The organism is Kocuria marina (assembly GCA_014652975.1).
Lineage (GTDB): Bacteria > Actinomycetota > Actinomycetes > Actinomycetales > Micrococcaceae > Kocuria > Kocuria marina.
Map to the genome: position 1 here is coordinate 798,952 of BMZV01000001.1, position 115,343 is coordinate 914,294.

Consider the following 115,343-nt stretch of genomic DNA (forward strand, 5'->3'; position numbering starts at 1 on the left):
GCGCCGCCACGAGGGGCATCCAGATCTACCCCTCCGTGGCCTCCGCGCAGTTCAGCATCACTGGCAGCCCTCGGGCCCCCGAGCTCACTGTCACACTGGTCTTCACTCCCGCCCTGGAGAACCAGCGGATCAAGGACGAGATCCGCTACGAACTCATCCCGGGGCTGGAAGTCATCATCGGCGCCCCGTTCGCCCGGGTGACGCTGGACTACACGGATGCAGCGCCCGCCCTCACCCCGGCGCCCGAGACCACCGCCTGACGGAGTGGGGGGAGCCGCCCTTCGACCCTTTTCTCGCGGTCACCGCACATGGTGCGATTCCTGCAGCTGATAGACGGGCGTGTCCATCCCCAGCTCCCGGGCCTTGAGCTGCAGCGCGAGGTACTTCGAGTAGTGGCGGGACTGGTGCAGATTGCCACCATGAATCCACAACTGCGGCACCGCTGTGGGCTTCCACATGTTGCGCAGCTCCCCTTCCCAGGGACCGGGGTCGCGGGTCGTGTCCGAGCCGTACCCCCAGCACTTGCCCACCGCGTCGGCAACCTCCGGCGAGACGAGATCCGCGAGCCACGCGTTCATCGAGCCGTACCCGGTCGCATAGACGAGCAGGTCCGCGGGAACCAGCCGGTCGCCGTCGACGACCACCCCCTCCGGCACGATCTTGGTGACCTGACCGCGCTCCAGCTGGATCCGGCCGTCGATGATCAGCTGCGATGCACCCACGTCGATGTAGTACCCGGATCCGCGCCGCAGGTACTTCAAGAACAGGCCTGAGCCGTCCTCGCCGAAGTCCAACTCGAAGCCGGCGTCGGTGAGCGCACGGTAGAAGTCCGCGTCCCGCTCAGCCATCTGCTCGTACACAGGAATCTGCGCAGCCGGCAGCAGCCGGTACGGCCACGAGGCGAAGAGCATGTCGGCCTTCTCCGTGGTCACCCCATTCTCCAGGGCCTCCTCCGAGTAAAGCGCGCCCAGCGCCAGCTCCCGCAGGGAGTCGCTGCGGGAGATGTGCGTGGAGGAACGCTGGATCATCGTGACCTCGGCGCCCTTCTCCCACAGGGCCGCCGCGATGTCGTGGGCCGAGTTGTTCGACCCGATGACCACAGCGTGCCTGCCCTCGACGTCCTCTTCCCCACCCGTGAACTCGGAGGAGTGACCCTGCCACCCGGCGAAGTCATCGGCGCCCTCGAAACGGGGGATGTTCGGGTAGCCGGAGACACCCAGCGCGAAGACGAGCTGGGTGGGGTGCAGGACGACCTCCTCGCCACGGCGGTCCACCCGCACGGTCCACGTGCCCGTGCCCTGGTCGAACTGCGCGCCCAGGCACCGTGTGCCAGCCCAGTAGTCGAGTTCCATGATGTCCACGTAGTGCTCGAGCCAGTCCCCCATCTTGTCCTTCGACGGGAAGATCGGCCAGTCGTCGGGGAAGGGCAGGTAGGGCATGTGGTCGTACCAAACCGGGTCGTGCAGGTGCAGCGACTTGTAGCGTTTGCGCCACGAGTCACCCGCCCGCTCGTTCTTCTCGACGACAATCGTCGGCACGCCGAGACGTCGCAGCCGCGCGGCGAGCCCGATGCCACCCTGACCCCCGCCGATGATCAGCACGTACGGCTGCTCGTCGAAACCGAGCCGGGCGTCCCGCTCCGCCCGGGACTCCTTCCACGTCTTGCGTCCCCGGGTGATCTCGTGGGTGACGCCGAGCTCACGGCGGGGGCCCTTCTTCTCCTCGTGCCCCGTCAGCTCCTGCAGGGTGGTCAGCAGTGTCCAGCAACGCCCGTCCACGAGCCTCAGGTGAGCCCAACCACGCCCGGCGGCGGTCATGAAGTTGAGCCATGCCTCTGCGTTCTCGGCCGTGCCCGATGCGGGCTCGGCGAGCTGCCAATCGTGCGGATCGACCGTCGGCAGCTGGGCCTGGAGCATCGCCGCGATCTCATCGAAGTCTTCGAGCGTCTTGAGGTTCCATGTGAATGCCACGAAGTCACGCCAGTAGCAGTCCTCGGCGAAGAGTTCCCGCAGCGCGTCCTCGTCGTGCGCACGGAGTGCCCGGTCGAAGGCGGCGAGCCACTTCTCGACGGCGCTGCTGGCCGCCTGCGGATCATCACTCACTGCGGAGCTCTCGCCGGGATCGGTTGCATGATCGTGGGTCTGAGTCATGTCACTTCCTAATGTGGCTGAGCTATGATTTGTGTCACACTAGCGCGCTTCACCCGCGGACAACACCGTGCAGGACGAAAGCCCTGGGTCGCCACGATCTCCAGCGATCCGGTCTGCCGACCGTGCGTCCGGATCTGCGAGTGGATGACGACGACGCCGCCCGCACCGCGAAGCCCCATGGCACCAAGGCGTGCAGAGGCCTGCCTCCCAGAACACGGGAGCCTCGAGGTTGGCCCGGGCGGCCCTCACTGCACGTCGGCACCGTTGACCGCCCCGGTAACGTGGGGGTTTTTTGCATAACGAGCCCCTCCGGCACAACGGGACCGTCGCGCGACGAGATCACACGAAGGCCGGTGCGCCCCCGGCCTGACTCCGGCGGTCACGCCAACGACCCTCACGCCCGCCAGCCAACAGTCCCCCCATGGACCCAGCCCGCCCTGAGACCCGCCGGGCGCGCGCGGCCACCGCCACGGCCAGCACAACCGAGAAGACCGACCTGCTGCGCACCTCGATGCGCACCGTCCTGCACCCGCACGTGTCCACCAGCACATTGCGACAATACCCCCCTAGGGTATAACTTTGAGGCATGAGCGCTTCCGAGACCCCGTCCCCCGGCTACACCCAGGACAAGGCGGCCTACGCCCGGCGCCTCAAGCGCATCGAGGGTCAGGTGCGCGGTGTGCAGCGGATGATCGATGAGGACACCTACTGCATCGACGTCCTCACCCAGATCTCCGCTATCCAGTCCGCCCTGAAATCCGTGAGCCTGGGGCTCATGGAAGAACACCTGGGGCACTGCGTCAAGCACGCCGTGGAGGCCGCCCACGACTCCGGGGACACCTCGGACATGGACGCCAAACTCGCGGAGGCCAACGCCGCGATCGCGCGGCTCGTTAAGAGCTGAGCGGGCGCCGTCGGCCCACGCCGCGGCCACCAGGACTTCGGGCCGTACGGCCCGGCAGGAAAATCACGAGCATCGAGGAGAACCCCATGAACACCACCGTCAACGTTTCCGGCATGACCTGCGGACACTGCGTCGCCTCCGTAAAGGAGGAACTGGCCGAGGTTCCCGGTGTCACCTCCGTGGCCGTGGACCTCAACGCCGGCGGCGTCTCCCCCGTGACCATCGAAAGCTCGCGCGAACTGACCTCGGACGAGATCTCCGCGGCCGTGGAAGAGGCCGGGTATGCCATCGTCTGAACCGGCCATTGCCGAGCCGCGGGTGCACGGGCCGCTGCGTGATCTGGACCTGCAGATCACGGGCATGACGTGCGCGTCCTGCGTTGGGCGGATCGAACGGAAGCTACGCAAGATCGACGGCGTGGATCCCGCGGTCAACCTGGCCCTGGAGTCCGCGTCCGTCAAGGTCCCCGGGGACGTCTCCGACGAGCAGATCCTGGACACCATCCGCAACGCCGGTTACGGCGCCGAGATCACGGGTGGGGACCGCGCGCAGCGGGCCTCCGCTCCTGCCGCAGCGCCCGGACAGGCCGACGACGCCGCGCGGCCGGGTAGGCGGGCTACGACGTCGTCGTCCCGTTCGGCGGCGGAAACGAACGGCGCCCCCGCGAACGGCGCACCCCCCGAGGGGAATGACACCACCGCGCAGGACGACGAAGAAGCCCGGCGCACCGAGAACGAACACCGCGACCCCGCACTCGAGACCACCCCCGCGCAACGGCGCATGAGCGACCTCAAGAAGCGGTTCATCGTGGCCGCGCTCTTCTCCGCGCCGGTCTTCGTGATCTCCATGGTCCCCGGCGCGCAGTTCCCCCACTGGGGCTGGGTGGCCGCGCTGCTGACACTGCCCGTGGTCACGTGGGCGGCCTGGCCTTTCCACAAGGCCACCGCCGTGAACGCGCGCCACCTTTCCACGACCATGGACACCCTGGTGTCCCTGGGCGTGACCGCGGCCTACTTGTTCTCGCTGGGCCACCTGCTCGTGGAACCGGATATGACCGCCCACGCCGATCCAGGCATGGCCATGGACATGTCCAGCCATCAGCTGTACTTCGAGTCCGCGGCCATCATCACCACGTTCTTGTTGCTGGGCCGCTGGCTCGAAGCGCGCGCCAAATCCCGTTCGGGTGAGGCACTCAAGGCGTTGCTGGATCTCGGCGCGCAGCAAGCCACCGTGGTGGATGAGGACGGCACCGAACGCACGGTGCCCGTGTCCGAGCTGCGCGTGGGGGACACCTTCACGGTGCGCCCGGGCGAGAAGATCGCCACGGACGCCCTGGTCGTGGAGGGCGAGTCCGCCGTGGACGCCTCCATGCTCACCGGGGAATCCGTTCCCGTGGAGGTGGGCCCGGGGGATGAACTCACGGGTGCCACCGTGAACACCACGGGTCGTCTGCTGGCGCGGGCGACCCACGTGGGTGCGGACACCGTGCTCGCCTCCATGAGCCGAACCGTGGCGCGCGCGCAGGCCACCAAGGCCCCCGTGGCGCGTCTCGCGGACCGGATCTCTGCCGTGTTCGTGCCCGTGGTCATGGGTATCGCGGTGCTGACCTTCGCGATCTGGTGGCTCGTGTCCGGGGAACTGAACCAGGCGTTCGTCGCGGCGGTCTCCGTCCTGGTGATCGCGTGCCCGTGCGCCCTGGGTCTGGCCACCCCCACGGCCATGCTGACCGGGACCGGGCGCGGCGCTCAGCTGGGCATCCTGATCACCTCCGCGGAGGTACTGGAGGACACCCGCTCGGTGGACACCGTGGTACTGGACAAGACCGGGACCGTGACCCACGGGGACATGGCGGTGACCACCGTGACGCCGGTGAACTCGTGGTCGCGGGATCAGGTGCTGGATCTGGCCGCGGCCGTGGAGAGCTACTCCGAGCACCCGATCGCCCAGGCAATCACCGCAGCCACGCCCCACCGCTACGAGGTCTCCCGCTTCGAGTCCGCCCCGGGCGGCGGCGTCAAGGGGTACGTCCCGGACGGCATGAACGCGCGCGCCGTCGTGGTGGGCCGGGAATCCTGGCTCACCCAGAACGGGATCCGGCTGACCGCGGACGAGTCCGAGGCCCTGCGCCGCGCCCGCGAGGACGGTTTCACCACCATCCTCGTGGCCGTGGACGGGCGCGTGGCCGGGTTCATCGACCTGCAGGACACCGTGAAGGACGAGGCCCCGGCCGCGATCGCGGAACTCCAGCGGCTCGGGCTGCGCCCGGTGCTGCTCACGGGGGACAATGCCGCCGTGGCCCGTTCCGTGGCCGCCCACGTGGGGATCGCCCCGGAAGACGTGATCGCGGACGTCACCCCGGACGGCAAGGTCCAGGCCGTGGAAGAGCTACAGTCGCAGGGCCGCGTGGTGGCCATGGTGGGTGACGGCGTCAACGACGCCCCCGCCCTGACCCGCGCGGACCTGGGCATCGCCATGGGTTCCGGCACGGATGCCGCCATGCAGGCCGCGGACATCACCGTGGTGCGCAGTGACCTCACGGCCATCCCGCTGGCGATCAAGCTCTCCCGCCAGACGCTGCACATCATCAAGTCCAACCTGTTCTGGGCGTTTGCCTACAACACCGTGGCCATTCCGGTGGCGGCCCTGGGGTTGTTGAACCCCATGATCGCTGGCGCCGCCATGGCGTTCAGCTCGGTGTTCGTGGTGCTGAACTCATTGCGACTGAAGCGGTTCGCGCGCTGAGTGCGCTCGACGTGCCGAACGGCCGCACGGCGCGGGTCATGCGACCAGAGCCGCACGGCAGGGGTGCCACGACATGAGAGAGCGAGGCCCCGGGGAACCAGTGGTTCTCCGGGGCCTCGCTCTGTATGGGAGCCCTACATGCTGCGGTCAGCGAGCGCTCGAGCCCGGCTCCTCACCCTTGGTGTCCGGGCGCACGCGCTGACCGAACTGGGGTTCGTCGGTGGTTGCCGCCCCCGCGGCACCGGCGGTACCGGACGACGTCGCCGCCGAACCTTCCCCGCGCGTCTGTTCGGCCTGCCGGCGGGCCTTGTTCTCCGCGTACAGCTTGGCGGAGGATCGGTTCACGCCGGTGCCCTGACCGAGCTCTTCCGCGTTGGGCTTCTCGAGCAGCATGAGGGTCGCGCACACCACCACGGAGGCGATGAACGCGATGCCCGCCGCGATCAGGCCCAGGCCCATCCGGGCGGCGTTGTCCGTGCCGCCCGCTGCTACCACGGACACCACCACGAAGGCCACGACCGCCAGAACGGCCGAGATGATCAGAGGCCCCTTGATATCGGTTCTGCGCCGGCCATTGTGCTCAGTGCGCTGGGCCACGTGATTCCTCCTGGCGGTGGTCGGGGTGTGGGGCGGGGGTAGGGGATCCGCCCGCGAGTTCAACGTGTCAGTCTACGCGTTCAGGCCGTACGGCCTGGGTCCGTCAGGGCCTTGTCCGCTGCGCGCGCATCGTGGCGCAGGCTCAGTGCGGCGATGAGCTGGGTGACGCCGATGATGATGGCCGCGCCGCCCACCACACCAAGTTCTGCCTTGGTTCCGAGGGTCTCCACGAGCACCATACCCGTGGCCGCGAACACGGTCACCACGCCGCACAGCGTCCAGTCACGACCCAGCGGGAACTGGCCACGGAAACGCATGCCCAACACCAGTTCGGTGATCCCGCACAGACCCAGGATCACGGCGGAGAACAGGACGAAGAGCCAGTCACTGCTCGCGACCACCGCGGTGAGCACCCCGCCCAGGACGTACAGCACACCGTAGGACTGCGGGATGTTCCGGCTCGGGCCCAGGTCCACGTCCTCGCGGCGGTTCAGCCGCAGCTGCAGGAAGATCGCGGAGACGCCCGTTCCCACCAGGAAGAACGCCATGACCCACCGGCCCGCCCCGAGGGACGGTTCCTGCCAGAAGACGGTCACCGCCGCGAAGATCAGCGCCACCACGGCGCGCAGCAGGGTGGGTCCCCACAGGTCGTGGCGCACGTCGGCCCCGCGGGACCTGCCGCGGTCCTGCCCGCCGTGCGGTGCGGAAATCTGTTGGGGCACGCCGAGAACTCCTGAATCTGCCGGGGATGTCCCGCCCAGTCTAACGAGCTTCCCTGGACGGGTTCAGGGCTCGCCCAGTACCTCCCGCAGCACCTGGGCACCGCGTTCCACGTCCCGGTCCGGCGCGGTCAGGCCCAGCACCACCCCGCCCCGTTCGTCGGGTCCCCGGTCCGCTTCCGCCAGCGACGACGACGCCCCTGCCCCACCACGTTCACCACCCTCGCGGCCCTGCCCCGTCCAGTACTCGCCCAGGGCACCCACGAGGACCCCGCGGCGTCGTGCGCGCTCGATCGTGGCGTCCTCGTCCGGAACGGCGAGCACCGCGTGGGCACCGCCGGCCATGGGCAGAACACTCACGTGCGGGAGGTCGCCGAGGACGTCGGAGAGCAGCGAGCGGCGTCGTCGGAAGGAGCGGCGCATCCTGGCCGTGTGGCGCTGGAACTCCCCCGAATCCACGAACCGCGCGAGCGCTTCCTGGGCGATGAGCGAGACGGGCGAACCCAGCTCCGCACGCGTGCGTGCGAGGTCCGGGAGCAGGGAATCCGGGGCCACGAGGTGCCCCACGCCCACGGAACTGCCGAGCACCTTGGCGAAACTGCCCAGGGTCACCACGGTGTCCCGGGCGGTGTCCAATGCCCCGAGGGCGGGCAGGGGTTGGGCGCTGTGGCGCAGTTCGGAGTCGTAGTCGTCCTCGAGCACGAGCGCGCCGTGCTCACGGGCCCACGCGAGCAGTTCCATCCGGCGCGTCACGGGCATGGTCCCGCCCAGCGGGTACTGGTGTCCGGGCGTGAGCACGATGGCGTCCGGCGCGGGGGCGACGTCCCACCGCCCCGCCCCGCCCCACCACCCGCTGGGCAGATGCTCGGGCACGAGACCGTGCTCGTCCACCCCCACCGGCAGGGCGATGTGCCCGAGCGCGCGCACCACACGACGAAGCGCGGGGTACCCGGGATTCTCCACGGCCACGCGCAGCCTCCTGCCGTGTGCAAGCCCCAGCACCCGCAACGCGAGCTGCAACCCGTCCCGCACACCCGCGGTGACGAGGATGTCCTCGGGAGAACGCACGATCCCGCGATTGAGCCGCAGGTAGTCCGCGAGGTGGTCCCGCAGATCGGTGCGCAGGGTGCGCCCCGTGGCGACGCCGCTCGCCGCGTCCCGCCACGCCCCGCGCCACGCGGGGGTGTCCAGGGACGTGATGGTGCTCTTCCCAGGGCGCAGGTCGATCATCTCGGGCCGCACCGCGGACCGACGGGCCGTGCGCTGCGAAGGGGGCGCGGGCGAGGTCGTCGGGGCGGGAATGCCCGCGGCCGGTATGTCAGCACGAGGCGACGTGGGGGTGGAATGCTGTCCGGCGCGGGGCGACGCCGCGGCGTCGCCCCCGGGCACCGGGCCGGACGGGCGGGCTCGAGGAGCATCGGCGGTCGCAGCGGCAGCACGGGCAACGGGCCCTGTATCGCGCCGCATTTCCAGGTGCGGGGTGATCCGCGTGGCACCGCGATCGGCCACGAGGTAGCCCTCACCTGCGAGGACGTCCCACGCGGACGTGACCGTTCCGCGCGAGATTCCCAACCGGGCGGCCAGGGCCCGGGACGAAGGCAGGGGGTCGCCCGGGCGCAGCACCCCGCGCGCCACGAGCTCGCGGATCTGCCGCACGAGCTGATCCCCCAGACCCGTGCTCGCGGTGCGATCGACGGTCAGGGGGAGGTCGGTGTCCCTGGCGTGCCTCATTCCCGGGACTGCCGCGCGATGAAGTCGGCCATGCCGGGAACGGTGAACGCCACCTGACCGTGATCGGGAGCATAGATCATCCCCTTCTGGATCAGTTGCGCTCTGGTAGGGCCCAGACTGCTGGCCTTGGTACCGAGCCGGGCTGCGAGTTCACCCGTGCGGGAGGGGCCCGCACCGTCCACCGCCATGACGCTCATGTACTCGCGCTCCTTGGGCGTCGCCCTGCCCCAGCGGGCCGGGAAGAATCCGGAGTCCAGTTGCGCCCACCCCTTCTCGATGGCCACTCTCGAGTCCTCGAGCGTGAACGGCGTGGTCGGCGCGACTTCCCACACTGCGTTCCCGAACTCCTGGATGAAGTACGGATAACCACCCGACGCCGCGACGATGGCGTTCAGCGCCTCGGTGTCGAATTCGGCGCCCACGTCCTTGGCCGGGCGTGCCACCGCGTATCGCGCTTGCTCCGGGTCCAGCGGTCCGATGACCCGGTAGTCGAAGAGTCTTTCCGCATAACTGCGTGTGGCGCTCAGGATCGTGGGAAGGTTCGGCAGACCGGCGCAGATCACGTAGAACGGCCAGTCACGCTGGCCCGCGATGTGCTGGACCGTGACGATTGCGCTCATCATGTCCGGGTCTAGGTCCTGCATCTCGTCGATGAACAGGCCGAATGCGCTGTGCTGTGCCTTCAGTGGTTCGCTGAGATCCTCGACCAGCTCTTCCACATCGATGTCGATCCGCCCGGACTGCGCGCGTACGGGATGAAGATCGACACTGGCCGAGACACCGCTCGTCCCCACGGAGACACTGAAGGACTGGATGGTCGTGAGCGCATCAGCGAAGAACTGACCGGGGTGACGGCCGAGATGACGCCGAGCCGCCACCAGGAGTTCCCGGGCGAACCTGTCTCTCACGTCCTGCCTGCCCCGAGCCTCCGGCCGCCCCTCCAGCTGGACGGTGAGCCAGCCGTGATTGTCCGCGTGCGCACGCAGGACGTTGAGTAGAACGGTCTTTCCGACTCCCCGTAGACCCGTGAGCACCATGCCCCTGTTGGGGCGGTGGAGCTTGGCGCGCGCGATCATGAGGTCGAAGGCGGAAATCTCTGCCTCCCGGCCACTGAGCACCTTGGGACGCAGCCCGGATCCGGGGCTGTAGGGGTTGGCTGCGAGGTCCATGTACCGAAGTGTAAAGCATTATATAAATATTTTTATACTTACTTAGATTTTGATAGCGTCTCGATCGACGGCTGCCAAAGGCCGCGGGTTACGTGCCGGACGTTGCGTAAGTGGACCACTTCATTTCTTCGATTTTGGCTCTGTCAATGGACCACCCACGCTGCCAGGATGGAGGCCATGACCGAAACCTTGCAGACCTCCGCCCAGGACCCCACCCCCGTGACCGGATCGCGCCTCGTCAAGCGCGGCCTGGCCGACATGCTCAAGGGCGGTGTGATCATGGACGTGGTCACCGCTGAGCAGGCCCGGATCGCCGAGGACTCCGGAGCCGTGGCCGTGATGGCGCTCGAGCGCGTTCCCGCGGACATCCGCTCGCAGGGTGGCGTGGCGCGCATGAGCGATCCCGATCTGATCGAGCAGATCATCGACTCGGTGTCCATCCCCGTGATGGCCAAGGCGCGGATCGGGCACTTCGTGGAGGCACAGGTGCTCGAGCACCTCAAGGTGGACTACATCGACGAGTCCGAGGTGCTCTCCCCCGCCGATTACGTCAACCACATCGACAAGCACCGCTTCAACGTCCCGTTCGTGTGCGGTGCGACCAACCTGGGTGAGGCGCTGCGCCGGATCACCGAGGGCGCGGCCATGATCCGCTCCAAGGGCGAGGCCGGCACGGGGGACGTCTCCGAGGCCACCAAGCACATCCGCACCATCCGAGCGCAGATCGCGGAGTTGCAGGCGCTGTACACCGCTGCCCCGGACGCCCTGTACGTCAAGGCCAAGGAGCTGCAGGCGCCGTACGAGCTCGTGGCCGAGGTGGCCCGCGCCGGGTCCCTGCCGGTCGTGATGTTCACCGCCGGCGGCGTGGCCACCCCCGCGGACGCGGCGATGATGATGCAGCTCGGCGCGGACGGAGTGTTCGTGGGCTCGGGCATCTTCAAGTCCGGCAACCCCGCCGAGCGCGCCCGCGCCATCGTGGCCGCGACCGCCTACTACGACGATCCCGCCCGCATCGCAGAGGCCTCCCGCGGCCTGGGCGAGGCCATGGTCGGCATCAACGTGGCGGACCTGCCCGCACCCCACCGCCTCGCGGAGCGCGGCTGGTGAGCGGGTCCCCCTCGCAGCACCACCCGCACGACGACGCCGCCCTGCCGGGCCCGAGCGCCCACCCCACTGTGGGCGTGCTCGCCCTGCAGGGCGGCGTCGTGGAGCACGTGCGCGCGGTGGAGTCCCTGGGCGCCCGCGCCGTGAAGGTGCGCTCCGCCGATGACCTCGTGGACCCGGACGGCGCCCCCCGCATCGACGCGCTGATCCTGCCCGGCGGGGAGTCCTCCACGGTGGACCGGCTGTGCCGTACGTTCGGACTGTTCGACTCCTTGCAACGGGTGGTCCGCGGAGGCCTGCCCACGCTCGGAACGTGCGCCGGGCTCATCATGCTCTCCTCCGAGATCGAGGATCCGGCCCCCGGCCAGCAGTCCCTCGGGGTGCTGGACGTGAGCGTGAACCGCAACGCGTTCGGTTCACAGGTGTCCTCTGCGGAGGTGGAGCTGGCGTGGGAGGGCCCAGCGAGCGACGTCGTGGCGCCCGGTGACGTGGTGCGCGCGGCCTTCATCCGCGCCCCCGAGGTGACCCGTGCGGGCGACGGCGTGGAAGTTCTCGCGCGCCACCGGGGTGCGGTGGTGGCGGTGCGCCAGGGCAGCGTGCTGGGCATCAGCTTCCACCCGGAGCTCACGGGGGACACCACCCTGCACCGGATGCTGCTGGGGCAGGTGGCCGCCCGCCGGGGGTGAGCACGGTCGGGGTGAGCGCCCAGACGAACTCGGGTAGGGCGCAGGACGCCCCCCGACCAGCACCGGGACGGGAAACCCCGCTGCGCCACATCACGACTTCCGGCGCAACAGACTCGCACCGGCGCGCCGATCCGTGTAGACCTGGCCTCTCTGACTACTCACGACGGAGGAACTCTTGGCCGGCTTCACCACACGCACCATCCACGCGCTGCACGACGTCGCCCTGGGTGCCGTGGTGCCCCCGATCCACACCGCCTCCACGTTCCTGCAGCCCACCGAGGGCGGCGAGGGTCCCTTCGAGTACCAGCGCGGGTCGAACCCCACGCGCACCGATGCCGAGACCACCCTGGCGGCGCTCGAGGGCGCCCGGCACTCCTTCGCGTTCGCCACCGGCATGGCTGCCACCGGGGCCGTGCTCGGCACCCTGCACGCCGGTGACTCGGTGATCATGGGCCTGCCCGTCTACGGCGGCAACTACCGGTGGGCCACCATTGAGCTGCCCAAGCGCGGGATCACCACGCACTTCCACGACGACCTCAACCGGCTCTCGGACGAGGACTTCGACGAGAGCACGCGCATCGTGTTCCTCGAGACGCCGTCCAACCCCACGCTGCGCGTGACCGACATCCGACGTGTCGTCGAGCTTGCCCACCGCCACGGCGCCATGGTGGTCGTGGACAACACGTTCCTCACCCCGTACCTGCAGCGCCCGCTGGAGCTGGGCGCGGACGTCACCGTGCAGTCCGCCACCAAGTACCTCGGCGGCCACGGGGACCTGCTGGGCGGCGTGGTCAGCACCAACGACGACGAGATGGCCCAGCAGCTGCACCTGGCACAGATGGTCTCGGGCGGGGTGCTCTCCCCCATCGACTCCTACCGACTGATCCAGTCCGTGAAGACCCTCGGCATCCGCCTGGACCGCCAGCAGGAGAACGCCCACCGGATCGTAGAGTTCCTGCGCGGCCGGGACGAGGTGGCGCGAGTCCTCGTCCCCGGATCCTTCGACGAGGAGGAGGCCCGGATCCAGGAGGCCCAGGCGGACGGGCTCGGGGGGCTGTTCTCCTTCGAGCTCCTCCCGGGCAAGGACGTCCGGGCGTTCCTCGGCCGCCTGGAGATCTTCGGCTTCGCAGTGAGCCTGGGCGGCATCGAGTCTCTGATCTGCCTCCCCGCATCCATGACCCACGGGGCATACTTACCTGAGGACCGCGAGCTGGCGCACCTGAGCGAGAACCTGCTGCGCGTGGCCGTGGGCATCGAGGACGTCGAGGACCTCATCGCGGACCTCGCCCAGGCCCTCGACGCGGCCTGAGAGGGGAACCCACCGTGGACTCACGTCGAGCATCCCGCCGGGCCGTGCTCAGCGGCACCGGCCTGGCGGGGCTGGTTGCCGTGCTGGCCGCCTGCTCACCGGGCGGCGGCTCCGAGGACTCGGGTGCCTCCGAGGACCTGCTGACCAGGATCCAGCGCACCGGTGAGGTGCGCATCGGCATGGAGGGCACGTTCCGCCCGTACGGCTACCACGACGACTCCGGCGCCCTGGTGGGCTATGAAAAGGAGATCGGGGACCTGATCGCCAAGGACCTCGGGGTGCGCGCCACCTACGTTGAGACCCAGTGGGACTCGCTGATCGCGGGGGTGGACGCGGGCCGCTACGACCTTGTCATGAACAACATCGCACCCACGGCCGAGCGCAGGGAGAACTTCGACTTCTCCATCCCCTACGCGATCTCCCAGGGCCGCGCCGGGGTCGCCCAGGACTCCCCGCTGACGTCCGTTGACGAGATCTCCGGGCACACCTCCGCCCAGACCGAGACCTCCAACTTCGGCAAGAGCATGGCCGCCCTGGGGGCCCAGCTGGTGCCCACCACGGGGTTCGACGAGGCCATCATGCTCGTGACCTTCGGGCGCGTGGAGATGACCGCCAACGATTTCGTGACGTTCCAGGCGTTCTTCGAGCAGCGCCCTGACGCCAGGATCCGTCTCCTGGACGGCCAGGTGGGAGACGCCTCGGAGTCCGCGGTGCTCATGGCCCGCAACCAGCCACGGCTGCGAGCCGCCGTGGACAAGTCCCTGACCACCCACATGGACAACGGCGATCTGGCCAAGATCTTCGAGAAATACGTGTCCACCGACCTCACCCCGGAGTCATGACCGATTTCCTGAGCCTTTGGGCCGATTCCCTTCCGCAGCTGCTGCTGGCCACCGTCAAGGTGACCATCCCGCTGAGCATCATCGCCTTCGTCCTCGCCCTGGTGGTGGCGGTGCTCGCCACCACCATGCGCCTGAGCGGCATCCGCCCCCTGCAGTGGATCTCCCGCTTCTACGTGTGGCTGTTCCGCGGCACCCCGATCCTGGTGCAGCTGTTCATCATCTTCTACGGGCTGCCCGCCGCCGGCATCACGCTCTCCGCGTGGACCTCCGCGATCCTCGCGTTCACCCTGAACACGGGGGCCTACGCGGCCGAGACCCTGCGGGCCTCCGTGCAATCCATCCCCCGGGGCCAGCTCGAAGCCGCCCGGACGCTGAACTACACGGGCTGGCAGACGGTGCGCCACGTCGTCGCGCCCCAGGCCCTGCGGATCGCGCTGCCTCCCCTGGGCAACGACCTCATCGACCTGGTCAAGGGCACCTCCCTGGTCATGGTCATCACCCTGGCGGACGTGTTCCAGGTGGGCCGTCAGATCGCCGCGACCAACTTCCAGCCCCTCGCGCTCTACGCGGAGGTGGCTGTGATCTACCTGGCGATCTTCACTGTCCTCTCGCTGCTGCAGTCCCGCCTCGAACGGGTGTCCAACCGCTACATCAGGAGTTCCCATGCTTGAGCTGACAGACGTCTCCAAGAGCTTCGGGGACACCACCGTCCTGCGGGGGATCACCCTGGCGCTGCCCAACGGGGAGACCACCGTGATCCTCGGGCCGTCCGGCTCCGGGAAGTCCACCCTGTTGCGCACCATGAACCTGCTCGAGGTCCCCGAGTCCGGGCGCCTGGACATCAACGGGGACTCCGTGACCTTCGGTGCGCAGCTGACCCGCAGGCAGATCTCCGCGATCCGCCGCCGCTCCGCCATGGTCTTCCAGGGCTACAACCTCTTCCCGCACGAGACGGTGCTGGACAACGTGGCCATGCCCCCGGCACTGAACGGCAAGGCGGACCGCGCCACGGCCCGGGCTCGCGCAGTGGAGCTGCTGGAGTCCGTGGGAATGGGCCACCGGTTGGAGGAGTACCCGGACAACCTCTCCGGCGGGCAGCAGCAGCGCGTGGCGATCGCCAGGGCCCTGGCCGTGGAGCCGGACTACCTGCTCTTCGACGAGCCCACCTCCGCCCTGGACCCCGAGCTGGAGGCCGAGGTCATCAGGGTCATGGTGGACCTGGCCCGCGAGCGCCGTTCCCTGGTGGTAGTCACGCACAACATCGGCTTCGCCCGCCGGGTCGCGGACCGCATCGTCTTCCTCGCGGACGGCGGGATCGGCTTCGACGGCGCCCCGGAGGACTTCTTTGCCTCGGACAGTGAACGGATCCGGCGCTACCTCAACGTCTTCGACGCCGTGTGAGCCCGTGACGCCCGCCGTTGCGGCGGTGCCGGTGGCGGCGGGTGCCGACGACGACGCCCGGTGCGGGTGCTGCCCGTGGTGCCGCTACGGCGTGATATCTCCACGGCACCCTCCCTCCACAGCGGGCGTCGGACTCGCGGTGCCGCGGACGGGACGCGTGCCAGACGGCCGTGAGCGCGGCGGCAGGCGCCCGTGTCGCCCAGGGAGACCAGCACGTGGGTGCCGGCCCCCAGGACCACGGCGGACAGCAGCGGTCCCGCCGGCAGCCGGGACGGCCGCAGGTGCTCGATCGGGTTCATGATGCCCCGCTTTCCCCGGACCTCCCCTGTCCGCACAGGATCGGCGGCCATCCGCCTCCCTGTAGGTGCGGGGCCTCCGCCGGTGTGTGTGATGCGCACAGCTCCAGGGGGCCCGGTGAACAGGAACCCTTGGTGACCAGGTGGTCCTCGTGGGGGGAGATCTTCCTCGGCCACCGGGTCGTCGTGAACCGGGAAGTGTGAACCGCGCACCGGGCCGGATCCCACGGCACCCCCCCGAGGGGCCACCCCCGGAGAATCCTCCACCGCCGCCGAACGAGCATGAGGAACCGGAGGAAACGGACGGGCCCGAGCTGTTGCCGTACGCGGGGCCGCTGGAGCCGCCCTTCGGCGGGACTCCGCGGCAGGCCCCGCATCACCAAGGTCGGCACGTCCGCCACGACAAGGAGCAGCACCGCCCCGATCAGAGAATGAACCCCGACTTCGAGAAGGCGCGGTCGGAGGCGGCCTGCGAGGTCGCCCGGTCGTACACCGCGGTGAGGGTGTCCCGCAGCGCGGTCGTAGGAGGATCCGGCAGCCTCAGGACCCGAACGGGAGCATGGCGATCACGATGGCCGCCCTGGGTGACCAGGGGCACAGCGGGTCTCGTCATGACCCCCTGGCCACGACCTGATTTGCCATCGCGAAAACAGTCCAGGCCGCGGGCGTGCCGCTCAGAAGCTCCCGGACGCCCCGCCCCTGGTGAAGCCGCCGCCCCCGCCGAACGAGCTCGTGCCGCCGGAGCCGCCGGACGACGAGCTCGAGGCGTTGACCACGCCCCCGGAGTACAGGGACGGGGAAACCGCGTAGAGCGGCAACCAGCTCTGGAAGGTGGGGGCGTAGTGCACGTCCTGCTCGATGCCGTCCTTGTCCGTGCGGCGCACGGGATCGTCGTTGAGGCCCGGCGCCTTGGGGTTCTGCAGGCGGTACTTCAGGTAGGCCCGGCGCATGCTCGTGCTGATCCCCTCGCCCGGATGCTCCCGCTCGTACTGCTCAATCTCCCGCTTCGCCTGATCCATGATCTGCCTGGTGCTCCGGCGGCAGCGCCAGACGAGCACCAGGACCCCGAGCACGACCACGCCGACGATCGACAAAATGACCGTGGCCACCGCGCGCCCCTTCGCCGCCCGGTCCGCCGCGGCCTGCGGATCGGCCTCGTCGTAGACCTTGGTGACCGTCTTTGTGAACGCGTCCGCGTAGTCCCCGTCCTTGAACCCGGGCTCGAGCTGGTTCTCCATGATGTTCTCGGCGTCCGAGTCCGAGAGCACCTCCCGGGCGCCGTCCCCGACCTCGATGCGCAGCTCGCGCTCCCCCATGTCCGCGACGATCAGCACGCCGTTGTTGCGCCCGTCGTCCCCCACGCCCCAGTCTGTGGCGACCTTGCGCGAGTAATCCTCGATGTTCTCGCCCTGGGTGTCGTTCACGCTGAGGACCGCCGCGCGGATGTATTCGTTTTCATCATTCTTCTCGCCGATCAGCCGGTTGAGCTGCTCCTCCTGGCCGTCCGTCAGCAGGTCGGCCTGGTCCTGAACGGCGCCCACCTCGGGCCGCGGCGGGACGTCCAGGGCCTGGGCGGGGGCGACGGCGCCCGCCACGAGCACCGCGGCCAGGGCACCCCCCAGGGTGGCGCGCCTGAGCACCGCGGGCTGGGTTTCGGCGGTGGTCACGAGGGTCCTCCGGGGGTCTCGGGGTTCGGCGCTGTGCACGCGGGGTTGCTGGGGCCAGGCTACGTGCGCTCGTGCGCGGACAGAACCATCACCCCGGCCCCCGGCGGGCGTGTCGGCAGCGTGGCAGCCGACGCGGGTTCGGTCTCCGCCCCGAACCGGCGTTGCCGACCGCCCTCGGCCACTGGCCGGCTCCCGGGAGGGAAACCGGCCCGCGGAGGGGACGTGCGCGACGCGTCGTCGGGAGCCTCAGTTCTTCGCGGTGGGAACAACCATCACGGGGCACTCGGCGTCCGCGAGGGCGGCCTGGGACACCGAACCCATGAGCAGACCGCGGAACCCGCCGTACCCGCGGGTGCCCATGACGAGCAGCTCGGCGGTGCGGGAGGCGTCCACGAGTGCGTCCGCGGGGCGGCCCTCCAGCACGCGGGTCTCGATCTCTAGGCCCGGGAAGTCCTTGCGCAGTTCCTCGGCCACGGAATCGGTGAGCTCCTTGGCCGGGGCCATGAGCTGTTCCTGCACGGCGCGATCCAGCTCGGCGGAGTTCATGGGCAGGTAGCTCGTGGTGGGGACCACGCTCACGATCGCGAGCCGCAGCCCGTGATCCGCGGCGTACCGGGCGGCCTGCGGCACCGCCTTGTTCTTGGCGCCGAGCTTGTCCACGCCCACGACCACGCGACCCTCGAAGCTCTCACCCTCGGGCCGGGTCTCACGTTCGCCAGGGCGCCACTCCTCCGGGAGGATCACCACGGGCGCGGCGGAGTGGGCGGCCACCGCGGCGGAGACCGAACCCACGCGCCCGCGCACCCCGTGGTGCCCGCGCTTGCCGAGGACCACCACGGAGGCGTCCTGGGCCTCGTAGACGATCACGCCGGCGGCGTCGCCGCGCTCGATGATGCCCTGCCCGGTGACGCCGCCCGCCTTGGCCTTCTCCACGGCGCGCGTGGCCAGCCGCTCCGATTCCTGGTGCAGCGCATCCGCGAAGGCTCCATAGATGGACTGGTCCAGGCCGGTCTGGCGGCCCATGGAGAGCACGATCTTCAACGGCTCCTGCCGCTTCTGGGCCTCGAGGATCGCCCAGTCCAGGGCCCGCTCACTGTGATCGGAACCGTCGTACGCCACCACGATGTTCTGTGTCATCTGTCTGCACCTAGTTTCTTAACTGTATTTCGAGGGGGAGTGCGGATCGGGACTCAGCGCCCGCTGGGGACCACCATCACGGGCCCGGCAGCGGAGCTCAGCACGGCCTGGGACACGGATCCGAGCAACAGACCCGTGAACCCACCGATCCCGCGGGAGCCCACGACCACAAGGTCCGCGGTCCGGGTGGCCTGCACGAGCACCCGGCCGGGGCGGCCCAGGAACGCGTGCTGAGTGACCCGCAACCGGGGTTCCCGCTCAGCAATGGTGCGCGCCAGTTCTGAGAGCCGTTCGAGCGATTCCTGGAAGTAGTAGGTCTGGTTGTACTGGTCCTGGAACCACTCCGGGGTCCCGGACAAGGCGCCGTTTACGGAGACGAGGCTCAGGGTCGCGTCATGGGACAGGGCGTACTGGATCGCGTGCGCTACCGCGGGGTTCTTCTCCCCCGCGCCGTCCACGCCCACGACCACGGAGCCGGAGAAGTCCATCTCGGAGGCAGGAGTGCGGGTTCCACCCTGGGCCTGGTCGTCGGAGACGCGCACGTCCTTGCCGTCCCGGCCCTGCTCGCGGGCGAGTTCGGCGTCCGAGTCGTCCTCGTGGGTTCCGGGCGGGACCACGATCACGGGCACGGGGCTGTGGGCCGCCACGGCCGCGGAGACCGAACCCAGCCGACCCCGCAGGGCATCGCCCTTGCCGCGCTTGCCCATGACCACCAGGCACGCGTCCTTGGCGGCGTGCAGGACGGCCCGAGCGGCGTCGCCCTCGCCCAGGACCTTGCGGATCTCGACGTCCGGGGCGTGAGAGCGGGCGTACTCCTCGGCGGCCTCGAGATGGGATTCGCTCTCCGCCTTCACGGCGTCGTGGAAGCGCTGTTCCAGGCCTGGATCCCCCACGACCGCGACGGGGAACGCGCACAACAGGCGCACGGGGACTTTGCGGGCAGCCGCCTCCGTGAGGGCACGGTCGAGGGCGCGCAGCGCGATCTCGGAACCATCAATACCCACCAGGACGGGAGCGTTGGACGAGGTGTTCAGAACGTCGTTGTTCATACCTCCAGGATAGTCTCCGCACCCTGCAACGGCGCGGTCCACCACGCGATTTCAGGCCTGTGACGACGCCGCACGGAGCCTCCTGGCGCCGGGCCGGCTCCGCGGGCCGCTCACGCCATCGCGAACATCCACCGGTCCCCGCGGATGCGCAGACCCAGGGTCACGGCACGGGCGCCCATGTACCCGCCCGCGTACGCAATCCAGAGCCACGCCGCGCCCGGGGTGCCGCTCCCACCCCGTTCGAGAACGAGCCACAACAGGGGCGCGTACACGACCAGGTTGATGACCCCGGCCAGGGCGAGATAGCGAGCGTCGCCGGCGCCGATCAGAACGCCGTCGAGCACGAACACGAATGCCGCGAGGGGCTGACCCACGGCCACGACGATCAACGCGATCCCGAAGATCACCTGGACGTCCCGCGACGAGGTGAAGAGGAAGCCCAGGTGCGGCCCGAGCAGACCCACGATCACGCCCGTGACCACGCCGAAGCCCAGGCCCCACCGAATCAGTCGATGCATGAGCCTCCGGACATGTTCGCGTTCCGAGCGCCGTCGCAGGTCCCGGGCGCCGAGTTCCTTGCCCAGCAGCGCCTGGGCGGCGATGGCCAGTGCGTCCAGTGCGAAGGCCAGGAAGTTGAAGATCGTCATGGTCAGTTGGTAGGCCGCGAGGTTCTCGGCCCCCTGCGCCGTGGCCACCACCACGGTCACCAGGATCGCGGCGCGCAGGGACAGGGTGCGCAGCATGAGCCATGTCCCCACCGTGAGGTGCGTGCGCACCCCGGCCCAGGACGTCGCGAGGCTCACGCCGCGCCGTCGGAACTGCCGAGTGAGCATGATCAGGTACGTCACAGCCATGGCCCACTGCGTGATGCTCGTGCCGATCGCCGCGCCCGCGACGCCCAGCTGCGCGCCGTACACGAGCGCCACGTTCAGCCCCGCGTTCACGGCGGCGCCCACGCCCGCGATCACGAGCGGGGTGGTCGTGTCCTGCAGACCTCGCAGCACACCCACGGCGGCCAGCACGATCAGCATGGCCACGAGTCCGGGCAGGGACCACAACGCGTACGACGTCGCGTGCTCCAGCACTTCGCCCTCCGCACCCAGGGCGCGCAGCAGGGGACGAACGGCCACGGCACCCACCGCGGCGAGCAGCACCCCGAGACCCGCGGCGGTCCACAGTCCGTCCCGACCCACGCGCAGGGCATCGGCGAGTCTGCCACCACCCACGTGCCGGGCCACCGCGGGGGTGGTGCTGTAGGCCAGGAAGACCATGAGCCCCACGACCGTCTGCACCACGGTCGCGGCAATCCCTACCCCCGCGAGCTGCGCCGTGCCCAGGTGGCCGATGATCGCCGAGTCCGCGAGCAGGAACAGCGGCTCCGCGATCAGCGCTCCGAACGCCGGGACGGCGAGCGCGAGGATCTGGCGGTTCAGGCTCTTCCCGCCCGCGGTCTTGGACGGGGTCCCAGGATCCGACGGCGTTGCCGGGCCCTCGGGCGTCACGGGCTCCTCGGAAGCTGCGGGGCCCCCGCGGTGGAGACCTCCGGGACTGGGCTCCGAGGGGCGGGCGTCTCGGGGCGCGCTGGAGTTCGGGCGTGAGCGGAAGGAAGGCACCGCACCAGGGTAAGGGGATCAGTCACCCGCCGAGGCGGGCAGGGTCAGCGTCCCGGGGCGGGTTTCACCGCGATCACGGGGACGGCGGATTCCAGGATGATCTGCTGCGCGGAAGAACCCAGGAAGATCTTGCCCGCGGGGGACCGCCGTCGGACCCCCACCACCACGGCGTCGACCTCCGCGCGGTTGGTGGCGTCCACCAGATCCCCCACGGCATTGCGGCTGCGGGCGGCGGCATGCTCCACGCTCACGCGCTCGTACGGGATCGCGGACAGATCCGGCTCGTTCCCGTCCACGGGGAACACCACGAGGTCCGTGTCGCGACGCCGGGCTTCCTGGACGGCGAAGTCGCGGGCGGCGTGACCGGCCGGAGTCTCGGCGGCGGCAAGGATGATGGCCATGGGTCCTCTTCTCTGTGCGCGATCCATCTGGGGGGGCAGGTTCCGGGGCGGGGCGAGATCGCCCCCGGGCGGTGAACCGTTGCCGGCCCGGTGAATCCCGGGGTCCGCGTCGGTACCGCCTCCCACGTGGGGGTATGTGTATCCTAAGTCACACTTCTCGCGGCCCCGTGGGCGGCGGGAATCCCCCTTACCGCGAATCCCGGGAGAATCCATGAGCTCCACCCACTCCCCCGACCGCCGCACGTTCCTAACCTACGGTCTCGGGGGACTCGTGGCCCTGGGGGCCATCGGAACCGCGACGGCGGGGTCCATCGCATCGGCCTCCGGCGGCAACGACCTCCGTTCGTCGCTGACCATTATCGCCCCGGCGGCCGCGGGCGGCGGGTGGGACACCGTGGCCCGGGAGATGCAGCAGGCCCAACGGGCCAACGGCATCGTGAACAACACCCAGGTGGTGAACATCCCGGGTGCCGGCGGGACCATCGCGCTCGGGAACCTGGAGATCCTCTCCGGCAAGGCCAACAACCTCATGGTGGGTGGCACGGGTCAGTTGGCGGCCACCATCCAGTACGACTCCGCCACCACCTACGCGGACGTGAATCCCCTGGCCGTGGTGGTGGAGGAGTACGACGTGATCGTGGTCCCCGGCGATTCCCCGTACACGTCCCTGAAGGAACTCATGACGGCGTGGGCCAAGACCCCCGGCAAGGTCCCGTGGACCGGAGGCGGTTCCTTCGACCAGCTGGTCGTGACCGAGATGGCGATCAGTGCCGGGTTGGCACCCAAGGACATGATCTACGTGTCCTCGGACGGCGGCGGTGAATCCACCCAGGCCCTGCTCAACGGCACGGCGGCCGCCGCGGCCAGCGGGTACCCGGATTCCATCGACCAGATCGAGTCCGGGCGGTTGCGGGCCCTGGGCGTCGTGGCCCGCGAACCCGTGCCCGGGGTGGAGATCCCCACGACCGTGGAGCAGGGCTTCGACGTCACCCTGGCCAACTGGCGCTTGCTTGTGGCACCGAGTGGGATCACGCCGGAGGAGAAGACCGAGCTCGAGACCATTGTGCGGGAAACGATCGCCACACCGCAGTGGCGGGAGGCCATCGAACGCTTCAACTGGAACGAGAACGTGATCACGGGCGAGGAGCTCACCCGTTTCCTCGCGGACGAGAAGACCCGCATCCAGGGCCTCTACAAGGAGTTGGGACTGTGACATCACAGGTGACCGGGTCGACCCCGGCGTCCGCACCACCCCCGCAGGAGGCGCCGCCCTCCGCGCACCGGTCGCTGCTGTCCGAGCTGACCATGCCCTTGGTGCTCGCGGCTTTCGCGACGTACCTGCTGGTGAGCATGCTCAGCATGTCCGTCCCGGAGTCGGTGGACTTCCCCGGGCCCCGGTTCTTCCCGGCCGTGGTGACGGCAGTGATCTACGCCCTGGTGATCGTGGAGGTGCTCTCGATCCTGCGCCGCCGGTCCGCGGACCGTTCTCCTGGAGGCCACCCGACGACGTCGACGGGCAGCACCGCGCACACCTCCCCCGCCGATGACGACGCCGCACCCTCGGCGGACGATGCCGGCTACGAGTTCGTAGGTGCCTACGAGCCCGCCACGCCCCAATTCTCGTGGCGGTCCTTCGCCTGGGTGGTGGGCGGTTTCCTGGTGTTTGCACTACTGCTCGAGTTCCTGGGGTGGATCATCGGCGCCGCCGTACTGTTCTGGTGCGTGGCCCGCGGCTTTGGCTCCACCCGCCCGCTGTTCTCACTGGTCGTGGGGCTGACCGTGAGTTCCCTCGCGTACATCGCCTTCGACATGGCCCTGGGGTTGTCCCTGCCCTCCGGCCTCCTGGGGGGTGGGTTCTAGATGGAGACCCTCTCGCTGTTGCTGGACGGTTTCGCCGGGGCGCTCACCCTGCAGAACCTCTTCTGGGTGGTGCTCGGATGCTTCCTGGGCACCGCCGTGGGTGTCATGCCCGGCCTGGGGTCCTCCATGGCCGTGGCGCTGCTGCTGCCCGTGACGTTCGCCCTGGATCCCACCGCGGCGTTCATCATGTTCTCCGGCGTGTATTTCGGCGGGCTGTTCGGGGATTCCACCATGGGCATCCTCATGAACACCCCGGGGCAGGCCTCGGCCATCGCGTCCACGTTCGAGGGCCACAAGATGGCGCTCACCGGCAGAGCCCCACAAGCGCTCGCCACGGCGGCCATCGGGGCGTTCATCGGTGGTTTCGTGGCGTCCGTGGTGGTCGTGTTCTTCGCACCCTTCCTGGCCGAGTTCTCCACCCAGTTCGGTCCGGCGGAGTTCTTCGCCCTGGCCCTGTTCGCGTTCGTGGCCACGTCCTCCGTGGTGACGGACTCCGCGGTCAAGGGTCTGCTGTCCCTCGCCCTGGGACTGGGGATCGCCGTGGTGGGTATCGACTCCGTGACCGGCATCCCGCGGTTCACCATGAACTCCCCCTACCTCTTCGACGGGATCTCCCTGGTGACCGTCACGGTCGCGGTGCTCGCGCTGGGTGAGGTGATCTATTTCGCCACGACCGCCCGGTTCCAGAGCCAGGGAAGGATGCTGAAGGCCCAGGGGCGGCCCTGGTTGAGCCGCAAGGAACTGCGGGAGGCCACCCCGGCATGGTTGCGCGGCACGGCCATCGGCTTGCCGTTCGGCGTGGTCCCGGCCGGCGGCGCGGAGATCCCCACGTTCCTGGCATTCGGCGCGGAACGCAAGCTGGATCGGCGTCGTCGCGACCCGCAATTCGGCAAGGGCGCCATTCGAGGTCTTGCCGCACCCGAGGCCGCGGGCAACGCCACCACCGGTATGGCCATGGGTGCGCTGCTCGCGCTGGGCCTGCCCATCTCCGCGACCGCCGCCATCATGCTCGCCGCGTTCCGGCAGTACGGGCTGCAACCGGGACCGCTGCTGTTCGAGCGCGCCCCTGATCTCGTGTGGGCGCTGTTGGCCAGCTTCTTCATCGCGATGATCGTGCTGCTGATCATCAACCTGCCGTTCGCGATGGTGTGGGCCAAGCTACTGCTCATCCCGCGCCCGTACCTGTACGCGGGCATCACGGTGTTCTGCGGCCTGGGCATCTACGCGACGTCCGGCTCCACCTTCGACCTGCTCATGCTCCTGGGCGTGGGACTCGTCGGCTTCTTGATGCGTATGCATGATTACCCGCTCGCGCCGCTGATCATCGGGATGGTCCTGGGTCCGCTCGCGGAGACGAGCCTGCGGGACGCCCTGATCAGCGCGGACGGTGACGCCTCGATCCTGGTGAGCGGTCCGATCGTGCTCGTGCTCTACGGGGTCCTGGTGATCATCCTGCTCCTGACACTGCGCAGCAAAGTCACGAGCCGCACCCGCAGGGACGTCTGAGCCGACTCATCTCCGGGTAAACCCCACCCTCTCCCAAGTGCGGGTGCACTGATTTTGCTGAGCTAAAACACGCAAACCCCTCTCAGAGGGTGGTTCGCTGCTTTAGCTCAGCAAAATCACACGCCGTCGCGGTCCTCGGAGCCGGGCGGGATTGCCCGATCAGAACGGGTACTGCGGGATGTCCGGGCTGAGGGTGACCCATTGCAGCTCGGTGAACGCCTCGACGTTGGCGTCCGCCCCACCGAAGTGCACGCCCGTGCCGGAGGCCTTCATCCCACCCATGGGGGCGGTGGCCTCGTCCATCACGGTCATCTCGTTGATGTGGATCTTCCCGGCCGTGACGCGGTCCGCGACCTTCATGGCCTCCCCCACCTCGCCCAGGATCGACAGGGACAGCGCGTACTCGGAGGCGTTGGCCAGCGCCACGGCCTCGTCCACGGAGGACACCGCGATCACGGGTGCCACCGGGCCGAAGATCTCCTGGTTCCACGCCGGCATCTCAGGGGTGAGATCAGTCAGCACCGTGGGGCGATAGAACAACCCGTCGTGGGTGGCACCCGCCCGGATGGTGGCGCCGGCGATCACCGATTCCTGGACCTTGGAGTCCACGGACTTCAGCTGCTTCTCGTCGATGATCGGGCCCAGGTGGACCTGTCCCTCGGAGGGGTCGCCCACCACGAGGGCGTCCGCCTTGTCCGCGAGTCGCTGGACGTATTCCTCGTAGACGTCCCGGTGCACGATGTGCCGACCCGTGGTCATGCACACCTGACCCTGGTGGAAGAAGGTCCCCATAGCACCCACGCTCGCGGCCAGGTCCAGGTCCGCGGAGGGCAGCACGATCATCGCGTTGTTGCCACCGAGCTCCAGGTGCGTGCGCTTGAGATGCTGGGCACCGGCCGCGCCCACGTGCCGCCCCGCCTCAGTGGAACCCGTGAAGGACACGATCCGGACCTCGGGCGCGTCCACGGCGGCCGCACCGGCGTCCCCGCCGCCGGGCAGCACGTGCAGCACACCCTCGGGAAGCCCGGCCTCCTCGAAGATGCGTGCGATCAGCGCTCCGCCGGTCACGGGCGTGCGCGGGTCCGGCTTGAGCAGCACCGCATTACCGAGCGCGAGCGCGGGTGCCACGGAACGGATCGAGAGGATCAGGGGGAAGTTGAACGGGGAGATCACCGACACCACCCCGGCGGGCAGACGCCGCGCGAGCGACCAGTGCGGGTCGTCCGAAGCCAGCACCTGGCCCTTCGCGTGCGTGGGCAGCGCGGACGCCTCGAAGCATTCCTCCGCGGCCACGTTGGCCTCCATCCCGGCCTTGGGCTGGATGGCGCCGGTCTCGCGCACGACCCAGTCCACGACCTCGGCAGCGTGCTCCTCGAACAACTGCCCCGCCCGGCGCAGCACGGCCGCGCGCTCGGTGGGCTTGAGCGCTGCCCAGGACTGCTGGGCCGACGACGCCACGGACGCCGCCCGGTACACGTCCTCCGGCGTGGCCGCACCCACGTGACCCAGGACCGCTTCCGAGGCCGGGTTCAGCACCGTGATGGGCTCACCGGAACCCTCCGTCCACTCCCCGTCGAAGATCTTCCCATCCCATCGGCCGTCCTCGAGAATCGCCATGTCCCTTACCTCCTGGTGTGCCACGTGATGGATCTCCATTGTGCGGGAGCCGGCCCCATCCAGACCACGGGCCGGGTGATATCCGCGGCCCGCGAACGGCATGGGAGTGAGCGGGCGACCCGAGGGTGCGCGAGCGGCGTCGTCGTCCCCGAAGACGAGCCCCCTCGAGGAAGGCGCAGGCGGTCAGGGTTGCGGGTCGCGGGCGTCGTAGCGCATGAACTCGGGGAACATCCGCATGAGCAGCAGCACGAGCAGGAAGCAGATCACGGCACCCACCAGGGCGGCGAACCCGGGTCCGAGCCACTGGCCGCCGGCGCCCATCACGGCGTCGCCCAGGCGAGGGCCGCCCGCAACCACCACGATGAAGATGCCCTGGAGCCTGCCGCGCAGCGAGTCGGGGGTGGCCGCCTGCAGGATGGTGGTGCGGAACAGCATGGACACCGAGTCCATGACCCCCGCGGCCACGAGCACCAGGCAGGACATGACGAGGGGCCACGCGGTGTCCCGGCCCCAGCCGCCGGAGGACACCAGGATCACCGCACCGAACGCCATGATGCACACGGCCCACGCGGCCACGGCGGCGGCGCACCCACGACCGTGGTGATTGATGCGAATGAATGTTCCCGAGAAGACTCCCGCGAGGACGGATCCCGCCGCGAGCGCCGCGGTGAGCAGCCCCACCGTGAACTGGTCCCCGCCCAGCACGGACGCCCCCAGCACGGGGAACAGCGCGCGGGGCATCGCGAAGATCATGGCGGCCAGGTCCAGCAGGAACGTCATGCGCAGGTTGGGGCGGGTGGCCAGGAACCGGAACCCCTCCACGACGGAACGGAAACCGGCCTTGCTCGTGGCGCCGTCCTCCCCGGGGATGGGCGGCAGGGGTGGCAGGGGTGGCAGTTTGTACATGGCCCACAGGCTCACGGCGAAGCTCAGGGCGTCCACCGTGTAGGCCCACCGGAAACCCAGTCCGGCCACCGTGAGCGCGCCCAGCAGCGGGCCCACCATGAGGCACGAGCCCATGGTCAGTTGGAACAGGGCGTTGGCGGCGGGCAGTTGTCGCATGGGGACGAGGCGCGGGACGATCGCACCGCGCACGGGCTGGTTCAGTCCCTGCGCGAAGGAGTGCAGGGCCACGATGCCGTAGAGCACCGCGACGCTCGCAATGTCCAGCCACGCGTGCGCGGCCAACGCCACGGTCATGATGAACAGGCCGAACGTGGTCCACAGGCCCGCCGAACGCCGGTCGGTGGCGTCCCCGATGCTGCCCCCGTAGAGACCTGCGATGATCAGGGGCACGAGCGCGAAGAAGCCCACCATCCCCACGGCGAACGTGGATCCGGTCAGCTCGAACACTTCCAGGCTGATCGCGATCACGGTGAACTGGCTTCCGAGCATCGACAGCGTGGACCCGATCCACAGTCGCCGGAAGGCGGGGATGTCCCGCACGGGGGCGATGTCGAGCAGGAAACGGGCCACGGGTCGATCCTAGGGGCAGGCGGGGATGCGCACCTCACCCGTCACGATGCAAGTACGGCCCGTGCGTCCCACCCCTGAGTCCTCGTGCGTGTCCCCCGCACCACATACCCTGGGAGCACCCTTTTCCCCGGGATCACAGGAGTCCTCATGCGCACACGCGAACAGCGCCGGGCCGCGCGGTCGGCCCGCGGTTGGCCGCGGTTGCGCGTGCACGCCGTGCGCAACGGGGTGGGAGCCGTGATCCTCGGGGCGCTTCTCCTGTGGGTAACCCACGGACCCTTCCGTTTCGAGAACTTCCCGGCCGGGGACGTGGCCTGGGTCTGGCGTGTGATCGCCCTGGTCGTGGCGGTAATGCTGCCCTACGTGCTTCTGACCATGGGCGTGTATCTACTGCTCGCCGGCTTTCTGGCGACCAATAGGGCGGCGTTGGCCGCCGGGCGCGCCCGCACCGTGGTGCTCGAGCCCGAGGACCCGGAGGATCCCCCGGTCACCACGCACCGACTCTCGCAGCACACTCCCCCGGGCGTGAAGATCCGGGCCCACACGGTGCACGGTCGTCGTCACGACAGCCGCTACACCCGTGATCTCCTGGGTTTGCTGCCCGTTCAGTCGCCCGCGGCCCTCGTGCCCCTGGGGGCGGGGATCGTGGCGCTCATCGCGGCCTCGATCTATTACTCCACGGGCTACGCCGAACCCGCCGCCGTCCTGCTGCTGGGCGTGCTCTACCTCGGCTGGAAACTCTTCCGGGGTTGGCGCAGCCACCGCGTCTTCGCGGACACGCCGTGGCAGGCGCCGCGGGAAGTCGACACCGGTTCCTTCCCGCGTGTCACCCCGCTGCGGGACCAGGACACCGCACACCACCCCGTCACCCGGGTCTCCTACGTCACGGACGACGACGCCGCGGCGCCGCACGTACGGGAGCGAGCGGCGCCGTCGTCGTACGAGGTCGACGACCCGGAGGAGCCGTACGAGACCACCGACGAGCTGCCCGTGATCGAGAAGATCCGCGACCGGTATACCGAGCCCCGCCGGATGAGTGCGTCGCAGCGACGGTTGGCGGAGCGGGCGGAGCGCGAGGCGATCCGGCGGAGGCTCCCGCGCGTGGTCGAGGCCGAACGGGCGGACGCGCACGCCACCGCCCCCCGGGTGGTACGTGATGCGCAGCGCACCGACCCGCGGGACGTCTATGAGACGGATCCGCAGGGGGAGGCCGCGGAGCAGGAACAGCAGCGGCTCAACCAGAAGCGCTACGAGGACCACATGCAACGCCACCGCGACAAGCGGGAGGACCGGTTGCGCAATGCGGAGGCCCGGCAGCCCGAGGAGGCGCCCTCGCTGTGGGGGTACGCCAAGAACCGGCTCACGAGGCGCGGGGACGACTCCTAACGCTCAACGACCGCCACGGGGAGCTTCTCCGGCGTGTGGCTATCGTCGCGGGGATGACTTCTTATCTTCGGCGCTTGGCTCCTCCGCATTCAACACAGTGGCACCGGGCCGGGCCCCGGCCGCCGCGGGCGTACCCAGCTGCCAGATCCGCCGCACGGTCCAACCCAGGAGGATCACGAGCAGCACGTTACGCAGGGTCAGCACCCCGGCCATGACCGGGTTCGCGTGGATCAGCGGCGTGTAGAACAGCGGGTAGATCACGAACGTGGTCGCCGCGATGCCCAGGGTCAGTAAGGCCGGGATGCGCCACCGGACGCGGTCGTGCAGCAGACCCACCATGATCACCGGGGCCAGCCAGATCATGAACTGCGGGGAGCCCACCTTGTTGAACACGATCAGCACGATGGTCAGCAGCAAGGATCCGGCGTGGACCAGGCGCGCCCTGTCCGCACCGCGCCGCAGTGCCCGGATGAGCAGCACCGCGGCAATGAGAACGGCCATGAGCAGCAGCGGCTGCATGAGGGAAGCCATGACCTCCACACCGGGACCGTAGACCTCGGTGGAGTTGATCGCGGTGTTGTCCGCGATCCGGGAGTCGGCGAGCCCCAGGACAGCGGCCCACACCCACGGCGTGGAGAACGTGGCCTCGAGCTGCATCCCGCGGGAGCCTTGGTTGAGCAGGAAGTCCGCGATCCGCTCGATCCCGCCGAGCACCAGCACGCCCAGCACCACGAACAGCGTGACCACCACGCCCGCCGTGATGATGCGCACGCGCTGTTTGAGCGCGATGACCATGGCCAGCAGCACCGCGGCCGGCCACACCTTGATCCACGTGGCGATGCTCAGCAGCGCCGATCCCACCACCGGATGGCGCACGGCGTAGAGCAGGCCGATGAACACGATCGGCACCGCCACACCCTCCACACGCGCGAAGCTGAGGTACCCCAGGAACACGGTGAAGACGACCCACCACCACCCGGCCAGTACACCGCTGCGCGGGGCGCGGTGGAGGAGGAACCACATGGCCACGGCGTTCAACGCGGTGATCATGAGCGTCCACGCCAGAAGGTAGAGGTCGTAGCCCGCGATCCTCGGGAACATGATGGGCACCTGCGCGAGCACGGGGTAGACCCACGGGCTGACGGAACCCTGGTCGGGCGCGTTGTACCCGGCCATCGCCCATTCGCGGTACTGCTCGGTGTCGCTGAAGGCCCACCCGTGCAGGAAGAACGTGGCCATCCAGCACAGGAAGTACACGTGCACCACCGCGAAGCCCACCCACACGGCGGCGGGGCGGTTCAGCCACTCCTGCGGACGACGGCGCTGCGGCCCGGGCCGCGCGCCCGTCGCCGAGTGAGCGGCGTCGTCGGCAGAGGCAGCCTCGGGGTGCGCCGTGGCTCCGCCAGTGGGTGCCGCGGGGGCACCCGTGCGCGGCACCGAGGTGCGGTGGGCGTCCCCGGGGGCGGGAGCCGCATCGTCATCAGGCGTGCGGGCCGGCAACCGGGCCTCCCTTCACGACGGAACTGGCGGGCCCGGCGGACCCCAGCCGGTACAGCCCGCGCGCGGACCACCACAGCAGGACCACGAGCAGCAGGTTGCGCAGGGTCAGCACGCCGGCCATGACGGGGTTGTTGTGACTCAGCGCGGTGTAGAAGAGCGGGTAGACGAAGAACGTGGCGATCGCGATCAGCACCGCGAGGAACGCCGGGGTGCGCCACACCTTCCAGTTGTGCACCAGGCCCACCGCGATCACGGGGCCCAGCCACACCATGAACTGGGGCGAGCCCACCTTGTTGAACACGATGAAGGCCGTGACCATGGTCAGCGAACCCGCGAGGAACAGGGCCGTGCGGTCCAGGGCACCGGCGTGCACGCCGCGACGCAGCCCGCGGGCGATCAGCACCACGACCACCACGGCGGCCACCACGAACAGCGGCTGCATGAGCCGGGACATCACGTCCGAGCCGGGGCCGCTGACCTGCATCGAGTTGATGTCCGTGTTCATGTACATGCGGGAATCACCCACGCCCAGCACCGAGAGCCACAGCCACGGGGTGCTGAACGTGGCCTCGAGCTGCATGCCGCGGTCGCCCTGCTGGGTCATGAAGTCCGCGATCTGGCGCGGTGATCCGGACACGAACGCGGCCGCCACGGCAAACAGCGTGACCAGGATCCCGGCGAGCAACACGGCGCCGCGACGTCGTGCGGCGGTCAACAGAGCGATCACGACGGCGGCCGGCCAGACCTTGATCCACGTGGCCAGGCTGAGGATCGCGGAGGCCACGAACGGGCGGGACACCCCGTAGACCAGGCCCAGCAGCACGAGCGGGGCCGTGAGACCGTCCACGCGCGCAAAGCCCAGCCAGCCCATGAGCAGGATGAACACGAGCCACCACCAGCCAGCGGGCAGTGCGGCACGGTTACGACCCCAGTCGGTCAGCTTGCCCATGGCCACGGCGTTGAGCACCGCGATGATGAGCACCCACAGGAAGAAGTACGGGCCCGGTCCCGCGATGCCCGCGAGTCCCATGGGGATCTGCGCGAGCACGGGGTACACCCAGGGGCTGGGACCGTACGCGATGTTGCGGTCGTCGAAACCCGCTTCCGCCCACGCGCGGTAGATGTTGGTGTCGCTGAAGGCATTGCCCTGCAGCGAGACGATCAGGGCAAAGATCAGGAAGCCCACGTGCACCAGCAGGAACCCCACGAGCAGCGCGCCCGGTGTCATCAGACGATCCTGCGCGGCGCGGGGGAGCACGGCGTCCCGTGCCCGGGTGGCGGCCGTGAAATATCTCTCTGTGGGCACGGATGAGGTCCTTGTCCGAATGCGCGCGGGATTCTGTTCTGGTCCGGGGGTGTGCACTGGTCCTGTTCGGGGGCGTGCGGCGCCCGAGGGTCCCGGCGCCTCGGACATACCGGTTCCGATTCTATGGGGAACCACTCCGGGGACCGCATACGGCGCCATGATGCGCTCACCCCGCCCCCAGGGAACCCCCAGAACGCGCACTGTTCGAGTGCAAACCGTCCTGTAAAGTCAGGGGTCGGAGCCGCTGGACACCTCGGCTCGCCCACCACTGGTTGGCTGAGGGGGCTGGAATCCATGACCGCGACCGGTTCTCGCCCCTCTCCCGCGCACACCGGCTCCACCGCCAAGAATGATTCGCGCGCCCACATGGCGATCATCCAGGGCGTCATTGGTTCACTCATGATGCTCGTGGGGTCCGTGGGGACCGGGTGGATCGCCAACGGCTCCCCCATGGTCCGGCACCCCCTGGTCATCGAACTGCGCGTGAACGTGTGGGGCGTGTACGGGTGCACCGTGCTGCTCACCGTGGGCGCCATGCTGCTCATCCGGTCGTGGTTGCGCCTCGGTCAACGCTTGCGGGGATGGCCGCACGGGTCGTTGCGCACCGTGATGATCGCCGTGATCGCATGGTCCCTGCCCCTATTCCTCGCCGTTCCCATCTACTCGCGGGACGTGTACGCATACATCGGTCAGGGCCGGTTGATGCTGGCCGGCAAGGACCCGTACGTGGAGGGGATCTCCTCGCTCGACAACTGGTTCATGCTGGGCGCGGATCCGGAATGGGCGGAGGCCCGCACCCCGTACGGCCCCTACTTCCTGTGGATCGCCGCCGGGGTCGTCCGGTTGACCAACGCCCAGCCGGACGCCTCCGTGATGCTGTTCCGGGCGGTGGCGTACGTGGGAGTGGTGCTGTGCATGATCTACGTGCCCAAGCTCGCGCGCCTGCACGGGATCAACGGTGCCCGGGCTCTCTGGATCGCCGTGGCCAACCCGCTGTTCCTCATCAGCTTCGTGGCCAGCGCCCACAACGACGCACTCATGGTGGGCCTCGCCGTGGCCGGCGTATACGCCGCGGCCACGAAATATCCCCTGCTGGGCATACTTCTGGTCACGGGGTCCATCGGGATCAAACCCATCACCATCCTGCTGCTGCCGTTCATCGGTCTGCTCTGGGCGGGCAAGGGTGCCTCGTGGCCGCGGCGGTTCGTCATCTGGGCGGCCACCGCGCTCCTCAGTTTCGGGATCCTCGCGGTGAGCGGTTACGCGGATAACCTCGGTCTGGGCTGGGCCTGGGCCCTGTTGGACCCCACCCCGGGGTACACGGGGTACTCGCCGTCCGGGTTCCTGGGACAACAGGTGGAGCGCGTGGGAAACTTCTTCGGCCAACCGGGGGACGCCCTCGCATCGGTGTTCCGTCAGGTGCTGCAGTACGCGGCCATCGCCCTGGTCCTCGTGCTGATGTTCGTGGGCGGGGACCGCAGGATCGTGCGGCGGATGGCCCTCGCGTTCTCCGCCGTGGTGCTGCTGTCCCCCATCATCCAGCCCTGGTACATCCTGTGGCTCATCCCCCTGCTGGCCGCGACTGGCATCAAGGACAACTGGCAGATCCGCATCCTGTACATCGTGATCACGTTCTTCGTGGTCTTCGGTGCCCAGGACCAGCTGTCCGTGTGGCCGTTCATCGACCTCAGCGTGAGCGTGTCCCAGGTGGCGTTCGTGATCACGGTGGCCTTCACGCTCTACCTGGCGCTGATCGATCCCCGCACCCGCACCCTGCTGACCCACGGTGGGTTCCGGGGCTGGGTGGATCCCGGCCCCCCTCAGGTGGCCGCGGGTACGACGGCGCACAAGGACTAACGCAGGCCCCTGAGCCTTTCGAGCTCGCGGCGGTCCTTCTTGGTGGGCCGCCCCGCCCCACGGTCCCTGCGGGCCACCGGCACGCTGAGTTCCGCGGGCCGCGGCGGGGAGTGGTCGATGTAGCACTGGGCCGCCGCGGGGGCGCCCACACGCTTGACGATGAGCTTGGTGACCTGGAACTCCTGCTGCCACCCCGGGCGGCGCACACTCACCCGATCCCCCACCCGCACCGGCTGGGCGGCCTTCGCGGGGGCGCCGTTGAGCCGCACGTGTCCCGCGCGGCACGCGGTCGTGGCGGCCGAGCGGGTCTTGAACAACCGGACCGACCACAACCACACATCCAGACGGGCGCTACCGGGTTCGTTGGCTGGGGCGTTCATGGGGTCCACGGTACTCGGGGACGACGATGTCGCCCCCGCCTGCCCCCAGTGGGGTCAAGGGATCACCCGGGTCCTGAACCATCACCAAACCATCCCTGTGCTGGTTTCGTCGCGCACACGGGAACCCCCGGCTCTTTGTGAGCAATCTCACGCCGCGGTCGGTACGGTGGGAGTGGGGCTTCACAAGGACGTGAGCCCCGAAGCCTCTGCGAAAGACGCAGAGGCAGTTGAGAACGGGGGTTGAGCACTCATGCTCAAGAACTTCATCAACAACACCTATGTGGAATCCGCATCCGAGGAATCCTTCGACCTGGTCAACCCGGCTACCGGTGAGGTGACGGAACAGTCTCCCAACTCGAACGAGCAAGATGTGAATGCCGCGTACGAGGCAGCCGCTAAAGCATCGAAGACATGGGGGCGCATGACCCCCGGTGCGCGACAACTCGCCATGCTGCGCATCGCCGACGCCCTCGAAGCACGGGGGTCCGAACTCGTGGACGCGCAATCTCGCAACACGGGCCAACCCAAGTACCTGATCCAGTCCGAGGAAGTCGATGTCTCCGCGGACCAGATCCGCTTCTTCGCCGGCGCAGCCCGCTTGATGGAGGGCCTCGCGAGTGGCGAATACATGGAGGGTCTCAACTCCGTGATCCGCCGGGAACCGATCGGCGTGGTGGGCCAGGTGACGCCGTGGAACTATCCCCTCATGATGGCCGTCTGGAAAGTGGGGCCAGCCCTGGCCGCAGGCAACACCATCGTGTTGAAACCATCGGACACGACTCCGGAGTCGACACTGCTGTTCGCTGAAATCGCCTCGGAGTTCCTTCCTGAAGGCACCTTCAACATCGTCCTGGGCGATGCCAAGACCGGGGAAACGGTCGTGTCACACCGCACGGCGGGACTCGTCTCCATCACCGGCTCGATCCGAGCCGGTCTGGCTGTCGCCGCATCCGCAGCGAAGAACCTCACGCGCGCTCACTTGGAACTGGGCGGAAAGGCGCCCTGCGTGGTGTTCGGGGACGCGGACCTGGACTCCGCCGCCGCCACGCTCGCAGAAGCCGGTTTCTTCAACGCCGGCCAGGACTGCACCGCCTCCACCCGCATCCTCGTGGAGGGATCGGTCCGTGACGAGTTCCTGGAGAAGATCACCCAGGCCGCGAAGGACACGGCATTCGGCACCCCGGACAAGGAGGACATCCTCTACGGCCCGCTCAACAACGCCAAGCAGCTCGAACAGGTGTCCGGGTTCATCGATCGTTTGCCGGAGCACGCCACCGTGACCACGGGTGGCAAGCAGGCGGACGGGCCCGGCTTCTTCTTCGAGCCGACCATCGTGGCGGATCTCAAGCAGGAGGACGAGGCCATTCAGAATGAGATCTTCGGTCCCGTCATCACCGTCCAGACCTTCTCCACGGAGGAGCAGGCCGTGGAGATGGCGAACGGGGTGGAATACGGATTGGCGTCGTCCGTGTGGACCAAGGATCACGGCCGCGCGTTGCGGATGTCCCGCGATCTGGACTACGGCTGCGTATGGATCAACACCCACATCCCGTTGGTCGCCGAGATGCCCCACGGCGGCTTCAAGCACTCCGGCTACGGCAAGGACCTCTCCAAGTACGCCGTGGAGGAGTACACCCGCGTCAAGCACGTGATGAGCTCGTTGGACTGACGGCGGGAACGAACGAGGGAAGGAGCGCATCATGACCGACATTCGAGAACTCGTGCTCACCGCTGACCGCGAGCTGTTCACCGAGCACGACCTGAGCACCCTGGACCGCAATTTCGCCGAGGACTACGTGGAGCATTCGCCGCTCGTGGCCAACGGTAAGGAAGGCCTGCGGGAGCTGGTCACCGACGCGGGCGAGGGTCTGAGGCACGACGTCGCGCGCGTAGTCGTGGACGAAAAGGCCGGTTTGGTCGCGCTGCACGGTGCCTATCCCGGGTTGGATCCGGACACCGTGTTCGTGGGGTTCGACATCTACCGCGTGGCCGACGGCAAGATCGTGGAGCACTGGGACGGCCTGGTGGATCAGACACCACCCAACGAGTCGGGCCACACCCAGCTGGACGGCCCCACGGAGGTGGACACATCCGCCGACACCGAGGCCAACAGGGAGTTCGTCAAGCGGGCCTGGGCTACGTTCTTACAGGGCCAGGACTACGACGCCGCGGGCGATTTCACGCGTTCGGACGGGCGGTTCACGCAGCACTCGGGTGACATCGCCGACGGTGTGCAGAACATGGTCGACTTCTTGAAACACCTCAAGGAGGACGGTTCTGCACTGACCTACGACACATTGCACCGCACGGTGGCTGAGGGGAACTTCGTCCTGACGTTCTCGGAAGGATCCATCGCCGGTGACCGCCATTTCTTCTGCGAACTGTGGCGCATCGAGGACGGCGCGTGGGTCGAACTGTGGGACGCCATCGGACCGGTTCCGTCGGATGACGAACTGGCGCACCCGCACGGTGCGTTCACGTCGGTAGCGGACTGAACCTGACCGAGACGACCTGACAATGCAGTGGCCCCGTGGACGCGTGATGGCGTCCACGGGGCCACTGCCCGATCTGTTCCAGTGATCGAGGAGCACATCATCCGGGACCGTCAGTGCCCGGGCCCGCCGTGACCTCCGGCGTCCGCAGGGGCACCCGCTGAGGGAGCGGCGTCGTCGTGGGCATGGTCGTGACCCTTGTGGGAAACGTGTCCGTGCGCCTTCTCCTCCCGCGCCGGAGCCCCCGGTTTGCCCGTCACCACCGCGAGTTCCACCGGCGTCTGCGGCAGGTCGATGGTCTTGGCCACTTCACCCTTGGTCAGATCCACCGCGTGCAGTTTCTTGTTCTGCGCGTCGGTCACGTAGGCGCTCGAACCGGCCACCTTGATCGCGGGACCCGCCTCCTGCCAGTCCGTCTTCTCCTCCCACGGCTGGATCACGTCGGTCTTCCGGACCACCTTTCCGGACTCCACGTCGATCACGTTGAGCTTGCCGTCGTACGTGAGCACCAAAGCCTCACCCTCCGGCCCGCGGGCCAGCGAACGGAACCAGTAGGACGAGCCCAAGTCCACCAGCCGGTGCGACCCGTCCCGGGTGTCGAAGAGGGCCACACGCGTGGGGCGCTCCTGCTCGGCATCCTCGTCCACCTTGTAGTCGCCGAGCACGATCGGCGACCTCTCCGAACCTGCGAGGTTGCCCGAGCGCGCGTAGGCGTCCGCCACGGCCACCTTGTGGAACGTCCCGTCCCGATAGATCACGGGCCCGTTCTCGCAACCCGCCATCACGGTGTCGGTGCTCGCTCCCGGCGCAGCCGCCGCCTCACCGTGCACGGCCGGGCAGTCCGTCGTCTCGGCCTTGACGGCGCCGTCCTTGCCAAGCACGCGCACGGTGTGCCGTTCATCCTCCGTGCCCTGGGTCGTGAACAGCGTGCCGTCGGCCAGCTCGAGCGCCACCCCGTGGTGCGGGTGCTCGGTCTTCCGTTCGGTCGTGTCGTCGCCCCACCGGTTCCCTCGTCCCTCCGGGTGGGCCCCGGCGGTTCCAGCCCCGGGCCGCCCCTCCGTGAGATGTCATTACGCCCCCGGGTGCGGGTGGTGAGCATGACTGCGGGAGGCTCCATGACCTACCCCCGTGCATCGCCCAATCAATGGCCGACATTCCCCGTCCGCTTCGAAGAAGAAATACGAATGAAGTACCACACTATTTTCATGAGGGTGATCCTGCTAGACTGAATCCTTATAACTACGTATGACAATGGACTTCACGAGGCGCGAGAAGTGAATAATGGATCACCTGGCCATTCTTATCCGTTCGATACTGCTTATCCCTCTGGTTGCTGGCCTTATTTACTTTTTCGGAAGTGTCCTTAAATCCGCACTGTTCGGCGGCTCCAACCGGCCATCCGACCCGGATGATCCACGCCGGCGCCGATGACCAAACGCTCGAGACGCCGGATATTGGGGCGCGGCCCCGCAATACACGTAATGCAGTCATCAATCCAGTCACGAATACCCCGCCCATAAGGGCTGGATGCACCCTCGGCACCTCCCATGGCGATAACCCACTGCCACCCAGTTCCACCAAATCAAAGATCGCATAGAATTTTCCCGGCAGTACGACGCCCATCCTCATTTCGGTATTTCTGTTCGAGGTAATTCGCCCCCACCCCTGGACGCCGGCGCCAGCATTCGGGGCATGATGGGACCACCCGTCACCGTCGCGAGGAGCCGCAGCATGAGCCCGTCACCGCACACCGCGGGAATCATCGGTCTCGGATCCATGGGCAAGCCCATGGCCGGGCACATCATCAGCGCCGGGCACGACGTGGTGGTCCTGCATCGCAGCCTCCACAAGGCCCCGGGGGCCCGCGCGGTGGGCACGCCGCGGCACATGGCACGCCAGTGCGACGTCGTGATCGTGTTGGTGCCCGGCGCCCCGGAAATCGACGGCGTGCTGGAAGAACTCGCTGAGGGCGCCCGCGAGCGCGACGCCGACCACGACCGCCTGGTCCTGGCGATCAGCTCCACCGTCTCCCCCGTGGACATCACCCGCTGGCACCGGGACACCTCGGGTGTCGAGTTCGTGGACGCGCCCATCAGCGGCGGGGAGGCCGGGGCGATCCGCGGGGACCTGTCCGTCATGGTGGGTGGCGACGACGCCGCCGCAGGCCTGGTCTCGGACGTCCTGTCCTCGTGCGGTCGCCCCGTCCACCTGGGACCGCTGGGGGCCGGGCAGGTGGCAAAGGCGTGCAACCAGCTGATCTGCGCGGCGGAGATCGTGGCGATCTCCGAGGCCAGCGTCGTGGCCGAACGGGCCGGACTGGACCTGGCCACACTGCTGGACCTGCTCCAGGGCGGCTACGCGGGATCCACCATCCTGGCGGACAAGACTCCCAAGCTCGTGGCCCACGACTACTCGGTGTCCGCGCAGGCGGCCTTCGTGCACAAGGACGTCTCCGCGTACCTGGATGCCGCCCGCGCCACCGGAACCACGTCGGTGCTGGGCGGGCCCATCGCGGCCGCGGCGCAACAGCTCATCGATGGGGGGCTGGGCGAGCAGGACTCCGCGGTGTTCCAGAAGTGGATCGCGGACAGAACCGAGAAGTGAACGACCTGGGACCCACCCCTGAGAACACCTGTGCCCCGATAATGCACGCCACAGCGTCGTAGCGTGCATTATCGGGGCAGGAATGTAGTGAGGGGCCCTGAACCCTACTTGTAGAACCGGTTCAGGAAGCGCGCCACCACCGCGGGGCGCTCCTCCCCCTCGATCTCGATCGTCGCATCCGCCACGAGGTGCAGGCCGTTGCCCTTGACCTCCGCGACCTCCGCGATGGTCACGGTCATCCGGATGCGTGCGCCCACCTTCACCGGTGAGGTGAAACGGACCTTGTCCACGCCGTAGTTGACCTTGGTCTTCACGTCGGACACGTCAAAGAGCTCGGACCACATGGGGATCAGCAGCGACAGGGTCAAGAACCCGTGTGCGATGGGCCCACCGAACGGACCGTCCGCGGCCTTCTCCGGATCGGTGTGGATCCACTGGTGGTCATCGGTGGCGTCCGCGAACAGGTTCACCTGGTCCTGGGTGATCTCGCGCCGCTCGGAGTAGCCCAAATCCTTCCCCGCGAGCTCGGCCACCTCGTCGAACAGAACAAGGTCTTGGCGGTCATGACATGCTCCCTCTGGGGTTCTGCTCCGGCGGTGATGGGCGTCACCGCATGTTTCTTTCATGGGACCGTATTTAATTGAGATTGCCAACGGTTAAGATTATTCACGACGATCCTTCGGCGGACGGTCCCACCCCCCGCCCACCGCACGGAGCACGTCACGACACGACACCCAGGAGCAGCGACATGACCACCCCCCTTCCGCAGGACGCCCTTGACCCAGCGCCGGACCTGAGGACGAGTGATCTCGCGAGCGAGCCGGTGTTCCTCATGGCCCGGGCGAGTTCCCTGGCTTCCGCGTCCGCCAACCGGGCCCTGGGGGAACTGGACCTGAAGGTGCGCCATTACTCGGCCCTGTCCCTCGTGTGTTCGGACCTGCACCCGTCCCAGCGGGACCTGAGCAGGTACCTGGTCCTGGACCCCAGCCAGATCGTGCTGATCGTGGACTCCCTCGAGCGTCGCGGGGCCGTGGTGCGGCGCACCGATCCCCATGATCGCCGCTCCAAGTTGATCGAGCCCACGGACAAGGGCCGCGAGCTCTACCGGCGTGCGCGCGCCGCGGTGGACCGCTGCACGGACGGGACAATGGCACCCCTGAGCGAGGACGAACGGGCCACCCTGTTGGACTTGCTGCAGCGCGTGGCACTGGGCTGAGCGCACCGTCATACGGCCCCGCCCGCCCCGGGATTCCGGGTGTTCACGCCCGCGAACACGTACCGTGGAACCAGCACACTCGACTCCCCCGCGCTCCCCCTACCGATCGAGGTCACGCACCATGCGCTCCGCCGCCCCCGCCGCCCTTTCCGCCCTCTGCGCCATGCTTATGCTCACCGGCTGCGGTTCCGGCGGCGACGCGGGGGGCGACGACGCCGCGAACGGTACCGCAGCGACGTCGTCCACCGCGACCGAACAGCCCAGCGCGACACCCACGCCCACCCAGCCGCCAGAGCTGATCGGCGGGGGCACCACCCTGTTCCCCGAGCGCCGGTTCGTGGCGCTCTACGGACACCCGGGCACCCCGGGGCTGGGCGCGCTGGGTGAGCAGGGGCCGGAGGAATCCGCCGAGCGGGCAATCGAGCTGGCCAAGCAGTACGAGCCCTACAGCCAGGAGAAAGTGATCCCGGCGTTCGAGATCATCGCGACCACCGCTTCCTCCGACCCGGGACCGGACGGCGACTTCTCCAGCGAGGCTCCCGTGGAGCGCCTCATGCCGTACATCGAGGCCGCGCAGAAGCACGGGATCTACGTGGTCCTGGACCTGCAGCCCGGCCGCTCGGACTTCTTGTCCCAGGCCAAGCGGTACGAGGAACTGCTCAAGCGGCCCAACGTGGGCCTGGCCCTGGACCCTGAGTGGCGGCTGGGGCCCGGGCAGTATCCGCTGCAGCAGATCGGGTCCGTGAGCGCTCAGGAGATCAACGAGACCACGCAGTGGCTCGCCCGGCTCACGGCCGAGAACGGCCTGCCCCAGAAGACCCTGATCCTGCACCAGTTCTCCATGCCCATGATCCAGAACCGTGAGGCCATCACGACGGACCACCCCGAGCTCGCGTTCCTCCTGCACGCGGACGGACACGGCACCCCGGATCTGAAGATGTCCACGTGGGACGCTCTGCAGCACGAGCTGCCCCGGGGGATCCGCATGGCGTGGAAGAACTTCTACGACGAGGACACCCCCACGTTCACCCCCAAGCAGACCTTCGAGCTGACGCCCAAGCCGTGGTTCGTGTCCTACCAGTGAGCCGCTCGGGCTGGCGGAGTCTTTTGGTTCGGCAGACACCGCGGTTCCGGGGAGTCGCCCGGGCCGGAAGGCCCGCCGCGCCCGAGGTTTTGAAGCGGGTGCTCCCAGGAAATTGTTCCGCGCCATGTCTTCCCCCGGCCGGGACGTCGGGTCTAGATTATGAGGACCTGTTCGCTCCACGGAAGGAAGTGCCTATGGGACTCGGTGACAAGATCAGTAATGCTGCGGAGAAGGCTTCCGGTTCCGCCAAGGAAAAGCTTGGTGACGCCACGGACAACGCAGATCTGCAAGCTGAGGGTGCCGGGGAGAAAGCTTCCGGTGGCGCCAAGCAGTCCGTGGAGAACATCAAAGACGCCGGCAAGAATCTGAAGGACGGGCTGGGCTGAGATCCGCACCCGCCACCTTTCGACCGGAGGGCCCTCGTCGTGAACACGACGAGGGCCTTTCGTCTGCCCGCCCCACCGCGGTCCGGATCACCGCACCGCGAACCGCTTGCGCGCGATCAGCAGGCACACCAGGGATAGGGCCGCCACCGCCGCGTAGTAGATGCTCGGTGAGGTCAGAGAGCCGGTGGAGCTCACGAGCCACGCGAGCACGAGGGGTGCGAATCCCCCGAACACCGTGACGCCCAGGTTGTAGGCCACGGACATCCCCGTGGTGCGGATCTGCGTGGGGAACATGTCGGTGAGCAGCGCGGGCATGGGGCCGAAGTACAGGGCCATGATCACGCCCAGCACCGCTTGCACCACGGTTAGGGTGGCCACCGTCGGGGCCGCGACCAACCACAGGAACAGCGGGTACACCACCACGATGCCCACCGCGGAGGCCACGAGCATGACCCGGGCAGGTCCCACGCGGTCCGCGAGGTGCCCCACGAACGGGGAGCCCACCAGGGTCACCGCGCCGGCCACCACACCGCCCAGGTACGCGGCCCACGAGGGCAGGTCCAGGTTCTGGATCGAGTACGTGGGCATGAACAGGATCGTGTACACGGACATGGACGCCAGGCCCACCACACCTGCGGCCGTGAGCCACCGGCCGGCGGAGTGGACGATGGTCTGCGCGAGGGGACCGCGCCCGAGGGACGGGCGGGGCGGCGTCGTTGTACCCGTGCTCTCCGAGGGCGACGACGCCGCTCGCGCACGCTCGTCCTGCAACGCCCGGAAGTCCGGGGTCTCGTCCATGCGCAAGCGGATGTAGAGACCCACGGGGCCGATGAGCAGGCCGAAGAGGTAAGGGATGCGCCAGCCCCACGAGTACAGCGCGTCGTGGCTCAGCAGGGTGTACAGCGCGAACCCGAAACCGGAGGCCATCAGGATCGCAAGGCCCTGGGTCGCCACTTGCCACGACCCGTAGAAGGCGCGCTTGTCGGGGGCGTTCTCGATCAGGAACGCGGTGGCCGTGCCGAACTCGCCACCGGCGGAGAAGCCCTGGATCAGGCGGGCGAGCAGGATGAGCAGCGCTGCCGCGGGGCCGATGACCGCCGCCGTGGGGGCGAGCAGCATGATGAGCGTGCCGAGCATCATCAGGGCAATCGTGATGGTCAGGGCCGGGCGGCGACCGTGGCGGTCCGCGTAGGAGCCCAGCACCAGGGCACCGAGCGGGCGGATCAGGTACGACAGCGCGAACGTACCGAACGTCAGCAGGGTGCCCGTGACCTGTCCGATCGAATCCGACTCGAAGAACAGCGCGGAAATCACGACCGCGAGGGACGAGTAGACGATGATGTCGAACCACTCGAGCGCGTTACCGATCGAGGACGCGACCACGGCGCGGCGAGCGGTGACACGCTGCTCGTGCGTGACGGGCAGATGGGTAGGTGCGCTACTCATGTCTGCACACTAGCCCACGGTTCGCTCCTCCCGCGGCCGCCGTGACGCCGCATGACGGCGAGCCGCCGACTTATACTGGGGCACGGCATGGAACCGGCACGGGACGTGTCACACCCCAGGACAGGAGCAGTGCAATGATCTTCATCGTGGTCAAGTTCGAGGTCAAGGACGAGTACGCCGAGCGCTGGCCCGAGATCGTCGCGGACTTCACTGCCGCGACCCGCCAGGAGCCGGGCAACAAGTGGTTCGACTGGTCCCGCAGCCTGGACAACCCCAACGAGTACGTGCTCGTGGAGGCCTTCGAGGACGACGCCGCCGAGGCCCACGTGAAGTCCGAGCACTTCACTGCCATGACCGAGAAGTTCCCGCCGTACCTCGTCCGCACCCCGCGCATCATCTCCCGCCAGATCGACGGTGACGGCTGGGATGAGATGGGTGAAGTCACCGTCGAGGGCTGAGGCATTGATGACCGGGGAACCCGTGAACCCGTGAACCGGTTCCTCGTGGGCCTGGACATCGGCGGATCCCACACCCGCGGCGTACTGTTCCGCGGGGACTCCCCGGTGCGCGAAGCTCGTTCCGGCAGCGCGAACGTGCAGAACGTCAGCCGGGAGCGGGCCGCCCAGTCACTGCGGGAGATCTTCGCCCGCTTGGAACCGCCACCCGGCACCACGGTTCTCGCCGGCGCCGGCGGTGTGGACACCCCGCACGACGCCGCTGCACTGACGCAGCTCATTCGCTCCGTGGCTGAGGCCGCAGCGGGCGCTGGCCCGGCGCCGGGCATTTTTTCGGCGGCGGACGGTCACCCTGCACCGGACGCCTACCCGGCGTCGGAGACGCCCGTGATCGCGGTGCATGACACCCGCCTGATCCTCGCCGCGGGCGGACACACCGAGGGCATCGCGGTGATCGCGGGAACCGGTTCCGTGGCGTGGGGTGTGAACGCTTCCGGCCACGGGACCCGCGCCGGGGGCTGGGGCTACCTGCTCGGCGACGAGGGCAGCGGGTTCTGGCTCGGCCGGGAAGCGGTGCGCCATGTGCTGCGGGACGCGCAGCACCGGGGAGCGAGCGACGAGACCCCCGCAGAGGACGACCGGTTCGCTCGGGCCGTGTTGGGACACGCCGGGGTCGACACGCCCACCGAGCTGATCGCGGCGTTCCACGACCGCCCCGACCGCACCCACTGGGCCGGTCTGGCCCGCACGGTGATCGAGCTGGCCCCGCACGACGACGCCGCTCGCGAGTTGGTCTCGGCGGCCGCCGCGCACCTCGCGGAGCTGAGCATCACCGTGGCCAGGAACCTGGGCGAGCCCCTCCCCGTAGTGATGGGAGGCGGGCTCGCAACCACCTCGGTGGGCGTGGAGCTCAGGGAACGCCTGGGCGATCATGGACTGCGGGTCACGCTGTTGGACCGGGAACCCGTGCTGGGAGCGCCCCTGCTCGCCCGCGCCACGGGGCTGTGGGACGGGCGAGCGGGTCGGGCGGGCTGAACACCCACAGGATCAGCGGAAGGCCGCCTCCCCGGTGAGCTGCTGGCCCAGGATGAGGGCGTGCACCTCATCCGTGCCCTCGTATGTGCGCACGGATTCCAGGTTGTTGGCGTGGCGCAGCGGGGAGTAGTCGAGGGTGACGCCGTTGCCGCCCAGGATCGTGCGGGCCTCGCGGGCGATCTTGATGGCCTCGCGGCAGTTGTTGAGCTTGCCCACCGAGATCTGGTGGTGCTGCAGTGTGCCGGCGTCCTTGAGGCGGCCGATCTGCAGTGCGAGCAGGAAGCCCTTGTCGATCTCGAGGGCCATGTCCGCGAACTTCTGCTGCGTGAGCTGGTACCCGGCCAGCGGGCGATCGAATTGCATGCGCTCCTGGGAATACTTCAGGGCCACCTCGAACGAGTCGCGGGCGGCGCCCATGGCACCCCAGATGATCCCGTACCGGGCTTCGTTGAGGCACGAGAACGGGCCGCGCAGCCCCTTGGCCTCGGGCAGCAGAGCGGATGCGGGAAGTCGCACGTCCGTGAGTTCGATCTCGCACTGGATCGAGGCCCGCATGGACAGCTTGGGCTGGATGGGCGTGGCCTTGAAGCCCGGGGTGTCGGTGGGCACCACGAAACCGCGTATGCCCTCGTCCGTCTGGGCCCAGATGACGGCCACCTTGGCCACGGTCGCCAGGCCGATCCACCGCTTGGCGCCGGAGATGACCCAGTCCTCGCCGTCGCGGCGCGCGAACGTCTTCATGGAACCGGGGTCGGAACCCGCGGTGGGCTCGGTGAGCCCGAAGCACCCGATGGCCTCACCGGCGGCCATGCGCGGGAGCCACTCCTGCTTCTGCTCCTCGGAGCCCCACTTGTAGATGGCGCTCATGGCCAGGGAGCCCTGCACGGACACGAACGTGCGCAGACCGGAATCCCCGGCTTCCAGTTCGGCGCCGGCCAGGCCGTATTCCACGGCGGAACGGCCCGCGCAGCCGTATCCCTTCAGGTGCATACCCAGCAGGCCCAGCTTGGCCATCTCCGGGACGATCTCCAGGGGGAAGACCGCTTTCTCGTACCACTCGGCGATGTTGGGGCGGATGGTGGCGTCCACGAATTCCCGCACGGTGGATCGCAGAGCGATCTCTTCCTCGTTCAGCAGGGAGTCGAAACCCACCAGGTCCATGACGTTGACGGTGTTCTGTTGGCTCATGTCCTCACTGTACGGTGACGGGGTTCACGGAGCCACGCCACAATCGTTTCCGTGTCCTGCCCGAGCTGCGGCGGGGCGACCGTGGGGGATTCCAGGGGTGGGGTCCAGCGGGCCGGATGACGGAACTGCCGTCCCACGGTCCTGCCCTCCCGATCCTGGACGTCCACCGTGGGTTCCAGTCCGAGGTCCTCGGCCAGCGTGACGCCCTCGCCGATCCCGGCGACCTTGCCCGCAGGCACCCCTTCCTCGATCAGCGCTTCCTGCCACTCGCGGGCGGTCCGGGCGGACAGCGCCTCCTCCAGAAGCGGCACGAGGTCGTCGCGGTGGGCCACGCGCGCCGAGTTCGTGGCGAACCGTTCGTCGTCCGCGACGTCGGGGATGCTCAGCACGGTGGTGAATCTGCGGAACTGTCCGTCGTTGCCCACGGTCACCGCGAGGGGCGCGTCCGCGCAGTGCAACAACTGGTAGGGGACGATAGACGGGTGGGCATTGCCCATGCGCTCGGGGACCTTACCGGCACCCAGGTATGCCTGGCCCTGGTTGACGAGGGCACCCTGCAGACTCGAGAGCAGACTGACGTCGATGTGCGCGCCGCGGCCCGTGCGGCGTCGCGCTTCGAGGGCCGCGAGCGCGCCGATCGTGGCGTCCTTGGCGGTCAGGACGTCCACCAGGGCCACGCCCACCTTGGTGGGCTCGCCGTCCGCGGCGCCCGTGATGCTCATGAGCCCACCCACGGCCTGGACCAGGAAGTCGTAACCGGCCAGGTGGGCGCCCTCGGCGGTGCCGAAACCGGACACGGACACGTAGACCACGCCGGGGTTCTCGCGCGAGATCTCCTCGTAGCCCAGGCCGAGCTTGGCCATCCCGCCGGGCTTGAAGTTCTCCACGACCACGTCCGCGCGCAGGGCGAGTTCGCGCGCGAGTTCCCGCCCGTCCTCGTCCTGCAGGTCCAGGCACACGGATTCCTTGTTGCGGTTCACGGACTCGAAGTACGTGGCACCGGTCTCGGAATAGGGCGGACCCCACGCGCGAGTGTCGTCACCGGTGTCCGGGCGCTCGACCTTGATCACGCGGGCACCGAGGTCCGCGAGCGTCATGGTGCACAGCGGCCCCGCGAGCACGCGCGAGAAATCGGCCACGAGCACACCGTCCAGGGGCAGCGCTTCGGTCACGGGGTCCTCCTCGGATCGACGATGTCCTCCACTCTAGGTGCGCCGCCGCGGCCACGGCCCGACGACGTCGCTACGCCTCCGGGTCGCCGCCCGCCGCACGTCTACGGGCGACGACGCTCGGCCGGGCGCGCTACCCGTCCAGTTCACCACGCACAGGTTGTACGTCAGTTCCGTCTCCCCGGACGGCGCCGCTCGGTACAGCTCCGCGCACACGGTCGCCCCGGCAAGCACGCCGTAGGCGCCGTCGAACCGGCCGGCCCTGGGCTGGGAGTCCAGATGCGAGCCGACCATCACGTACGGGGCACCCGGACACAGCTCGAAGAGGCCGAACTCGTTACCGATCGCGTCGTAGTACACCGTGGCACCGCGCGCGATCAACCACCCGACGAACCACTGCCGATTGAGCCCGTCCGCGGTGGTCGCCGCTTGGCACTCCACTCCCCGGACTCGAGCCCGCCGTTGCGGGACATCCGCCGGAAATCCCGCGGGAGCACCTGATGCAGTGCGGACATGAACCCTCCTGAGCCATGAACCAGTTGCGGCCACGGTAGGCACGGTCACATCACGAACGGTCCGCGCGGCGGTCCCCCCACGCCTTCTCCGCACCGCTGGCCAAGAGCACCCCGCAGCACATCCACACCGCGGCGGCCGGGCCCAGGGGTGCCGCGAAGACACCCGCAACCAGGGGGAGGACCACCTGCCCCAGGCGATTACCCGTCAACCGGACCGCCAGGGCGGAGCCGCGCCAGTTGCCCGGGACGGACGTGGTGATCATGGTCATGGTGAGTGGCTGACCCAAACCCAACAGGAATCCACCCACGGCCAGGAAGAACGCCGCGGCCCAGAAGTTCCCCAGCACGAGCGGTGGGATGACCAGCGTGATGCCGGCCCCGAACAAACATGTCAGCAACAGGCCCCGCCGCGAGAACCGCTGGGACAACCACGGCAGGAGCAACCGAGAGGCAATGGACGCGAAACCCCGGACGCCGAGCAACAGACCCACGACCGCGGGAGCCACACCGGCCTCCTCCCCGATGACCGGCAGGAAGGCGGTGAGGATATCGAGCATCGCGAGCAGGGACAGTGCGGCGAGCATGTGGGACGCCACCCGTGGCACCCTGAGCACCCGTGCGATGGTGGGTTTGTCGGCTGATTCGGAACGCGCCGCAGTACCGGAGGTCGCGCGGGACGGGGCCGCGTCCGCCGCGGGTGTCCCGGCGCGCAGGAGCAACAGCGGAACGGCCGCGAGCGAGATCGCGGCACCGATCCACAGTGCCTGGTTCACGTCCGCGAGGCGCTCCGGGGAGGTCGCGGACGAGCTGTGCCCCACGAGCCAACCGCCCAGGGCGGGGCCGATCATCTGCCCCGCGGAGAACGCTGCGGTGAACCACCCGAACCCCTTGTCCAGGTCCCGGTCCGCGGCGTAACGGGCGATCGCCGTCTGACCCCCGATCGTGAAGCTCAGGTGCCCCATGCCCAGCACGGCGCTCGCGGCCACGACCGCCCACACCGTGGGTGACAGCGCCAGCAGCGCCCCACCGGCGACCAGCAGAAACACCCCGGAAAGGGTCAGCACGCGCAATTGCCGGGTGCGGTCCGAGTACCGCCCGAGCCACACCGCGGTGAGCAGTGGGACCAGGGCGTACGCGGCCGTGGTCAACCCGATCGTGATCGAGTCCGCGTGCAGCGCGAGCAGTTTGTAGGACGTGACCGGTCGCAACAGGTTCACGGTGGCCTGGGTCAACACCCCGCACGCCACGAGCAGCCACAACCACGCGCCGGCGCGTGCCCCACGAACCGAATCAGTCACCGGCAGCCTTCCTCAGGCATACGCCCAGGGGCGTCCGAGGCGACGCGCTCCGACAGCCGGAATCGTTGCACGGTGCGGTGCAGGGCGCCACCGCTGCGGCCCTCGCCGAGCTCTGAGGACACCAGGGAGAGCTCGCTGACGGTCCACGCGGGCCCCTCGTACACGGACAGCGCGTGCACTACATGCGCGAGCTCGGGCCCGGGGCGCGCCACGGTGCGTGAGCTGCGGCGTCGTTCGCGAGCCTTGCGCGTGCGCTCGGCACGGGACATGCGCGCGACCGTGAGGTGGGCGCGCTGTCTTGCGCGCTCCTCGGGGTCCAGCGAGCACGCGTGCATGAGCTCCACGAGCGCGTCCGAGGCACCACCCACGCCCATCCACAGGGTTGTGCCGGAGAAGGATCCCGCGCCTCGCAAGCACACGGTGAGCGGTGCGTGGTTCCGGGCGACGTCGCTCAGCAGCTCCCCAAGCTCCGGCACCGCAGCCTCGGGTTGCTCGCCGTAGAACGCAAGGGTGACGTGCCACTGCTCGGGGTCGCCCCAGCGCAGTGCGGTGCCGGTGAGTTCACGGACCTCACGCAATGCACCGACCAGGTGCTCACGTGCGGCCCGGGTGGGGTGAACAGCCGCGAACAGCCTCATGCGCCCACCCTAGACGGTGCGCGGCGGTAACCGGATCAGCTCCACGCTCGTGAGGGCACCCGCGTCAGCGACCGCGCGCATGTACGTGCAGTGTGGTTGGCGCCGCCGGTCGGTGGGGCTGCCGGGGTTGAGCAAGCGCATCCCGGAGGGCGCCACGGTGTCCCAGGGGATGTGGCTATGGCCGAAGACCAGGACGTCGATGTCCGGGAACGCCCGGTCCATACGCCGCTCCCGTCCGCTTGAGGCGCCGGTCTCGTGCGTCATGGCGAACCGCACCCCCTCGAGCTCGCAGTATGCGGTTTCAGGCATGCGTTCGCGTAACTCGGGGCCGTCGTTGTTGCCCCACACCGCGATCAGCTTCCGGGAGCGCTGCTCGAGGGCCTCGAACGTGGCCAGGTCCACCCAGTCACCGGCGTGGAGCACCACGTCCGCGGCGTCGACCTCGCGCCACACCTGGTCCGGGAGGGTCTTGGCCCGCTTGGGCAGGTGGGTGTCCGCGAGGAGGAGGATCGAGGTGCTCACGCCCCCATTGTGCCCGTCAGCATTCGATCACATTGACCGCGAGGCCGCCGCGCGAGGTCTCCTTGTACTTGACCTTCATGTCCGCGCCGGTCTCCCGCATGGTCTTGACCACTTGATCCAGGGAGACCTTGTGGGTCCCGTCCCCCTGCATGGACAGCCGGGCGGAGTTGATGGCCTTGACGCTCGCGATCGCATTGCGCTCGATGCACGGAATCTGCACGAGCCCGCCCACAGGGTCGCACGTAAGCCCCAGGTTGTGCTCGATCCCCATTTCCGCCGCACACTCCACCTGCCGCGGGCTCCCGCCCAGCACCGCACACAGGCCGGCGGCCGCCATGGAACACGCCGATCCCACCTCGCCCTGGCAACCCACCTCGGCGCCGGAGATCGAGGCGTTCTCCTTGATCACGATCCCGATCGCCGCGGCGGTGAGCAGGAAGTCCACGATCTTGTCATCGCACGCGTCCGCCATGAACCGCGTGTAGAAGTGCAGCACCGCCGGGATGATCCCCGCCGCACCGTTCGTGGGGGCCGTGACGATCCGCCCGCCGGACGCATTCTCCTCGTTGACCGCGAGCGCGTACAGGTTGACCCAGTCCATGCCGTAGAAGGGATCGTTGCCGGGTTCCTTGGCGAGCAGCCGCTTGCGCATCTCCGGCGCACGACGGCGCACCTTCAGTCCCCCGGGCAGGGTCTTCTCCTCGCGCGTGCACCCATTCTCCACACATTCCTGCATCACGGACCAGATGTGCAGCAGCTGCTCCCGGGTCTGTTCCGCAGGCCGCCACGACAGCTCGTTCGCGACCATGATCTGGGCGATGCTCAGACCCTCGGTCTCGCAGATGGCCAGCAATTCATCACCCGTGCTGAACGGGTAGGCCACGGGGGTGCTGTCCGCGACCACCTTGTCCGCACCGCTCGCGGACTCGTCCACCACGAAACCACCGCCCACGGAGTAGTAGATCCGTTCGCGGATGACCTCGCCGGCGGCGTCGTAGGCGGTGAAGCTCATCCCGTTGGGGTGGGTGGGCAGGGACTTCCTGCGGTGCATGATCACGTCACGGGAACGGTCGAAGGCCACGGGGTGTGTGCCCCCGAGCAGCAGTTGCCCTTTCTCCCCCGCGAGCGCGACCTTCTGGTCCGCGAGGTCCGTGTCCACGGTCTCGGGGTCCTCGCCCATGAGCCCCAGCACCACGGCCTTGTCCGATCCGTGACCCCACCCGGTGGCCCCCAAGGAGCCGAAGAGCTGGGAGTGGACCCGGGTCACGGACTCCAGCAGGGCGTCGGCGGCGAGCCCGGCCACGAAGAGCCGTGCGGCCCGCATGGGCCCCACGGTGTGGGAGGACGACGGTCCGATACCCACCGAGAACAAATCCAGAGCACTGAGTGCCACGTCGCGGTCTCCCCACTGTCGGGCTCCGGGAAGCGGCCTGGTGGGGCCGTGCGGAGCCGGGCGGCCGCGCGACGCGGATGGGTCGCGCGGAACACACCCAAGGTACGTGGGTCTCACATAGTGGGCAACTGTCGAAGGCGTGAGGAGGCCATGACGAGCGCGGCCGAGCCGCCGAATAAATAGGTGACACATGTTTTTGAGAGTCTGGCCGTTTGGCCATTGTGCAATTAATAACGATTCGATTACGGTGAAATCGCATTCGAGAACCTGGCCTGGACATGCGGAAACGGTCGTTCATGCGGTACTGGAATGCGCCCTCTGACCCGCCGCCCCCGTTTCTCGTGCACGGGAAACGGCACTTTCTCGTCACTCTGGTCGTTCACGAAATCCACGGGCTCGTTTCCTCGGATCTCGGTTGACCACCGAATGAAGGATTCCCTCCATGAGCAAGAAAAACGCATTCCTCGCCACGGTCGCCGCGGCCGCTGTCGTCCTGGGCACGGTCTCCCCGGGCATTGCGGCACCCGCCAACACCCCGGCGGAAAACGCGTCCGCGCAGAACTCCATCAACCAGGGAGCCAAGGTCCTGGACGTGTCCGGCGGCGAGTACGTGGTCATGCTGGAACTGCCGGCCGCCAGCAAGGCGCCCGCCGGTCCGGCGAGCAGGGCGGCCCGCACGGCCGTGGCCGAGGCCACCCAGAAGCAGGTGGACAAGTGGCAGTCCAAGGGCGTCAAGGTCAAGCAGCAGTTCAACACCATCGGTGGTTTCACCGCTGACCTGAGCCCCGCCCAGGTCAAGAACCTCAACGCGGACCCGGGCGTGGCGGTCGTGGAGAAGAACAAGACCGTCAAGGCCACCGCGTCCCAGTCCAACGCCACGTGGGGCCTGGACCGTTCCGACCAGAAGGACCTGCCGCTCAATGGGACCTACAACTACTCGGCCACCGGCGCGGGTGTCACGACCTACGTGATCGACACGGGCGTGCGCGCCACCCACTCCCAGTTCCGCGGCCGGGTCTCCCCCGGTGTGACCGCGATCGACGACGGTTACGGCAGCGGCGACTGCAACGGTCACGGCACCCACGTGGCCGGCACCGTGGGTGGGTCCACCTACGGCGTGGCCAAGTCCACGAACATCATGCCCGTGCGCGTGCTGGGCTGTGACGGCATCGGCTCCACCGCCGGCATCGTGGCGGGCATGGACTGGGTCTCCTCCACCGTCAACGGTCCGGCCGTGGCCAACATGAGCCTGGGCGGTGGGGTCTCCACCGCCATGGACAGCGCGATCAACCGGATGATCAGCGCCGGCGTGGTGCCCCTCGTGGCCGCGGGCAATGACGCGAACAACGCGTGCAACTACTCCCCGGCCCGCGCGAGCGCCGCCATCACGGTGGGCTCCACGGATCGCCGCGACCAGCTCTCGAGCTTCTCGAACTGGGGCTCCTGTGTGGACATCCTGGCCCCGGGCACGGACATCACCTCGGCCTGGCCGTCCAGTGACTCCGCGACCAATACGATCTCCGGGACCTCTATGGCCACCCCGCACGTGGCGGGCACGGCGGCGCTGTACCTCGAGCAGCATCCGAACGCCGGCGTGGCGGAGGTGGAGCGCGCGCTCAAGTCCAGCGCAACCCCCGGCACGATCGACTACGTGCGCGGTTCGGCGAACCTCATGCTGAACACCTCGCTTCTCACCGGGGCTCGCTGACCCTCAGCCCGAGCCGATCGGCGTGAGCCGGCTCCGAACCTGAGCCGATCGTTCCGGGCCGCTCGACCCTGAGCCACCCCCTGGTGGGCAGCTCCGCCCGAGGCCGCTCGGCCCGACTCCCCTCAGGAGTCGCGCTGAGCGGCCTCCAGCGCGTCCGCGGCGCGGATCAGTCCCAGGTGACTGAACGCTTGGGGGAAGTTGCCCGCCAGACGGTGCTGAGCGACGTCGTACTCCTCGGAGAGCAGACCCAGGTCCGAGGCGAAACCCACGGTGGTGCGCATCAACCGCTGGGCGTCCTCAATGCGCCCGGAGCGCGCGTACTGCTCCACGAGCCAGAACGTGCAGATCAGGAACGGGTACTCCCGCCCGGACAGCCCGTCCATGGACGTACCCGCGTCGGTGGTGCGGTAGCGCCACACCTGCCCCTCCTCGCCCTGCAACTCGTGCTCGATCCGCTCCACGGTGCGCAGCATCGCGGGGTGGTCGGGCGCGATGAACCCGGTCTGCGGCAGTTGCAGGAGGGAGGCGTCCACCTCCGTGTTGTCGTAGGTCTGGGTGAAGTACCCGAGGTCCCGGTTGTACCCCTTGTCCCAGATCTCGCGGTGCAGACGATCGCGCATCTCTTTCCAGTGCGCCACGTCCCCCGTGAGCCCGTGTTCGGTCACGGCCCGGATGCCCTCGTTGAACGCGGCCCACATCATCACGCGGCCGTGCGTGAAGAAATGCGTGTCCCCGCGCATCTCCCAGATCCCGTTGTCCGGCTCGTCCATGCGCAGCTCACAAAAGCCCAACAGGTTGCACTGCAGACCCCACGAGTAGTCGTTCTCCTCCACCCCGTTGTCCCGCAGGGTGGCCAGGGCCATCATGACCTCGCCCGCAACATCCGCCTGGTACTGCTCCACCGCGCCGTTACCGATCCGCACGGGCCGCGAATTCTCGTAGCCGCTGAGGTGATCCAGCTCCCGTTCAGCGAGGTCCCGGCGCCCGTCCACGCCGTACATGATCTGCAGTTGTTGCGGGTCCCCGGCCACGGCGCGCAGCAACCAGTCACGCCACAGCAGCGCACCGTGCGTGTGCCGGTGTTCCACAAGGACCTCGATGGTCAGGGCGGCGTCCCGCAACCACGTGAAGCGGTAGTCCCAGTTGCGCTCGCCCCCGAAGTCCTCGGGCAACGCCGCGGTCGCCGCCGCCACGATCCCCCCGGTGCGGGCGTGGGTGAGTCCGCGCAACACGAGCAGGGAACGGGAGACCGCGCCGTCGAACTCGCCGCGGGACTCCACGTCCGAGGCCCAGCCGCGCCAGAAGTCCTCCGTGGCCCGCTGGGCGCTGTCCGGGTCCGCGGGGACGGGCAGCTCTTCGTACGAGTGGCTCCACGTGAGCACCCAGTCCATGCCCTCGCCCTCGTGCAGCGTGAACCGGCCACGGTGTCCCCGGCGGATCCCCTCCATCACCCGGATGTCGCTGCCGGGATCGTGCTCACGGTGCAGCACCTCCACGGGATTGCCCTCCGCGTCTTCCTCGTACGGCTCCAGGTCCGGGCCCGTGAGCAGCAGGGCGTCCGGGCCGGCCACGGCCAGCAGCCCGTGGTCCGCGCGAGACGTACTGAGCGCGATGCGCGCGGAGATCTCCCGTAGCAACTTTTTGAAGTCCGGGTGCCGGCCGTGCCGCTCGCCGGCTGTCACCGTTTCCAGGTTCGACGCCGCACGGCCGGGTTCCTCGGACGTGCCCACCGGGTGGGGCTCGGTGGCGGAATCCCCCAACCGCGCCTCGTCCGGGTGCCGGGGTCGTTGGTTGCCCAGCTGCACACGGCGCACCCACGGGATGACCTTGCCGTAGTCGAAGCGGAACCGCAGATCGTGCTCCACCCCGCGGTTCCCTTGAGGCACTTCACGCGCCGCACCAGATCCGCGTGGTCGTCACTGGGCGGCAGGAAGTCGGTCACGCGCACCCGTCCGGTGGGCGTCCGCCACTCGGTCTCCAGCACGAAGGTGTCCGGGACGTAGCGGCGGGAGACCACGTGTCCGTCCACGGCGCTGAGTTTCCAGCGCCCGTTGCTCTCGTCCCCCAGCAGGGCGCAGAACACGGCGGGTGAATCAAAGCGCGGGAAGCACAACCAGTCCACGCTGCCGTCCCGGGACACCAACGGCCCGGTCTGCAGGTCCGCGAGCAGTGCGTAGTCCTCCAGAGGGGTACTCATGGGCCCATTCCATCATTACGGTCACGGGCCCCGTCCTTCGGTGACGTGCGGGGCCGGATGATGACGGCGCACCGGACACGCCCCGCCGCCGTCCCGGTACTCCTCGCCGGAACCCCGTGCGCACACGTCAAATACTGACTTATTCACGAACCTGTCCCCCGATCGAATAGCCTGGCGCTTTCCGTACGCATTCTTCTGGTATTCAGGAATTGCCCAGATGGGTTCTTGGGCTTTCATCGCGTGATTCTGGGGAGAAACGAATGCCTTCATCGGCGCACGACCCGGCGGGCAAGGCCCGCGAACCGGGTCCCGACGACACCGAAGAATTATCCGCAACCACATCACCGGGAACCGCGCGGCATGACCCCGGAGTCCAGCATGACCTCGACGCACAGCACGACGCCGCTGCTGCCCGGGGTGCGGGCCACCGGCCCCCGGCGGCGCTGCCCACGATGACCGCGCGACACTGGTGGGTTCCCGTGCTCGCGGGCGTGGGCGGCTACGTGGGAACCGTGGTGGGCATCGTGATCGCCCTGGTGTTGAGCATCCTGGGGCTCGCCCTCCAGGGGGACTCGGACGAGGGATCCACGACCGACCGCCTTAACGGCGAGATCAGCAACGCCACGGGCCTGGACACCGACACCTCCGGGCTGCGCTGGATCCTGTCCGTCCCGTTCCAGCTCGCGGCCATGGCGGCCCTGGTCCCGCTGCGGCTCATCCTCAGCTTCGGGGGCGAGGGAGCCTCCGCAGGGATCACCGTCCCCCAGTACTTCGCCCTGGCGTGCGGGATCCTCACCGCGTGGCTCATCGCACGCAAGCTCTCCACCCGCATGCGCGTGGAGACCCGCGGGGTGCAGTGGCTCATGGCCGCCGTGAGCGGACTGACGTGGGCCGCGCTGGCGCTGGTCGTCACCGCCCTCACGGTGCTGCGCCTGGACGTACCGTTCTTCGCCTCGGACATCCGCGTGCGCCTCACGGCCCTGGGCGGGGGCCTCTTCCCGGTCCTGTTCCTCGTGGGCCTGCTGAGCGTGGCGGCTGCCCTGAACGTGCGCTCCACCCAAGTCTCCCCGGGGCGCATCGTGGTCGGCGCCGAACGTTCGACCCCCGGCGTGCTGCAGGTGCTGCGGCCCATCGCCGTCCAGTTCTCGGTGTTCGGCACCGTGGCCGGACTCGGGCTGCTGATCTACGCGTTCGTCGAGGGTGGCGCCCCCGCCGGCTTCTCCGCCCTGTTCTGGTTGCCGATCGCGGTGGGCTGGCTGTTCGTCCTCTCGCTGCTGTCCGCGCTCACGGCGGGCGGGGCGGCGACGTCGCTCACCGGACTGACCGGGCGCTCCGACGCGTTCTACCTGTGGTCGGAAGGTACCGTCCCCGTGTGGGCCGTGGTGCTGTGCATCCTGCTGGCCCTCGTGTCCGCGGTGTGTGCGGCCATCACGTGGGCGCACGTGCGTCCCCTGGACGCGCGTGTGGCGCGCACCCCGCTGGCATGGACGGTGCTGCCCGTCACCTACTTTCTGCTGGGCCTGCTGGCCCTGTGGTTGCTGCGCGTGGGCGGATATGCCTCCGGGGGCATGGTCGGCTCGAGCAACGCGGTGTTCAGCCTGCGGCCGGCCGGCTGGACGTGTCTCGTGTTCTTGGTGTGGGGCGTGATTATCGAACTGCTCGCCCGCTTGGTGGTGCCCGCGTTCATGCACACCCTGCCGCGCCGGGTGACCCGCGGACTGCGCGGTTCGGAGCGCTCCCGGGGCCGGGCGGCCGTGGTGGCCTCCACGGCCGCCATGGGTGGCGCGGGACTCGCGGGTGCGGGACTCGCCGGGGTCGGCACCCGGGCGACGCCCGCTCCGGAAGCCCCCGTAGCGACATCGTCAGCGCAGCACCCGAGCGCCGAACCGACGGCGACGACGGCCCCGCAGGACGCGACTGCGGCCTACTCCGGACCGCACGCCGGGAGCGGCGACGAGACCCGGGTGCTGCCGAGCTACGACGATCCCGGGGCGACCACGCGCATGCCGGCGCAGCGCGCCCCCATGGACCCCGCGACCAAGAAGCGGATCCGGTTGATCGCAATCATCGTGGGCACCCTGATCCTGCTGGCCGTGCTCGCGACCGTGGTGTTCTCCGTGCTGAGCCGCACCGTGTTCGGCCCGGACAACCAAGCCGAGGACCTGCTGCGCTCCGTTACGGATGGCAACGCCACCCACGCCGCGGAGATCGCGAATCCCAACGTCAGCAGCGGCCAGCGCGCCCTGCTCACCGACGACGTCTACGGCGCGACGCAGAACCGGATCTCCTCGTACGAGATCAAGGACACGACCATCGACGGGGACCGCGCCACGGTCAACGCGACCGTGACCCAGGACGGCGTCACCACGCCCGTGGCGCTGCCCATGGTCAGTGACTCCCGGGACGGCCTGTTCAAGTCGTGGCGCGTGGACGAGAGCGCGGGGGTGCCTCTCTACCAGGCGCTCACCGTGGAGGTGCCCGCGGGAGTCGGTGAGCTCGACGTCAACGGGAAGAAGGTGTCCGTGGACACGCAGGGCCAGCCCCACACCGTGGAGTACACGGTGCTGCCCGGTGACTACGCCGTGGGCGTGAGCTCCTCGAGCAAGTACGTGACGTACGGCGGGAACCAGGTGGCGGAGATCCGCGCCGGTTCGCCGTCCTCTGCGCCCGTGATGTCCTTCCGGCCGTCCTTCACGCCCGCCCTGGAGGAGGACGTGACCAAGCAGCTCAACGCGACCCTGGACAGGTGCGCCCAGAGCACGGAGTTCGAGCCCGAGGGCTGCCCGTTCGGGTACTCGATCTACGGTGACGACGAGGACTACCGCAATCCCCGGTGGAGCATCCAGCGCTACCCCACCTACTCGGTGTCCTCGTACGGGAACCAGGCGACCTTCACGACCGACCGCTCCGGCGAGGTGCGGCTGGACTACCAGTACAACGAGGAGTACGACGACGAGCCCGCCGACTGGACTGACCGGGACACCACCTCGAGCGTCTCCGGTTACGGGACCGTGAGCGTGTCCGGGGACGAGCTCACGATCAACGCCAACGACTGAGCAGTGACCTCCACTGGAACCCTTCCCACGCGTTTCCACACGTCGGGGAGGGGGCGCCGTTCACGCACGGGCCAATATGCCGGGCCTCAGAGGTCCTGCGGGCCCAGCGGCAGACCCAGCAGGTACCACACGATGAACAGCAGGAACCAGCCGATGAGCATGGCGATCGAGACCGGCAGCACCAGGGAGATGAGCGTGCCCACGCCCGCTTCCTTCTGGTAGCGGCGCAGGTACCCGAGGACCAGGGCGAAGTACGGGCTCACGGGGCTGATCACATTGGTGGGGGAATCCCCGATCCGGAACAACGCCTGGGTCATCTCCGGTGAGACGTCGAGCAGCATGAGCATGGGCACCATCACCGGGGCCAGCAGGGTCCACTGCGCCGAGCCCGAGGTGATGAGCAGGTTCATCACGGCCACGATCGCCACGATCCCGGTGAACGTGAGGATGGGGTGCAGTCCCAGCGAGCCGATGAAGTCCGCGCCGTAGATCGCCAGGACGGGACCGATCCCGGACCACTGGAAGTACGCGGTGAACTGGGCCGCGGCGAAGAACAGCACCAGCACGGGGGTCACGGTGGTCAGTCCCGTGGCCATGGCCTCGGGGATCTGCCGCGCCTCGGTCATGGTCCCGGCGGCCCGTCCGTAGATCCAGCCGACGACGGCGAACATCACCGCGATCACGATGCCCACGTTGAGCAGCAGCGGGGACATCAGCACGGAACCGTCCTCCGCGCGCAGGGGTGAGCCGGGGATCAGCAGGACCGCGAGATAGATCACGAGCATGATCGCGAACGCGATGCCGGCGTTGCGCAAACCCCGTTTCTCGCGGGGCTTCAGGCGCATGTCCTCGAAGTCCCCCATGTTCTGCTGCTTGGTATCCGTGTCCTCCTCGAGCGCCGCCCCGCGTTTGGCGAGCACGGTCTCCGTGACCAGGGTGATGATCGCCGCCAGCACGAGCGACGACACGAAGGTGAAGAAGTAATTGGAGACCGGGGTGACGATCACGCTGTCGTCGATCAGCCCCGCGGCGGCGGTGGTGATGCCACCCAGGAGGGCGTCCGACGCCGTCGGCAAAAGGGACGCGTTGAAGCCCGCCGCGACCGAGCAGAACGCCACCACGAGCCCCACGACCGGGGACCGGCCGGCGGCCTTGAACGCGAGCGCACCCAGGGGGATCAGCACCACGTACATCGCGTCCGAGGCGATGGACCCCGTGATGCCCGTGAGTGCCAGGACGAAGGTCAGCCACTTGGGACCCACGCGGGACACCGAGCCGCGCAGCGCCGCGGAGAGCATTCCGGACTGTTCAGCCACTGCCACGCCCAACAGGATCACGACCACGAGCCCCAGGGGCGGGAACTCCACGAAGTTCGTGACCGCTTCCGCGACCATCTTGCGCAGCCCGTCCGGGGCCAACAGGTTGGTGACCGCCACCGTCTCGCCCGTGGCGGGGTTGACCGCGCTGAGTCCCACGGCGGAGAGGATCCAGCTGAGCAGGATCACGACCCCCGCGAGCAGGAGGAACAGCCAGAACGGGTCGGGAAGCTTGTTGCCCACCCACTCGATCCAGTTCAGGACCCGGAGCAGGCCACCGGTCCCCTTCTGTGTGCCGTGCGAGCGGGCACGGGGCGTGGACGAGGACATCTCTGGTTCCGTTCTGCCGGCGGAGTCGTGCTGCGCCCAACGTACGCAACCGCGGGGCCATGACACGTGATTACGGCGCAGCGGTGGTGACGTGGCGCACCTTTGTCACCGATACACCGGCGTCCTGTTCCGCCGGCGCACCTGCATCCTGGCGCGCACCCCGTTCATCCTCGCCCCACGAGCCGGGGCGGGTACGCGCCCGGTGTAATCTCCTAGAGGCCCGGATCCGGCCGCCCCTGGTGTGCGGCGCCCCGGCCACCACCTGGTAACCCTCGAGAAGGACCGCCCGTGAGCGAATTCCCCGCCGCCCTCAAACGCGGACTGACCGTGCGCCACGTCCGCTTCATGGCCCTCGGCTCGGCGATCGGGACGGGGCTGTTCTACGGCTCGGCCTCGGCCATCCAGACCGCGGGCCCCGCGGTGCTGTTCGCGTATATCGTGGGCGGCGCCGTGGTGTTCCTGGTGATGCGTGCGCTCGGTGAGATGGCCGTGCTCCACCCCGTCTCGGGGTCCTTCGGTCAGTACGCCGGCCGCTACCTGGGTCCCCTGGCCGGTTTCATCACAGGGTGGACGTTCGTGTTCGAGATGGCGATCGTGGCCCTCGCGGACGTCACGGCGTTCGGCATCTACATGCAGTTCTGGTTCCCGGACACACCCCAGTGGATCTGGGTGCTGGCCATCGTGCTGCTGATCACCGGGTTGAACCTTCTCAACGTCAAGGTCTTCGGTGAGCTGGAGTTCTGGCTCTCGGTCGTGAAGGTCACGGCCATCATCCTCATGATCGTGGGCGGTTTCGCGATCCTGCTCTTCGGCTTCGCCGTCCCCTCCGACACCCCGCCGGGGCTGCACAACCTGGTGGATCACGGCGGCCTCTTCCCCAACGGGTTCACCAGTCTGCTGCTGTCCTTCTCCGTGGTGATGTTCGCGTTCGGCGGGATCGAGACCATCGGCATCACCGCCGGTGAGGCCCGGATCCCCGCCAAGACCATCCCCGCCGCGATCAACACGGTGCCCGTGCGGATCCTGCTGTTCTACGTACTGACCCTGTTCGTGCTCATGAGCCTCTTCCCGTGGAACGAGGTCACCGGCGAGGTCAGCCCCTTCGTGCAGATCTTCGACTCCCTCGGCATCCCGTTCGCACCCCACATCCTCAACGCGGTGATCATCACCGCGGCGATCTCCGCGATCAACTCGGACATCTTCGGTTCCGGGCGCATGGTCTACGGGCTCGCGCAGCAGGGTCACGCGCCGCGCGCGTTCACCCACGTGGGCCGCAGCGGCGTGCCCACCCTCACCGTGGCGCTCATGGCCGTGGTGCTATTGATCGGTGTGGTGCTCAACGCGGTGATCCCGGAGAACGTGTTCCTGATCATCGCGTCCCTGGCCACGTTCGCGACCGTGTGGGTGTGGATCATGATCCTGGTCTCCCACCTGGGCATGTCCCGCGAGCGCGCCCGCGCCGGCGCCCCGCGCAGTTCCTACCCCCTGCCCGGCGGTCGCGTGAGCACGTACGCGGCCCTCGCGTTCATGGCGTTCGTGATCGTGCTGCTCGCCTTCACCCCGGACACCCGCATCGCCCTGAGCGCCGGGCTCGCGTGGCTCGTCATCATGACGGCGGTGTTCTTCGCGTTCGTGCGCGGCAAGGGCCGCGAGCGCACGGTCCTGCCCGACGACGCCGCTGCGGTCACCCCGGATGCCGTGGCCACCGGTTCCAGGTAACCCGGTTCAGCCGGCCGGGTCGATCAGTGGGCGGATCACCACGTCCGCTTCCGCGGCCGACTCCGGTCCGGCGGAGGCGGGCTCACCCCGCCACCACGCCGTGAACTCCCGGGCGGTGAACACCGGCTTGCCCCACTTCGCGGCGTTCTTGGCCTTGTTCGACTGCGAGCCGTCCTCCGCGGTGACCAGGACGTCGCAGCGGGTCTTGGTCACGTTGGCCACCGGCTGCAGCCCACGCTCCACGGCCATGTCCTCGAGGTCCTCCCGGTAGACCTCCCGCCCGTCGGGGCCGATCACCGTTCCGGTGAAACAGATCCGCGCACCCGGCACCAGGACGGCCTCGATCCCCTGAGCCGCATCGGCCGACCCGTCCAGGATGTATTCACCCGTGTGCTCCTCCACGGCGCGCACCACCGCGAGGCTCTGCGCGGAGAGCCGCCCGCGCTCCCCGGCCTCCCGCAACTTCTCGGCGAGTACCGCACCCGGGTGCCCCGCGGTGTCCGCACTGCACCGCACGGTGAACCCGGTGACGCCGTCCGGCCGGGGCATGAGATAGCCCGACCGGTCCTGCGCTTCGGGGAACGGATCGGCCAGTCCCTCCGTGACGCCCGACGAAGCCGCGATCTCACGCACCGCGCGGGCCCGTTCGAGCGCCGTCGCCGCCCCGAGACCGCGGCGCTGCTGGGCGGAGACCCGCCCCGCGGCGACGTCGTATCCCAGGGGCATGTGCGTGACGTACCCCGTGCGTTTGAGCTCGTGATCGAGGTACCCGAGCTGGCGGTCGATGTCCGCGCCCACGGGGACGCGACCCGCGAGGTGCGGGGCGAGCGCGGCCCACGCGTCCGTGAGCAGGGGCGCGAGCTGGACCTGGCCCGCGGTGATCCCGCATGCGCTGCGCGCGTCCCCCATGTCCCGCGTGGGGTTGACCAGGGTGCTCAGCTCCAGGCCGTCGTCCGTGATCAGGGCGAGCTCCACGGGCCGGGGCCGCCAGCGCTCACCCACGTCCCCCACGCTGCAGATGCCCAGGTACACGTTGCCCTTGCTCGTGTCCGCGTCCCGGGACCCCGAGCGCAGGAAGCGGCGAATGCGCTGATCGACCTTGAGATCGCGCGGCAACACGTTGCGCCGCAGCACGAGCCCCTCCAAGGACGTGCAGCGACTCAACGCCACGTACAACTGGCCGTCGGCGAACGTGCCCCCGGTCAGGTCCACCACCACATTGTCGAGCGTCTGCCCCTGGCTCTTGTGGATGGTCACCGCCCACGCGAGGCGGAACGGCAGTTGCGTGTACGTCCCGATCACGTCGTGGCGCAGCGTTCCGTGTTCGACGGCGGGCCGCGTCACCTCCCACAGGTTGGGTTCGACCTTGGCCAGGTGACCGTCGGGGAGCTCGATGTACACGATGAGCTCGCCGTCCTCCCAGAAGTGCTCGGCCACCTTGGCGATCGTGCCGTTGACCCACCGGTCGGAGGGATCGTTGGTGAGCATCATGACCTGCGCGCCGCGTTTGAACACGAGCTCCCGGTCCACGGGGATCTCGAACCCGTCCAGCTGCCCCGTGAGGATCGCGGAGTGGTGCACGGCCGGCTCGGGGATCTGCTCGAGCATCCCGCGGTTGCGGGACGTGGCCATCCGGTTGGTCGTGGTCAGGGTCAGCCAGAACTCGTCGATGGGCGGGGTGAAGTCCGGGTCGGTGCGGGCGTTGAGCTCCCGGCGGGCCTCCTCGAGCAGCGCACCCTCCCGCACGGCATTGAGGATGTCCACGAGACGGTCGTCTCCGAGCTGACGGAACACTGTGGTCAGTTCCACCGTGGCGAAGTCGTCCCGGTGGTAGGTGTCCGCGGAGAAGAAGTACGGGGTGGAGTAGCGGGTCGCGAAGTACTCGCGTTCGTGATCGGTGACCACGGGCGGCAACTGGTAGAGGTCCCCCACCAACACCAGCTGCACACCGCCGTACTTGCGCCCGGGTTTGGGACCGAAACGTTCCAGGGCGGCCACGAGGCAGTCGAAAAGATCCGCCCGGACCATGGACGCCTCGTCCACGATCAGCGTGTGCAACTCGCGCAGGGTGGCCGCGAACCGGCCGGGGTAGTACCGCCCGCGCCGCACCTCCTCCGGGGACATCCCCGGGGCCAACGAGAGCAACCGGTGGATCGTGTACCCGCCCACGTTCAACGCCGCGATACCCGTGGGTGCCACGACCACCACGTTGCGCCGGGTGTGGGCCATGAACTCCCGGATCAGGGTGGACTTACCGGTCCCGGCCTTGCCCGTGAGGAACACGCTCTCCCCGTGGTGCAGCCGCTGCAGGGCCTCCCGGAACTCGCCGGTGAGAACCAGCTCGGAGGGATTGGTCGCGTTCACCCGGGCATATCCTTTCCATGCGGCGGTGCACGTGTGACCCTACCGCGCCCACCGCGGGGTCCGGCCTCCCCCGCCCTGAATGAGGCTGACCAGCGGCCCCCACCATCAGCAACACCCACCACCGGCCACATCCACCACCCGCGAGTCCGAGGACAGTCCACCCGTGAGCACCCAGCACACATCCCATTCCCACGACCCCGGGACGGATGTGCTCGCCGTGGACTTCGCGGCACGGATCACCGCCGCCGTGGTGGCCACCGGCGGAACGGTTGCCGAAGCAGTCCGCTACGGTCGCGAGATCCTCTCCCGGGCCGGCGTCGAACACTCGGACCTGGACGCCAGCTACGGCGCGGTGGGCATCAACTGGCTGGACCCGGACGGGTGGCCCCGGTTGCGGATGGAACGCGTGGATTCCTAGGGATTCGACTACGGTGTGCTGACCCGCGCGAGCAATATCGCCGCCGGCGTCCTGGCCACCGCGGCCGCCGCGGCCATGCGGCTGCTCGATCCGGACGTGGACCCCGCGTCCGTGGTGATCTCGATCATCATCAACATGATGGCCGGGATGGCCTCCACGAGTGCCGTGCAGGACACCATCACGGGCCACTACATGCACGGACTCGGGCGGATCTACGAGGGTCTCGCCACCACGGCCGGTCTTGTGGTGGGCGTGCGGCCGGGCGCGGGGTTATTCACCACGCTGGGTGTTCCGCTGCCCGTGACCAATGACGTCAGACTGGCGAGCATCCCCCCCTGTGGCTCATGCTCATTGCCGCCGCCTTCGTGGCTGTGGGCAACGGGATCATCCTGCAGTCCCCCGCGTGCGTCGTCTTCCCCACCGCGACGCTCGCCATGCTCGTCTACGCCGTCTACGCGGCGCAGTCCACGGGCGAGGGCGCGGATGCGTGGGCCCGCGGGGCCGCGGCGTTCACCGCCGGTATCGGCACCGCGATCCTCCCCCGCTGGGTCAAGGCACCCTCGTCCGCGATGTCCATCACGTCCTTCCTGGTGCTTCTGCCCGGGGCCCTGCTGTACCAGGGCATTTGGGGTCCTCTCTGTCCGGCGGGCAGGCCCTGTACTACCTGTCGTCGACGTTCATCGCTGCCCTGAGCCTCGCAGCCGGACTCATAGTCGGTCAGTACGTGGGGGTCGTGGTCGTGAACGCGCTCAAGGTGGTGCGTAACCGCATCTTCACTCCGGTGTTCTCGTCCCTCGCGTCCAACCACCCTTTGACGCGCCGCGGCGGGGCCACCTCCAATGCCACGGACTCGACGGCCGTGGGGGACGACGGCAACCGCGACGGCACACGGTAGCAGGCATCCCGAGCGTTCGACCCCTCGCTCCGACGGCGTCGGCGACGGCGCGCGGCAAGCCGGGCCCGCCGACACGCTCCCGCACCCCGATGGTCTCCTGGCATCCCCGGGGAACGGGACCCCGCTCGGTGGACCGACCTGCTCCCTGCTGGGTGAAGCATCCCGTCGCACTTATGGTCATAACGACTTTAGCAAGTTAGAGTCATCTTGACACTAACGATCCGGCCCCGCGGGGCGTCGAAGACCGGGGAGCCGCCATGACCGATCAGCGCGTGCTGCTGGCCGTGTCCACGGTGATCTTCACGGTCCGCCCCACGGGCGAGAACAGTGCCCACGAGCTGTGGTTACCCCTGGTCCGCCGGATTCGCGATCCCTACCGCGGCATGTGGGCTTTGCCGGGCGGTCCATTGCGATCCACTGAAGATCTCGAGGACTCCGCCCTGCGCAGCCTCACCCTGACCACCGGGTTGGCCCCCACCCACCTGGAACAACTGGCCACGTTCGGCGGACTGACCCGCTCCGCCGGGGCCGAAGAACGCCAGGTCACCGTGGTCTACTGGGCCTCCCTCCCGCCGCACGAGGCCGCGATGGGCGAGAACGACCTCAACGTCACGTGGCTGCGCGTCACCGACCTGCCGGACCTCGCGTTCGACCACTCACTCATCGTGGCCCACGCCCTGGAACACCTGCGCGGTCGCATCGCCGAGCCAACCGTGGCCCGGGCGTTCCTGCCGGAGACGTTCACGATCGCGGCCCTGCGCGAGGTGCACGAAGCCATCATCAGCAAAGCCCTGGATCCCCCCAATTTCCGGCGCCACGTCCTGTCCTCCGGCCAGCTCCGAGACACCGGCGAGCGCCTCGCCGGCGCCCGGCACCGCCCTCCCACGCTGTACCGCTTCGCGGCGGCCGAACCGCCCGGACTCTTCCGCCCATCCCCGTCAGACCGTACCGAGGAGACCCCATGACCTCCGTGGCCACCCGACTCACGCTGCTACCCACCCGCCCATCCGGCACCGCGGCGACCCTTGAGGGCGGTTCGTGCAACGCCGCTCTCACCCAGGACCCGTGGGAGTTCCCCGCCCCGCTCTCGGCGGGTTACGGCCCGGGTGCTTCCCAGGACGACGCCGCTCCGGCCGGCTCCCCCGCGCAGCCCACCATTCCGCAGCGCTACCGGGATGCCTCCCCCGAGGAACTGGACGCCATGATCACGACGGCCAAGAAGACTCTGGGTGAGCGCGCCGTCGTCATGGGGCACTTCTACCAGCGGGACGAAGTGGTCAAGCACGCGGACTTCATCGGTGATTCGTTCCAGCTCGCGCAGCAGGCCAAGGCGCACCCGGAGGCGGAAGCCATCGTGTTCTGCGGTGTGCACTTCATGGCCGAGACGGCGGACATCCTCTCCCGGGGCGGCCAGTCCGTGATCCTTCCCAATCCCGCTGCGGGGTGCTCCATGGCGGACATGGCGGACGCGGATTCCGTGGAGGAGTGCTGGGCGGATCTCATGGATATGTTCGGCCCCCACGCCACGGACGCCCACGGCCGGACGATCATGGGCGAGGACGGCGAGCCGCTCGCCTCCGTGATCCCCGTGACCTACATGAACTCGTCCGCCGCGCTCAAGGCGTTCTGCGGTCGCAACGGCGGAATCGTGTGCACGTCCTCGAACGCGCGGACCGTGCTGGACTGGGCCTTCGGCCGCGGCCAGCGCGTGCTGTTCTTCCCGGACCAGCACCTGGGTCGCAACACCGCCAAGGCCATGGGTGTGCCGCTGGAGCACATGCCCCTGTGGGATCCCCGCAGGGAGCTGGGTGGCAACACCGCGCAGGTCCTCCAGGATTCCCGCGTGATCCTGTGGCACGGCTTCTGCTCCGTCCACAAGCGCTTCACGGTGGGCCAGATCGAGAAGGCCCGCGCGGAACACCCCGGCTGCACCGTGATCGTGCACCCCGAGTCCCCCATGGAGGTCGTGGACGCCGCCGATTCCTCGGGCTCCACCGACCACATCCGCAAGGCCGTGGAGGCCGCGGAGCCGGGGCAGACGTTCGCGATCGGTACCGAGATCAACATGGTCAACCGTTTGGCCGCGGAGCATCCCGAGCACACGATCTTCTGCCTGGATCCCGTGATCTGCCCGTGCTCCACGATGTACCGCATCCACCCGGGCTACCTCGCGTGGGTCCTGGAGGAACTCGTGGCCGGTCGCGTGATCAATCAGGTGTCCGTGGCCGAAGACGTCGCACGGGAGGCGTCCGTGGCTCTCGAACGCATGCTCGCCGCCGTCCCGAGGGCGTGAGTCATGACTGACGTCCTGGTCATCGGCACCGGGGTCGCCGGTCTCAGCGCGGCCTTGTCCGCGGCGGGGGCCGGCGCCCGCGTCACCGTGGTCACCAAGGCCGCACTCACCCACACCGCGACCGATCGCGCCCAAGGTGGGATGGCCGCGATGACCGGCTCCCTCCCCGGCGGAAACCCCGCGGATTCGGTACGGCTGCACGTCCAGGACACCCTGGTGGCCGGTGCGGGCTTGTGTGATCCGCTGGTGGTGCACGGGGTCATCCGGGACTCCGCCGCGGCTGTTCGCGGCCTCACAGACCACGGCGTCGCCTTCGACCACGTGGCCGGTCCCGACTCCCCGTGGGTGCAGGGCCTGGAGGCTGCGCACAGCATCTCGCGCATCCTGCATGCCGGGGGCGACGCCACGGGGCACGCGATCCAGGAGGCCCTGTCCGCCCGGTCACGCGAGATGGCCCACGGGGGACATATCCGTCTGCGCGAATACACCCTGGTCACGGACGTCATCGTGGTCGGTGACCGGGTCGTGGGCTGCACCGTCCGCCCGGTTCTCCACGGCGGAGAGCTGGGCGACGAGAAGTTCCTCCCCGCGGACCACGTGGTGCTCGCCACGGGCGGCGCGGGTCAGCTGTATCCGTGGACGACCAATCCCCAGGTGGCCACCGGGGACGGCATCGCACTGGCCCTGCGCGCTGGTGCCCAGGTGCGTGACCTGGAGTTCTTCCAATTCCACCCCACCGCAATGGCCGCTCCGGGTTCGTTCCTGATCTCCGAGGCGGTCCGCGGTGAGGGAGCGGTACTGCGCGATCAGCACGGCCACCGCTTCATGACCGATGTGGACCCCCGCGCGGAACTCGCTCCCCGGGACGTGGTGGCGCGCGCGGTCTTCGCGGCGCGCACGGCATCCGACGACGGCGCCGCATACCTGGACTGCTCCACGATCCCCGTCCCGCCCGGGCTGACCCGCGCCGAGTTCCTGGCCCGCCGGTTCCCGTCCATCCACGCCGAACTCACGAGGCGAGGCATCGACTGGTCCACCGAGTGGGTCCCCGTGAGCCCCGCCGCGCACTACCTCATGGGTGGCATCGCCACCGATGCGCTGGGCCGCACCACTGTTCCCGGACTGTGGGCCGCCGGGGAATGTGCCCGCACCGGCATGCACGGGGCCAACCGCCTGGCCTCGAATTCCCTGCTGGAAGCCACGGTCCTCGGCCGCAGGATCGGCGAACTGCTCGCCGGTCCGGGGGAACCCGCGGACGCGTCGCCCGTGGCCCTCTGCAGCGAACCGGAGCCGTGCGTGCTCGATGAGGCAACGGCCCACGTCCAGCCCCGCCTGGCAGACCGAAACGACCCGCTGCTCAGCACCAGGCCGTATGCCACGGGAAGGGAACCGTCCTCGACGGACTCGGCCGGCGCCGAACCGTTCTCCCGCGCTGGCCTGCAGCAAGCCATGTGGCAGGGCACCGGGGTGTTCCGCACCGCCGAGGGCCTCGAACGGGCGAAGGCGCGGCTGGAAGGCTGGCTCGCGGCGTCGTCGTCGGACGAGGAGGATACGGCGGCGGCCCCTGGAACCCTGGCTGAAGCGGAGGACCGGAACCTCCTGACCGTGGGGCACGCGCTCGTATGCGCCTCGTTGGCTCGCACCGAATCCCGCGGAGCCCATCAGCGCGTGGACCACCCGGCCACCGACCCCCGCCTGGCCACGAGCACCGCATGGATCGCCTCCGGATCCGCAGCACCCACCCCCGAAAGGACAGACCATGCTGACTCGCTCAGCCGTTGAAGTCGTGATGTGTGCGAGCCTGGCCGAGGATGCGCCGTGGGGTGACATCACCTCTGAGCTCGTGATCGCTGCCGCGGCGACCGCCACCACCACGATCACCTCGCGGGAAGCAGGAATTTTCGCGGGAGAAGAGATCATCCGGACCGGCTTCGCCACGGCGGACCCGGGCCTGGAGGTCACGCTCCACGTATGCGATGGTGACCCGCTGCCCCCCGGAACCGCGATCGCGACCATCACCGGCGCGGCGCGACCACTGCTGAGCGCCGAACGCAGCGTGCTGAACCTCGTGCAGCGGATGTCCGGGATCGCGACGCTCACCGCCCGGTACGTGGCCGAGGTCGAGAAGGCCGTGGCGGAGGTGGAACGCGCCAACAACCTGCCCGCCGGGACCATCACGCGCACCCGCGTGACCGACACCCGCAAGACCACCCCCGGACTACGAGCGCTGGAGAAGCACGCGGTGACGTGCGGCGGCGGCCACAATCACCGATTCGGCCTCTCGGACGCCGTGATGCTCAAGGACAACCACCTGGCCGTGCTCACCGCGGACGGTACCTCCGTGACCCACGCGCTGCGCGAACTGCGCAAGAAGCTGCCGCACACCACGCACATTGAGGTGGAGGTGGACCGGCTCGATCAGATCGAGGACGTCCTGGCCGGCGGGGTGGACACCATCATGCTGGACAACTTCGCCCACTCGGACCTGATCAGCGGCGTGGCCGTGGTGGACGGTCGCGCCATCGTGGAGGCGTCCGGTGGCATCACGCTGGAGACCATCGGCAGGGTGGCCTCCACCGGCGTGGACGTCATCTCCGTGGGCGCGCTCACCCATTCGGTGCGCGCATTGGACCTGGGTCTGGACGTGGCCGTGGACTAGCCCTTGTTCACGAGCGTCAGCAGCACCACGGAGTCCTCGTGCGCGTGCAGGGAGTGACGCTGCTGCGGGATCACAGCATGCTGGGCAGGACCGAGCTGCACGGATTCGTCGCCGGCGACGAGCTCCACCCGGCCCGTGATCACCTGGATCGTGGCCTCGCCCGGGTTCTCGTGTTCCTTGAGGTCCTGGCCCCCGGCCAGCGCGATCATGGTCTGCTGCAGCGTGTGCTCGCGGCCGCCGTTGAGGTGGTGGGCGGAACGCCCGCTGGACGCCTCGCGCGCCTCGGTGAGCATGTCCTGGGCAATGGTGGTCAGCGTGTTTTCTTCCATGGTCCATCTTTACAGTCCGGCTCATCGCCCGTCACGGGCACGACATGTCCGTCATCACGAGAGGTCACATCATGATCTACCTGGATCACGCGGCGACCACCGCCCCGCGCCGCGAAGTGCTCGAGGCCATGTGGCCGTGGTTGACCGGCGGGTTCGGTAACGCCTCCAGTCATCACGAGCGCGGCCAGCGCGCCGCCCGCGCCCTCGAGGACGCCCGCCGGCGCGTTGCCGCGATCCTCGGGGCCCGCCCGGGTGAGATCATCTTCACCTCCGGCGGCACCGAGGCGGACAACCTGGCGGTCAAGGGCATCGCCTTGGCCCGCCGGGAACGGCAGCCTTCGCGTCACCGCGTGCTGGTCAGCGCCATCGAGCACGACGCCGTTCTGGAATCCGCCCGCGCACTCGCCCAGCATGACGGTTTCGAGACGCTCGAACTGCCCGTCGATCCCTCCGGTGCGCTCTCCCCCGACACCTTCCGCGCCGCCCTCGTGTCCGACGACGACGCCGCTCGCACCCTCCCCGACCGTGCCGCCCCTCCCCGCGGCGTCGCCTCCCATGCCCCTCCCGGGAGCAGCGGCGCCTCCGATCCGACCACCGTGGCCGTGGCGTCGGTGATGCTCGCCAACAACGAGGTGGGGACCGTCCAGGACATCCGCGCCCTGGCGGAGATCGCGGCGGAGTACGGGGTTCCACTGCACACGGACGCCGTGCAAGCGGCCGGCACTCTGCCGCTGAACGTCGAAGACCTGGGAGTGGCCGCGCTGACGCTGGCGGGACACAAGATCGGCACGCCGCCAGGGATCGGCCTGCTGTGGCTCAAGCGCGGCACCCCGCTGCGCCCGCTGCTGAACGGCGGCGGTCACGAGCGCGGGCGCCGCTCGGGAACCTCCACCGTGGCCGGCGCCGTGAGCCTGGCGGTGGCGCTGGAGCTGGCCGAGCGAGAACGGGTGGCCTACGCGGCCCGCTCGACAGCCCTGCGTGACCGACTGATCTCGGGCATCCTGAACTCCGTACCGGACGCAATCCTGACCGGCCAGGATCCTCGGAACGTTGTGGGCGGCCTCGGCAATGGCGGTGCCACCCCGGCCGCTCCGGACGGCCCGGCTGCGTCCGCGGACCCGGCCGTTTCCGTCGACCCGCCAGCCTCGATCACCTCCGAGGGCCTCATCCCGCCGGCCGGCCGTGCGACAGCAACCGTCGGAGCGACGTCGGGACGGAACGGGATCACGCGACTACCGACCAACGCGTCCTTCTGCTTCCCTGGCGTCAATGGCGAAACCGTCCTGGTGGACCTCCAGAACCTGGGGGTGCTCGTGTCCTCGGGCTCGGCGTGCGCGGCCGGTTCCAGCGAGCCCTCCCACGTGCTCACGGCCCTGGGGATCCCCGCGGAGCTCGCCACCACGTCGGTGCGGTTCAGCCTGGGCCGAGAGACGACCGAGGCCCACGTGGACAGCGCCGTCCGCGCCACCGCGCAAGTGATTGCCCACCTCCGCGGCGAGCACGCACTCTGACCGGTGTTTCCCACCCGCGGCCACACCGATGTCGGCGTGACGCAGGGCCGCGCTGCGGGCCGCTCGTCGTGAGCTCACGCTCCGCGCGACGCCCCGAGGGGGCGGGACGCTACGGCGTCACCTCGTACGGCGGCTTCTCACCGCGGGCCATGGCCACGGCGTTCTCCGCGGCCTTGCGAGCCATCCCCGCCCGTGAGCTCACTTCTGCGGAGCCCACGTGCGGCAGCAAGAACGCGTTGGGCAGATCGGCCAGCCCGGCCGCGAGCTCGGGTTCGTTCTCGAACACGTCCAGCCCGGCCGCGAAGATCTCCCCATCCCGCAGCGCCGAAACCAATGCATTTTCATCAACCACGGGGCCGCGGGCGGTGTTCACGAGCACCGCGGTGGACTTCATCCGCCGCAACACGTCCGCGTCGACCAGGTGCGTGGTGTCCTCGGTGAGCGGGACGTGCAGCGAGAGGTAGTCACTCGTCTCGACCAGTTCGTCCCACGGCACCTGGCGCACCCGCCCGGCCAGATCGTCCAGTTCGTCGTCGGAGACCGCGCGGTCCTCGGGCGGGCGCTGCGTGAAGATCACCGTCATGTCGAAACCCAGTGCCCTGCGGGCCACGGCCTTGCCGATCCTGCCCATGCCCGCAATCCCCAGGGTGGCCCCGGTGACGTCCTGACCGACCAGCAGTTTGGGTCCGATCCCCGTGAACTTCCCGTCCCGCAGGTACTCGGCGGCCTCGTGGGCACGCCGCGCGGCGCCGAGCAGGAGCAACATGGCGGTGTTGGCGGTCGCGTCATTGAGGACGTCCGGGGTGTTGCCCACGGCAATCCCGTGTTCGGCGGCCGCCGCGACGTCGATGTTGTTGTACCCCACCGCGTAGTTCGCGATCCCCCGGATCCGCGCCTCGCTCAGCAGCTCTGAGTCGAACCGGTCGGAGACCTGCGAGACCACCACGTCGTACTCGCCGCCGGTCACTGCCTCGCGCAGTTCGTCCGCGCTCATCCCGTCCCGGATCTCGACGTCGCCCGCGTCCTCCAGGATGGACGGCCCCGGTTCGGGGATCTCACGGGTGACCAGGAAACGCGGTGTCTTCATGAACTCTCCTCGGGTACGACACGCACCGACTCATGCGGCACGGACCGGGCGGGCGGGCGTGGGAGGTGGGGAGCGGCGTCGGCGGCGGCCGCCCGGAGGAACACGAAACCCCGCGCGGCCACGAGAACTGCCGTGCGGGGTTCCGAGGCACCCCGTGGGGTGCGGACTTCACATCCGGATCAGATGAGGGACTTGGCGCCGCCGCGAGCCTTCTCGAAGCGCTCGGCCACGTCCGCCCAGTTGACGATGTTCCAGAACGCCTTGACGTAGTCGGCCTTCACGTTCTGGTAGTCCAGGTAGAAGGCGTGCTCCCACATGTCCAGCTGCAGCAGCGGGATGGTGGCCACGGGCACACCGTTCTGCTGGTCGTACATCTGCTCGATCACCAGGTTGCCGGCGATGGGCTCGTACGCCAGGATGGCCCAGCCGGAGCCCTGGATGGTGGTGGCCACCGCGGTGAACTGGTCGCGGAAGGCGTCGAAGGAACCGAAGAAGTTGTCGATCGCCGCGGCGAGCTCACCCTCGGGCTTGTCGCCACCCTCCGGGGAGAGGTTCTTCCAGAAGATGGAGTGGTTAATGTGGCCGCCCAGGTTGAACTGGAGGTCCTTGGAGAGCTTGGCGGCACCGGCGGCGTCGCCGTTGGCGCGGGCCTCCTCCATCTTCTCGAGCGCGGTGTTGGCACCGGTCACGTAGGTGTTGTGGTGCTTGTCGTGGTGCAGCTGCATGATCTGGGCCGAGATGTGCGGCTCGAGCGCTGCGTAGTCATAGGGAAGATCGGGGAGAGTGAACTTTTCAGCCACGGTGAATCATCCTTCCTTTGCGGGTGCGTGATGCTTCAACTGTCCGTCGCTGCGGTTCGGCGGGTCAAGGACGTTCAGCCACTAGCGTATGTTTCACGGAGCCCGTCATCTTCCGTCACAACCGGTGCGTTGCCGCCCGGGCCGTGACCTATCCTCGGGCCCATGTCCACCCCCGATACCGCCCTGGAGGTCACCGCGACCGCGACCGGTTCCGGCGGCGCCACCGCGAGCGTCCACGCGCCGGGACGCGCCGCCGCCGCCCACGCCCCGTTGGCGGCCCGAACCGGCGGGGGCGACCCCGCGGACCTCGAGATCGCGCGCGCGCAGGCTTCGCACGCGCAAGGCATCGTGAACCTGCGGGACCGTCTGGCGCGGTGGTTGCAGGGCCGGGGCATCGACCAGTGGCGCGAGGGCGAGTTCGACCCCGCCGAGGTGCGCCGCGAGATCGACCGCGGCGAGTGGTGGGTCGTGGAATCCCCGGTGCAGCCCGGCCTGATCCTGGCGAGCATCCGTGTGATCTGGGCGGATCCTGAGATCTGGGGCGAGCAGCCGGAGCCCGCCGGTTACACCCACGGGGTCGCGGTGGACCGCTCGCTCGCGGGCACCGGCACGGGTGCCCGGCTGATCCGCACCGCAGAACGGGTGATCGTCGAGTCCGGACGGAGCGTCTCCCGCCTGGACTGCGATGACGGCAACCCGGTGCTCAAGCGTTTCTACACGGGTCTGGGCTACACGCCCCGCGGTGCCGTGGATTTCACCGTCCCCCGGTTGGATTACCGGGTCACGGTCATGCGCATGGAGCGCCGCCTCAGCCCGTAATCCGGTGCCGACGGGCGCCGCGGGACACCCCCCGTTGGTCCCGGTGGCGTCCGCACAGCTCTCAGTAGTAAGCGCGTTTCAAGCGGTTCACGCGCGTTGCGCGCGTCGCCGCCCCGTGGCCTTGCGGTGCGTTCCCGCGTGCCTGCCGTGGGCAGCAGCCCGCACGCCGTGGCCGGTGCCGCGAGAGGGATGCTCGGTCGACGACGTTGCCAACTCCCCCGGCTGCCCCGCGGCCAGATCCCGCCGCATGCGTTCCAGCCCCTGGGCAAGTCGGCGGCGGGCCATCATCCGGGCCCACGGGCGCTTCCACCACAACCCCCCGCGCAGTCGGAAATCCGCGCGCAGCTGGACGGTCACCCCCGAGCTCGTGGGCTGCCACGCGTACTCCATGATCATGTCCGCGAACTCCTTGGTGGTGCGCAGCATGAGCGATTCACCGGGCACGCGGTCCGCGGCGATCATGACGTAGTCGAACGTGAACGGCCCCACCGGGGCGTCGAACTCGATCGCCGAGCCCACGTGCAGTTGATCGTCCGGGGACGTGGGCCACGTGACGTGGATCCCGAACCATCGGCCCATCCCCCTGGGCCTGCCCAGGGCCAGATCGAACTCCTGGGCGGTGACCGCCACGTCCTGCTCCACGAGCAGCGAGAATCCGTGGTCGGTGGAATCGACCTCGGAGATGCGAACAGACATGTTTCCCCCTTGGTGCGTGCTTCCCCCCATGGCGTTCGTCCCACCGAACACCAACTACACGCGAGTAATTTATGACGCTCAGTCTGATGCAAAGACGACAAGCCGTCACTCCGCTGGGGGAAGTGTGACGCGTCCACAAGAGGTGGAGAAAATTTATCCACAGGGGTGGAAAAGTCTGTGCACAATTCGAACACAGTTTCGACGCACACACCCTGGGCAGGCGCGGTAACGGCAGGAAACGACGCATGACCAGGGGAAATACCGAACAAGCGTCTGGCTAACCGGGTCGAATGACAGTCGTGTGACTTATCCACTCCTGTGGAGAAGCGTTGTGGATAACGCTCACTGTCCGCTTATCTGCGTTGAGTTACCCCCTTTTAGGGGGCAGTTATGTGACGCTGTGATTTCCGCGGTGTCAGGAGGTGGGAATCACGCGCAGCCACCGAAAACCGTGAGCCTCCACCAGGATCCCCCCGCGCAGGTCCACCCGCTCGTTCTCGTGCAGCATGGTCGCCGAGGGCAGGAAACCGCTCAGCGTCTCACCCGTGACGAACTGGGGCCAGTCGCTGAAGTTCGCCAGGCACAGCACCACGCTGTGCGCGCCGGGACGCTGATAGCCCAGGACATGGCGGTTGTGCGTGATGAACGGGATGAGCGCGGTGCCCTCGAACTCCGGGGTGGCACGGCGCACCGAGATCATCCCCCGGATCCCGCCGAAGATCCGCCCCTGCACCGAGAACAGGTCGTGGCGGCGTTCGTAGTCGTCGCGGGGGTAGCGCGGGCGATGGACCCAGCGGGCGTCGTCCGCGGCGTCCGGGTTTTCGTCCCAATGGACGTCGTTGCGCTGACCCACCTCGTCACCCAGGTAAAGCAGGGGGACTCCGCCGGTGCTCATGGCCAGCGAATGCGCCAGCAGGATCCGGTCCACGGCCGGACCCGGCTCGGTCTCCAGACCCAACAGGGACGCGGTGGTGCCGCAGATCCGGCAATCGCCCGTGCGGGGATTGCCCTGGAACGCCACGCCGTGCGCGAAGCTACCGGGGTGGCGCCCGGTGTAGAAGGCGTTAAGGAAGCGGCGGTGGTCGTGGCCATCGACACCCAGGCGAGCGGCGTCGTCGTCGGAGAACGTCCACCCGATGTCGTCATGGCCGCGCACGTAGTTGACCCACGCGGTGCCCGCTGGCGTCTCGTGACGTTCGGCGAGCGCGGCGGAGAGCAGGGAGACATCCCGGGTGGCCATGGCCTCCCATGTGAGGGCCATCTGCAGGGGGTTGTAGGACAGCGCACACTGGTCCGGGTGGACGTAGCGGATGACCTCGTCCGGGTGGACGATCGCCTCCGACTTGAACTCCACGGCCGGGGCGGCCAGGGCCGTCACGGCGTTGAACGCGCGCAGCAGATCGTGGACCTGTGGCTGGGACTCGCACGAGGTGCCGAGTTGCTTCCAGATGAACGCCACGGCGTCCAGGCGCAGCACCTGGGCCCCCTGGTTGGCCAGGAACAGCATTTCCGCGGCCATGGCGTGGAAGACGTGTGGGTTGGAGTAGTTGAGGTCCCACTGGAAGCGGTGGAACGTGGTCCATACCCACCGGGGATCCGGGTCGTAGGGGCTCGCGTCCCGTCCCGCCGGCGTGCTGTCCACGCGCGTGAACACCCCGGGGTGGTCATCCGGGAAGATCTCCCGCGCGGTGCGCTCGAACTCGTCCGGCACGGTGCGCTCCGAATACATCCAGTAGAAGCGTTCGTAGAACGGGTCCCCGGCGGCCGCGGCCCGGGCCCACTCATGCTCGTTGGAGGTGTGGTTGAACACGAAGTCCAGCACCAGGGCGATCCCCTGGGCCCGCAGTTCGGCCGCCAGGTCCGCGAGCTCCGCCATGGTCCCCAGCTCCGGGTCCACCCGGCGGTAGGAGGACACCGCGTACCCCCCGTCCGAGTTGCCGGCGGGGCTCTCGTAGAGGGGCATGAGGTGCAGGTAGGTCAGCCCGAGTTCTTCGAAGTACGGGATCTTCTCCCGGATCCCCGCGAGGTCCCCGCCGTAGCGGTCCACGTAACACACCCCGCCCACGGCCTCCCGGGACGTGAACCACGGCAGTTGGTCCTCGCGGCGGCGGTCCAGGTCCTTGAGGTCCCGGGGGCGCTGCACATAGGCCTCCCACGCGGTGAGGACGGCGCGGGTCACGGTGTCCCAGATACCGAGCCCGGGTCCGTAGACCGCGTGCAAGGAGGTGATCAGACGGTCCAGCTGACGGCTGAGCCGACTAAGGAAAACGGTGCGTTCCTCCGGGGTCGCGCGCGTATCCAGCGCGAGATGCTCCCGCACCGATTCGAGTACGTGTTCGCGATCGGTGGTGTCCCGGGGGATTGAGGGTTCGGACAGCACGGGAATGCCTCCTCGGTTGACGCACGTCACGTGCGTGGGGAGTCATGGTGCCCGGGATCCCCCTTGATGCCGAGCTCGGATCGACCGCCTCCGCGTTCCCGCGGGCCGGTTGCGTCCAGGATACGGGCGCGGTTCCACTCGACGCTCAGGTGACGTCCGCGTGACTTGTCCCCGCACCCCGTATTCACCCCACAGGTTGTGCACAGAGTTATCCACAGGTGTGGAAACCATGGCGCGTTCCCGGGTGGGCCACGTGGGGCGATACCTCTGAAACCCCAGGTCAGAGCGATATGACGCGAATCCCCAGCGGGTGTGGACAAGCCTGTGCAGAACCGCGCACACGGTCGTGGAGAACGCGCTCGGCCGGACGCAGATGAACGGAACATGACGAACGCCCGGTGCTTCCCCATGCGGGGAGCACCGGGCGCTCCCACCCCGTGGGGTGGATTCCGGACGTCACCAGGTGAGCATGACGGCGGTTCGTCGGCCGACGTCGCTGCGGGTGTCGCGGATCAGGAGGCCTTCTCGTACCCGTGGTCGGAGAGCCACTGCTTGGCGGCGTCCGCGGGGTTCTGCTGCTGGTCCCCGCTGACCTTGCGGTTGAGGTCGATCAGGTCCTGGGTGGTCAGCTTGGTGGAGAACTCGTTCAGCGCGTCTACCGCGTTCTGCGGCAAGCGGTCCGGGGCGGTGAGCGGGAGCACCTGCTGGGCGATGAAGTTGTTCTTGGGGTCCTCGAGCACCGTGAGGTGCTGGTCCTGGATGGCCGGGGTGGTGGTGAAGATGTCCGCCACCTGGGCGTCGTCCTGGGTCAGGGCCTGCACGGTGAGGGGGCCGCCGCCGTCGTTGATGGGCTGGAAGGATTTGAAGGAGCAGTCGTACTTCTGCTTCAACCCGTCCACGCCGTAGGCACGTTCCTGGAACTCCGGCGGGCCAGCCATGATCAGGTCCCCGCACACCGAGGAGAGGTCCTCGATGGACGTCAGACCGTACTTCTCCGCGGTGGCCTGTGTGACCACCAGGGCGTCCTTGTTCTCTGCGCGGGAGGGGTCGAGCACCGAGAGCTGCTGGCCCTCCAACGCGGAAGGCAGTGCCTTCATGATGTCCTCGGCGGAGGCCGCGGTGGCGTCCTTGTTCGCGAAGAGCAACAGGTTCCCGGAGTAGTCCGGGACCACGTCCACGGAACCGTCCTTGACGGCACCCACGTAGGCCTCGCGCGCGCCGATGCCCGGCTTGGTCTCCACCGTGACGCCCGCGTCCCGCAGCACCCCGGCGTAGAGCTCGGCGATGACCTGCGACTCGGGGAAGTCCGCAGAGCCCACGGTGACGGCGTCCGAGGAGCCGCCTGAGGCGGCGTCGCCCGAGTTCTCCGCGAGCGGGTCGGAACCGCCGCCGCACGCGGTGAGGGCGAACACGGCCGTGGCGGTCATGGCCGCCCACGCGGCGGGGCGGAGGGCGCGGCGCGCAGCGCGCGTGCGCTGCGTAGAGGGGGACGGTGTCATGGTCGATCTCCTGCCAGTCTGAGGCCCGGCGACGTCACCAGGCGTTGTACGAGAGCGAGTACTGCATCCGCGGCCAGTGCGAGCACGGCCACGAGTACCACGGACGCGAGCATGCGCGCGTAGTCGCGCACCGCGAGCCCGTCGATCAGATAGCGGCCCAGACCGCCCAGGTTGATGTACGCCACGATGGTCACGGTCGCGAGCACCTGCAACGCGGCATTGCGGATCCCGCCCAGGATCACCGGCAGCGCCACGGGGATCTCCACGCGCGTGAGTACCTGACCCTCGGTCATGCCCATGGAACGGGCGGCGTCCACGAGCGCCGGGGAGACCGCGGCGACCCCCGAGTACGTGCCCGAAAGGATGGGCGGGATGGCCAGCAGCACGAGCGCCAGGATGGGGGGCATGAGCCCCAGCCCCATGAGCAGCGTGAACAGGCTCAGCAGACCCAGGGTGGGCAGCGAGCGCAATGCGCCGGCCAGGCCCACGATCACGCCGCCGCCGCGGCGTGTGTGGCCCACCCACAGGCCCAGGGGCACGGCGATCGCGAGCGCGATCCCCATGGTCAGCACGCTGTAGCCCACGTGTTCGAGCAAACGCTGCGGGATCCCGGTGGCTCCGCTCCAGTTGGCGGGGTCGGTCAGGAACTGCGCGGCTTCCGAGAACAGGTTCACGCGCGATCACCCCGGGCATCCACGGCGGCGACGGCGCCCGCGCCGGCGGGCGCACCGGCCACGGAATCGCGGCCCTCGGGGTCCCCGCCCCCGGGCCGGTCGACTCGGCCGTTAGCGCTGTCGTGCCGCGCCGCGCCGGCACGACGCCGCTCGCGCGCCGTCGTGGTCCCCGTGCGCTGCCAGCGGGTCAGGACATGGCCGAGCAGACGCAAGAGCTGATCCAGCACGATCGCGATCAGCACGGTGGCCACGATGCCCACCACGATCTCCGAGACGATCGAGCGGCGCAGCCCGTCCGTGAACAGGGTGCCCAGGGACTGGATGCCGATCACGGCGCCCACGGAGACCATGGAGATGTTGGAGACCGTGGCCACGCGCAGCCCCGCGATCATCACGGGCACCGCCAGCGGCAGTTCCACCCCGAAGAAGCGGCGCACGGGTTTGTACCCCAGCGAGGTGGCGGCTTGGAGGACATCTCGGTCCAGGGACTCGAACGCGTCCACGCACGAGCGCACCAGGATTGCGATCACGTACAGGGTCAGCGCCACGATCACGTTGACCACGGACGTGATGCCCGTGCCCAGGATCAGCGGCAGGACCACGAACAGGGTCAGCGAGGGGATCGTGTACAGCAGTGACGAGCCCGTGACGAACACCGGGCGCAACCAGCGTCTGCTCGTGGCCAACCGCGCAAGCGGGACGCTGATCAGCAGGCCCACGACCACGGGCACGATGGACTGGATCAGATGCGCGCCGGCGAGGTCCAGGACCGTGGACCAGTTGTTCGACAGCCAGTTCACGAGCGTTCCGACCTGTCGTAGCGCGCCGAGCGCTGCTCTTCGATCGCGCGCATCACGTCTTCGCCGGGCACTACGCCCGCCACGGAGCCGTCGGGGTGCACGGCCACGGCCTGCCCGGACGGGGAGGACAGGGCGGCGTCGAGCGCGGTGCGCAACGACCCGCCGTCGTGCCACAGGGTCCCTCCCACACGCAGTTCCTCGCGCGCGGCCGGTTCTCCGGACGCCGTCACGGGCAGCCAGCCCAGCGGGTGGCGGCGCTCGTCCACCGCGAGCACCCAGTCCGACGACGACGCCGCTCCCGCCGCCTGCCACGGCGCGGGGTCCTCGCTGCCGGGGCCCACCAGGAAGCGCTCGCCGGTGTCCACGGCCAGGACCGTGACGGGCTGCAGTGCCACGGAGGCGTTGTCGAAGCTCAGCGAACGGAACCCGCGGTCACGGCCGATGAAGTCCGCGACGAAGTCGTCCGCGGGGGCCCGCAGCAGTTCCTCCGGGGTCGCGTACTGCGCGAGCCTGCCCCCGCGCGCGAACACGGCCACGCGGTTGCCCAGCAGGATCGCTTCGTCGATGTCGTGGGTCACGAAGATGATGGTGCGGTGCAACCGCTTCTGCAGGTCCAACAATTCGCTCTGCAGGTCCTGGCGCACCACGGGGTCCACGGCGGAGAACGGTTCGTCCATGAGCAGGATGGGCGGATCCGAGGCCAGCGCACGTGCCACGCCCACGCGTTGTTGCTGACCTCCGGACAACTGCGCCGGGTACCGGGTGGCCACGGACTCGTCCAATCCCACCGAGCCCAGCAACTGCCGGGCGTGCGCGCGGGACTCCCGTTTGGACACCCCGTTCAGCCGGGGGACCGTGGCGATGTTGTCCTCCACGGTCTTGTGGGGCAGCAGACCCGATTGCTGCATCACGTACCCCATGGAGCGGCGCAGCTTGGCGGCCGGGATGCTCGCAACGTCCTGACCGTTGACCTCCACTGTCCCCGAGGAGGGCTCCACCATGCGGTTGAGCATCCGCAAGGACGTGGTCTTGCCGCAGCCGGATGGGCCCACGAACACCGTGAGGGAACCCGCGGGAACGTCCAGATCCAAGTTATCCACCGCGGCCGTACCGTCCGAATAGACTTTGCTCACCCCGCGGTAGCGGATCGCCAGATCGGTCATGGGGCCGTATCCCTTCGTAGCCGTGGTTTCATCCTAACGGCGCAAAACCATCGGTGAGCGGACCATTTCCAGATTCGTGACGGTTCACCCGGTGGAGCCGTCACAAGTGCCGCTGAAGCATGCCGTCCGGAGGGAAGGTACGAGGAACACGTCCGCGATGGCGTCCAAGGATCGGAACCGCCTGGGCAGCACCAGCGAGTCCGGACTGGACCAGAAGCTGCGCGAGCGGGGACAACGCGCGGCCACGCGCGCCCCCAAGCCCCGATCACAGCGATGGGCGGAACACTCGTAAATGCCCCACCCATTTTATTTTGCACTCACGCGCGCCGCTCACGTGTCAGATTTGTATGATGTCCCGCGTCTGGATGAACACCGGGATTGCCGGCTCATCGCATTCGAGGGTATAGGTGTGGTCTGAATCCTCCGGCCTCGAGCAGGCTCCCGATGATGAAGTTGGTGAGGTTGCCGAAACCGAAAGCGGAGCCGCGCAGGTGCTCAATGCGCCCATTGATCGCCTCTGTCGGCCCGTTGCTGGTGCCTGACCGGTCGAAGAACGTGAGCACGTCGAAGGCGCGTTGCCTCAAGGTGCGGCCCAGCTTGCGGATATCGACGAGCGTAGCCGGGACGCCGCTGCTAAGCGCGTGGATCACCGCTTGCATCATCTGCTTCGCTTTCTTCTTCTCGGGCTCGCGATAGGCGGGGACAATGCGCTGGTAAATGCCCCAGGTCGCTTCGACCTCGACATGCTCCTCGATCGCGAACACGGCGTTGAAGCGGGCGGTGTGCTTCTCGATGAGCAGACCGGCACCGGCGTGCAGGGCCCGGCGCGCCTTCTACAGCGGATCCCCGACGCGGCCACGATGCCCCAGAGTGTCCTGCTGGACGCACTGCCGGCACCGGTCGAGGGCGTCGCCGGCCAGACGAACGACATGGAACGGGTCCATCACCGGGACCGCGTCGGGCAGCTCTTCCGCCGCGGCGGCCTTTAACCCGCTGAACTTACGCCACCACGGATCACCCTCGACGACACGACACTCGATGACCGCCCGATCCGGGTCGAGTCGCTGCCCGACGGCTTCGAGGCCATGTGCCTCGAGGCGGCAGAACGTGATCAGGCACAGCGCGGCGAAGGTAGCGTTGAGCACGTCGAGCTCTTCCGGATGGTGAGTGCAAAAACTTCCATCCACGGGGACCCCGACGTCCATGCGACCACCGCCGCGCGAACCCCCACCACATCCCCAACCACGAAGAGCCAGATTGCCAGTATCGCACTGATGATGAAAACGCAGATCAAATATGCGCCGGCCGGTCTTGAGATCCTTGTCTACGTCCTATTCACTCGCATTACCGGACCTGTAGGCGTTCGAATCCCACCGCATCTGCTTTCCCCAGACGGCATCGGAAACGACGAAAAAGGATGTCATGAGAGACCCTAGACAGAAAAACGCCAGGGTCAGGGCCAAGGGGAAAACAACCCCCTTAGAAATCAGCAACCATCCGCATATGGTCAATCCGATCACTGCAAGCGCACTGCAGTAAGCTGTAATCGGGCTTTTGAATTTCATGACATTCTCTTTCTACGAGGTTCCACCAACCGAGCCTGCTATAGAGCATCCCTGGGACTTCGCCCCGCACCACCGGGATGGGTTCCCATCAGTGAGTTCACCGATCCTGTGGCGCATCAAGTGGCGCGTCCCCGATGTCCTCGGTCAGGAACTCCTCCGGGATCCGGTCCGCCCCGGCCACGTCCGCGAGGATCCGGCGGTCGATGGGAACCCCCCGGCGCAGCACACTGATCCCGCCCCCGGGTTCGTGCAGCACGCACGCCACCTCGCGGTAGGAGCGCACCCCCGCCCGACGCAGTGCCCCGTTGAGTTCGGAATGCGTGATGTGGGCGCGACGCAGGGCGTGCTCGTCCACGCGGTCACCGATCATGAGCAGGCGGGCGGGTGAATTGAACACGCGCTGCCACCGAGCCCGCGTGCCCAGGTGGCCGAACACCACTTCCAGCAGGAACAGGGTGCCCAGTCCCAGCACACCGCTCATGAATGTCGGCGGGTGCCCCAGGATCACGCGCCCCGCCACGGCACCCAGCATCACAGTGATCACCACGTCGAACGTGGACATGGCCGTGAGCACCCGCTGGCCGAAGATCCGCACGAAGACGAGGAATGCCACGTAGATCCCCACCGCGGAGAGCACCACCACGATCGCATGGGCGGACGTGATCCCCAGTTCGGAGCCCAGACCCTCCCAGGACGGCATGCCTCAGCCCCGACCCGTGCCGCCGCGTTCCAGCGATGCCGACGACGCCGGTCCGGCGCCTTCCTTGGGCCGGGTGGCGTCATCGAGCCGGGCAGCGGCGTCGTCCTTGCGGCCCGCCGCGAACTGCGTGGCGTGCAGCTCCGCGTAGCGGCCAGCGCGCGCGAGCAGTTCCTCGTGGGAACCGCGCTCCACGATTCGGCCGGCCTCGATCACGAGGATCTGGTCCGCCTGGCGGATCGTGGACAGCCGGTGCGCGATGACCACGGCGGTGCGCCCGGACATCGCCTCGTCGAGTGCCGCCTGCACGTAGGCCTCGTTCGTGGAATCCAGGGCGGAGGTCGCCTCGTCCAGGATCACCACGCGGGGTTGGGCCAACAGCAAGCGAGCGATCGTGAGGCGCTGGCGCTCGCCACCCGAGAGCCGGTAGCCGCGCTCCCCCACCACGGTGTCCAGACCGTCCGGGAGGGATTCGATCACGTGCCGCAACCGAGCGCGCTCCAAGGCGTTCCACAGCTCGGCGTCCGTGACCCCCTCCCGGGCCACACCGAGGTTCGCCCGGATCGTGTCGTGGAACAGGTGCCCGTCCTGCATGACCATTCCCACGGAGCGGCGCAGGGATTCGAAGGTCGTGTCCCGCACGTCCTGGCCGCCGAGCCGGACCGCGCCCGAGTCGACGTCGTACAACCGCGCGACCAACTGCGCGATCGTGGACTTCCCGGCCCCGGAGGACCCCACAAGGGCCACGGTGTGGCCGGGTTCCGCCCGGAAGTCGATGTCGTGCAGGACTTCCTCGCCGCCGCGTGAATCCAGGACGGCCACGTCCTCGAGGGACGCGAGCGAGACCTTGTCCGCGGAGGGGTAGGAGAAGCGCACGTGATCGAACTCCACGGCCACGGGCCCCTCGGGCAGGGCACGCGCCTCGGGGCTCTCGGTGATGAGGGGCTTGATGTCCAGGACCTCGAAGACGCGCTCGAAGCTGACCACCGCGCTCATGATGTCCATGTGGGCGTTCGCCAACATGGTCAACGGGGTATACAACCTGGTCAGAAGCATGCCCAAGGCCACGACCGAGCCCGCGTCCAGGTGGCCCAGCAAGGCCTGCGCTCCGCCCACGCCGTACACGAGCGCCAGCGCGAGGGCGGAGACCAGGGTCAGGGCGGTGACGAACGTGGTTTGCAACATGGTCGCGCGGATCCCGATTCCCCGGACGTCGTTCGCGCGGGCGGCGAACTCCCGCGATTCCTGCGCGGGATCGCTGTAGAGCTTGACCAGGGTGGCGCCACCGGCGGAGAACCGCTCGGTCATCCGCGTGGACATCTGGGCGTTGTATTGGGCGGAGCGACGCTGCAACGCGGCCAACCGGCCACCCATGGCCCGGGCGGGGATCAGGAAGATGGGCAACAGCAGCAGGGACAGCGCGGTGACCTGCCACGAGATGGTGACCATGACCCCTACGGTCAGCACCAGGGACACCACGTTGGACACCACACCCGACAGGGTCCCGGCGAACGCGCGCTGCGCGCCGATCACGTCCGTGTTCAGCCGGGACACGAGAGCCCCGGTGCGCGTGCGGGTGAAGAAGGCGAGCGGCATGGTCTGCACGTGGTCGTACACGGCGGTGCGCAGATCGTAGATGAGCCCTTCACCGATCCGTGAGGACTGCCACCTGTTCAGCAAGGACAGTCCAGCGTCCGTGATGGCTACCGCCGCGATGGCCACCGCGAGCCACACCACCACGGAGACGTCGTGCCCGCCGGTGATCGCATTGACCACCCGCCCGGCCAGCACGGGCGTGACCACACCCAGAACGGCCAGGGCCACCGACACCAGGACGAATGCCAGGATCGCCTGGCGGTGGGGACGCGCGAACGTGATGATGCGTCGCACGGTTTCACCGCTGATCTTGCGGCCCTTGTTCTCCTGCCCCTTCATGGTCCGCCACATGGCCATGTGGGCGCTCTGCATACTCACGCTCGCAACTGTATCCCCGGGTCAGGGAATCACGCGGGGCAGTCCAGCCCCATGGCACCGCGGGTATTGGAGCCGCGGTTGAGGGCGCGGCCGATCTCACTGAGTTGGCCCACCTGCTCGGGGGCCAGTCGGTCGAAGACGATTTCCCGCACATGACGCACGTGGGCCGGAGCAGCCTCACGCAAACGTTCGAGTCCCGCGGGGGTGATCTCCGCGATCACCACGCGGCGGTCGTCCTGACGGCCCGCGCGAGTGACCAGCCCATCTTTCTCCATCCGCGCGACGATTCGCGAGAGCCGGGACTGGGACGTGTTCGTGGCCGTGGCCAGAGCGGACATCTTGTGCCGGTGGTCCGGGGCTTCGGACAGCATGGCGAGCACCAGGTATTCCGCGAGTGACATGTCCTCCTCGCTGCGCAGCTGCCCCTCCACGGCACCCGGCAGGCGGAACATGATGGAGACGAGCGCGAGCCACGCTTCCCGCTCGTCCTCTGACAGCCACTTGGTCTCTTCCATACTCACGAGTGTAGTGAGCATATATTGACGCAGCAAATATTTCGCGTATCTAAGGAACTGGGTGACCCCCGCCCCACGCCCACCGCTCAGGCACCCAGCGTGCGACGCCGCCCCGCGAGCGCGATGAACACGCCCTGTGCTACGGCCACCCCGACCATCACGAGCAGCGGTGCGGTCCAGGACCCGGAGGCGTCCTTCAACAACCCGATCATCACCGGGCCGAGCGCGGCGAAGAGATACCCCACGCTCTGCGCCATGGAGGACAGGGCCGCAGCCCGGTGGTAGTCCGTGGTGCGCAGCCCGAACAGGGCCATGGCCAGCACGATCGCCCCGCCGGTGCAGAACCCGATGAACAGCGCCCACAACAGGGACAGGGAGGGGACGAACAGCAGACCCAGCAGACCGATCACCGCTGAGGCAGCGAACACCGCACCCAGACCGGACTGCTCCCGGAGCCGGGGGATCATGAACGCGGCGAAGAGAGTCCCCACGAGTCCGCACGCCTGGAACGCGAAGTGGTACCACCCGGCCTGGACCGGGGTAGCGCCGTCGGAGATCTGGATCGTCGGCAGCCACGTGACCATCGTGTAGTAGACGGTGGACTGCAGCCCCATGTACACGGTCACCTGCCAGGCCAGGGCGGAGCCCAGCGGGAGCCGGGCCCGGGAACGTGCAACGGACGCGGTGACGGCCGGGGGAACCGCCGGTGCGGCGTCGTCGTCCGCTCCTGAACCCGGAGTCGGCGAACCAGGCCCCGTCGCATCGGGGGCCGCCGAGCCGGGGACCGCAGCCCGGGGAGCGGCAGCGCCCGAGCCCACCCGGGAGGCCACCCCCAGGATCCACGGCAGGAAGACGGCCACGCCGATGATCGCCACGGCCGCCCAGATCCCGAGCGCGAACCGCCAGCCGGACGGGGCGACGTCCGCGATGGGGACCACCACACCGGAGGCGAGCGCCGCGGTCAGCGCCGTGACCGCTTGGTACACACCCGTCATGGGGCCGATCCGGTGCGGCCAGTCACGTTTGATCAGGGACGGGATGAGCACGTTGAGCACCGCGATCGCCGCGCCCAGCAGTCCCGTGCCCACCCAGATCAGCCCGGGCCCGGGAACCGAGCGGACCACGATGCCCGCCGCGAGGACCACGAGGGCGAGACCCAGGACCCGTTCGAGCCGGAATGCCTCCGCGAGTCGCGGCGCGAAGGGGGAGATCACGGCGAACGCCACGAGCGGCAGGCTCACGAGCAGCGACGCCTGCGACGCGCTCAATCCCACCTCGTGTTCGATCTGCGGCAGCACCGGGCCCACCGCGGTGATCCCCGCCCGCAGGTTGGCCCCCAGCAGGAGCACGCCGACCAGCAGCAGTCCCGCGCGGGGCGCACGGGCGGACACAGAACGCTCGGGGCGTGGATCGACTGCGGGCACGGGGCCACCTCTCCTGGACGTCCATGCCACCATAATGGGAGGCATGGACTCCCACGACACCTGGCCCGCGCCCGTGACCGTTGACGACCGCGGGTTCGACGCCGCCGCCATGCGTCAGTTGGGCCGCGCACCCGCGGCGGACGACGCCGCAGGGACCGGTTCCGCGGGTACCGGCACCGGGGCCCCGGGGGCCGATCCCGACCTCTCCGCCAAACCCACCCTGCGCGAGAAGCTCACGGCCTCCCTGCTGCTCGTAATCCCTCTGGTCTCCGCGCTCGTGGTGGTGCTCAGCGCCATCCGGTACACGGACACCCGTAACGGGCTGTGGCTCGGGGTCATCGCGGTGGTGCTCGCGCTGGCCGCGCTGTCCTGGGTCGCGGTGCTGCGGGGGGGCGTTCACCCGCGCCCGGGGCCACCTGGCCGCGCGGTTGCCGGGGGTGATCGGCCGCGGTGTGGGCATCGTACGCGCGCTGGACGTGGAGTCCCCCTTCGACGAGAACGGCATCTCGGACACCGTGACCGCCCACCTCACCCTGCGCGTGAACCCCACGCAGGGCCCGGCGTTCACCGCCGTGCTGGACGCGGTCTACGCACTGGCTGACGCCGAGAAGCTCACCGTGGGATCGCACGGGCCGGTGCGCTACCTGCGCTCGGACCCGGAGAACACGGTGGGGATCGAAACCCGGTTGCCCGAACTGACGGTGCAGCAGATCTACCGTGCCGCGGCCATGAACTGACCGCGGGGCAGGGTCCCATACCGCGCCGTCGCCATCAGCTCCGGTGCTGCGGAACGACGGCACACTGCCGGAGCAGGGTCATTGGCGGGAACCCTCGTGTGCGTCCCGGACCCACTCCTCGTCCCGGCGCAGGGACGACGAACCCGCGGGAGACGATCCGGCGGGCGGGACCGCCGCGTGCTGCTCGGTGTCCGCCTCGGGCTCCACGACCACCCGGGTGCCGGCACCGCGGGCGCGGGACGAGGAATCGGGAACGTCCGTGACACTCACGGTCACCACGTTCAGGGCGATACCCAGGAGGAAGAAGATCCAGGCGGCCACGGCCACCGAGGCCAGGGCGAACAGCAGACCGATGAGCAGGAGACCCACGGACGTGAGGTAAGCGGGGGATTTGACGCGCCGGAAGTTGAACTTCATGTCCCCTATTTGATCATGTTTCCCCCCGCGCCCCGCGCGGGATCCGGCCCCGGCCAGGGACTTCACCAAGAACTTAACGGCTTGTCAGATCCGCGGCGCAGCAGTTCACTGGGAGTAGTTGTCACAGAAAGGATCCACCAGGATGTCCAAGAACCAGACACTTCAGCTCAACGACGGCCACTCCATCCCGCAGCTCGGCTTCGGCGTGTGGCAGGTGGAGTCCGATGTTGCAGAGGACGTGGTGGCCAAAGCCCTCCAGGTGGGCTTCCGCCACATCGACACCGCCGAGATCTACGGCAACGAGGAGGGCGTGGGTCGCGCGATCGCCAAGAGCGGCATCCCCCGCGAGGAGCTCTTCGTGACCACCAAGCTGTGGAACGACAATCAGGGCCACGACTCCGCCCTCCAGGCCATCGACGCGTCCCTCGAACGCCTCGGCCTGGACTACGTGGACCTCTACCTCATCCACTGGTCGCAGCCGAAGAAGGGCAAGTACCTGGAGACCTGGAAGGCGTTCCAGGAGATCAAGGACTCCGGCAAGGCACGCTCCATCGGCGTCTCCAACTTCACGGAGAAGGCCCTGCAGGACGTCGTGGACACCGGGGTGGTCCCCGCCGTGCACCAGATCGAGCTGCACCCCTCCTTCAACCAGCAGCACATGCGCGAGATGGATGCCCGCAACGGCATTCTCACAGAGGCGTGGTCCCCGCTGGGCCAGGGCAAGGCGGAGCTGCAGGACGAGACCATCGGTGAGATCGCCCGCGCTCACGACGCCACCCCCGCGCAGGTCATCATCGCGTGGCACCTGGCCCTGGGCAACGTGGTGTTCCCCAAGTCCGTGACCCCGGAGCGCATCCAGCAGAACTGGGACGCCCAGCAGGTCACCCTCACAGCGGAGGAGATCGAGGAGATCAACGGCCTCACCCGCGAGGACGGTCGACTGGGATCGGACCCGGCTGACTTCAACGACTGACCGGGTGAGCGCCCACGGCCCAGCCGCCCACCCGAGGTGACGCGGCGCCATCGGCGCCCCCGTCCGGCGCTCACGCCTGACGCGCTGACCACGCCGTTCGGCGCGGGGCAATGGCCCCGGGACTCTGCCAGGAGGACCCGGGGCCGTTCCCATGGTGCGTCGCAGGCCCGGGCACCCAGCCCGGGGGTGCATCATGGACTGTTATGAGTCAGAACAGCCCGGACGGCAGCCGCGCGCACACCGCGGCGGCCACACCCCAGCCAGCCCTCGACCCGCACAACCCCGCGGGCAGGAAAACCTTCTTCGGCCAGCCCGGAATGCTGGCCAACCTCTTTTCGGTGGAGATGTGGGAACGCTTCTCCTTCTACGGCATGCAGGCCCTGGTCCTGTACTACATGTACTACGCCGTCTCGGACGGCGGTCTGGGCATCGACCAGGGCGTGGCCGCCGGGATCGTGGGTGCCTACGGCGGCGCCGTGTACCTGTGCTCCATCCTGGGCGGCTGGATCGCGGACCGACTGCTGGGCTCCGAGCGCACCATGCTCGCCTCGGCGGTGCTCATCATGGCGGGCCACATCGCCCTGGCCCTGATTCCGAGCGTTCTCGGCCTGACCATCGGTCTGCTGTGCATCGCCGTGGGCTCCGGCGGTCTGAAGACCACGTGCGTGAACCTCGTGGGAACCCTCTACGAGCGTGACGACCCCCGCCGTGACGCGGGTTTCTCCATCTACTACATGGGTGTGAACATCGGTGGCCTGTTCGGCCCCCTGCTCACCGGCTTCGCGTGGGCCAAGTGGGGCTTCCACATGGGCTTCGGTCTCGCCGCGATCTTCATGGCCTTCGGCCTGGTGCAGTACACCCTCACCCGCAAGGGTCTGCCCGCCACGGTGCACACCGTGGCCAACCCGCTGCCCCGCTCGCAGTACGGCAAGTGGATCGGCATCGTCCTGGCGGCCGTGGTGCTCGTGGTGGTGCTGCTGCTCACCGGCGTCCTCAACCCCGGGAACCTCTCCAACGCCGTGATCCTCGTGGTAGTGGTCTCCGCCGTGGCGCTGTTCGTGACCATGCTGCGTGACAAGGAGCTCTCCCCGGACGAGCACTCCCGGGTGATTGCGTTCATCCCCCTGTTCATTGCCACCGCGGCATTCTTCTCTCTGTTCCAGCAGCAGTTCACCGTGCTCGCCATCTATGCGGACACTCGGCTGAACCTCACCCTGTGGGGCTTCGATTTCAAGCCCTCGCTGACCCAGTCCATCAACCCTGTGTTCATCGTCCTGCTGGGCATGGTGTTCGCGGCAGCGTGGACCAAGCTGGGCACCCGCCAGCCGAGCACCCCCGTGAAGTTCGGTGTGGCGCTGCTGCTGATCGGCGTGGCGTTCCTCACCTTCGTGACGCAGGCGCACACGCCTTCCGTGTTCATCGGGTGGATCGTGCTCGTGCTGTTCTTCGCCACCCTGGGCGAGCTGTTCCTCTCCCCGGTGGGCCTGTCCCTGGCCACCAAGCTCGCGCCGCGGAAGTTCCCCGTACAGATGATCGCGCTGTACAACCTCTCCGTGGCCCTGGGCACCGCGTTGTCGGGCTCGCTCGCGGAGTTCTACTCCGCAGACAACGAGGTGGGGTACTTCGGCACCATGGGCGCGATCACCATCGTGCTCGGCGTCGTGATGCTCCTCGCGTCCAAGCCCATCCTGAAGCTGATGCGCGGCATTCGCTGAGTTCACCCTTCCCTGGGCGTGCGCCCCGTATCCGCAGCGGCGGGTGCGGGGCGCGTCGTCGTCCCGGACGACGACGCCGCCCGCGCCCTTCCCCGGCACAGCTCGCCGCGCCGGATCCTCCGATGCTCCCACCACCCGGACCGCATCCTTTATGGTTACCTGTACGCATGAGCCGCGGGTCACATCCATGTCATCGGAAACCGATGCCAGTCAGCGGCTGCACGAGGCCGATCCGCGGAGGAAACCATGAGCGATTCACCAGCGTCGAAGGATGTCACCTCGTCATCCACGGCGAACAGTCGGACACCGGGCGCATCCGGCGCCGCCGGGGCACCCGCGTCCTCGGGGGGCGGGCATGAGCTGAAGCGGGTCATGGGTCCGGGATTGTTGCTCCTGTTCATCGTGGGCGACATCCTGGGCACGGGCGTCTACGCGCTGACCGGCAACATTGCCGGTGAGATCGGCGGCGCCGCGTGGGCACCCATTCTCATCGCGTTCGTGGTGGCCACGATCACCGCGTTCTCCTACCTGGAACTCGTGACCAAGTACCCCGGGGCCTCGGGTGCGGCGCTCTACACGCACAAGGCGTTCGGGATCCACTTCCTCACGTTTCTCGTGACGTTCGCCGTGCTGTGCTCGGGACTGACCTCCGCCGCCACGGCATCCAGCACCGTGGCCTCCAATTTCGCCAAGGGTTTCCACCTGGACGTGGGCCCGCTGGGAATCACCATCGTGGCCGTGGCCTTCCTGGCGATCCTCGCGCTGGTCAACCTGCGCGGGGTGTCCGAATCGGTCAAGCTCAACGTGGTGCTCACGTGCATCGAACTCACCGGCCTGCTGATCGTGATCCTGGTCGGGTTCTGGGCCGCGGCCCAGGGCAGCGCGGACTTTAGCCGCACGGTGATCTTCGAGACCTCGGACGACAAGGGCATGTTCCTGGCCCTGACCGCCGTCACGTCCCTCGCGTTCTTCTCCTTCGTGGGCTTCGAGGACTCGGTCAACATGGTCGAGGAGACCAAGGACCCCACGCGCAACTTCCCGCGCGTGATGCTGCTGGGCCTGTGCATCACCGGCGTGATCTACGTGCTGGTGTCCGTGTTCACGGTGGCGATCGTGCCCATTGGTGAACTGGGACAGTCCACGACCCCGCTGCTGGACGTGGTGCGGATCGGTGCCCCCGGTCTGCCGATCGACACCATTTACCCGTTCCTGACCATCTTCGCGGTCGCCAACACCGCATTGATCAACATGCTCATGGCCTCGCGTCTGCTCTACGGCATGGCGCGGCAGGGCGTGATCCCGGGCTTCCTGGGCAAGGTGCTCCCCGGGCGTCGCACCCCCTGGGCCGCGATCATCTTCACCACCGTACTGGGCATGGTGCTCATCATCCTGGTGAACAACGCGATGGGTAAGGGCACCGCCGCGGCATTGGGCGGCACCACGGCGTTGCTGTTGCTCGCCGTGTTCACGGTGGTCAATGTGGCCGCCGTGATCCTTCGCCGTGACCGCTCCCAGGAGGGTCACGACTACTTCCACGCCCCGCGCGTCCTGCCCTACCTGGGCGCCATCACGTGCGCGTTCCTGCTGGGGCCATGGGCGCAGGACGTCATCGAGTACCAGATCGCGCTCGTCCTGATCGCCCTGGGCCTGGTCCTGTGGTTGCTGAACTTCCTGTACGCCCGCCTGTTCACGGGTCGCCGCACCCGCTTCCATCGCCCCGAGGACCTCGCCAACCTGGAGGACGTGGACCGCTGAGTCCACTCCCCCACCCACCCGCTCACGGACCCGGAGACGTCATGAACATCGTTGTCGGATACTTACCCACTCCCGCCGGCCGGGCCGCCCTGCGCGCCGGGATCACCGAGGCCACCCTGCGTTCGGCGGACCTCGTGGTGGTCCAGGGCCATCACGCCAAGCGCTGGGGGCGGCACACCGGCCCCGAGGACACCGAAGCCGCCATGGAGGAGGACCGCGCCGCGCTCGACGAGAGCGGCGTGTCCTACGAGCTGGTCCCCGTGGCGCACGACGCCGATCCGGCGGACGTTATCCTCGAGGCCACCGATCGCGACCGGACCGCTCTGCTCGTGATCGGGACACGCCGGCGCACTCCGGTGGGCAAGTTGATCATGGCCCCCACCACTCAGCGGCTGCTGCTCGAGGCCGGGTGCCCTGTGCTGTGTGTGAAGGCGGGGTACGACGCCGCCTGAGTGAGCGACGTCGACCGTTTCCCGTCACGCGCCAGCGGCCCTGACGGGGAGTGACCACGCGAGCCACCAGCCATCGCCCTGTGGAACGGCGGGCCGGACCCCAAGGTCCGGCCCGCCGTCGTCGGTGGCACGTGATGGAAAGGACGCTCAGGCCGCGCGGTCGGTCCGCTCGTCGTGCCGCGCGGCGCCGTCCAGAGCGGTACTGCCCCGCGCGGGCCGGTACGACGGCGCGGGCGCGGTTGTCGTCGTGGAGCCGGCGCCGCGCATGGTCGCGGGTGCGGGCTGGGACACCCCGGCCTGACGCCACGAGAACCCAAAGGCGAGAGCGGGCACCACCTTGTTGGCCAGGGCGCACCCGGCCATGACCCCTGCCCAGGCCACGGGCACGGCGGCCAGGATGTCCAACGGGTAGTGCGCGCCCGAGTACATGCGGGCGGCCCCGACGATCACCACGGCCAGCGTGCCGAGCAGCGCGATCCGACGCCCTGAGGAACGGCGGGAGGCCACGAGACCCATGGCCAGCGCGATCGCCACGACCGCACCCGTGTGCGAGGACGGGAAGGACATGGAGCCGGTGACCGGTGCGAGGGCCTCTCCGCTCAGGAACGTGGGACGCGGCCGCTCCACGAACACCTTGACCAGACCCACGGCACCCCATCCGGCGAGGGCGGTGATGCCGAACCCGGTGGCGTCGAGGGGGCGGCGTCTGAGGACGGCCAGCCACCCGATGACGGCGGCGATGATCAACACCACCGCGCCGTTGGACAGTGCGTACTGCACCGCGGTGGCCACCGCGTCCAGAAGAACGTTGCGATGCTGGGAGAGCCCCTCGAGCAACGCGGTCTCCCCGTGGGTGATCTGCGGTGACAACACCACCAGACGCCCAAGGGTTGCCGTCAGCAACACCGTGACCAAGGGAACGGCCACTCGGTGACGCAACTGCGGCAACCGCCACGGGGACCCGCCCGGCGAGGGGGAAGTGTGCTGCGCCGGATAGGTCATGTGTCAATGGTGACACGAGACACTCAACGATTCCTGAAGTGGGCGTGTCGCACGCGGTGTGGCGTCCCAGACGCGGAGTTCCAGGGTGTTCCAGGGTCGGCGTCGATGTGCGGGCGCACCGTGCCCCGCGGGCTGAGAACGAGGTTTCACGTGAAACGTGTAATCCAAAAACACTTTTTTATGGTTGCATGATTAGATCGGAATATACTCGATGGGGATGGGTAATCCAGTCATGTGATTTTTCTTCCGCGGACACCGTCACAGAGCGCCCAAAAAGTTCATTTCCCGAATACTCACTACACTCAGCCCTCAAGAAACATTCGAGAAGGGAAGAGACGATGGCGTCCACACCCCCACCCCCGCGCTCCACGCGAGAGTTTCGGGCGCAGGTCGGCCCGCCCTCCACATACCCGCCCTCGCCGCAGCCTGCCTCCGCGCAACTGACCGCCCCGGGGTCGCAGGCCGCACTGCGCCTGGCCAATCGCCGCAGGGTCGTGGACGCGGTGCGCGAGCTGGGTGCGGCGACCCAGGCGAGCATCGCGCGGGAGACGGCCCTGGCGCCGTCGACGGTCTCGTCCATCGTCCACGAGCTCACCGCGTGCGACCTGCTCGCCATGGAACCCGAGCACGGCGGGCGGCGCGGGCAGCGCGTGCACTTCAGCGAGAGCGTCGGCTACCTGGTGGGAGTGGACGTGGGCCACCGCCACGCGAGCGTGGCCGTGGCGGACCTGAACCTCGACGTCCGCGCGCAGCGGCGCATCGACCTCCCGGCCGGGCACCGCGCCGAGGACGTACTGACCGGGGCGCGAGAGATCCTGGACGAGTTGCGGACCTCGCTCGACGTCCCCGCCCAGCGCATCCTGGGCGCGGGGCTCACCCTTCCCGCGCCCGTGGACGCCGAGTGCCGCGGCCTCGGTTCGGAGGCCATCCTCCCGGCGTGGGCCGGGCTGGACCTGCGAGCGCTGGCCACCGGGACGCTGGGCTGTCCCACCGTGGTGGAGAACGACGCGAACGCCGGGGCCGTGGCCGAGCACGCGCTCGGCGCGGGGCGTGGGACGGCCCACATGGCCTACCTCAAGCTCTCGCACGGCGTGGGTGCCGGGCTGATCCTGGGTGGCGGGCTGTACCGCGGGGCCACCGGGTCCGCGGGTGAGATCGGCCACGTGACGCTCGACGAACGCGCGGGGCTGTGCAGGTGCGGCAACCGAGGGTGCCTCGAGACCTTCGTGTCCTCCCAGACCGTGCTGGACGTCGTGGCCTCCTCGGGTCGGCGCGTGGAATCCGTGGGTGACGTGGTCCGGGAGGCGCTGGCCGGCGATCCCGGATGCACCCGGGTGATCACGGACACCGGGCGGTTGATCGGCGGCGCCGTGGCGCAGCTGTGCAATGCGTTCAACCCGGAACTCGTGGTCGTGGGCGGGGAGCTCGCGCGCGCCGAGGACCTGCTGCTCGATCCCGTGCGGGACGCAGTGCAGCGCTACGCGGTGCGCGGTTGCGTGTCCGGGCTGCGGATGGCCACCGCGCAGCTCGGGGCCCGGGCGCACCTCACGGGTGCGCTCATCCGTGCGCGGGCCGAGACGTCCCTCCCCGTGTAAGACGTCCGGGGCGCGCCGGCCGCTGCAAACGACACGCGGGAAATTTGTCTTCGACTCATGGACATTTTGTGATCTGGGTCCTACCCTGGGTTCACTGTCCTTCCCCGGCAGCCGCCCTCCCTGGTCCCACGAGCTGGTTCCAGGAGACGAAAACCCGCCTCGTACGGGCCCCTCGACCGGTACATCCCCGGAACTGGAGGCATGATGCCCGGGAGCGGGAAGCGTTGAATTTCGATACAGCAAGGGAGCTGCGGGATGAGCCATCCAGCGCAAACACACTCGCCGGAGCGTCATCAGACGAACACCGGCGCGGTCATTCGCATCACCACCGTGGCCGCGTTCGGCGGCCTCCTCTTCGGGTACGACTCCGCCGTGATCAACGGTGCGGTCTCCTCCATCCAGTCCACGTTCGATGTGGGTCCGGGGCCCCTGGGCTTCGCGGTGGCCGCGGCCCTCCTGGGCGCCGCCGTGGGTGCGTTCTTCGGTTCCCGCATCGCGGACCGCACGGGGCGCATCCCCATCATGAAGATCGCGGCACTGTTGTTCCTGCTCTCGGCGATCGGCTGCGGTTTCACGCAGTCCATCGAATGGCTCGTGTTCTGGCGGGTCGTGGGCGGTATCGGCGTGGGTGTGGCGTCCGTGATCGCACCGGCGTACATCGCGGAGGTCTCCCCCGCACACCTGCGCGGACGCCTGGGCTCCCTGCAGCAGATGGGTATCGTGCTGGGCATCTTCCTGTCCCTGCTCATCGACGCCCTGCTCGCACACGGGGCCGGTGGCGCCGCCAACGAGATGTGGTTCGGGCTGGCCGCGTGGCGCTGGATGTTCCTGGTCATGGCCGTACCCGCCGTGCTGTACGGCATCGGCGCGTTCCTGATCCCCGAGTCGCCGCGCTACCTGGTCTCGGTGGGTCGTCCGGACGAGGCGCGCGCCGTCCTCTCCCGGATCCACGGTGACGACGCCGTGGACGCCCGCGTTTCCAAGATCCGCAGCACCGTGGATGACGAACGCAAGCCCCGCTTCGCGGACCTGCGCGGTTCCATGGCCGGGCTCAAGCCCGTGGTGTGGGTGGGCATCGGCCTGGCCGCCCTGCAGCAGTTCGTGGGCATCAACGTGATCTTCTACTACTCCAACGTGTTGTGGGAGTCAGTGGGCTTCAAGGAGTCCGATTCGTTCACCATCTCCGTGGCCACCTCCGTGGTCAACGTGGCGGTGACCATCGTGGCCATCTTCCTGGTGGACCGGATCGGGCGCCGACCGCTGCTGCTCCTGGGCTCCGCCGGCATGGCCCTGTCCCTGGGTGTGATGTCCGTGGTGTTCGCGACTGCCACCAAGGTCATGGTGGACGGCCAGCTCACCCCCGAGCTCGGCCCCGTGGCCGGACCCGTGGCGCTGATCGCCGCCAACCTGTTCGTCGTGTTCTTCGGTGTCTCGTGGGGTCCGCTCATGTGGGTCCTGCTCGGTGAGATGTTCCCCAACCGCATCCGCGGCGCGGCGCTGGCCGTGGCCGGTGCGGTGCAGTGGATCGCCAACTGGGCCGTGACCGTCTCCTTCCCCTCACTGTCCAACTTCTCGCTGGGACTGACCTACGGTATCTACGCGTTCTTCGCGCTGGTGTCCCTGGTCTTCACCATCAAGATGGTGCGGGAGACCAACAACGTGGAACTTGAGGACATGCACGCCTGATCCCACTCTCCCCGTCCCGATGCCCCGGTTCGCGTTACACGCGCACCGGGGCATCGTCACACCGGGTTCACGGCCGTGATAACAGCTCGTCGTAATACCGGTAGGGGTCGGGTGTTCGGGTATTTTCAAGACAGATTTGCCGCGGCCCGGGCATCGGGGCCCGGGAAGCACGACACATTCAACGACGAAAAGAGAGCCTCCCATGACGCAGCACACCGACTCCTCGACCTCAGGACGCAAGTCCGCGGGCCACGTGATCGTGGATTCCCTCGCGGCGCACGGGGTCGAGCGCGCCTACGTGGTTCCCGGCGAGAGTTACCTGGACGTCCTGGACGGGCTCTACGACTCCCCCATCGACACTGTGGTGTGCCGTCAGGAGGGTGGCGCCGCGTACATGGCGGAAGCGGACGGGAAGATGAACGACGTCCCGGGCGTGGCCATGGTGACCCGTGGTCCCGGCGCAGCCAACGCGCACGTGGGCCTGCACACCGCGTGGCAGGACTCCACGCCCATGGTGTTGTTCGTGGGACTCATCCCGTTCGAGCACCGTGAGAAGGAAGCGTTCCAGGAGTTCGACCCGCATCAGTGGTTCGCCTCCGGGGCCAAGCGCGTGATGGTCCTGGACCACGCGGAGCGGGCCTCCGAGTACGTGGCCGAGGCCATGTTCGCCGCGCGTTCCGGGCGTCCGGGGCCCGTGGTGGTGGGCCTGCCCGAGGACATCATCACCCGGCAAATCGAACCCACGGTGCACCCGGAGATCCCGGTGGCCGGCGGCGGGATGACCGTGGAGGACTGGAAGGCCCTCGAGTCCGCGCTCAAGGAGTCCCAGAAGCCCCTGTTTGTCTTCGGTGGTAACGATTGGACCTCGCAGGGCGCGCAGCATTTCACCGCGTGGCTCGAGGAACACCACATCCCCGCCGCCGCGGAGTGGCGCTGCGAGGGCACCGTCCCGTTCGACTCCCCCTCGTACGTGGGACCCATCGGTTACGGCCGCCCCAAGCCCACCCACGATCTGCTGGAGGAGACCGACCTGCTGGTGTTCGTGGGCACGGTCCCCGGTGATGTGATCACCAACGGCTTCCTGGTGCGCCAGGACTGGACCAAGAAGAACTTCATCGTGACCATGGACCCCTCCATGCGCGGGCGTTCCGGCGCGGTGACCTACCAGATCGTGGCCAAGCCGGACGTGTTCGTGCGTGACCTGGTGCGCATGAACCTGCCCGTCTCGGACGTGTGGCGGAACTGGTGCGCGCGGATGCGTCAGCAGCAGGTGGATTTCTCCACCCCCAAGGACGCCTCCCCCGCGGACGGCCCGGCCTCGATGGACACCATGATGGCGAACCTCGTTGCGACCCTCCCCGAGGACGCCATGGTCACCTTCGGCGCGGGCGAGCACACCAACTGGGCCCACCGCTACTTCCCCACGAACGGCTACGCGTCCATGATCTCTGCGCGCAACGGCTCCATGGGTTACTCGATCCCCTCCGCTGTGGCGGCGTCCCTGAACTACCCCGGCCGCCGCGTGATCTCGATCGCCGGGGACGGCGAGTTCCTCATGAACGGCCAGGAACTCGCGACCGCCGCGCAGTACGGCGCCACTCCCCTGGTCATCGTGATGGACAACCAGGAGTACGGCACCATCCGTACCCACCAGGAACAGCACTACCCGGGTCACGTCTCCGGGACCCAGCTGAAAAACCCGGACTTCGCGGCCATGGCCACGGCGTTCCACGGTTTCGGCGTGCGTGTGGAGCGCGAGTCCGAGATCCCCGGGGCGCTTGAGCAGGCCTACAAGGCGATCGACGAGGACCACACGTTCGCGTTGATCCACCTGGTCGTCCAGCAGCGCAACAAGGCATACTGATCCCGATATAAATACTTGTCACGACGCCGCGTCGCCCGTCCCCAGGGAGGGGCACCGCGGCGTCGTCGTCCGTTCAGGACACGCGCGCGAGGATCACCGCAAGGGGTGGGCGGCCTGATCCCGGTACATCCGCCCGACGACGACCGCGACCACGCCGAGCGTGGGGGTCAGCAGTGCGACACCCCAGAAGATCGCTTCCGGTGACAGCACCTGCGAGACGGGTCCGGCCACGGCCATGGAGATGGGCATGAGGGACAGCGAAACGAAGAAGTCCAGGGACGAGATCCGCCCCAGCATGTGCCCGGGCACCCGCCGTTGCAGGAGCGTGCCCCAGATGACCTGACCCGCGCCACCCGTGGCCCCGAAGATGCACAGCGCCGCCGCCATGACCCACCACGAGTCGGTGCTACCCACCAGACCGAACGGCAGGGTGCCGAAACCCCACAGCCAGATCATGGTCGTGAGGTACTTGCGGGGCAGTTGCACTGATGCCATGATGCTCGAGCCCACGGCCGTGGACACGCCGTACAGCCCCAGCATGGCGCCGTAACTCGCGAGCGATCCGCCCAGCCGGTCCACCACCAGGAACGGGACGAGCACCTCGAGCGGGCCGATGAACAGGAACACCGCGCTCATGGCCCACAAGAGCGTCCACAGCAACCACGGGGTGCGCACGCAGTACCGGAACCCGTCCACGAGATCGCGAAGGACGGAGGGCCGGGCGGTGTCCACCGCAGGGATCGGTCCGGTGATCTCGCGCTCCGGGATCCGTAACCGCAGCATGAAGGACAGCGCGATCGCGTGGCACACCGCGATCGCCAGGACGGACGCCCCAGGGAGGGCCAGGCCCGTGAGGACCCCGCCCACCGCGGGCCCGGCCGCGATCTGCAGCAGGGGGCGGGCCGTGCCCTCCACGCCGTTGGCCGCGAGCAGCTGATCGGGCGGCAGGATCCTGGGCAGGGCCGCGGAGTAGGCGGGGTAGAAGAACCCCACGGTGCCGGCGAAGACGAACGCGGCGAGCGCGAGGTGCCACAGCGCGAGGGTGTCGGTCCAGGTGAGGATCACGATGGTCAACGCCGTGACCAGGTTGGTGACCTCCACGCACCGCAGGATGAGTCCCAGGGGCAGGCGGTCCGCGGTGACCCCGCCGAGCAGCACGAAGCACACCATGCCCACCGCGCCGGCGGCCATAACGAGGGACAGTTGCACTGCGGAACCCCCGAGCGCCATGACCCGCGCCACGAGGGCCACGGCCCACAACCCGGAGCCGAAGACGCTCATGCACATGGCCACGGCGAGCACCGTGTACGCACGTGACGAGAACGGCCGCAGGGCCCGGGGAAGTTTCACCCGCACAGGTTACCGGTACGTTGTCACGGGGACCACACCGGTGCCATACGGTGAGGACGGAAGCCTGTCCATCCCCGCCGTGGAGGAGTCATCGTGCGCGCAACCCATGTCCTCGAGAAGGGGACCATCCTGACCGAGCAGTGACCGACCCCGGAGGCCACGCGGGCACGTGCGTGATCATGGGTGCGGGCTCCGCGGGCCTGTTCTTCCTCCAGGACGCGCTGCGCCGGGGCTTCGAGCAGGTGATCGTCTCGGACAAGCAGGAATCACGCTTGCGGATCGCCCGGGAGCTGGGGGCGCACACGGTCCGGGTCCCGGACGAGGAACTGGCCTCCGTGGCCGCCCAGTCCGAGCCCGGTCTCGTATCCTTCCACAAGGCCGTGCGCCGCATCCACGACGGCGAGGTGACCGTGGACTACTGCCTAGGCCCCGTATACCCGTTCGAGGAGGCCGGCGAGGTGCTGCGGATCGTCGAACGCGGCGGGGACGGCCACGTCAAGTTCACGATCGTCCCGTAGCACTCTCCTGCGGTCCCCGGTCCCGGAACCCCTTGAGGATCTGCAGGGCCACCGGGATCACCGAGATCACCACGATCAGGATCGCGATCAGGTCCACGTGGTCACGGATCAGCGGGATCCCGCCCAGCAGGGACCCGGCCACCACCATGATGGTCACCCACAGGAAGCCACCCAGGACGTTCCACCCCACGAAGCGGCGGTACGGGTGGCGCGCCGTGCCCGCCACGAGCGGGACGTACGTGCGGATGATCGGGACGAAGCGGGCGAGCACGATCGCCCTGCCGCCGTAGCGCAGGAAGAAGTCCTCCGTGCGGTTGAGGTAGGAGGTCTTCAGGAACCGGGCGTCGTCGGAGAAGAAGCGCCGGCCGAACCGGTTACCCAGGAAGTAGCCCACCTGGTCCCCCGCGACCGCCGCGATGAACGGTACCAGGATCATGAGCCACAGCGGGACCTGCAACGCCTCGTGCAGCAGTCCACCCGTGAACAGCAGGGAGTCCCCGGGCAGGAACGGGAACAACAGCCCCGATTCCACGAACACCATCAGGGTGGTCCCGGCGAGCGCCCACGGCCCCAGCTGCTCGAGCAGTTGGGCGGGATTGCCTAGCGGTGGCAGCTGCGGGATCAGCGTTCCCGCGGTGTGCAGCAGTTCAAGCGTCATGGTGACCCACTCTTCTCCTCGTGGGCCGGGTGCCGTGCACCACGGTCCTGTTCCTCCCCGGACGACGGCGCTCGCCCGGGGTAGCTCGTTCGTCCCGCGGGTGTGCCCGCAACCGGGGTCGCGCGGGGCGCGATCACGGCTGCTGCGGCTTCACGAACGGGAAACTCAGGACGTCGCGGATGGTCGTGGCGGTCATGAGCATGACCAACCGGTCCAGCCCGATCCCCATACCCCCGGCCGGGGGCATGCCCACCTCCAGGGCGTCCAGGAAATCATTGTCCACCTGCATGGCCTCGAGGTCCCCCGCGGCGGCCTTGAGCGACTGCTCCGTGAGCCGGTGGCGCTGGACCACAGGGTCGGTCAGCTCGGAGTACGCCGTACCGAGTTCCATGCCGTTGACCACCAGGTCCCAGCGTTCCACGAGCCCGCCCTCGGAGCGGTGGGGTGCGGTCAGCGGGGAGGTCTCCTCCGGGAAGTCGCAGTAGAACGTAGGGAACACGGTGTGCGGTTCCACGAGCTCCTCATAGAGACTCTCGAGCACCGCCCCGGGGCCCATGCCCGGACCGATCTCCACGTCGTGCTGCGCGGCTACTGCGAGCAGGGTCTCGAAGTCCGACTCGATCGAGATCCGCCGTCCCACCGCCTTGCTCACCGCATCCGTCACGGCGATCACGGGCCACGGCCCGGACACATCGGTCAGCACGGGCGCGGCGTCGGGGTTGTGCACGTCGTACAGGGGCAGCACCTGGGTACCGTGCAACGCCTGGGCCACTGTCTTGATCATCGTCTCGGTCAGCTCGCGCATGACCGTGTAATCCGCGAACGGGTGGTACGCCTCGAGCGCGGTGAACTCCGGGTTGTGGGTCGCGTCCGCGCCCTCGTTGCGAAAGTTGCGGGCCACCTCGAAGATGGGCCCGCTACCCGCCACGAGCAGTCGCTTGAGGTACAGCTCGGGTGCGATCCGCAGCGTGAGGTCCATCCCGTACGCGTTGATGTACGTGCGGAACGGGCGCGCCGAGGCCCCACCGTGCACCGTGTTCAGCACCGGTGTCTCGACCTCGCGGTAGCCCTGCCCGGTCAACACGCGGCGCACGGTGTCCACCGCGAGCGAGCGCTGACGCAACAGGTCCATCCCGCGCGGGTGCACCAGGAGGTCCATGGACCGCTTGCGCAGCCGCTGTTCCGGGTTCTCGAAACTGCCGAATGGGACGGGCTGCAGCGCCTTCGCGGCCATCGTCACCCGCTCGGCGAGCACGGACTCCGTGCCGGTGCGGGACACACCCCAGTGCCCGTCCACCACCACGAGATCACCCACGTCCAGGTTGGGCCGGATCGCCGCCCAGGATGCGTCCACGCGCTCGCGGTCCACGAGCACCTGCACGGTCGCGCCGCCGTCGGTCAGGTCCAGGAAACCCACGCCTCCGAAGTCGCGGAACCTGCGGACGCGCCCGCTCGTGCGCACGGCCGACGACGCCGCGGCGTCGCCCCGGCGCGCGAGCACCGCAGCGAGGGGCTCGGCCTCCGCAAGACCCACAGGGTAAGGGTCGATCCCCGCGTGGGCCAGGGCACGCGCGTGCCGCATGCGGTGGCGGGTCTGCTGCGAGCGCTTGGGGGCCAGGACGCGCCTGGGTGCGGGCTCGTGGTCGATCGCGCGCACCGCGGCGAGTGTTTCGGCGTCGAGCTGCGGCTGCGACCCCGTGCGCACGAACACCGCGGGCAGGAACCCCTCCACCTGGGCCGTGGCGGCCGCCATGCGGGGCAGGGACAGGAAGCCGTCGAAGCACGCGTAGCGGGGTACCCACTCGGGCAGGTACTTGGCGTTGGCCCGGTACAGGCTCTCGAGCTGGAAGAACCGGTCCATGAAACCCAGCACCGAGGAGTTGAAGCGGGTGATCACACCGGCACCGAGCTTCTCGGAGTCCTCGAAGACCCCGCGGAACATCGCGAAGTTCAAGGAGACCTCGCGGATCCCGTGGGACGCCCCGTAGTCCATGAGCTCCGAGACCATCAGTTCCGTGGTGCCGTTCGGCGCTTGGGGTCTGCGCCGCATCACGTCCAGGGACAGTCCGCGCCGACCCCACGGGACGAACGAGAGCAGGCCCAGCGCCGCGCCGTCGCGATCGCGGGCGACGACGAGCATGCAGCGACCGTCCGCCGGGTCCCCCCAGCGGTTGAGCGCCATGGAGAACCCGCGGTCCGGTTCGTTCCCGCGCCACTCGTCCGCGAGCCGCCCCATGCGCTCGAGCTCCTGCGGGTCGAGGTCCTCGTGCCGGGCGATCTCCACCGTGAGCCCGGCCCGGCGCGCATGCCGCACCGCCCGGCGCACCGCGGTCATCGAGGAGTTGGCCAGGGAGAAGCGGCCGGGATGCAGGACGGCCTCGTCCCCCATGACCAATACGCTCATTCCCAGGGAGGCATACACCCGTGCGCCCCGTTCGGATGCCGAGGTGACGGCCGGGAGTAGGCCGTAGTGATGCGTGCGCGCGAGCCAGCGTTCCACGGCGTTCGTCCACGCCGCGGGGTCCCCCACCGGGTCACCGGAGGCGATCGCCACCTGACCCACCACCCGGAAGGTGACGCATGCGCGTCCGTCCACGGAGAAGACCGAGATCTTGTCGCGGCGGGTCGCGAAGTACCCCAGGGAGTCCTCGTCACCGTACTGCGCGAGCAGCGAGCGCACCGCAATCTCGTCCCCGGGCCGCCACGACGCCGCACGGGAGGACGAGCGCAGGAAGATCAGCACCGCGAGCACGATCGTCTGGGCCAGCGACACGGAGGTCAGTTCGGGGAGCCACGGCGGGACCGTGCCGTGGAAGTGTCGCCGGGGGCCCGCCCAGCCGAGGCTGCGCACGAGGGCTTGGGCGAGGACGTTCCAGTCGTCGATCGCCGAGTTCGTCGTGACCAGTAGCACCGCGTGGGTGGCCGTGATCGTCAGGACCACACCGCCCACGAGGGTCCCCAGGGCGGCCATCGCACCGCGCGGGGCCGTGCGCGCGGGGAACGCCGGGCGCAACCACCACAGCAGGCACAGCGCGGCGATGCCCACCACGATGGCCACGACGTCCAGGGTCACGAACACCACGGAAGGGATGGGCCCGTGATTGGGGACCTCGGGGCCCATTGCCCGCAGGACCTCCTGGAACACGGACCACAGCACACCCACGATCTGGGTGATCGCGACCGTGACCAGCGCGATGCGCTTGCGGCGCACGAGCGCACCGGTGAGCAACCCGAGCACCACCACGGACACGAGCGAGGGCGCCACGGGGATGTTGAGGGTCCCGAAGAGCAGGGTGGGCAGCGGATTGATGCGCACCACCCAGTGCAGCAGGAGCAGGACCACCCCCACGAGGGTGGCCACGGCGAAGACCCACGTGAGGATCCTCGCCCACCGCCGTTGCGCCGGCGTGGTGGTGCTGAGCTCGGGCACACGGCAACCGTGCGCGAGCTGGGCGTCAACCATCAACTTCCCCTTACGGGCCCGGCGAGCGTCGCGCGCGGCGCCGATGTACCTATGCTGTTTTTCCGTACGGCTACCCATCGGTTATGTCTTATTCCGCCGGGCTTCGTACTGCACACAAGATACGTGGGGAATCTCTGGAAACGAGCAATTCGCAATGGCGTTCTTCGAGCTGAACGGGTGGCCCCTGTTCATCATCACCGTGACCTTGGCCTTCCTGGCGCTGGCATTCACCGTCGTGGTGCTGCCGCGGCAACGCCGGCCGGGGATCCTCAAGTACGTGATGCAATTCGTGGGCGTGGCGCTCGTGTCCCTGTTGGTGCTGGTGGGGATCTTCCTCAAGATGAACATGGACAACCAGTGGTATTCCAGTTGGGGGGACCTACTCTCCGACGGTGGCGGCCAGGTGGCCGTCACGGATGTGGGTGCCACCGCCGCGGCGGCCAAGCCCATCAAGGACCTGCCGCACCGGACGTTCAACGCCATGCAGACGAACCCCACGCAGAACGCGTTCTTCGGGTCCCAGATGGATCCCAACAACACGTCAGGGCAGTGGGTGAATCTGAAGATTCACGGACCGCAATCCGGCATCACGCAGGAAGCCACCGTCTGGTTACCGCCGTCCTACATGACACAACCGCAGCGGGCGTATCCGGTGATCACCGCTTTCACCGGTTTCCCCGGGGACGTGAAGACCTATACCAAGGCCATGGACATCGCCCAGCACATTCGTTCGCGGGTCAACAGCGGCGCCATGCGGGAAGCCATCGTGGTGATCCCGAACGTTTATCCCGGTAACAACGACACCGAATGCGTGGACAGCAACAACGGTCAGTGGGAGAGCTATGTGAGCAAGGACGTGGTCTCGTGGATCCGCGGCAATCTACGGGTGTCCACGGACCGGGAAGCCTGGAGCACGTTGGGCTACAGCGCCGGTGGTTGGTGCTCGTCCATGTTCGCCGTGCGTCACCCGGACGTCTGGGCCAGCAGCGTGAACCTGGCCGGGTACTTCGCCCCCACGTACAGCAAGGGCCAGCAGTGGAAGACCACGGATCCTCGCTCCTACGACCTGGCCTCGGTCGTGGCCCGGGACAAACCGGACGTGAAGATCTGGTTCTTCTCCGGCGGTGAGGACACCATCTCGGTCGACGCGGTGCGCAAGTTCGCGGCGTCGGTGTCCCCGCCCACGACCCTGGTGTCCAACATCTCACAGAGCGGCGGCCACCGCGTGGCGCTGTGGGAGGCCCAGCTGGATCCGTCCCTCGAATGGCTCGGCCGCACGTCCCCGGCCTTCGCGCCCGTGAACTCCTGACCGGCACGGCGTAGATGAACACCCAGGAATACGCGCTCAACGTCCTGCTCACGGCCCTGGGTGGTTTCGACCCCGCGCCCATGCTCATCCTCGCGGCAGCTTTGGGCGCGGGGATCCGGAAACGGCACATCATGGGCTCCGCCGGGGTGTTGCTGGGCGGCACCGCCGCGTGGGGCATGACCCTGACCCTGCTCGTGGGTCCCGGTCTGCAGCGCGTGAACTGGTGGGAACTCCTCCACCACGGCAGCATCTCGGCGGGGATCGAACTGGTCCTCGCCCTGGCCATCGGTGGCTACGCCGTGTGGCGGGTGGTGGCGGCGCGGCGCTCCCGGTGCCGCGACACCCCCGAGGAGAAGCCCGCCACGAGTCCGTGGGCCCTGTACGTGACCGCGGTGGTCTTCGTGGGCATCGTGATCTTCGATCTCCCGTTCGACGTGCACGTGGCCACCGCCGCCTCACAACCCCCGTCCCACGCGGTGGCCGGATGGATCGCGTGGTCCCTCATCAGTCAGTTCCCCCTGACACTTCTGATGCTACTGACGATCCTGGGGAAACAGCAGCGGTTTTCCCGGGTCATGCGCAGGGCGTGGGCCGCCGTGTCCCCGTGGGTCAACCGGCTGGTCACCGCGGTGCTGGGCCTCGCGGCGCTGCTCATGCTCCTGGACGCCGGGGAGTTCCTGCTGGTGGGCCACTTCCTGGTCCAGTAAGGCGCGGGCCGGGTGTCCGCGGAGCGCGGGTGGGGCCTCAGACGGCCTGTTGCGAGGCCGTCACCGGGAGGCCGGCCTCGAGCCGACGCCGCCGGTCCGCCTTCTGGCGCTTGACACCCGCGAGCGCGAGGAGACCTCCGATCACGGCCAGCGCGGCCGCCACGAGGGCCGGGGAGCGGTAGCCGAAACCGGCGGAGATCACCGCACCGCCCAGCAGGGCCCCGATCGAGTTGGCCACATTGAACGCCGCGTGGTTAAGCGATGCGCCCATGAGCTGGGCGGGCCCCGCCGCCGTGATGAGCCAGCTCTGGATGCTGGGCATGATGAACGAGTTGGCCAGTGCCATGAGGAACCCGGCCACGAAGATCCCCACGGGGGATCCCGCGAGCGCCCCCACGAGCAACAGTGCCGCGGTGAGCGCCGGGAAACCCACGGCCATGGTGCGCCGGGCACTGCGGTCCGCGCTGATCCCGCCCAGGATGTTGCCCAGGGTCATGCCGATTCCCACGACCGCGAGCAACCACGGGATGCCGGCGCCGGACAGCCCCGCCAGCTCACGGCTCATCTGGGTCAGGTAGCTGTAGATCGCGAAGAACCCGCCGAAACCGATCCCCGCGATCCCCATGACGATCCACACCTGCGGCAGCCGGAACGCCCGCAGTTCACGGCGCCGGTTCGCTCCGACCACCCGGTCCTGGTGGGGGACGGTCAGCCACACGCCGATCGCAGTGACCGCGAAGACCACGGCCACCGCGACGTATGCCATGCGCCAGCCGTAGGCCTGACCGACCGCCGTCATCACGGGGACACCTACGACGTTGGCGACCGTGAGCCCCGATAAAGCAAGTGCCACACCCTTGGCCTGGTTCCCCGGACCCATCACGGTGGCGGCCACGAGGGACGCCAGACCGAAGTATGCGCCATGGGGAATACCCGCGAGGAACCGCATCACCAGGAGGGACTCGAACGTGGGCACGATTGCAGAGGCGAGGTTGCCCATGAGCAGTGCCGCGGCCATCACGAGCAGCATCGTGGTGCGGGAGGACTTCGCGACGAAGAAGGAGATGACCGGGGCCCCGACCACGACACCTATGGCGTACGCGCTCACGAGCCACCCGGCGCGTGCGATCCCGGTCTCAGAGGACGCACCGTAGAGATCGGGCAGGAGGTTCTGGGCGATCTGGGGCAACAGTCCCATGGACGCGAATTCCGTGCAGCCGATGCCGAAACCGCCCAGGGCCAGGGCGAACAGCGCGAGTCTGCGACGGGCGGGGGTCAACTGGGACATGGACGCGCGACCTTTCGAGGATTCGCAGGTGGGGCTCCCCAGAGGGATGCGGGCGAGTGGCCGCAGAGGCCGTAGCGATCGGTCCGTGGCCTATGACAGCGCACCGCGCAGGCGCTCGTAGCGGATGAACCGCGCGGGCGGACCATTCGGGCAGCACCCGGGCGGGCACAGGATCAGTACAACACGGTGCACGCGCGATTTATTCACGAGCCCGCACACGTGTGGGTGAGGTCACGATCGTGAACTGTCCCCACCCCGTGCACGAAAATTATCCACAGGTGTGGAGAACCTTGTGCATATCGCGATCGACATGTCCCCTCCAGGGCAGTCCCAGCGCGCTGTCGCGGTATCCACAGGGGTGTTCACAGTTGTGGAATTACACATCTGTAAGTTGTTAACAGGTGTGGACAACCCCTGTGGACAGCCATTGGGACGCCCGGATCAGAGTGCGAGCCCCGACCCGGATCCGGCGGAACGGGAGAGCTTTCCCTGCTTACGGCCGGGCCCGGTCAGAGTCGGCGACGCAACCCCGGCAGCATGGCGAGCGCCACGAGACCACCGGCGATCAACCCGCCCACGTGAGCCTGCCAGGCGATGCCGCCCACCAGGAAACCGAAAGCCAGGTTGATCGCGATCAACACCGCGATGGGCGTGATGTTGTTCTTGAAGTGGCGCATGAACACGAACATGGCGCCGAAGAGCCCGAAGACGCCGCCGGACGCCCCGATGACGAGCACCCACGGATTACCGAGCAACAGCACTCCCACGGATCCGCCCAGCACGGACACCACGAACAGGACGGCCATCCGCCAGGTCCCCAGCAGCGGCTCGAGCATCCGACCGAAGAGATAGAGCGTGTACATGTTGAGCAGTAGGTGCAGCGGTGAGGGCATCGCGTGGACGAAACCGCTCGTGAGCATCCGCCACGGCTGGGTGTCCGTGAGTGAGGGAGCGTATCCCAGGATGCTCGTCAGGCTGTAGGGCGTGAACAGGCTCGTGAGCCACTGCAGGCCCCACATGACCACGCAGATCCCGATGAGCGTCCACGTCACGGGCATGCCCCCGACGCGCTGGGGGCTGCGACGACGGCGCGGCGCAGCGCCGTCGTACCCGCCGCGTGGCGCGCCACCCGGGTGGGCGGACTGCTGACCGTGGACGTACTGCCCGTACCGCGGGGCGGGAACGGGCGCGCCGCTCCACGGGGCGGGACCGTCCGGGGCGCCGGCGGGCCGTCCTTGGTCCGGCGGGTCGTCGGGGTGGTGGGTCATGGTCATCCTCCGGGAGTGGGCGGGGCGGCTGGACGGGGCTCGAATACGGACGAAGCCCACCCGGGGACCGGGTGGGCTTCGTGCCGGGCGTGAAAGCTGCGGGTCAGAGCTTCTCGATGTCGATGGAGGTGATCACGCAGTCCTCCACGGGGCGGTCCTGGCCGCCGGTGCGCACGTTGTTGAGCTCGTCCACGACCTTCTTGGACTCGTCGTCCGCGACCTCACCGAAGATGGTGTGCTTGCCCTGCAGCCACGTGGTGGGCGCGGTGGTGATGAAGAACTGGGAGCCGTTGGTGCCGCGGCCGTTGCGGGTACCGGCGTTGGCCATGGCCAGCATGTACGGGGCATTGAAGTTCAGTTCGGGGCTGATCTCGTCGTCGAAGTTGTAGCCCGGGCCGCCGATGCCCTGGCCCAGCGGGTCCCCGCCCTGGATCATGAAGTCCTTGATGATGCGGTGGAAGACGACGTCCTTGTAGAGCGGGGCGTTCTGCTTCTCACCCGTGCGGGGGTCCGCCCATTCCTGGGTGCCGTCCGAGAGACCCACGAAGTTCTTGACCGTCTTGGGCGCGTGGTTGCCGAAAAGGTCCACCACGATGTCCCCGTGGTTGGTGTGGATGGTGGCCTTGTGCGTGGCGATAGCGGAAGTCATGATTCACATTGTGGCACGGCGTCCTCGGGGCCGACAGAACGCTCCCGAGGTGTTCAGCGCACAGTGAAAAGGGCTGGGGTGTCGCTTTTCCCCGGGAATCCCGGGGTTGTCAGACCGTATGCTGAAGGTGGAGATTTTTACGATCACCACTGTAGGAAGGACACACAATGAGCTTGTTCAAGAGCAAGGCCCAGAAGCAGACCGAGCACGCCCGGAAGAACGCCGAGTCCAAGGTCGTCAGCGCTGGGGACTGGCTCTCCAGCGAGATCGGTGAGCTCGGGGAGAAGCTGCAGCACGGCGTGCAGGCGGGTGCGTCCGCCCTCGCGAGCGGTGTGGAGGCCACGGGTCCCTACGTCCAGGACGGTCTGGGCAAGGCGCAGAACCTCGGTGAGGACATCAAGCACCGCGGCGAGAAGGCCAGGACCGCCGGTGCCGCTGCCGCCGCCCCCCTGGCCGCGAAGGCCGCCAAAAAGACCGCCGAGGGCCGTGCCGTGGCGCAGGACAAGTACTCCGGTGCCGTGGCCGCGCTAGCCTCCAAGGTCGCCCACGCGGACACCTCGGACCAGTTCGACGCCCTCGTGGCCAAGCTGACCGGTGACAAGAAGACCGTCAAGCGCATCCAGAAGGCCGCGAAGAACTCGGCCAAGGAATACGCCAAGCAGCAGAAGAAGGCCCAGGGTGGCCACAAGGGTCTGCTGCTCCTCGGTCTCCTCGCCGCCGGTGGCGTGGCCGGTGTGGCCGCGTGGCGCGCGTCCCGCCCGGTGCAGGACCCCTGGAAGACCCCCGTCACGGCCTCCCCGCGTGTATCGGCTTCCCCGGTCAACACGAACTCCACGGTCGCCGCCGGCACCGGTGTGAAGGTGGACGACGTCAAGGACCCCACCTCCTCCTCCCAGAAGGCGGGCACTGCGTCCCAGGCCGCCCACCGCGCCTCGGACAGCGTGAAGTCCGTGGCCGAGGACGCCAAGCAGACCGTGAACGAGGTCAAGGAGCAGATCAAGGGCTCCAAGACGGACGACATGGGCACCCCGGACAACCGCTCCAAGCACAACCCGGGCGATCCCAAGCACTGAACCGGTTCTCGCGCGTCGACCGCGCGTGACCCGCACGACGACGGCGCCGCATCCCTTCGGGGGTGCGGCGCCGTCGTCGTACCGGAATGAACACACGAACCCGTGCATGGCGAGCGCACGGGCTACATGGAAGGAACGCATGAGTCGTTCGCTGCGAACGCACGGGCCGTGCGGGGAGACCCGCGGCCCCGTGCGGTGGGACTCAGGAGAAGATGTCGGAGACCGTGTCCCACATCTGGTAGACGCCCAGGATGATGAACAGCACGGCGCAGACCACCAGGACCGCGTTGGTGAACACACCGTTGCGCCAGCGCTTGGGCGTGCGGGACGTGTTGAGCAGTCCCAGCAGCGTGACCGCCAGGAACGGCATGAACAGTGCCCCGAGCACGCCGTAGAGCAGGATGAGGAACACGGGACGGTCCAACAGGAGCAGGAGCATGGGCGGGAAAGTGAGCCACAGCAGGTAGAACTTGAAGTACTTCCCGCCGTTGCGGGTGTCCGGATGGCCGCTGGGCTTCTTGCGGATGTTGCCCCAGTAGTCCGCGAACATGAGGGACACCCCGGACCACACACCCACCACGGAGGAGAACGAGGCCGCCCAGAACCCCACGAGGAACGCGATGCCGATGACGTCCCCGTAGCGCTCGCGCAGCACCCGGTCCAGGTCCAGCAGGCCCTTGTCCCCGGCGCTGATGGCGTAGCCGGCGGAGTAGAGGACCTCGGCACCCACCACGAGCATCGCGAGCACGAAGATACCGGTCACGGTGTAGGCCACGGTGTTGTCGAGCTGCATCACGCGCATCCACCGCGGTTGGTGCCAGCCCTTCTCCCGCAGCCAGTAACCGTAAGCCGCGAGGGTGATCGTGCCGCCCACGCCGCCGGCCAACGCGAGCGTGTAGACCACACCGCCCTGCGGGATCACGGGGATCAGCCCGGTAAGCATCTGAGGGATGTTGGGCAGGGTGATGATCGCGAGCCCCACCATGACCAGGAACATGATCCCCACCATGGCCGCGGTGATCTTCTCGATCACCGCGTAGCGCCCCGCCCACACGATCACGAACCCGATCAGGCCCATGAGGATGGCCCACGCCCACAGGGGCAGGATGGGGAACAGTGCGGCGAGCGGCAGGGCGGAGGAGGACATGGCCGTGGCGCCGTACACGAATCCCCAGATCAGGATGTACGGACCGAAGAACCAGGACGTCCACCGGCCCAGGGAGCGCCAACCCTCGAAAATGGTGCGCCCGCTCGCGAGCGAGTACCGACCGGCGCCCTCCACGAGCACAATCTTCATGATCGTGCCCGCGATGACCGCCCACAACAGGGTGTAGCCGTAGCGCGAGCCGGCGGTCAGCGTGGCCACCATGTCCGCGGCACCCACGCCCGTGGCCGCCACCACGAGACCGGGACCGATCAGCTGCCACCGTTTGACCTTCTCCAACGACTCATCGGGGTCGATGGACGGAAGGGGTTGCAGCGGGGTCTTGTCGCGCATCGGGGGCTCCACACTTCGGGCATGAATCAGGTCACAGTTGTGCTCATGCAGTCTTTCACGCGGGGTGCGCCACACTCCTTCGGTGGCGAAGTATGGCTGGTGTGTCCCCGCCGAGGACCGGGGACGCGCACGCAAGGCCGGGGACAGGAGGAACCGGGCCAGGACGAACCGGATGAAAGCGGATGAGCACGGACCAGGAACAGGCCCGGCACGAAGGAACCCCCAGGGACCGGCGCTGCGGTCCCCGGGGGTTCTCGGATGTGGAGCCTAGGAGATTCGAACTCCTGACATCCGCCTTGCAAAGGCGGCGCTCTACCAACTGAGCTAAGGCCCCGTGTTCAATTGTGGTGCTGATCCTGCAGAACGCGGATCGCGGGACCGGGACGGTCAGTCCACGGGGTCCACGGCCGAATTCCACGCCTCTCGTTTGGCTTCCGCCTCGCGCCAAGACTTGAAGGCTGCCACGGACAAGCCGGCCAGTGCGGCCAGGGCTGCGATTCGTGCCTTCATGGGGACCCTCCGAACGAGATCATCTCGCGGTTGGCGGGAATTCGATGGGTGGGCGTACCAGGAATTGAACCTGGGACCTCTTCGTTATCAGCGAAGCGCTCTAACCGTCTGAGCTATACGCC

Annotated in this window: 99 protein-coding genes, 2 tRNA genes and 3 pseudogenes (2 of these 104 only partly in view); 48 read left to right on the top strand and 56 right to left on the bottom strand. The window is 68.6% G+C overall.

Annotation, left to right across the window (positions count from 1 at the left end; translation table 11 throughout):
* Positions 1–260, top strand: partial view of a hypothetical protein gene (locus tag IE157_RS03725; RefSeq protein ID WP_193519133.1) — the 3' portion only. 22 nt of this gene lie to the left of the window's left edge; only the last 260 of its 282 coding nucleotides appear in the window; the start codon falls outside the window, past its left edge; the stop codon is at positions 258–260.
* Positions 261–299: 39 nt separating this feature from the next.
* Here the strand turns inward: IE157_RS03725 and IE157_RS03730 are convergent, their stop codons facing one another.
* Positions 300–2,150 (bottom strand): NAD(P)/FAD-dependent oxidoreductase, encoded by a 1,851-nt coding sequence (locus IE157_RS03730; protein WP_193519134.1) that lies wholly within the window; start codon positions 2,148–2,150, stop codon positions 300–302.
* Between the two features lie 586 nt (positions 2,151–2,736).
* Here IE157_RS03730 and IE157_RS03735 point away from each other — a divergent pair.
* The 3 genes from IE157_RS03735 (at position 2,737) to IE157_RS03745 (ending at position 5,796) form a co-directional block, all read left to right on the top strand.
* Entirely contained in the window at positions 2,737–3,054 is a 318-nt protein-coding gene (locus IE157_RS03735) for a metal-sensitive transcriptional regulator (protein ID WP_193519135.1), read from the top strand.
* Between the two features lie 86 nt (positions 3,055–3,140).
* Positions 3,141–3,350 (top strand): heavy-metal-associated domain-containing protein, encoded by a 210-nt coding sequence (locus IE157_RS03740; protein WP_131332128.1) that lies wholly within the window; start codon positions 3,141–3,143, stop codon positions 3,348–3,350.
* Positions 3,337–5,796 carry a heavy metal translocating P-type ATPase gene (locus tag IE157_RS03745; RefSeq protein WP_193519136.1) on the top strand — a complete coding sequence of 820 codons (2,460 nt, stop codon included), beginning with the start codon at positions 3,337–3,339 and terminating at the stop codon, positions 5,794–5,796. The genes IE157_RS03740 and IE157_RS03745 overlap by 14 nt, the downstream gene beginning before the upstream one ends.
* A 147-nt stretch (positions 5,797–5,943) precedes the next feature.
* Here IE157_RS03745 and IE157_RS03750 read toward each other — a convergent pair whose 3' ends face one another.
* From IE157_RS03750 to IE157_RS03765, 4 genes are all read right to left on the bottom strand, one after another.
* Positions 5,944–6,393, bottom strand: coding sequence for a hypothetical protein (locus tag IE157_RS03750; RefSeq protein ID WP_144997462.1), 450 nt, complete (start codon positions 6,391–6,393; stop codon positions 5,944–5,946).
* An 80-nt stretch (positions 6,394–6,473) separates the two neighbouring features.
* Positions 6,474–7,115, bottom strand: coding sequence for a hypothetical protein (locus IE157_RS03755; protein WP_318281291.1), 642 nt, complete (start codon positions 7,113–7,115; stop codon positions 6,474–6,476).
* A gap of 63 nt (positions 7,116–7,178) precedes the next feature.
* The gene (gene pdxR / locus IE157_RS03760; protein WP_193519137.1) at positions 7,179–8,843 is read right to left on the bottom strand and encodes a MocR-like pyridoxine biosynthesis transcription factor PdxR; all 1,665 of its coding nucleotides are present in this window, start codon (positions 8,841–8,843) and stop codon (positions 7,179–7,181) included.
* Positions 8,840–10,012: an ATP-binding protein gene (locus IE157_RS03765; RefSeq protein WP_064846425.1), complete on the bottom strand. Its 1,173-nt coding sequence runs from the start codon at positions 10,010–10,012 to the stop codon at positions 8,840–8,842. Before IE157_RS03765 ends, pdxR begins: the two co-directional genes overlap by 4 nt.
* A gap of 177 nt (positions 10,013–10,189) precedes the next feature.
* Here IE157_RS03765 and pdxS point away from each other — a divergent pair, with 177 nt between their 5' ends.
* The 6 genes from pdxS (at position 10,190) to IE157_RS03795 (ending at position 15,354) form a co-directional block, all read left to right on the top strand.
* Positions 10,190–11,119: a pyridoxal 5'-phosphate synthase lyase subunit PdxS gene (pdxS, locus tag IE157_RS03770; protein WP_144997468.1), complete on the top strand. Its 930-nt coding sequence runs from the start codon at positions 10,190–10,192 to the stop codon at positions 11,117–11,119.
* Positions 11,116–11,802, top strand: a complete 687-nt coding sequence (gene pdxT / locus IE157_RS03775) for a pyridoxal 5'-phosphate synthase glutaminase subunit PdxT (protein WP_193519138.1) — start codon at positions 11,116–11,118, stop codon at positions 11,800–11,802. Before pdxS ends, pdxT begins: the two co-directional genes overlap by 4 nt.
* 175 nt (positions 11,803–11,977) lie before the next feature.
* Entirely contained in the window at positions 11,978–13,111 is a 1,134-nt protein-coding gene (locus IE157_RS03780; protein ID WP_193519139.1) for a trans-sulfuration enzyme family protein, read from the top strand.
* Between the two features lie 14 nt (positions 13,112–13,125).
* Complete coding sequence (locus IE157_RS03785) at positions 13,126–13,953, top strand: amino acid ABC transporter substrate-binding protein (protein WP_167317907.1); 828 nt, start codon at positions 13,126–13,128, stop codon at positions 13,951–13,953.
* A complete protein-coding gene (locus tag IE157_RS03790; protein WP_144997470.1) occupies positions 13,950–14,624 on the top strand; it encodes an amino acid ABC transporter permease in 675 nt (224 codons plus the stop codon). The genes IE157_RS03785 and IE157_RS03790 overlap by 4 nt, the downstream gene beginning before the upstream one ends.
* Positions 14,617–15,354 carry an amino acid ABC transporter ATP-binding protein gene (locus IE157_RS03795; protein ID WP_144997471.1) on the top strand — a complete coding sequence of 246 codons (738 nt, stop codon included), beginning with the start codon at positions 14,617–14,619 and terminating at the stop codon, positions 15,352–15,354. The genes IE157_RS03790 and IE157_RS03795 overlap by 8 nt, the downstream gene beginning before the upstream one ends.
* Before the next feature lie 720 nt (positions 15,355–16,074).
* Here IE157_RS03795 and IE157_RS03800 read toward each other — a convergent pair.
* The 6 genes from IE157_RS03800 to IE157_RS03825 all read right to left on the bottom strand — a co-directional run bounded on the left by IE157_RS03800 (position 16,075) and on the right by IE157_RS03825 (position 21,517).
* Positions 16,075–16,263, bottom strand: coding sequence for a hypothetical protein (locus IE157_RS03800; RefSeq protein WP_144997473.1), 189 nt, complete (start codon positions 16,261–16,263; stop codon positions 16,075–16,077).
* Between the two features lie 61 nt (positions 16,264–16,324).
* Positions 16,325–17,317: a TPM domain-containing protein gene (locus IE157_RS03805; protein ID WP_193519140.1), complete on the bottom strand. Its 993-nt coding sequence runs from the start codon at positions 17,315–17,317 to the stop codon at positions 16,325–16,327.
* Positions 17,318–17,563: 246 nt separating this feature from the next.
* Positions 17,564–18,454: a universal stress protein gene (locus IE157_RS03810; RefSeq protein WP_193519141.1), complete on the bottom strand. Its 891-nt coding sequence runs from the start codon at positions 18,452–18,454 to the stop codon at positions 17,564–17,566.
* Between the two features lie 53 nt (positions 18,455–18,507).
* Entirely contained in the window at positions 18,508–19,503 is a 996-nt protein-coding gene (locus IE157_RS03815) for a universal stress protein (RefSeq protein WP_193519142.1), read from the bottom strand.
* A 110-nt stretch (positions 19,504–19,613) separates the two neighbouring features.
* Complete coding sequence (locus IE157_RS03820) at positions 19,614–21,005, bottom strand: MATE family efflux transporter (protein WP_404820562.1); 1,392 nt, start codon at positions 21,003–21,005, stop codon at positions 19,614–19,616.
* Positions 21,006–21,160: 155 nt separating this feature from the next.
* Complete coding sequence (locus IE157_RS03825; protein ID WP_193519143.1) at positions 21,161–21,517, bottom strand: universal stress protein; 357 nt, start codon at positions 21,515–21,517, stop codon at positions 21,161–21,163.
* A 211-nt stretch (positions 21,518–21,728) separates the two neighbouring features.
* Here IE157_RS03825 and IE157_RS03830 point away from each other — a divergent pair, with 211 nt between their 5' ends.
* Genes IE157_RS03830 through IE157_RS03840 form a run of 3 tightly spaced genes read left to right on the top strand, consistent with a single transcriptional unit; the run spans position 21,729 to position 24,883 of the window.
* Positions 21,729–22,730: a tripartite tricarboxylate transporter substrate binding protein gene (locus IE157_RS03830; RefSeq protein ID WP_193519144.1), complete on the top strand. Its 1,002-nt coding sequence runs from the start codon at positions 21,729–21,731 to the stop codon at positions 22,728–22,730.
* Positions 22,727–23,377, top strand: coding sequence for a tripartite tricarboxylate transporter TctB family protein (locus IE157_RS03835; RefSeq protein WP_260850477.1), 651 nt, complete (start codon positions 22,727–22,729; stop codon positions 23,375–23,377). Before IE157_RS03830 ends, IE157_RS03835 begins: the two co-directional genes overlap by 4 nt.
* Complete coding sequence (locus IE157_RS03840; protein ID WP_098053898.1) at positions 23,378–24,883, top strand: tripartite tricarboxylate transporter permease; 1,506 nt, start codon at positions 23,378–23,380, stop codon at positions 24,881–24,883.
* 159 nt (positions 24,884–25,042) lie between these two features.
* Here IE157_RS03840 and IE157_RS03845 read toward each other — a convergent pair whose 3' ends face one another.
* Together IE157_RS03845 and IE157_RS03850 are read right to left on the bottom strand one after the other, a co-directional pair.
* A complete protein-coding gene (locus IE157_RS03845) occupies positions 25,043–26,500 on the bottom strand; it encodes a benzaldehyde dehydrogenase (RefSeq protein WP_193519145.1) in 1,458 nt (485 codons plus the stop codon).
* 183 nt (positions 26,501–26,683) lie between these two features.
* Positions 26,684–27,976, bottom strand: coding sequence for an MFS transporter (locus IE157_RS03850; protein ID WP_193519146.1), 1,293 nt, complete (start codon positions 27,974–27,976; stop codon positions 26,684–26,686).
* Positions 27,977–28,123: 147 nt separating this feature from the next.
* Between IE157_RS03850 and IE157_RS03855 the strand changes: the two genes are divergently transcribed.
* Positions 28,124–29,362 (top strand): hypothetical protein, encoded by a 1,239-nt coding sequence (locus IE157_RS03855; protein WP_193519147.1) that lies wholly within the window; start codon positions 28,124–28,126, stop codon positions 29,360–29,362.
* A 39-nt stretch (positions 29,363–29,401) separates the two neighbouring features.
* On the opposite strand, the gene IE157_RS03860 is transcribed toward IE157_RS03855, so the two are convergent.
* Together IE157_RS03860 and IE157_RS03865 are read right to left on the bottom strand one after the other, a co-directional pair.
* Positions 29,402–30,664, bottom strand: a complete 1,263-nt coding sequence (locus IE157_RS03860) for a glycosyltransferase 87 family protein (protein ID WP_318281334.1) — start codon at positions 30,662–30,664, stop codon at positions 29,402–29,404.
* A 178-nt stretch (positions 30,665–30,842) separates the two neighbouring features.
* Positions 30,843–32,168, bottom strand: a complete 1,326-nt coding sequence (locus IE157_RS03865; RefSeq protein ID WP_318281292.1) for a glycosyltransferase family 87 protein — start codon at positions 32,166–32,168, stop codon at positions 30,843–30,845.
* Positions 32,169–32,462: 294 nt separating this feature from the next.
* Between IE157_RS03865 and mptB the strand changes: the two genes are divergently transcribed.
* Entirely contained in the window at positions 32,463–34,025 is a 1,563-nt protein-coding gene (mptB, locus tag IE157_RS03870; RefSeq protein WP_064846412.1) for a polyprenol phosphomannose-dependent alpha 1,6 mannosyltransferase MptB, read from the top strand.
* On the opposite strand, the gene IE157_RS03875 is transcribed toward mptB, so the two are convergent.
* Positions 34,022–34,405 carry an RNA-binding S4 domain-containing protein gene (locus IE157_RS03875; protein WP_193519149.1) on the bottom strand — a complete coding sequence of 128 codons (384 nt, stop codon included), beginning with the start codon at positions 34,403–34,405 and terminating at the stop codon, positions 34,022–34,024. The two genes, mptB and IE157_RS03875, sit on opposite strands and share 4 nt — an antisense overlap.
* Before the next feature lie 250 nt (positions 34,406–34,655).
* Between IE157_RS03875 and IE157_RS03880 the strand changes: the two genes are divergently transcribed.
* Positions 34,656–36,074: a gamma-aminobutyraldehyde dehydrogenase gene (locus tag IE157_RS03880; protein ID WP_085106739.1), complete on the top strand. Its 1,419-nt coding sequence runs from the start codon at positions 34,656–34,658 to the stop codon at positions 36,072–36,074.
* A 31-nt stretch (positions 36,075–36,105) separates the two neighbouring features.
* A complete protein-coding gene (locus tag IE157_RS03885) occupies positions 36,106–36,900 on the top strand; it encodes a nuclear transport factor 2 family protein (RefSeq protein ID WP_193519150.1) in 795 nt (264 codons plus the stop codon).
* Between the two features lie 110 nt (positions 36,901–37,010).
* Here the strand turns inward: IE157_RS03885 and IE157_RS03890 are convergent, their stop codons facing one another.
* Positions 37,011–37,850: a hypothetical protein gene (locus tag IE157_RS03890; RefSeq protein ID WP_318281293.1), complete on the bottom strand. Its 840-nt coding sequence runs from the start codon at positions 37,848–37,850 to the stop codon at positions 37,011–37,013.
* Positions 37,851–38,628: 778 nt separating this feature from the next.
* On the opposite strand from IE157_RS03890, the gene IE157_RS03895 reads away from it, so the two are divergent.
* Positions 38,629–39,501 (top strand): NAD(P)-dependent oxidoreductase, encoded by an 873-nt coding sequence (locus IE157_RS03895; protein ID WP_193519151.1) that lies wholly within the window; start codon positions 38,629–38,631, stop codon positions 39,499–39,501.
* A 104-nt stretch (positions 39,502–39,605) separates the two neighbouring features.
* On the opposite strand, the gene IE157_RS03900 is transcribed toward IE157_RS03895, so the two are convergent.
* Positions 39,606–40,034 (bottom strand): MaoC family dehydratase, encoded by a 429-nt coding sequence (locus IE157_RS03900; RefSeq protein WP_318281294.1) that lies wholly within the window; start codon positions 40,032–40,034, stop codon positions 39,606–39,608.
* A 215-nt stretch (positions 40,035–40,249) separates the two neighbouring features.
* Here IE157_RS03900 and IE157_RS03905 point away from each other — a divergent pair, with 215 nt between their 5' ends.
* The 3 genes from IE157_RS03905 (at position 40,250) to IE157_RS03915 (ending at position 42,187) form a co-directional block, all read left to right on the top strand.
* Positions 40,250–40,717: a MarR family winged helix-turn-helix transcriptional regulator gene (locus IE157_RS03905; protein WP_193519153.1), complete on the top strand. Its 468-nt coding sequence runs from the start codon at positions 40,250–40,252 to the stop codon at positions 40,715–40,717.
* A gap of 163 nt (positions 40,718–40,880) precedes the next feature.
* Complete coding sequence (locus IE157_RS03910) at positions 40,881–41,801, top strand: hypothetical protein (protein WP_318281295.1); 921 nt, start codon at positions 40,881–40,883, stop codon at positions 41,799–41,801.
* Between the two features lie 194 nt (positions 41,802–41,995).
* Positions 41,996–42,187 carry a CsbD family protein gene (locus IE157_RS03915; RefSeq protein WP_035965533.1) on the top strand — a complete coding sequence of 64 codons (192 nt, stop codon included), beginning with the start codon at positions 41,996–41,998 and terminating at the stop codon, positions 42,185–42,187.
* An 87-nt stretch (positions 42,188–42,274) separates the two neighbouring features.
* Here the strand turns inward: IE157_RS03915 and IE157_RS03920 are convergent, their stop codons facing one another.
* Complete coding sequence (locus IE157_RS03920) at positions 42,275–43,633, bottom strand: MFS transporter (protein WP_193519155.1); 1,359 nt, start codon at positions 43,631–43,633, stop codon at positions 42,275–42,277.
* Between the two features lie 134 nt (positions 43,634–43,767).
* Between IE157_RS03920 and IE157_RS03925 the strand changes: the two genes are divergently transcribed.
* Positions 43,768–44,091, top strand: coding sequence for a putative quinol monooxygenase (locus tag IE157_RS03925; RefSeq protein ID WP_064845396.1), 324 nt, complete (start codon positions 43,768–43,770; stop codon positions 44,089–44,091).
* A 30-nt stretch (positions 44,092–44,121) separates the two neighbouring features.
* Positions 44,122–45,123, top strand: a complete 1,002-nt coding sequence (locus tag IE157_RS03930; protein ID WP_318281296.1) for an N-acetylglucosamine kinase — start codon at positions 44,122–44,124, stop codon at positions 45,121–45,123.
* A gap of 12 nt (positions 45,124–45,135) precedes the next feature.
* Here IE157_RS03930 and IE157_RS03935 read toward each other — a convergent pair whose 3' ends face one another.
* The 7 genes from IE157_RS03935 to IE157_RS03965 all read right to left on the bottom strand — a co-directional run bounded on the left by IE157_RS03935 (position 45,136) and on the right by IE157_RS03965 (position 51,846).
* Positions 45,136–46,311 carry an acyl-CoA dehydrogenase family protein gene (locus IE157_RS03935; RefSeq protein WP_064845398.1) on the bottom strand — a complete coding sequence of 392 codons (1,176 nt, stop codon included), beginning with the start codon at positions 46,309–46,311 and terminating at the stop codon, positions 45,136–45,138.
* A complete protein-coding gene (locus tag IE157_RS03940; protein ID WP_193519156.1) occupies positions 46,308–47,483 on the bottom strand; it encodes a CaiB/BaiF CoA transferase family protein in 1,176 nt (391 codons plus the stop codon). Before IE157_RS03940 ends, IE157_RS03935 begins: the two co-directional genes overlap by 4 nt.
* Positions 47,484–47,516: 33 nt before the next feature.
* Entirely contained in the window at positions 47,517–47,921 is a 405-nt protein-coding gene (locus IE157_RS03945; protein ID WP_404820563.1) for a zinc-binding metallopeptidase family protein, read from the bottom strand.
* A 124-nt stretch (positions 47,922–48,045) separates the two neighbouring features.
* Positions 48,046–49,293, bottom strand: a complete 1,248-nt coding sequence (locus tag IE157_RS03950; RefSeq protein ID WP_193519157.1) for an MFS transporter — start codon at positions 49,291–49,293, stop codon at positions 48,046–48,048.
* Positions 49,290–49,931 carry an RNA 2',3'-cyclic phosphodiesterase gene (thpR, locus tag IE157_RS03955; protein WP_193519158.1) on the bottom strand — a complete coding sequence of 214 codons (642 nt, stop codon included), beginning with the start codon at positions 49,929–49,931 and terminating at the stop codon, positions 49,290–49,292. The genes IE157_RS03950 and thpR overlap by 4 nt, the downstream gene beginning before the upstream one ends.
* A gap of 9 nt (positions 49,932–49,940) precedes the next feature.
* Positions 49,941–50,453 (bottom strand): metallophosphoesterase family protein, encoded by a 513-nt coding sequence (locus tag IE157_RS03960; RefSeq protein ID WP_193519159.1) that lies wholly within the window; start codon positions 50,451–50,453, stop codon positions 49,941–49,943.
* A 16-nt stretch (positions 50,454–50,469) separates the two neighbouring features.
* Positions 50,470–51,846, bottom strand: a complete 1,377-nt coding sequence (locus IE157_RS03965; RefSeq protein ID WP_193519160.1) for an L-serine ammonia-lyase — start codon at positions 51,844–51,846, stop codon at positions 50,470–50,472.
* Between the two features lie 442 nt (positions 51,847–52,288).
* Here IE157_RS03965 and IE157_RS03970 point away from each other — a divergent pair, with 442 nt between their 5' ends.
* The gene (locus tag IE157_RS03970; RefSeq protein ID WP_193519161.1) at positions 52,289–53,554 is read left to right on the top strand and encodes a S8 family peptidase; all 1,266 of its coding nucleotides are present in this window, start codon (positions 52,289–52,291) and stop codon (positions 53,552–53,554) included.
* 122 nt (positions 53,555–53,676) lie between these two features.
* On the opposite strand, the gene IE157_RS03975 is transcribed toward IE157_RS03970, so the two are convergent.
* Together IE157_RS03975 and IE157_RS12800 are read right to left on the bottom strand one after the other, a co-directional pair.
* Positions 53,677–55,419, bottom strand: coding sequence for a glycoside hydrolase family 15 protein (locus IE157_RS03975; RefSeq protein ID WP_318281297.1), 1,743 nt, complete (start codon positions 55,417–55,419; stop codon positions 53,677–53,679).
* 83 nt (positions 55,420–55,502) lie between these two features.
* A pseudogene (locus IE157_RS12800) lies at positions 55,503–55,751 on the bottom strand (trehalase-like domain-containing protein); the annotation flags it as partial.
* Between the two features lie 260 nt (positions 55,752–56,011).
* Between IE157_RS12800 and IE157_RS03980 the strand changes: the two are divergent.
* The gene (locus IE157_RS03980) at positions 56,012–58,807 is read left to right on the top strand and encodes a hypothetical protein (RefSeq protein ID WP_193519163.1); all 2,796 of its coding nucleotides are present in this window, start codon (positions 56,012–56,014) and stop codon (positions 58,805–58,807) included.
* 86 nt (positions 58,808–58,893) lie between these two features.
* On the opposite strand, the gene IE157_RS03985 is transcribed toward IE157_RS03980, so the two are convergent.
* Complete coding sequence (locus IE157_RS03985; RefSeq protein ID WP_193519164.1) at positions 58,894–60,453, bottom strand: AbgT family transporter; 1,560 nt, start codon at positions 60,451–60,453, stop codon at positions 58,894–58,896.
* Between the two features lie 345 nt (positions 60,454–60,798).
* Between IE157_RS03985 and IE157_RS03990 the strand changes: the two genes are divergently transcribed.
* On the top strand, positions 60,799–62,172 hold the full coding sequence (locus IE157_RS03990) for an amino acid permease (RefSeq protein WP_318281335.1): 1,374 nt from the start codon (positions 60,799–60,801) through the stop codon (positions 62,170–62,172).
* Between the two features lie 6 nt (positions 62,173–62,178).
* Here the strand turns inward: IE157_RS03990 and IE157_RS03995 are convergent, their stop codons facing one another.
* Positions 62,179–64,536: an AAA family ATPase gene (locus IE157_RS03995; protein WP_318281298.1), complete on the bottom strand. Its 2,358-nt coding sequence runs from the start codon at positions 64,534–64,536 to the stop codon at positions 62,179–62,181.
* Positions 64,537–64,699: 163 nt separating this feature from the next.
* On the opposite strand from IE157_RS03995, the gene IE157_RS04000 reads away from it, so the two are divergent.
* The 8 genes and pseudogenes from IE157_RS04000 to nadC all read left to right on the top strand — a co-directional run bounded on the left by IE157_RS04000 (position 64,700) and on the right by nadC (position 70,801).
* Positions 64,700–64,954 carry a hypothetical protein gene (locus tag IE157_RS04000; RefSeq protein ID WP_193519166.1) on the top strand — a complete coding sequence of 85 codons (255 nt, stop codon included), beginning with the start codon at positions 64,700–64,702 and terminating at the stop codon, positions 64,952–64,954.
* A 75-nt stretch (positions 64,955–65,029) separates the two neighbouring features.
* Positions 65,030–65,149 (top strand): annotated as a pseudogene (locus tag IE157_RS13065) (hypothetical protein); the annotation flags it as partial.
* A 149-nt stretch (positions 65,150–65,298) separates the two neighbouring features.
* Entirely contained in the window at positions 65,299–65,646 is a 348-nt protein-coding gene (locus tag IE157_RS04010) for a threonine/serine exporter family protein (protein ID WP_193519167.1), read from the top strand.
* Between the two features lie 47 nt (positions 65,647–65,693).
* Positions 65,694–65,849, top strand: coding sequence for a hypothetical protein (locus tag IE157_RS04015; RefSeq protein ID WP_193519168.1), 156 nt, complete (start codon positions 65,694–65,696; stop codon positions 65,847–65,849).
* Between the two features lie 257 nt (positions 65,850–66,106).
* On the top strand, positions 66,107–66,814 hold the full coding sequence (locus IE157_RS04020; protein ID WP_193519169.1) for an NUDIX hydrolase: 708 nt from the start codon (positions 66,107–66,109) through the stop codon (positions 66,812–66,814).
* On the top strand, positions 66,811–68,142 hold the full coding sequence (nadA, locus tag IE157_RS04025) for a quinolinate synthase NadA (protein ID WP_193519170.1): 1,332 nt from the start codon (positions 66,811–66,813) through the stop codon (positions 68,140–68,142). Before IE157_RS04020 ends, nadA begins: the two co-directional genes overlap by 4 nt.
* 3 nt (positions 68,143–68,145) lie before the next feature.
* A complete protein-coding gene (locus IE157_RS04030) occupies positions 68,146–69,924 on the top strand; it encodes an L-aspartate oxidase (RefSeq protein WP_193519171.1) in 1,779 nt (592 codons plus the stop codon).
* The gene (nadC, locus tag IE157_RS04035) at positions 69,902–70,801 is read left to right on the top strand and encodes a carboxylating nicotinate-nucleotide diphosphorylase (RefSeq protein WP_193519172.1); all 900 of its coding nucleotides are present in this window, start codon (positions 69,902–69,904) and stop codon (positions 70,799–70,801) included. The genes IE157_RS04030 and nadC overlap by 23 nt, the downstream gene beginning before the upstream one ends.
* Here the strand turns inward: nadC and IE157_RS04040 are convergent.
* The gene (locus IE157_RS04040) at positions 70,798–71,130 is read right to left on the bottom strand and encodes a cupin domain-containing protein (protein WP_193519173.1); all 333 of its coding nucleotides are present in this window, start codon (positions 71,128–71,130) and stop codon (positions 70,798–70,800) included. The genes nadC and IE157_RS04040 overlap by 4 nt on opposite strands.
* A 71-nt stretch (positions 71,131–71,201) precedes the next feature.
* Here IE157_RS04040 and IE157_RS04045 point away from each other — a divergent pair, with 71 nt between their 5' ends.
* Positions 71,202–72,641 (top strand): cysteine desulfurase family protein, encoded by a 1,440-nt coding sequence (locus tag IE157_RS04045; RefSeq protein WP_193519174.1) that lies wholly within the window; start codon positions 71,202–71,204, stop codon positions 72,639–72,641.
* Positions 72,642–72,750: 109 nt separating this feature from the next.
* Here IE157_RS04045 and IE157_RS04050 read toward each other — a convergent pair whose 3' ends face one another.
* Positions 72,751–73,728 (bottom strand): 2-hydroxyacid dehydrogenase, encoded by a 978-nt coding sequence (locus tag IE157_RS04050; protein WP_064846959.1) that lies wholly within the window; start codon positions 73,726–73,728, stop codon positions 72,751–72,753.
* A 179-nt stretch (positions 73,729–73,907) separates the two neighbouring features.
* Positions 73,908–74,528, bottom strand: coding sequence for a superoxide dismutase (locus tag IE157_RS04055; RefSeq protein WP_035962724.1), 621 nt, complete (start codon positions 74,526–74,528; stop codon positions 73,908–73,910).
* A gap of 162 nt (positions 74,529–74,690) precedes the next feature.
* Between IE157_RS04055 and IE157_RS04060 the strand changes: the two genes are divergently transcribed.
* Entirely contained in the window at positions 74,691–75,347 is a 657-nt protein-coding gene (locus IE157_RS04060; protein ID WP_193519175.1) for a GNAT family N-acetyltransferase, read from the top strand.
* A gap of 87 nt (positions 75,348–75,434) precedes the next feature.
* Here IE157_RS04060 and IE157_RS04065 read toward each other — a convergent pair whose 3' ends face one another.
* From IE157_RS04065 to IE157_RS04115, 11 genes and pseudogenes are all read right to left on the bottom strand, one after another.
* Positions 75,435–76,043 (bottom strand): SRPBCC family protein, encoded by a 609-nt coding sequence (locus tag IE157_RS04065; protein ID WP_193519176.1) that lies wholly within the window; start codon positions 76,041–76,043, stop codon positions 75,435–75,437.
* A 415-nt stretch (positions 76,044–76,458) separates the two neighbouring features.
* The gene (locus IE157_RS04070) at positions 76,459–78,423 is read right to left on the bottom strand and encodes an alpha-amylase family protein (protein WP_193519177.1); all 1,965 of its coding nucleotides are present in this window, start codon (positions 78,421–78,423) and stop codon (positions 76,459–76,461) included.
* Positions 78,424–78,935: 512 nt separating this feature from the next.
* Complete coding sequence (locus tag IE157_RS04075) at positions 78,936–79,922, bottom strand: ABC transporter substrate-binding protein (protein WP_193519178.1); 987 nt, start codon at positions 79,920–79,922, stop codon at positions 78,936–78,938.
* A complete protein-coding gene (locus tag IE157_RS04080) occupies positions 79,919–80,596 on the bottom strand; it encodes an ABC transporter permease (RefSeq protein WP_064846971.1) in 678 nt (225 codons plus the stop codon). Before IE157_RS04080 ends, IE157_RS04075 begins: the two co-directional genes overlap by 4 nt.
* Complete coding sequence (locus IE157_RS04085; RefSeq protein WP_193519179.1) at positions 80,593–81,396, bottom strand: ABC transporter permease; 804 nt, start codon at positions 81,394–81,396, stop codon at positions 80,593–80,595. The genes IE157_RS04080 and IE157_RS04085 overlap by 4 nt, the downstream gene beginning before the upstream one ends.
* Complete coding sequence (locus IE157_RS04090; protein ID WP_193519180.1) at positions 81,393–82,559, bottom strand: ABC transporter ATP-binding protein; 1,167 nt, start codon at positions 82,557–82,559, stop codon at positions 81,393–81,395. The genes IE157_RS04085 and IE157_RS04090 overlap by 4 nt, the downstream gene beginning before the upstream one ends.
* 386 nt (positions 82,560–82,945) lie before the next feature.
* A pseudogene (locus IE157_RS04095) lies at positions 82,946–83,557 on the bottom strand (ISL3 family transposase); the annotation flags it as partial.
* A 664-nt stretch (positions 83,558–84,221) separates the two neighbouring features.
* The gene (locus IE157_RS04100; RefSeq protein WP_193519181.1) at positions 84,222–84,824 is read right to left on the bottom strand and encodes a DUF421 domain-containing protein; all 603 of its coding nucleotides are present in this window, start codon (positions 84,822–84,824) and stop codon (positions 84,222–84,224) included.
* A 3-nt stretch (positions 84,825–84,827) separates the two neighbouring features.
* Entirely contained in the window at positions 84,828–86,795 is a 1,968-nt protein-coding gene (locus IE157_RS04105) for an ABC transporter ATP-binding protein (protein WP_404820564.1), read from the bottom strand.
* A 29-nt stretch (positions 86,796–86,824) separates the two neighbouring features.
* Positions 86,825–87,310 (bottom strand): MarR family winged helix-turn-helix transcriptional regulator, encoded by a 486-nt coding sequence (locus tag IE157_RS04110; RefSeq protein ID WP_064846950.1) that lies wholly within the window; start codon positions 87,308–87,310, stop codon positions 86,825–86,827.
* Positions 87,311–87,396: 86 nt separating this feature from the next.
* Positions 87,397–88,734 (bottom strand): CynX/NimT family MFS transporter, encoded by a 1,338-nt coding sequence (locus tag IE157_RS04115; protein ID WP_318281300.1) that lies wholly within the window; start codon positions 88,732–88,734, stop codon positions 87,397–87,399.
* Between the two features lie 452 nt (positions 88,735–89,186).
* On the opposite strand from IE157_RS04115, the gene IE157_RS12810 reads away from it, so the two are divergent.
* Positions 89,187–89,471: a hypothetical protein gene (locus IE157_RS12810; protein ID WP_318281301.1), complete on the top strand. Its 285-nt coding sequence runs from the start codon at positions 89,187–89,189 to the stop codon at positions 89,469–89,471.
* A 78-nt stretch (positions 89,472–89,549) separates the two neighbouring features.
* Here IE157_RS12810 and IE157_RS04125 read toward each other — a convergent pair whose 3' ends face one another.
* Entirely contained in the window at positions 89,550–89,888 is a 339-nt protein-coding gene (locus IE157_RS04125; RefSeq protein ID WP_098053843.1) for a hypothetical protein, read from the bottom strand.
* Positions 89,889–90,030: 142 nt separating this feature from the next.
* On the opposite strand from IE157_RS04125, the gene IE157_RS04130 reads away from it, so the two are divergent.
* The 4 genes from IE157_RS04130 to IE157_RS04145 all read left to right on the top strand — a co-directional run bounded on the left by IE157_RS04130 (position 90,031) and on the right by IE157_RS04145 (position 94,783).
* Positions 90,031–90,861, top strand: a complete 831-nt coding sequence (locus tag IE157_RS04130; protein ID WP_193519182.1) for an aldo/keto reductase — start codon at positions 90,031–90,033, stop codon at positions 90,859–90,861.
* A gap of 203 nt (positions 90,862–91,064) precedes the next feature.
* Positions 91,065–92,576 carry a peptide MFS transporter gene (locus IE157_RS04135; RefSeq protein ID WP_193519183.1) on the top strand — a complete coding sequence of 504 codons (1,512 nt, stop codon included), beginning with the start codon at positions 91,065–91,067 and terminating at the stop codon, positions 92,574–92,576.
* A 246-nt stretch (positions 92,577–92,822) separates the two neighbouring features.
* Positions 92,823–94,331, top strand: a complete 1,509-nt coding sequence (locus IE157_RS04140; protein WP_193519184.1) for an APC family permease — start codon at positions 92,823–92,825, stop codon at positions 94,329–94,331.
* 41 nt (positions 94,332–94,372) lie between these two features.
* The gene (locus IE157_RS04145; RefSeq protein ID WP_193519185.1) at positions 94,373–94,783 is read left to right on the top strand and encodes a universal stress protein; all 411 of its coding nucleotides are present in this window, start codon (positions 94,373–94,375) and stop codon (positions 94,781–94,783) included.
* Between the two features lie 147 nt (positions 94,784–94,930).
* Here the strand turns inward: IE157_RS04145 and IE157_RS04150 are convergent, their stop codons facing one another.
* Positions 94,931–95,785 carry a phosphatase PAP2 family protein gene (locus IE157_RS04150; RefSeq protein WP_193519186.1) on the bottom strand — a complete coding sequence of 285 codons (855 nt, stop codon included), beginning with the start codon at positions 95,783–95,785 and terminating at the stop codon, positions 94,931–94,933.
* Between the two features lie 338 nt (positions 95,786–96,123).
* On the opposite strand from IE157_RS04150, the gene IE157_RS04155 reads away from it, so the two are divergent.
* The 3 genes from IE157_RS04155 to IE157_RS04165 all read left to right on the top strand — a co-directional run bounded on the left by IE157_RS04155 (position 96,124) and on the right by IE157_RS04165 (position 100,930).
* Entirely contained in the window at positions 96,124–97,380 is a 1,257-nt protein-coding gene (locus tag IE157_RS04155) for an ROK family transcriptional regulator (RefSeq protein ID WP_193519187.1), read from the top strand.
* A 255-nt stretch (positions 97,381–97,635) separates the two neighbouring features.
* The gene (locus IE157_RS04160) at positions 97,636–99,066 is read left to right on the top strand and encodes a sugar porter family MFS transporter (RefSeq protein ID WP_193519188.1); all 1,431 of its coding nucleotides are present in this window, start codon (positions 97,636–97,638) and stop codon (positions 99,064–99,066) included.
* Positions 99,067–99,268: 202 nt separating this feature from the next.
* On the top strand, positions 99,269–100,930 hold the full coding sequence (locus tag IE157_RS04165; protein ID WP_064845500.1) for a thiamine pyrophosphate-dependent enzyme: 1,662 nt from the start codon (positions 99,269–99,271) through the stop codon (positions 100,928–100,930).
* 93 nt (positions 100,931–101,023) lie between these two features.
* On the opposite strand, the gene IE157_RS04170 is transcribed toward IE157_RS04165, so the two are convergent.
* A complete protein-coding gene (locus IE157_RS04170) occupies positions 101,024–102,280 on the bottom strand; it encodes an MFS transporter (protein ID WP_193519189.1) in 1,257 nt (418 codons plus the stop codon).
* A gap of 140 nt (positions 102,281–102,420) precedes the next feature.
* On the opposite strand from IE157_RS04170, the gene IE157_RS04175 reads away from it, so the two are divergent.
* The gene (locus tag IE157_RS04175) at positions 102,421–102,798 is read left to right on the top strand and encodes an MDR/zinc-dependent alcohol dehydrogenase-like family protein (protein ID WP_318281302.1); all 378 of its coding nucleotides are present in this window, start codon (positions 102,421–102,423) and stop codon (positions 102,796–102,798) included.
* On the opposite strand, the gene IE157_RS04180 is transcribed toward IE157_RS04175, so the two are convergent.
* Both IE157_RS04180 and lysX read right to left on the bottom strand, forming a co-directional pair.
* On the bottom strand, positions 102,782–103,456 hold the full coding sequence (locus IE157_RS04180) for a DedA family protein (RefSeq protein ID WP_193519190.1): 675 nt from the start codon (positions 103,454–103,456) through the stop codon (positions 102,782–102,784). The genes IE157_RS04175 and IE157_RS04180 overlap by 17 nt on opposite strands.
* A gap of 133 nt (positions 103,457–103,589) precedes the next feature.
* The gene (gene lysX, locus IE157_RS04185) at positions 103,590–106,919 is read right to left on the bottom strand and encodes a bifunctional lysylphosphatidylglycerol synthetase/lysine--tRNA ligase LysX (protein WP_193519191.1); all 3,330 of its coding nucleotides are present in this window, start codon (positions 106,917–106,919) and stop codon (positions 103,590–103,592) included.
* Positions 106,920–107,073: 154 nt separating this feature from the next.
* Between lysX and IE157_RS04190 the strand changes: the two genes are divergently transcribed.
* Both IE157_RS04190 and IE157_RS04195 read left to right on the top strand, forming a co-directional pair.
* Positions 107,074–108,228 (top strand): alpha/beta hydrolase, encoded by a 1,155-nt coding sequence (locus IE157_RS04190; protein WP_193519192.1) that lies wholly within the window; start codon positions 107,074–107,076, stop codon positions 108,226–108,228.
* Between the two features lie 14 nt (positions 108,229–108,242).
* On the top strand, positions 108,243–108,935 hold the full coding sequence (locus tag IE157_RS04195) for a hypothetical protein (protein ID WP_193519193.1): 693 nt from the start codon (positions 108,243–108,245) through the stop codon (positions 108,933–108,935).
* A 37-nt stretch (positions 108,936–108,972) separates the two neighbouring features.
* On the opposite strand, the gene IE157_RS04200 is transcribed toward IE157_RS04195, so the two are convergent.
* The 3 genes from IE157_RS04200 to IE157_RS04210 form a co-directional block, all read right to left on the bottom strand.
* Positions 108,973–110,223 carry an MFS transporter gene (locus tag IE157_RS04200; RefSeq protein ID WP_193519194.1) on the bottom strand — a complete coding sequence of 417 codons (1,251 nt, stop codon included), beginning with the start codon at positions 110,221–110,223 and terminating at the stop codon, positions 108,973–108,975.
* Between the two features lie 509 nt (positions 110,224–110,732).
* Positions 110,733–111,491: a rhomboid family intramembrane serine protease gene (locus IE157_RS04205; RefSeq protein ID WP_286737397.1), complete on the bottom strand. Its 759-nt coding sequence runs from the start codon at positions 111,489–111,491 to the stop codon at positions 110,733–110,735.
* A 103-nt stretch (positions 111,492–111,594) separates the two neighbouring features.
* Positions 111,595–112,140, bottom strand: coding sequence for a peptidylprolyl isomerase (locus IE157_RS04210; RefSeq protein ID WP_193519195.1), 546 nt, complete (start codon positions 112,138–112,140; stop codon positions 111,595–111,597).
* Between the two features lie 167 nt (positions 112,141–112,307).
* On the opposite strand from IE157_RS04210, the gene IE157_RS04215 reads away from it, so the two are divergent.
* Positions 112,308–113,213, top strand: coding sequence for a hypothetical protein (locus IE157_RS04215; RefSeq protein ID WP_193519196.1), 906 nt, complete (start codon positions 112,308–112,310; stop codon positions 113,211–113,213).
* Between the two features lie 202 nt (positions 113,214–113,415).
* Here IE157_RS04215 and IE157_RS04220 read toward each other — a convergent pair whose 3' ends face one another.
* The 4 genes from IE157_RS04220 to IE157_RS04230 form a co-directional block, all read right to left on the bottom strand.
* On the bottom strand, positions 113,416–114,711 hold the full coding sequence (locus IE157_RS04220) for an Nramp family divalent metal transporter (RefSeq protein WP_193519197.1): 1,296 nt from the start codon (positions 114,709–114,711) through the stop codon (positions 113,416–113,418).
* A gap of 261 nt (positions 114,712–114,972) precedes the next feature.
* Positions 114,973–115,045, bottom strand: a tRNA-Ala gene (locus IE157_RS04225).
* Positions 115,046–115,098: 53 nt separating this feature from the next.
* A complete protein-coding gene (locus IE157_RS12815; RefSeq protein ID WP_255359867.1) occupies positions 115,099–115,221 on the bottom strand; it encodes a hypothetical protein in 123 nt (40 codons plus the stop codon).
* A 49-nt stretch (positions 115,222–115,270) separates the two neighbouring features.
* Positions 115,271–115,343: transfer RNA gene (locus tag IE157_RS04230), tRNA-Ile, on the bottom strand; it runs 1 nt beyond the window's last position.

Coding starts and splice junctions, on each gene's coding strand:
- IE157_RS03730 (WP_193519134.1), bottom strand. CDS start 2,150: ATGACTCAGACCCACGATCATGCAACCGATCCCGGCGAGAGCTCCGCA.
- IE157_RS03735 (WP_193519135.1), top strand. CDS start 2,737: ATGAGCGCTTCCGAGACCCCGTCCCCCGGCTACACCCAGGACAAGGCG.
- IE157_RS03740 (WP_131332128.1), top strand. CDS start 3,141: ATGAACACCACCGTCAACGTTTCCGGCATGACCTGCGGACACTGCGTC.
- IE157_RS03745 (WP_193519136.1), top strand. CDS start 3,337: ATGCCATCGTCTGAACCGGCCATTGCCGAGCCGCGGGTGCACGGGCCG.
- pdxR (WP_193519137.1), bottom strand. CDS start 8,843: ATGAGGCACGCCAGGGACACCGACCTCCCCCTGACCGTCGATCGCACC.
- IE157_RS03765 (WP_064846425.1), bottom strand. CDS start 10,012: ATGGACCTCGCAGCCAACCCCTACAGCCCCGGATCCGGGCTGCGTCCC.
- pdxS (WP_144997468.1), top strand. CDS start 10,190: ATGACCGAAACCTTGCAGACCTCCGCCCAGGACCCCACCCCCGTGACC.
- IE157_RS03790 (WP_144997470.1), top strand. CDS start 13,950: ATGACCGATTTCCTGAGCCTTTGGGCCGATTCCCTTCCGCAGCTGCTG.
- IE157_RS03795 (WP_144997471.1), top strand. CDS start 14,617: ATGCTTGAGCTGACAGACGTCTCCAAGAGCTTCGGGGACACCACCGTC.
- IE157_RS03800 (WP_144997473.1), bottom strand. CDS start 16,263: ATGACGAGACCCGCTGTGCCCCTGGTCACCCAGGGCGGCCATCGTGAT.
- IE157_RS03810 (WP_193519141.1), bottom strand. CDS start 18,454: ATGACACAGAACATCGTGGTGGCGTACGACGGTTCCGATCACAGTGAG.
- IE157_RS03815 (WP_193519142.1), bottom strand. CDS start 19,503: ATGAACAACGACGTTCTGAACACCTCGTCCAACGCTCCCGTCCTGGTG.
- IE157_RS03825 (WP_193519143.1), bottom strand. CDS start 21,517: ATGGCCATCATCCTTGCCGCCGCCGAGACTCCGGCCGGTCACGCCGCC.
- IE157_RS03830 (WP_193519144.1), top strand. CDS start 21,729: ATGAGCTCCACCCACTCCCCCGACCGCCGCACGTTCCTAACCTACGGT.
- IE157_RS03840 (WP_098053898.1), top strand. CDS start 23,378: ATGGAGACCCTCTCGCTGTTGCTGGACGGTTTCGCCGGGGCGCTCACC.
- IE157_RS03845 (WP_193519145.1), bottom strand. CDS start 26,500: ATGGCGATTCTCGAGGACGGCCGATGGGATGGGAAGATCTTCGACGGG.
- IE157_RS03855 (WP_193519147.1), top strand. CDS start 28,124: ATGCGCACACGCGAACAGCGCCGGGCCGCGCGGTCGGCCCGCGGTTGG.
- mptB (WP_064846412.1), top strand. CDS start 32,463: ATGACCGCGACCGGTTCTCGCCCCTCTCCCGCGCACACCGGCTCCACC.
- IE157_RS03875 (WP_193519149.1), bottom strand. CDS start 34,405: ATGAACGCCCCAGCCAACGAACCCGGTAGCGCCCGTCTGGATGTGTGG.
- IE157_RS03880 (WP_085106739.1), top strand. CDS start 34,656: ATGCTCAAGAACTTCATCAACAACACCTATGTGGAATCCGCATCCGAG.
- IE157_RS03885 (WP_193519150.1), top strand. CDS start 36,106: ATGACCGACATTCGAGAACTCGTGCTCACCGCTGACCGCGAGCTGTTC.
- IE157_RS03895 (WP_193519151.1), top strand. CDS start 38,629: ATGAGCCCGTCACCGCACACCGCGGGAATCATCGGTCTCGGATCCATG.
- IE157_RS03905 (WP_193519153.1), top strand. CDS start 40,250: ATGACCACCCCCCTTCCGCAGGACGCCCTTGACCCAGCGCCGGACCTG.
- IE157_RS03910 (WP_318281295.1), top strand. CDS start 40,881: ATGCTTATGCTCACCGGCTGCGGTTCCGGCGGCGACGCGGGGGGCGAC.
- IE157_RS03915 (WP_035965533.1), top strand. CDS start 41,996: ATGGGACTCGGTGACAAGATCAGTAATGCTGCGGAGAAGGCTTCCGGT.
- IE157_RS03920 (WP_193519155.1), bottom strand. CDS start 43,633: ATGAGTAGCGCACCTACCCATCTGCCCGTCACGCACGAGCAGCGTGTC.
- IE157_RS03925 (WP_064845396.1), top strand. CDS start 43,768: ATGATCTTCATCGTGGTCAAGTTCGAGGTCAAGGACGAGTACGCCGAG.
- IE157_RS03935 (WP_064845398.1), bottom strand. CDS start 46,311: ATGAGCCAACAGAACACCGTCAACGTCATGGACCTGGTGGGTTTCGAC.
- thpR (WP_193519158.1), bottom strand. CDS start 49,931: ATGAGGCTGTTCGCGGCTGTTCACCCCACCCGGGCCGCACGTGAGCAC.
- IE157_RS03970 (WP_193519161.1), top strand. CDS start 52,289: ATGAGCAAGAAAAACGCATTCCTCGCCACGGTCGCCGCGGCCGCTGTC.
- IE157_RS03980 (WP_193519163.1), top strand. CDS start 56,012: ATGCCTTCATCGGCGCACGACCCGGCGGGCAAGGCCCGCGAACCGGGT.
- IE157_RS03985 (WP_193519164.1), bottom strand. CDS start 60,453: ATGTCCTCGTCCACGCCCCGTGCCCGCTCGCACGGCACACAGAAGGGG.
- IE157_RS03990 (WP_318281335.1), top strand. CDS start 60,799: ATGGCCCTCGGCTCGGCGATCGGGACGGGGCTGTTCTACGGCTCGGCC.
- IE157_RS04010 (WP_193519167.1), top strand. CDS start 65,299: ATGCTCATTGCCGCCGCCTTCGTGGCTGTGGGCAACGGGATCATCCTG.
- IE157_RS04020 (WP_193519169.1), top strand. CDS start 66,107: ATGACCGATCAGCGCGTGCTGCTGGCCGTGTCCACGGTGATCTTCACG.
- nadA (WP_193519170.1), top strand. CDS start 66,811: ATGACCTCCGTGGCCACCCGACTCACGCTGCTACCCACCCGCCCATCC.
- IE157_RS04030 (WP_193519171.1), top strand. CDS start 68,146: ATGACTGACGTCCTGGTCATCGGCACCGGGGTCGCCGGTCTCAGCGCG.
- nadC (WP_193519172.1), top strand. CDS start 69,902: ATGCTGACTCGCTCAGCCGTTGAAGTCGTGATGTGTGCGAGCCTGGCC.
- IE157_RS04040 (WP_193519173.1), bottom strand. CDS start 71,130: ATGGAAGAAAACACGCTGACCACCATTGCCCAGGACATGCTCACCGAG.
- IE157_RS04045 (WP_193519174.1), top strand. CDS start 71,202: ATGATCTACCTGGATCACGCGGCGACCACCGCCCCGCGCCGCGAAGTG.
- IE157_RS04050 (WP_064846959.1), bottom strand. CDS start 73,728: ATGAAGACACCGCGTTTCCTGGTCACCCGTGAGATCCCCGAACCGGGG.
- IE157_RS04060 (WP_193519175.1), top strand. CDS start 74,691: ATGTCCACCCCCGATACCGCCCTGGAGGTCACCGCGACCGCGACCGGT.
- IE157_RS04065 (WP_193519176.1), bottom strand. CDS start 76,043: ATGTCTGTTCGCATCTCCGAGGTCGATTCCACCGACCACGGATTCTCG.
- IE157_RS04075 (WP_193519178.1), bottom strand. CDS start 79,922: ATGACACCGTCCCCCTCTACGCAGCGCACGCGCGCTGCGCGCCGCGCC.
- IE157_RS04090 (WP_193519180.1), bottom strand. CDS start 82,559: ATGACCGATCTGGCGATCCGCTACCGCGGGGTGAGCAAAGTCTATTCG.
- IE157_RS04100 (WP_193519181.1), bottom strand. CDS start 84,824: ATGCCGTCCTGGGAGGGTCTGGGCTCCGAACTGGGGATCACGTCCGCC.
- IE157_RS04110 (WP_064846950.1), bottom strand. CDS start 87,310: ATGGAAGAGACCAAGTGGCTGTCAGAGGACGAGCGGGAAGCGTGGCTC.
- IE157_RS04125 (WP_098053843.1), bottom strand. CDS start 89,888: ATGAAGTTCAACTTCCGGCGCGTCAAATCCCCCGCTTACCTCACGTCC.
- IE157_RS04130 (WP_193519182.1), top strand. CDS start 90,031: ATGTCCAAGAACCAGACACTTCAGCTCAACGACGGCCACTCCATCCCG.
- IE157_RS04135 (WP_193519183.1), top strand. CDS start 91,065: ATGAGTCAGAACAGCCCGGACGGCAGCCGCGCGCACACCGCGGCGGCC.
- IE157_RS04140 (WP_193519184.1), top strand. CDS start 92,823: ATGAGCGATTCACCAGCGTCGAAGGATGTCACCTCGTCATCCACGGCG.
- IE157_RS04145 (WP_193519185.1), top strand. CDS start 94,373: ATGAACATCGTTGTCGGATACTTACCCACTCCCGCCGGCCGGGCCGCC.
- IE157_RS04150 (WP_193519186.1), bottom strand. CDS start 95,785: ATGACCTATCCGGCGCAGCACACTTCCCCCTCGCCGGGCGGGTCCCCG.
- IE157_RS04155 (WP_193519187.1), top strand. CDS start 96,124: ATGGCGTCCACACCCCCACCCCCGCGCTCCACGCGAGAGTTTCGGGCG.
- IE157_RS04160 (WP_193519188.1), top strand. CDS start 97,636: ATGAGCCATCCAGCGCAAACACACTCGCCGGAGCGTCATCAGACGAAC.
- IE157_RS04165 (WP_064845500.1), top strand. CDS start 99,269: ATGACGCAGCACACCGACTCCTCGACCTCAGGACGCAAGTCCGCGGGC.
- IE157_RS04180 (WP_193519190.1), bottom strand. CDS start 103,456: ATGACGCTTGAACTGCTGCACACCGCGGGAACGCTGATCCCGCAGCTG.
- lysX (WP_193519191.1), bottom strand. CDS start 106,919: ATGGTTGACGCCCAGCTCGCGCACGGTTGCCGTGTGCCCGAGCTCAGC.
- IE157_RS04190 (WP_193519192.1), top strand. CDS start 107,074: ATGGCGTTCTTCGAGCTGAACGGGTGGCCCCTGTTCATCATCACCGTG.
- IE157_RS04195 (WP_193519193.1), top strand. CDS start 108,243: ATGAACACCCAGGAATACGCGCTCAACGTCCTGCTCACGGCCCTGGGT.
- IE157_RS04200 (WP_193519194.1), bottom strand. CDS start 110,223: ATGTCCCAGTTGACCCCCGCCCGTCGCAGACTCGCGCTGTTCGCCCTG.
- IE157_RS04205 (WP_286737397.1), bottom strand. CDS start 111,491: ATGACCCACCACCCCGACGACCCGCCGGACCAAGGACGGCCCGCCGGC.
- IE157_RS04210 (WP_193519195.1), bottom strand. CDS start 112,140: ATGACTTCCGCTATCGCCACGCACAAGGCCACCATCCACACCAACCAC.
- IE157_RS04215 (WP_193519196.1), top strand. CDS start 112,308: ATGAGCTTGTTCAAGAGCAAGGCCCAGAAGCAGACCGAGCACGCCCGG.
- IE157_RS04220 (WP_193519197.1), bottom strand. CDS start 114,711: ATGCGCGACAAGACCCCGCTGCAACCCCTTCCGTCCATCGACCCCGAT.
- IE157_RS12815 (WP_255359867.1), bottom strand. CDS start 115,221: ATGAAGGCACGAATCGCAGCCCTGGCCGCACTGGCCGGCTTGTCCGTG.